Here is a 115,343-nt window from a genome sequence, read left to right on the forward strand (position 1 = left end):
CCACATCCTTCGATTCGACACACATCCTTGGTGCCACCGGCCGTCGGGGACCCGCAGTTTGGGTTCCGACCGGCGGACCGGCTAGATTCGTGTGTTGACGCGCGAGGCCTCCGGCCCGACGACGCGTCGAGCGCGTATAGCTCAGCGGTAGAGCTCTGGTCTTACACACCAGCGGTCAGGGGTTCGAATCCCTTTGCGCGCACCACATAACAGCAGGCGGCTGGCTCACGTCGGCGTCACCGCCCGTCGTCGGCCTCGAGTGACCGTCGACGCCGCTCAGCTTCCCGTCGGCGATACGCGGCGAACACCCGCCGGGCAGTCTCCCGATTTTCCTATCGCCCACACCTGCCCGAGCACCCGGGTGTCGGCATACGGATTGCCGGCACCCGGCCGCGACGCCCGCCCCTCGGCCAGCGCCCGCCGCGCCTCATCCGGCGTCGGCATCGGCAGCGCCCTTCGCGCGATCTCCCGACGAGTAATCACGTGCTTCGAAGCCCAGTAGGCAATCGGTCATCCACTCATCGATGGTCGCACGATCGCGCACCGCGCCTTGCGCTTTCCACTCGCGCCGGAATCGCTGTCGGTGCCGGCTGATACGTTTCCGCCATGCTGATCAACGACCGGCCGCTCGACGATAGGCAGTACGACGACGCGCGGAACGTTCGCGCGTCCCGACGTGCCGACATCGTCTGGCCCATCGCGGTGACCGTGCTCGCCGCGGGCGCGCTTGTCCCCGCCGCGACGGCACACGCCGCGCCCGCGCCGGTCACCCCATCTCAGGTGGCGGAGTCGAGTGCACGCACGGTGCTCGAGTCGCTGGCAGTGAAGGGCCGCGCACCGAAGACCGGTTACGAGCGGTCACAGTTCGGACAGGCATGGTCCGACGACGTCTCGGTCGCCGACGGCCACAATGGGTGCGACACGCGCAACGACATCCTCCGACGCGATCTGTCCGACTTGACTCTCAAACCCGGCACCAACGGATGTGTGGTGCTGTCGGGCACGCTCGACGACCCGTACACGCGAACGTCGATCGCGTTCACGCGTGGCTCGGCGACGTCGTCAAAGGTCCAGATCGACCACGTCGTCGCGCTGTCCGACGCGTGGCAGAAAGGCGCGCAACAGCTTTCGGCCGAGCAGCGCCGCAACTTCGCCAACGATCCGCGCAATCTGCAGGCCACCGATGGCCGCACGAACCAGGCCAAGGGTGCGGGCGACGCCGCGACGTGGCTGCCGCCCAACAAGTCGTATCGATGCACCTACGTCGAGCGGCAGATCGCGGTCAAAGCCAACTACCACCTGTGGGTGACGGCTGCGGAGAAGCAGGCCATGATCCGCATCCTGTCGAATTGCGCTGCACCCGAGGCTGATTCACCCCAGCCCGCGCCGGCCCCGACCGCGCCCCCGCAGGCCGGCCCATCACAGACCGCACCGTCGAGCACCACCTACGCCAACTGCACCCAGGCCCGCGCGGCGGGCGCCGCACCCCTGTACCGCGGGCAGCCCGGCTACTCCGCGAAGCTAGATCGCGACGGCGACGGTGTCGCGTGCGAATGAGCTAGGTTTCGTCGTCGGGATCAGTCGGGCGCGCCCAGGTTCATCTCGTCGGGGTGGATCCCTACCCGCTTCCCGTCGTCGAGAGCAGCGATCCGGGCGACGTCCTCGTCGTCGAGTTCGAAATCGAAGACGTCGATGTTCTGCTTGATGCGATCGTCGTGCACCGACTTCGGGATCACGATCAGTCCGAGCTTGATGTGCCAGGCGAGAACCACCTGGGCGGGTGACCGTCCGTGCTTGATCGCGATGTCGCCGATCGTCGGGTCGGTCAAGACGGTGTTGGGCTTGGAGTTCGGACCCCACCCCGACCCCGACGTCCCGCCGAGCGGGCTCCACGACTCGATCGCGATTCCGTGCTCCCCCGCGAACTCCCGCAGTTCGCGTTGCTGGAGGTGCGGATGCAGTTCCACCTGGTCGACGGCGGGCAGCACTCCCCCGCGATCGATGAGCCATTGCAGGTGATGTGGCTCGAAGTTGCACACACCGATCGAGTGCGCCTTCCCGTCGGCGAGGATCTTCTCCATTGCGTCCCATGTGCGCAGCAGTCGGTCGCGATCCTGCAGCGGCCAGTGGATCAGGTACAGGTCGACGTAGTCGGTTCCCAGCGCACGCAGACTGGTGTCGATCGCCGCGAGAGCCCGCTCGTATCCGTGATCGGAGTTCCAGAGCTTCGTCGTCACGAACACCTCTGAGCGCAGCACCGACGCGGCGGCAATACCTTCGCCGACGCCCGACTCGTTGCCGTAGGCCGCAGCTGTGTCGATGTGTCGGTAACGGGCCTCGTCGATCGCGAACCGGACGGCGCGCTGCGCCTCCTCCGGAGTCGACTGCCACACCCCCAGTCCGAGCTGTGGGATCTCGATGCCTGAATTCAGTTCGATGAGGGGAGCACTCATCTCTCCGGTCTACCAGAGGCGCAGGCCCGGTCGGCACGGCTGCCGCACCCGCTCTGCTCCCGTATCGTCACCGTCAGCGTCGCGCGATCGCATAGCCGCGGTCGTCTCGCCGCTCTCACTCGACGAGAAGGGGCGTTGATGACCGGGACCATCTCCCCTGGAGACCCGTCGATCCTCGGAGCAACCGTCACCGACCACGGAACCAACTTCGCCGTCAGTTCGGGCGGGGATGCGGTGTGGCTCTGCCTTTTCGACGATGCAGGCACCGAGACCAGACTTCTGCTCCCCGGACGCGAGATCGACGTATGGCACGGCGTCGTCGACGGCGTGGGTGCCGGAACCCGTTACGGGTTCAGGGTCGACGGCCGCTTCGCACCGGAGCGCGGTCGGCGCTACAACCCGGCCAAGCTCCTCCTCGACCCCTACGCGCGACGCATCGTCGGCGACGTGGAGTACTGCGACGCGCTCCTCGACCACGACGTCGACGATCCCGCACGTCCCAGCGCCCTCGACTCCGCTCCGTTCGTGCCGCGCAGCGTCGTCGTCGAGCAACCGCCGCAGGCAACGACCGCCACCGCACCGGGTCCACGCCGTGCCGCGTCGGAGCTGGTGATCTACGAGGTGCACGTCCGCGGGTTCACGCAGTCCCACCCCGACATTCCCGCCGAGCTCCGAGGCACATTCGCCGGACTCGCCCATCCGGCGGCCATCAACTACCTGACGTCACTCGGGGTCAACGCCGTCGAGCTGCTTCCGGTGCACCGCAGCGTGGCCGAACGCGAACTCGCCCAGCAGCACCTGACGAATTACTGGGGTTACAACACCATCGGCTTCTTCGCCCCGCACAACGCCTACAGCGCCGCTGACCGCGCCGGCCGGGGCGCGGATTCCATCGCCGAGTTCCGCCACATGGTCGACGCTCTGCACGGTGCCGGGATCGAGGTGATCCTCGACGTCGTCTACAACCACACCGCGGAAGGCGACGACTCCGGCCCCACCCTGTGCCACCGCGGCCTGAACAATCGCGCCTACTACGTGCTCGACCCGGACGACGGCTCGTACGTCGACACCACCGGATGCGGTAATTCCGTTGCCGTTGCCCATCCGACGACGCTGCGCATGGTCACCGACTCCCTGCGCTACTGGGCGTCGCTGGGCGTCGACGGATTCCGCTTCGATCTCGCGCCCACCCTTGCCCGCCAGGGCACCGACAGCACCCGAAACGACTGGGGCGGTGAACCTTTCGACCCCACGGCGACCTTCCTCCGGGTACTCGGCCAGGACGACGTACTGTCGCGGGTGCGGCTGATCGCCGAACCCTGGGACGTCGGACGAAACGACAGTCACCAACTCGGCGCATTCGGTCCGGAATGGGGCGAGTGGAACGACCGCTACCGCGACTGCGTCCGCGACTTCTGGCGCAGCCACGAGGGCCTGCTCGCGCCGATGGCGCGACGCCTGACCGGCTCGGCCGACATCTTCGGCGGCCGTCATCACGACCCTGCGACGGTCATCCGACGCCGCGCCGCGTCGATCAACTACGTCACATCCCACGACGGTTTCACGTTGCACGACCTCGTGTCCTATGAACGTAAACACAACGACAACAACGGTTTTCACAATTCGGACGGAACCGACGACAATCGGTCGTGGAACTGCGGCGTCGAAGGACCAACCGACGACCCGGCAATCGTCGCGCTGCGTCGACGTCAGATGCGCGCCATGCTCACGACGCTGTTGCTCTCTGCGGGGACACCGATGCTGCTCGGCGGGGACGAACGGGGCCGCACGCAGCGCGGCAACAACAATCCCTACTGCCAGGACAACGAGATCAGCTGGTTCGACTGGACCTCGGGCGACGACGCGCTCGTCGCATTCACCAGCAGTCTCATCTCACTGCGACGCGGCCACGCCGCCCTGAGCCGATCGGCCGTCGAACGATCCGGCGTGACCGACTGGTTCACGCCGGACGGCACGCCGATGTCCGACGAACACTGGCAGGACCAGGGTGCGCGCAGCATCGCCTGGTTGCTCACACCACCGCGATCCGCCAGCGCCCGAACACATCTGGCCGCCAATGATTTCGTGGTGCTACTGAACTCGTGGTGGCACGGAATCGACTTTGTCCTGGCACCTGTTCTCGCAGAACAGAAATGGGACGTGGTGGTCGACACGTTCGCACCCGACGCGCCGTCGCCGATCGTCGGCTCCACATGTCACGTGCGGGCGCGATCGATCGTCGTCCTACGTTCTACGGTTCCACGCTCCGACGGGTAACGCCCGTCCGCAAAGTCACGCGGCGCCGCTCACTGCGTGGCTGCCGCGGCGAGCGCGATCTCCCAATGGGTTTCAGTACGCGCCTCACCGGGCCCGACGATGTCGCGAAAGACAACCCGGCCGTCACGTCCGACGAGGAAGGTCCCGCGCTGAGCAAAGCCGCGGCTCTCGTCGAACACCCCGTAGCTGCGTGCAACCTCACCGTGCGGCCAGAAGTCGGAGAGAATCGGGAAGAGGAAGCCCTGCGCCGATGACCACACCTTGTGCGTGGGCGGCGGTCCGACCGAAACAGCAACTGCCGCAACCTCATCGTTGACGAACCGATGGTAGTGGTCGCGAATGAAACCGAGCTCTCCCTGACACGTTCCGGTGAAGGCGAGCGGGAAGAACACGATCAGCACCTGGCGCTCCTCGAGCAGCCGCGACAGCTTCACCCGCTGATTGTTCTGATCACGCAGCTCGAAGTCGGGTGCGACGTCGCCGACCGACAACACGGTCTGCGACTGGGTCGGAGCAACATCGGTCGTCGCCACATCGGTGGCACGAGCAACCGAATCGGCCCCGGAGGTCGAGTCGCTCATGCTCGCTTTCCGGACCGCGCCTTCGGCTGCACCAGGCGCGAACCCGACCACTCACCAAGACTCACGACGTTGGTCTGAGTGAGCCCGGCCGTCGGTGCGGCCTCGGCGATCTCACTGGGATCGACGTACCCGGGGTTGCCGGTCTTGGGCGATACGACCCAGACGTACCCGTCGTCGGCGAGCGGTGTGATGGCGTCCATGAGGCGATCGACAAGATCGCCGTCGTCGTCGCGCCACCACAGCCATACGACGTCGACCACGTCGATCGCATCCTCGTCGAGCATCTCGGCGTCGATCGCGTCCTCGATGTCGGCGCGCAGGTTGTCGTCGGTGTCCTCGTCCCAACCGAGTTCCTGCACCACCATTCCGGGTGCGAACCCGAGTTTCTGGGCGTTGCTGCCCTCGGAGCCGTTGCCCCCGCTGCCCTCGGAGCCATTGCTCCCTGTGGCGGCTACCACCGCGTGTCGACCTCCTACCGGTACGTTTTCAGATTTCATTGCGCTTCTCAGCTTACGAGACAGCGTAATGGACCTCAGTGCAACACGAGGAGACTCCACGCGCCAACTATCGACACGAACTGCGACCGTGCATGAACGGACGACAAGGCATGAACGGACGACAAGGCATGAACGGACGACAGCGCATTGACCAAGGGCAAGGCACGAACACCCAACCCGTCAGCCCGTCGGTCGTGGCGCGGTCGTGGCGGGTGTCGACGAGGCCGGTGTCGACGAGTCCGGACTCGGCTGGGGCGTCGTGGTGGCCGACGTCGCGGGCAGCGCGGGGAGGTAGGTGCGGCACACGTCGAGAACCGCTCGCCTGTCGCCGGTCCACCGGGTCGATGCCGCGTTGAGTTGAGCCGTCTGTCGGCGGCCGATCACGTCGCCCAGCGCGCTGCTGCTACTCACGAACGATGCGACGACGGTCCCGAGGTCACCGGGAACCTCGGCTGTCTGTTTGGGCTTGACCATGTCGGTGCCCGCAATCATCGCGGCGCGGGCTTTGTCTCCGAGGTCCCCGACCTTGTCGTAGGACTGCACATCGTTGAGCCGCGTGATGAACGCGTTGTACCCGCGCAGCATCACGACCATCGACTTCGTCGACGCCTCGCAGAGCTCTGCTCCGGCCTTCGCCGACTGCGCCTGTCGGGACGTCGACAAGTCAGAACGATAGGCCGCGGCCTCGCCCGGGGCAGGTCCCGCGCTGCCCCCGACCGCCGAACAGCCCTGCAGAGCGAACGTCGCAATTGCTGCGCCGAGCAGCATCAGACGCGTGCCCGATACACGGCACATCGCTCGTCTTGTCATGTCTCCCCCACGGCTGTTTCCCCGACGGCCGTTTGCCCAGATCTGGCACCAAACACCGAAACGCTACCGCAGGCGGGGTCGACGATCCGGGGCAAGACCGCCCAGACCGGTGCCAAGCGACGTGACATGGGGCACGATATGGATGGACGACGGAGTCCGCACACCAACGCGACCCGTCGCCAAATTGTCGTCATGCCGGGCACCACCGTGCCCAGGCCAAACGAGGGAGTGGGCATCACCGTGACCGAAGAGGCAGCCAGCACCAACACCGGAACCACCGACGTTGGAAGCGGGACCGCAGACGCGTCGAAGAACGCGGCCGCGTCGAATCAGGTCGGCAGCCAGCAGAGCCAGCGAGTACGCGTCATCCGCGAGGGCGTGGCGTCGTATCTCCCCGACATCGACCCGGAGGAGACCAGCGAGTGGCTTGAGTCCTTCGACAAGCTCGTGGAATCCGAAGGGCCCCAACGTGCCCGGTACCTGATGCTGCGTCTCCTCGAGCGCGCGGGCGAGAAGCGGGTCGCCATCCCATCACTGACGTCGACCGACTACGTCAACACGATTCCCACCGAGGGTGAGCCGTGGTTCCCCGGCGACGAGGACGTCGAACGTCGGTTCCGTAACTTCCTCCGCTGGAACGCCGCGATCATGGTTCACCGGGCGCAGCGGCCAGGCGTCGGAGTGGGCGGGCACATCTCCACGTATGCGTCGTCGGCAGCGCTCTACGAGGTCGGCTTCAACCACTTCTTCCGCGGCACCGACCATTCGGGCGGTGGCGACCAGATCTTCATCCAGGGCCACGCGTCGCCCGGAATCTATGCACGCGCATTCCTCGAAGGTCGAATCAGCGCCGACCGCATGGACGGGTTCCGTCAGGAACACAGCCACGCAGGCGAGGGTGGCGGCCTGCCCTCGTACCCGCACCCACGGTTGATGCCGGAGTTCTGGCAGTTCCCGACGGTCTCGATGGGCCTCGGACCGATGAATGCGATCTACCAGGCGCGATTCAACCACTACCTGCACGATCGAGGAATCAAGGACACCTCCGACCAGCACGTCTGGGCATTCCTCGGCGACGGCGAGATGGACGAGACAGAGTCGCGCGGATTCGCCAGCTTCGCCGCAACAGAGGCCCTCGACAACCTGACCTTCGTCATCAACTGCAACCTGCAACGTCTCGACGGGCCGGTCCGCGGCAACGGAAAGATCATCCAAGAACTCGAGTCGTTCTTCCGTGGAGCCGGATGGAACGTCATCAAGGTGATCTGGGGTCGCGAGTGGGATGCACTGCTGCAGGCCGACCGCGACGGCGCGCTGGTCAACCTCATGAACACCACGCCGGACGGCGACTTCCAGACCTACAAGGCCAACGACGGCGCCTTTGTTCGCGAACACTTCTTCAATCGCGATCCGCGGACCAAGGAACTCGTCAAGAACATGTCCGACGCGGAGATCTGGCGACTACGCCGCGGCGGCCACGACTACCGCAAGATCCACGCGGCATATGCCGCAGCGCTCGCACACAAGGGTCAGCCGACGGTGATCCTCGCGCACACCATCAAGGGCTACACACTGGGCAAGCACTTCGAGGGTCGCAACGCGACGCACCAGATGAAGAAGCTGACTCTCGACGACCTCAAGGCGTTCCGCGATTCCGTCCGCATCCCGGTCAGCGACGCCGAACTCGAGAAGGATCCCTACCTCCCGCCCTACTACCACCCCGGAATGGATGCGCCGGAGATCCAGTACATGCTCGATCGGCGCAAGCAGCTCGGCGGCTTCCTCCCGACCCGCAGCTCGGCGTCGAAGGCACTCAAACCCGATCTCAGCGGCGCGATCAAAGCGACGGCCAAGGGGTCGGGCAAGCAGCAGGTCGCGACGACGATGGCACTGGTGCGCGTCTTCAAAGAACTGTTGCGCGACAAGGAGGTCGGCAAGCGGATCGTGCCGATCATCCCCGACGAGGCGCGCACATTCGGCATGGACTCCTGGTTCCCGACGCTCAAGATCTACAACCGCAACGGGCAGCTCTACACCTCGGTCGACGCCGAGTTGATGCTCGCGTACAAGGAGAGCGCGCAGGGACAGATTCTCCATGAGGGCATCAATGAGGCCGGATCGGCGGGTTCGTTCACCGCAGTCGGCACGTCGTACGCCACCCACGGCGAACCGATGATTCCGCTCTACATCTTCTATTCGATGTTCGGCTTCCAGCGCACCGGCGACAGTTTCTGGGCTGCGGCAGACCAGATGGCACGCGGGTTCGTGATCGGGGCGACGGCGGGCCGCACCACGCTGACAGGCGAAGGTCTCCAGCACGCCGACGGCCACTCGCCACTGCTCGCAGCGACCAACCCCGCGGTGGTGTCCTACGACCCCGCGTTCGCATACGAACTCGCACACATCATCCAGGACGGGCTTCGTCGCATGTACGGCGACGAGCCGGAGAACGTCTACTACTACCTCACCGTCTACAACGAGCCGATCAGCCAGCCCGCACAGCCGGAGAACCTCGACGTCGCCGGCGTGCTCAAGGGCATGTATCTCTACCAGCAGGCCCCGTCGAACAAGGAGCTCTACGCCAACATCCTCGTCTCCGGCGTGACGATGCCCGACGCACTCAAGGCCGCGGCGATGCTCGCCGACGACTGGAACGTCGGGGCCAACGTCTACTCGGTCACCTCGTGGAACGAACTGGCTCGTGACGGCATCGCGTTCGACCGCGCCGCCGTACGGGAACCAGGTGTGACGCACCCCCAGCCGTACGTGACCGAGGTGCTCGCGCAGACCTACGGCCCGTCGATAGCGGTCAGCGACTACATGCGTGGAGTACAGGAACAGATCCGCGCATACGTGCCCGGGACATACCTGACCCTCGGCACGGACGGATTCGGGTTCTCCGACACGCGTCCCGCTGCGCGTCGAGTATTCAACGTCGACGCCGAGTCGATCGTCGTCGCGACACTTGTCGGCTTGGCACGCGACGGCAACATCCCCTTCACCACCGCGGCTCAAGCGGCGGAGAAGTATCGGATCACCGACGTCAACGCCGCCGAGGTGTCCTACGCCGATACCGGCAGCGCGTAGGGACGTCGGGTCCGTCGACTCAGGGTCCGTCCGCTAATCGGGACCCTGAGCTAGTCGGACCATGCCCTAGTCGGACCCTGAGCGCATCGAGCCCGACTACATTGAGGATGTGTCCGAGCCCAACATGACGCCCCCGCCCGTCGACGTCTTCGGCGCGCGGGGCGCTCATGTGCCCGCACCGGCAACCGTCCACGATGCATTGCCCGACACTCTGCTGCGCCGCGTCAAGCAGTACAGCGGACGACTCGCGACCGAGGCCGTGCATTCGATGGCCGATCAGCTGCCGTACTTCTCCGACCTCGACGCGGCGCAGCGCGCGAGTGTGCAGTTGGTCGTCCAGACCGCCGTGGTGAATTTCGTGGAGTGGATTCAAGATCCCGAGGGCAACGTCAAGTTCACGGTCCAGGCGTTCCAGGTGGTTCCGCAAGATCTCGCACGACGCATCTCGCTGCTGCAGACGGTCGAGATGGTTCGCGTCGCCATGGAGTTCTTCGAGAAGTGGCTACCGTTGCTCGCGCGCAACGACACACAGCTGCGCGCCCTCACCGAATCGGTGCTGCGCTACGGCCGCGAGATCGGATTCGCGGCGGCATCGATCTACGCGTCAGCCGCGGAATCGCGCGGAGCCTGGGATTCGCGACTCGAAGCCCTCGTCGTCGACGCCGTGGTCCGCGGCGACAGCGGGCCGCAGTTGATGTCGCGCGCTGCAGCCCTGAACTGGGACTCTGATGCGCCTGCGACCGTGATCATCGGGGCGCCGCCGCCCGAACAGAACGTGTCGGTGCCCCTCGCCATCCACAACACGGCCAAACAGCATGATCGCGCAGCGCTGTCGGTCGTACAGGGCTCGACGCTCGTGGCCATCGTCAGCGGCCCGATCGTCACGAGCGACGCTTTCAGCGCCGCGCTGCTCAATCACTTCGCCGATGCTCCCGTGGTCATCGGACCGACGATGCCCAATCTGACCGCCGCGCATACGAGCGCCAATGAGGCGATGGCCGCGATGGCTGCCGTCGACGGCTGGCCGAATGCCCCACGTCCGGTGCACAGCGTCGAATTGCTCCCCGAACGCGCCCTCAACGGAGACCAGTCGGCAATCACTGCACTCATCGACACACTCGTTCGACCTCTCGCCAAGGGTGGTCCGACTTTGGCGACGACGCTCGAGACCTATCTCGACACCGGAGGGTCCGTTGAGGCGTGCGCACGCGAACTGTTCATTCATCCAAATACTGTTCGGTATCGCCTGAAGAAGATCGCCGAACTGACAGGACGTGACCCAACACACTCCCGTGATGGCTATGTCCTACGAATCGCCGCGACAGTAGGTCGTTTGACACACTTCAGGAACGAATCATCGTCACGAGCCACATGAGAAACACTGTTAACAGGACCCCCGTACCGTTTTCCCAGGCAGACGCTTTATGGGCACATTTGTGTAACGAATCTCAGAGTGGTGACGATGGGGTAGCCACTGAGGTCACCATTGTAGGAACTCCACAAAAACTCTCGTGAAGGTTCATCGACCTCAACACCCACAATTTCGTGCCAGAGGGTGTTCTCTGGTCACGTGCTTTCCTTGCTAGCGCCCGGACAGGGCTCACAGACACCCGGCATGCTCGCTCCATGGCTAGAGCTTCCCGGCGCGCGTGACCAGCTGGCCATCTGGTCCAAACTCGCGGGACTCGACCTCGAACGGCTCGGGACGACCGCCACCGCGGACGAGATAACCGACACCGCGATCACCCAGCCGCTTGTCGTGGCGAGTGCGCTGCTGTCGTTCAACGAGTACGCCAAGAACCACGAGCTGCCCGCTGATGCCGTCGTTGCGGGCCACTCGGTCGGCGAGCTGACCGCGGCAGCCATCACCGGTGTCATCAGCTTCGACGAGGCTGTCACGCTCGCAGCTGTACGAGGCGCTCAGATGGCCAAGGCATGCTCACTGCAGCCGACAACGATGGCCGCTGTCCTCGGAGGCGACGAGCAGGAAGTCCTCGCACGTCTCGACGAGCTCGACCTTGTCCCCGCGAACCGCAACGCCGTGGGCCAGATCGTCGCTGCCGGCGACGTCGAGGCCATCGACGAGCTGATCGCCAATCCACCCGAGAAGGCACGCACCCGCAAGCTGGCTGTCGCGGGCGCCTTCCACACGCGCTTCATGGCACCGGCACGCGACGCCGTCGCCCAGGCGGCCGCGTCGATCACACCCGCCGACCCCACGCGCACGTTGCTGTCCAACTCCGACGGCCAGCCCGTCACGACGGGCACCGAAGCGTTGAGCAAGCTCGTCGAGCAGGTGACCTCGCCGGTACGCTGGGATCTCTGCTCGGCCTACATGCGCGACGCGGGCACCGACAGCATCATCGAGCTGACACCGGCCGGGACTCTGGTCGGAATCGCCAAACGCGAACTGAAGGGCGTCGGGTCGGTGGCCCTCAAGGTCCCCGCCGACATCGAAAAGATCTGACCGCGAAGGTCGACAGGCTTGGATAGCGGTCGCGCTCATCCGCGACCCCCGGAAACCGGATGAACCGGTTGTCCAAACATCAGTGAGCACTACGTGCCCGCGATGTTCCGGAGTTCACATTCACAGCACAACGAAGGGAACCACACAGTGGCTGCCACCCAGGAACAACTCATCGCCGGCATCGCCGAGATCATCGAAGAGGTCACCGGCATCGAGCCGTCCGAGGTGACCATGGAGAAGTCGTTCGTCGACGACCTCGACATCGACTCGCTGTCGATGGTGGAAATCGCAGTGCAGACCGAGGACAAGTACGGCGTCAAGATCCCCGACGAGGACCTCGCCGGACTGCGCACCGTCGGCGACGCCGTCTCCTACATCCAGAAGCTCGAAGCTGAGAACCCCGAGGCCGCGGCCGCGATCCAGGCACAGGTCGCGTCCGATCAGAAAGCCGGCTCGTGACCCCATCGCTACGCGATTACTCCACGCTGGGGGGCAACTTCCCCAGCGTGGTGGTCACGTCGATGGTCGCTTCGACCTCCCTCGGTGAGGACCTCGATTCGACCTGGAAGGGTCTTCTCGCAGGCGAAACCGGCATTCGTGAGCTGACCGACGACTTCGTCACGAAGTACGGTGAGCTCCCCTGCCGCGTCGGTGGCCGCATGGTCAAAGACCCCGCAGAAGAGGTGACCCGCATCGAGGCACGCCGCATGGCGTACGTCGAGCGCGTCGCCCACGTCATGAGCAAGCGCCTCTGGGCGCAGGCAGGCGAGCCCGAGGTCGATCCCGACCGGTTGGCCGTTGTCATCGGCACCGGACAGGGTGGCGGCGACGCGATGGTCGACGCCGTCAAGGCAATCGAGGAGTCGGGCAACTACCGCAAGGTGTCGCCGCTGGCCGTCTCGATGGCCATGCCCAACGGCCCCGCAGCGGTCGTCGGACTGAACATCGGTGCCCGTGCGGGCGTCATCACCCCGGTCTCGGCGTGCTCGTCGGGCGCTGAGGCGATCGCCCACGCATGGCGACACATCGTGCTCGGCGACGCCGACATGGTGGTCGCCGGCGGCGTCGAAGGACACATCGACGCGATTCCGATCGCGGCGTTCTCGATGATGCGTGCCATGAGCACCCGCAACGACGACCCGGCAGGCGCTTCGCGCCCGTTCGACAAGGATCGTGACGGCTTCGTCTTCGGCGAGGCCGCGGCGATGCTGATCGTCGAACGCGAAGACCACGCCAAAGCACGCGGCGCGCATATCCACGCACGCATCCTCGGTGCGGGCATCACGTCGGACGGCTTCCATCTGGTCGCACCTGATCCCAGTGGTCAGGGCAACTCGCGGGCCATGACCCGCGCGATCCAGACGGCAGGCCTGCAGCCCTCCGACATCACCCACATCAACGCTCACGCCACCTCGACCCCCATCGGCGACACCGCCGAGGCAGCGGGTATCGCGGCGGCGGTCGGCACTCACGCCGCCATCTACGCACCCAAGTCCGCTCTCGGTCACTCGATCGGCGCGGTCGGTGCGCTCGAGTCGGTGCTGACCATCAAGAGCGTCGAAGAGGGCGTGATCCCGCCGACGCTGAATCTGGAGAACCTCGACCCCGAGTGCGGCGACATCGACGTCGTACACGGCGAGTCGCGGTATGGGCAGATCGACTACGCCCTGAACAACTCGTTCGGATTCGGTGGACACAACGTGGCGCTGGCCATCGGGCGCTACTGAGCCGCAACCCGACTGGGCCGGTTTCGACCGACCGCGACGTCGACGACTCCGATGTTCTCCATGACATCGGATCGTCGACGTCGCGGCCAGCGGCATCACACCGCGCCAACTCGCACCGCAGCAGTAGGAGGACAGCGATGACCACAATGGCCCCCGTCACCGGCCACGAGGACTCGGTCGATCCCCGCGATCCGCTACTGCGGTTGACCAACTTCTTCGACGAGGGCACGGTCACTCTCCTCCACCCGCGTGATTCCTCGGGTGTGCAGGCAGCGATCGGACTCGTCCACGGCGTGCGCACCGTCGCCTACTGCACAGACGGCACCGTCATGGGCGGCGCGATGGGCATCGTCGGATGCGCACACATCGTCAACGCCATCGACACCGCGATCGCCGAACAGGCCCCGGTCGTCGGAATCTGGCACTCGGGCGGAGCCCGCCTCGCCGAAGGCGTCGAAGCACTCCACGCCGTCGGCGGAGTGTTCGAAGCGATGGTCAGGGCGTCCGGCTACATCCCGCAGATCTCCGTGGTCGTCGGCTTCGCCGCAGGTGGCGCAGCGTACGGGCCAGCACTGACCGACGTCGTGATCATGGCGCCCGCCGGACGTGTCTTCGTGACCGGTCCCGACGTCGTCCGCAGCGTGACCGGCGAATCCGTCGACATGGAGTCGCTCGGTGGGCCCCACACCCACGGCAAGAAATCCGGCGTCAGCCACATCACCGCCGACTCCGAGCCCGACGCGTACTGGCGCGCACGACGACTCGTCTCGACGTTCGGCAAGCAAGGCCATTTCAACCGCGAGCAGGCCGAGGCAGGCGACTCGGACCTACAGGCACTGCTGCCCGAATCACCACGACGCGCCTACGACGTACACCCCATCGTCGCGAAGCTCCTCGACACACAGCTCGCCGCCGACGGCGAGACCGAGGTCTCGAGTTTTGAAGAGCTGCAAGCGAAGTGGGCCCCGAACATCGTCGTCGGCTTCGGCCGACTCTCCGGCCGCAGCGTCGGCGTCGTCGCCAACAACCCACTGCGCATGGGCGGCTGCCTGAACTCCGAGAGCGCCGAGAAGGCCGCCCGATTCGTGCGCCTCTGCGACGCCTTCGGCATCCCACTCATCGTCGTCACCGACGTCCCCGGCTACCTGCCCGGCGTCGACCAGGAGTGGAACGGCGTTGTTCGACGCGGCGCAAAACTGTTGCACGCCTTCGCCGAATGCACCGTCCCACGTGTGACGCTGGTGACCCGCAAGATCTACGGCGGCGCCTACATCGCGATGAACTCACGCTCACTCGGCGCGACGGCCGTATTCGCCTGGCCCGGCTCAGAAGTCGCCGTCATGGGCGCCAAGGCCGCCGTCGGCATCCTCCACAAGAAGGCACTCGCCGCCGCGCCCGAAGACGAACGCGACGCACTCCACGATCGCCTCGCCGTCGAGCACGAACAGATCGCTGGCGGACTCGACCGTGCACAGTCGATCGGCGTCGTCGACGAGGTCATCGACCCCGCCAAAACCCGCAGCATCATCGCCGAAGCACTCGCGTCAGCCCCCGCGCGGCGCGGCAGGCACAAGAACATACCGCTGTGATCTGCGGCGACTCCGTCGCCAAACCCAGACCGACACGATTCGGCCCCGGCAGTATTCTGCCGGGGCCGAATCAGTGTGTCGGGTCGGTGATCGGAGGTTGGTCACCAACTCCGATGTGGTTCAACCGACGCGTTGCGTCAGCCAGGTCACCTCGGCGCCCGCGCCGCCCATGCGGTACGCCTCGAGGGCGTCGTCCCAGGCCGTACCGAGCGCGGCTTCGAGTTCGCCTGCGAGTCCAGCGCTGTCCGGCTGAGCCTCGATCAGGGAGCGCAGTTGCATCTCGCCGATGATCACGTCGCCGTTGGCGCTCGTCGATCCGCGCCACAAGCCAAGTCCCGGAACATAGCTGAACCGCTCACCGTCGACGCCCTCGCTGGCATTCTCGGTCACCTCGAAGCGCAGCGACGACCATTCGCGCAGCGCATTCGCCAGCCGCGCAGCAGTACCTACCGGACCTGTCCAATCAACAGTTGCCCGTTGCATGCCGGGTTCGGCATCCTGGGCGGACCACTTCAGGTTGGCCCGCGCATTAAGGGTCGACGACAGAGCCCACTCCACATGCGGGCACAGCGCAGCCTGCGCTGAGTGGATGTACACCACTCCGGTCGTCATGTCCGCAAACTGATTCAGGTTGCGCACCTTGTTCACCTCCGTTGTCGACGAGGAACGTCTTCCCCAACACACCTCGCGACAGCGGATATCACACTCGTGTTGTTTATTGTGCCTGATGTTGTACGTGTTGCGCTAGTCTCCGAAGGTGATTGGTGTGAATTACTGATTCACCCGCCCGCCCGTCGCGTCAGTCGTCTGCGACGAGCGTGTCGACGACGGCGTCGTTGAACTCGGTCCACAGCGGCTTGGCCCAGGCACCGAATGGCCGGTCCGTCAGCACGACGCAGGCTGCGGCGAGCTCCGGGTCGACCCAGAGATAGGTTCCCGACTGTCCGAAGTGCCCGAACGTCGACGGCGAGTTACGTGTGCCCGTCCAGTGCGGCGACTTGTGCGATCGGATCTCGAATCCGAGTCCCCAGTCGTTGGGCTTGTGCTTGCCGTAGCCGGGCACAAAGCCGTCGAGACCCGGAAACCACACCGAGTGCGCAGAGTCGGCGAGGTCGGACGAGAGCAGTCGTGGTTGCAGCATCTCCGCAGCGAAAACGGCAAGATCGTCGACGCTCGATCGTGCTCCGTGGCCGGCGGGTCCGTCGAGCGTCGTCGACGAGAGCCCCAGCGGCGCACAGACTCCCTCGGCGAGGTAGTCGGCGAACGCGATCTCCGTTGCGGCCTCGACGGTCTCGGCGAGTACCTCGAATCCGGCGCTCGAGTAGATCCGCTTCTCCCCCACCGGCGCCTCGACTTCTCGTTTGTCGAACGCGAGTCCCGACGCGTGTGCGAGTAGATGAGCGATGGTCGCGCCGGGCGGCCCGGCCGCGTCGTCGAGTTCGACGGCGCCCTCCTCCACCGCAACGAGAACCGCCTCGGCCACCAGAAGCTTGGTGACCGAGGCGAGCTCGTAGATGCGGGCGGTGTCGCCGTGCGCGACGACCCCCTCGGTGGTGACGATTGCCGCGGCGACGTTGTCGACCGGCCAGGAGTCGAGGGCCTCGAGAACACTCACGGGGACCTACGTTACCGGTCGACGATGATCAGTGATCGTCGTCGGTGTAGCGGATGACTCCGCGAATGTTCTTGCCGTCGAGCATGTCCTGGTAGCCCTGGTTGATCTGATCAAGCCGGTACTGCCGGGTGATCATGTCGTCGATGTTGAGTTTGCCGATCTTGTACATCGAAAGCAGTTGCGGGATATCGAGCTTGGGGTTGGCACCGCCAAAGATGCTGCCCTGCAGGTTCTTCTGCAGCAGGGTGAGCATCGACAGATTGAGCGTCACCTCGGTGTCGAGCATGTTGCCCATACCGGTCAGCACGCAGGTGCCCGCCTTGGCGGTGATGCCCATCCAACTGTCTACGTCCTTGCCGTGCACCTCTCCGACCGTCACGATGACCTTGCGGCACATCGCACCGTGAGTCGTCTCGGCGATGGCTCCCGCGGCCTCGTCGATCGACGCAAATGCCGCCGTCGCACCGAATTTCAGTGCCTGCTCACGCTTCCACTCGACCGGGTCGATCGCGAAGATGTTGCGCGCTCCCGCGATCACCGCCCCCTGCAGCGCCGCGGTTCCGACGCCGCCGACACCGACGATCGCGACGTCTTCGCCCGGTCGGACATCGCCACTACGCGTCGACGACCCGTAGCCGGTGGGAATGCCACAACCGACGAGCGCGGCGACCTCGAACGGAATGTCCTTGTCGATCTTCACCACCGATGCCTCGTGCACCACCATGTACGGCGAGAAGGTACCGAGCAGCGTCATCGGATAGACGTTCTCACCCTTCGCGGTGTGAATACGGAAGGTGTGGTCCGACACCGCTTCTCCCTGGAGGAGCATCGCGCCGAAGTCGCAGAGGTTCGCCAGCCCCGACCGACACGACGGACACTTGCCGCACGACGGGATGAACGACAGCACCACGTGATCGCCGACCTCGAAATCGGTGACCCCCTCGCCGAGTTCTTCGATGACACCCGCACCCTCGTGACCACCGAGAATCGGGAAGCCCGCCATCGGGATGCCGCCGGTCATCAGGTGATGGTCGGAGTGGCACATCCCGGCGGCTTCCATCCGGATCTTGATCTCGTGCGCTTTGGGCTCGCCGATCTCGATTTCCTCAATCTCCCACGGCGAGTTCAGTTCTCGCAGCAGGGCACCCTTGGTCTTCATCATGTCCTCCGCTTGTCGTCGTACACGCCGAGCGCGCCGCATGTGACGGCACGGGCCTGGCGTCCTACTGAGACGATAGTCACTTTTAGTCGAAAATGGAACGTGTTCTACTTCTTGTGGCGCGATCAGTTCGCGAGACCCGCGTCCTTGCTGCCGTAGCTTTCGCGCAAACGCGGCTTGACGACCTTGCCGCCCGCATTGCGGGGCAGTTCTTCGACGAGAACGATGTCCTTGGGCTGCTTGAACCGCGCGAGGTTCTCGTTGAGGTACGGCTCCATCTGCTCGAGGGTGAGGTCGGCACCGTCGACGGTCACCACCACGGCGACCGGCACCTCGCCCCACTTCGCATCGGCCCGTCCGATCACAGCCGCCTCGGAAATCCTCGGATGGCCGTAGAGGACGTTCTCGACCTCGGCGCAATAGATGTTCTCGCCGCCCGAGATGATCATGTCCTTCGCGCGGTCGACCACGTAGAGGAAACCCTCGTCGTCGCGGCGCACGAGGTCGCCCGAGTGGAACCAGCCCCCGCGGAAGGCATCCTGGGTGCCCTGCGGGTTCTGCCAGTACCCGAGCATCATGTTCGACCCGCGGTACACGATCTCCCCGACCTCGCCGTCGGCGACGTCGTTCATCATCGGGTCGACGACGCGCGCGGTGACCGCCGGAACCACCTTGCCGATCGATCCGATCTTGCGCAGCGCGTCGGCGCCGTCGAGAACGCATGTGATGGGCGACATCTCGGTCTGTCCGAAAACCGCGACGTTGAGCGCATCGGGAAAGGTCTCGTTCATCGCGTTCAGCACGGTGTCCGAGGCGGGCGCTGCGCCCCAACTGATCACGCGGAACTTCACGTCGCGTGGTTGTGCCTGCTGCGCCGCGCAGACAGCCTGCCACTGGGCGGGCACCAAGAAGATCGACGTGATGGCCTCACGTTCGCACATGTCGAGCATCTGCTCGGGGTCGAACGCCCCGAGCGGATGAATGACCGATGTCGCGCCCATGTAGAACAGCGGCGCCATCGCTCCGATTCCGGCGATGTGGAACATCGGCGCCACACCGGCACCGATGTCGTCACGGCTGGTATGCAGCGCCTGCAGGCAGGTGAGTGCCTGGGACTGCATATTTGTGTGAGTCAGCATGGCGCCCTTGGGTTTTCCCGTGGTGCCCGATGTGTACATGATGAGTGCGACGGTCTCTTCCGGAATGTCGATCTCCGGGAGGTCGGATGCGTCCTCGGCGACGAGGGCGGCGTAGTCGAGGTGGGCCTCGTTGTCCGAGCCGCCCACCACGATCACCTGATCGACGTCTCCGGTCGCAGCCACAACTGCATCGGCAAGTGGGGCGAGCAACGTCTCGGTGACGATTGTCCGCGCACCACTGTCGGTCACCAGATAGGCGATCTCGGCGGGGCTCATCCGCACGTTCACCGGCACCGGGATGGCGCCGATGATGTTGGCCCCCAAGATCGCTTCGACGTACTCGGTCCTGTTGAGCAGGACCATCAGCACCCTGTCGCCGAACCCCACGCCACGACGACTCAGTGCCGCCGCGAACGCAGTGGTGCGCTCGTCGAGTTGCTTCCACGTCGTCGTCTCACCCAGGAACTTGAGCGCTGGAGCATCTGGCTGCATCAGGGCATGCCTGCGGACCTGGTTGTTCCAGTGGTTGCGGCGGGACCGCAGCGGTTCTGTGTTGAGATCTTGCCCCGAGTCGACGGTCGCGGTCATGGAACTCTCCTTGAATTTCTCGACGTTGATTTCGAAACGTCAGTGTCGGCGTGCGGTGGTGAATGCGGCGATGGCCGCCTGGAACTCGTCGGATTGCAGCAGTTGAGTCTGTCCGCTGGTCTCCCGTTCGAGGGTCGACTCGAATCCCGCGAGCGTGTTGGCGTCGAGCGCAGCCTTCGCCAGACGCAACGCCTGCGTCGAACTCTGCGCGAATCGTTTGGCGACGCCGGCGATCTCGGCGTCGAGTGCGACTCTGTCGTCGACGAGTCCGCTGATCAGGCCCGCGTCGAATGCCTCTGCCGCAGGAAGCTTTTCGCCGAGGAGGACCATCCGATTGGCGCGCGGCCGCCCGATCGCGGCCGAAACCGTCGCGGTCGCACCGCCGTCCGGCATGAGACCGATGTTGGTGAACGCCAAGAGAAAGTAGGAGCGTCGGGTAGCGAAGATGAGGTCGGAGGCGAACGCAAGCGATGCCCCGATCCCGACCGCGGCGCCATCGATTGAGGCGACAACCGGAACTTCGACGGAACGAACGGCACGAGCCAACGCCGAACCCCCACCGATCACGGAGGCGGCACTCCGTTCGTCGATGCCTCCGTTCTCCGACGCCCGGGCCGCGATGTCGCGAATATCGGCGCCGGTGCTGAAGTTTCCTCCTGCGCCGTCGATGATCACCGCGCGTATATCGGCCTCGGCGCATCGGGTGGTGAGGAAGTCGATCAGCGCACTCGAGGCGTCGCCGTTGAGCGCATTCATCCGCTCCGGGCGATCGATCGTGATCCGGGCGATCCCGCGGTCGTCGACCTCGGTCCTGATTCCGGTGCTGACCGACGTGCCAGACGCCGCGCCGCCGATCACCCGACTGTCAGACCCAGTCACCCGACTACCAGACACGGCCTGCCCCATCGCTTGCCCGTCACGTGATTCATGCCGCAACCATACATGTCGATGAGACGTACAACATAGGAATCGGGATTAACTTAGTGAACTGCCACACCGCTACTACCACCAGTTTTAGACGATTTGGCAATTTCTTCTCTGGCGAAGACGATCACGCCCTACTCTGGACCGATGAGCAGTCAGCCCTCGACTGACAACCGCCTGACCGACGGAGGCGCACCCCCACGTCGACGACCCGCCGACCGGCGAGCGTTGATTCTGCGAACCGCGGCTCAGGAGTTCAGCGACCGCGGGTACCACGCGGTACGCCTCGAGGAGATCGCCGTGATCGTCGGAATCTCCACTCCCGCGCTCTACCGTCATTTCCCGACAAAGTACGCACTCTTCGCCGAGGCCACAGGGTTACTCGCCGACGCGCTGACCGCGGCGCTCGAGACGTCGGCGAGCGATCTCGAGTCGGCATTGACCGCCCTTGCACAGTCGGCCATCGACCACCGCAGGACCGGTGGCCTCTATCGCTGGGATCAGCGCTACCTTGACGGCGACGACGCCACGAAGGTGAAAACCGTTTTGGTGAACCAGCATCGGCGAATCCGCGCAGCACTTCTCGATACGCGTCCGAGCATCCCCCGTCCCCACGCCGACCTTCTCGTCGCGGCGATGATCAGTGTGGTGGCGAGTCCCACCACACACCGAACGACGTTGGCAGACCGCGACATTCGCCGACTTCTCGTCACCAGCGCGCTCTCGTTGGCCGACATCGTGCAGACAGGCGTGACCGACTCACCCGACCATCCCCCGCAGCGCGGGCTGGCACCGGCTTCCAAACGCGAACTCGTACTCTCCGAATCGATCTCGCTGTTCGCCACCAAAGGCTTCCGAGACGTCACGATCGACGAGATCGCTTCTGCTGCAGGCATTCCCGCATCCGGCGTCTACCGCCACTTCGAGAGCAAGGCCGCGATCCTCTCGGCAGCATTCTGGCGAGCTTCCGACCGCGTCAGCGCCGCCAATTCCGACGCACTTGCGGCCTCGACGACCAATCGCGCCGCGCTCGAGTCGCTCGTCGCACGGTATGTCCGACTCTTCGTGCACGACAACGCACTTCTGACGGTGTACCTGAGCGAATTCGGACACCTGGCCCCGGCCGAGCGCAGCGCGTTGCGCCGCCAACAACGCGCCAACGTCGACGAGTGGGCCGCTTGGGTCACGCGCGATCGCGGCGATGCGATCACTCGCGGGCAGGCGCGCTTCCTCGTGCACGCGGCGCTGAGTGTCATCTCGGATCTGCTTCGACTACGCCGCCCGCCAACCGCCGAGCAGGTCACCGCGATCGGCTGCGCCATCCTCGTCGGCTCCCATTAGCGGCGCTGACGTGCCGGCTGCCTGATGTCAGACGGTCGCTAGATCGTCGAGCAACCAGGTGCCGTTCCTCTTGGCGAGCGTGACCTCGACACGCGATTGGTACGGGATGCCGTCGGGAACCTGCGCGGCGATTTCCGACGACTTCACCGTCTGGTCCAACGCCACGAGAACCACCGCACGGTCGGCGGTCATGGATTCGATCCCTGCGCGCTGCGCCTTCGCCGTCGACACTCCCTTGGCGTTTGCGTTGCCCTTACGCGCGTCCTGCGACGACGCGATGTAGGTCTTACTGAACTCGGGAGTGGATATCTTGCTGATCCGACGATCGAGATCGGCGTAGTCGGCGGGATCGTAGGTGGTCAGCTCCACGGCGTAGCGACGCGCGGTGTCGAGCACCGTGGTGCGATCGGCCTCCGACGGCCCAGCGTCGGACACTCGGCGATCTGCCTGCGCGTACAGGTACGCGAGAACTCCGGTCGAGATCGCGAGAACCACCACGAGCGCTGCCAGCACCCCGACGAGTACCCGTCCACGACCCGGTCGCTTCACTCGTCCGGCGGCCTCCTCTGCATCGGCTCGCGCGCCGCCGCTCTTCGTGGTGTCGAGTTTGCGCGGCACCCGGTCGGCGGCCTCGGCGCGCAACTGCTCACGCCTACTGCGATTCGCCGCGAGGAACTCATCGCCGTCGAGCGGCGAAACGTCGGCGCCCGACGTGCGCGCCACGTCGGTCTGCACGCCGTCGTCGGACGGGATACGCGATTTGGGCATGGCAACCAATCTAGCCATCGATTGTGTGGTCCAGACCACGACCCGACATATCACATATATGATCTTGGCCAGGCCGCCTACAGGCTTCGCCAATCGAGAGGACAGCAGTGGACTTCACTGAGGAACAGCGCGCATTCGCAACGTCGGTCGCCGATTTCTGCCAGCGCGAGGTCGGGACCCGCGACCAGCGCAATCGCTACACCAAGGACGGGACGGAGCTGCACTCGCGCGAGCTCTACCAGAAGATGGCCGACCTCGGCTGGGCCGGCATCATGCTGCCCGAAACCTACGGCGGGTCGGGCGCGGGCAACGTCGAGATGTGCATCCTGCTCGAAGAAGCGATGCGTGGCATGGCACCCATCGGCGGGATCGGCCCCACCTTCATCACCGCCCTGGCCTACAACCGGTTCGCCGACGACCAGCTCAAGAAGGAAGTCCTGACCGGCGTCGTCAACGGTGACGCCCTCTCGATCTCGATGTCGGAGCCCGAGGCGGGTTCCGACGTCGCCAACCTCACCTGCCGTGCCGAGAAGGTCGACGGCGGGTGGGTCATCAACGGACAGAAGACCTGGTGCTCCAATGCGCACTTCGCGCGATCGATCTTGCTGATTGCCCGCACGTCGACCACCGGCAAGAAGCACGAGGGAATCACGCAGTTCCACATCCCCGCCAACACACCGGGTTTGGAGATCAAGGGCATCGACACGCTCGGCGGTCGCGAGGTCAACGATCTCTACTTCACAGACTGTCGGGTGCCCGACTCCGCGGTCGTCGGCGAGGTCGGCAATGGCTGGAATCAATTGATGGCCGGACTCAACACCGAGCGACTCATCCTCGCAGCCATGCAACTCGGTGTGGCCGAGCGCTCATTCGCCGACACTCTGGCGTTCATCACCGAGCGCAAACAGTTCGGACGTCCCATCGGGTCGTTCCAGGTTCTGCGGCATCGCATGGCCGATCTCGCGACCGAGATCGAGTGCACCAAGCAACTCGTCTATTCGGTGGCTCAACTCGCGGACGACAACCCCACAAAACTCTTCCCCCGCGAGGCGTCGATGGCGAAACTCAAAGCCACCGAAACCTCCAAGCGCATGACCATCGATGCCATGCAGATGATGGGCGGCTACGGCTACGCAACAGAATTCGACGCCGAGCGCTTGATGCGTGGTGCGATCATCTCGACGGTCTACGGTGGCACGAATGAGATCCAGCGCGACATCATCGGCAAGACCTTCGGACTCTGACGGGTCGAGGGCGCCGCGGCGGATTCCTCGGCGCCCTCAACTGTCCGAAGAGGTCGCCGCACACCTGCGACACCGCATCATGACGGCCGACATCAGGCCGGGTGAGTTCATCAGACTCGACGACGTCGCGGCCGAGTTGGGTGTCAGCGTGACCCCCGTGCGCGAGGCGCTGCTGACCCTGCGTGGCGAGGGCATGGTCGACCTCGAGCCGCACCGCGGATACCGCGTGGGTCCGCTGGACCGCGTCGACGTCGACGACCTGTTCTGGTTGCAGGGCGAGATTGCGGTGCGGCTCGCGCTGCGCACCGCATCCGCCGTGACATCCGACGATCTCGACGAATTGCAGTGGTGGACCCGACGACTGCGCGCGGCTGTCGCAAGTGGCGACGACGACGGCGTCATCGAGGCCGAGTTCGAATTCCACCGCGCTCACAACGTCATCGCGGGAGGCACGAAGTTGGCATGGTTCCTCCTCGCGGCCACTCGTTACACACCGGCGCGGCTCTATGCCAACGACCCCGAGTGGGGCCACACCGCGGTCGACAGCCATGAACGGCTGATCGACGCCTACCGTTCGGGCGACATCGACGAGGCAGTGGTGCAGACGCGTCGCCAGTTCATTGATGGCGCAGCACGTTTGACGCACCACCTCGAACAGAGCGGCATCTGGGGTACGACCGACTCAGATCGAACCCAGGTCTGAAGCGACCCACTGCTGCGGCCGCACAACGACTTTCGTTTGTGAACCGTCCTCGAAGGAGGCGGACTCAACGTAGCCCGCGACTTTGTCGGCAGGCAGATACCGCGCGGCCATCTCGGTGAGCTCGTCCTTGGTTCCGTCGACGATATCGATCACCGGACCCGACGCCGCGGCGTACGCGATCGTCGGAGACAGCACCTCGGCCATCACAGTGCAGCGCCCCGCAGCACGCAGTAGCGAGATCTTGCGTGACTCCGTATCTGTCAGGAACCACAGGTCGCCGCCGGGACTGTACTGGTACCAGATCGGCACCACCAGAGGCGCACGGTCGGCACCCGCCTCTATCGAGAGCGCGCCGATGTGCGGCTGCGCGAGAAATGCTTGCCGTTCTTCTTTGTTCATCGCCATGAAGCCGAGGCTAGTGAATTCCTTCGCCGAGCGTCGGCACCCAGCTGTGCGGACCAGCAATCAGTGAGCGAGCTTGAGCCCGACCACTGCGACGATGATGAGAAAGATCAAGCCCGCCTTGACAAGTGACGCCGATTCCGCGCCGGTCACCATCGCGTATGTCACGGTCAACGCGGCACCGATACCCACCCAGATCGCGTAGGCGGTGCCAGTTGGCAACTCCCGCAACGCATAAGCCAGACCAGCCATCGATCCGATCAGCGCAACGGCAAAAGTAATTGTGGGAACAATTTGGGTGAACCCCTGGGACTTGCCGAGAGCAGTAGCCCAGACAGCTTCCAGCACACCAGAAATGATCAACACGATCCACGACACGAGACGTCGAACCTCCGAGCGCCGTCTTGTCGCTGGCCGGGTACGGCGCGCCTCGTCCGGGTGTCAGCATTGACTATGTCAATAGTAGCAAATCGGACACCCGCAAAATTCCCGCCGGGCGGGACGCTACTCCGACGAACCGCCCTTGCCGACTGCGACCACGCCGGCCCCGACGACCACGACCGCCAAGCCGAAGATCGTGTACAGCCATGCGGCAACCCCGCCACCGTAGTTGGCGATGTCGCCGATACCTGCCGCGGCGAAGATGAGTCCCATTGCGATTGCCAAACCGGGAAGGACATAGAAGAGCGGTGAATGCGCTGACATGGCGTTGACCTCCTCGACAGTTCCGTCGCGCTTCGACGGAAGCTTGGTCGCGATCTACGTTAGAACGAGCACAACGCCGGTGCCAGGGTCTTTGGTCGAATCCCGCGGTGCCGGGGGACAAAAACAGGGGTTATGGCCCCAAAAACAAGAAAGGCCCGGCGGACACCGGGCCTGACCTGCTCTAACTCTGCTCCCCCAACTGGACTCGAACCAGTAACCGTTCGATTAACAGTCGAATGCTCTGCCAATTGAGCTATGGGGGATTGCTCGTGATCCGGGCGCCGCGAACAGCACCAGAACCGAACGCTGACTCTAGCGTATCGACTCGCGTCAGGACAAAACGACTGGTCACAGGGGTGCCGTGCAGGGCCGCCTCGCCACGCCTCAGGGCGTTTGCGGGTGCTTGAGCGAGGCGAGATGCTCGCTCACCGCGGCGCTGGTCTGATCTCGGGAATCGGTGCCCGCGAGCAGGAGGTGCATGGCAAGGCCATCGATGAGGGCGTGCAGTCGTAGGGCTTCGGCGTCCAGATCGCGATCGCCGTCGACGAGACCATGTTCGCGCAGATCTGAGAGCACCCGCACGCAGAGTGCGCGCAGACCCTGGTGTGCCTCCACCGCCGCAGTCGCCAGGCCGGGATGGGCCACAGACTCCGTCACCATCGCGAGGTTCACATGCATCTCGACGCGCCGATTGTCGTCGAACGGCAGTAGCTCGGCCAGGATGGCATCGGCACGGCGCAGCGGATCACGGATGCGTGCCCGCTCCTGAATCCGTGCGGCGACACGGTCGTAGATCAACCGCATGGAGAATTCGAGCAACTCCTCCTTGTCGGCGAATACATGACGCAGCGAACCCGCAGAGATGCCCGCTTCGGCGGCAACCTCGCGAATCGAAACGCCAGATACCCCTTCCCGCAACGCAATCCGCCATAGCGCTTCAGCTATTTCGGAGCGCCTCTCGGTGTGGTCGATCAGCTTGGGCATTGACTTATGCTAGCTCACTCGTGTTAGCTTAGCCACTAAGCCTTGGTAGCACACTCGTATCACCTACTCCGACGACTGGAGCACAGCATGGGCGACACACGACGACACGTCTCCCTCGATGTCCTGCGCGGCATCGCAATCCTGGGAACCCTCGGCACGAACATCTGGATCTTCACCAATGTCGACGGCCTGATCGGCTACATCCTGGGCGCCAACGAGGCGTCGGGCACCTGGGGCACCGTGCAGTCCGTGCTGCAGCAGATCACCCAGGGCAAGTTCTTGGGATTACTCACCATCATGTTCGGCGTCGGGCTCGCCATCCAGCAACGCTCCGCGGCCAGACGCGGGCACAGGTGGCCCGGCAAGTACTACTGGCGCGCCATCCTGCTCTTCATCGACGGCACCGTGAACTACTTCCTCTTCACCGAGTTCGACGTGCTGACGGGATACGCGGTCACCGGGCTCATCGTCGCCTATCTCCTCGCGATGAGCATTCGTCGGCAACGGGTCGCGCTCTTCACCGCAGCGGGCATACACGTTGTGCTGCTGACGCTAGTGGTGTGGGCGCTCGCCACCACTACTCCTACTACCGTTGCGCAACAACAACTCTCACCGAATCCGTATGCCGATGGCTCCTTCTTCGAACTCGTCGCCTTCCGTGCCGAACACCTGGTGCTGTTCAGAAGTGAAGTCATCTTCATCCTGCCGATGTCCATCGCGCTGTTCCTTGCGGGAGCGGCACTACTGCGCGCAGGTGTGCTCGAACCGCACGGTGCCGCGCTCCGGAGTCGACTGATGATCGCAGGGGCGATCGCGTTACCACTGGACTTTGCGGCAGGCCTTTTCGGAGGCGATGCCGGGCTCGTCCTCGGCCGCTACGGATTTGCCCCGATCGTTGCGTTCGGCATCCTGGCATGGTTGGCACAGTTCTACGTCGACGGACGCGCACCCGGTGCTATTGGTCGTGCACTCGCTCCCGTAGGACGCACCGCCCTGACGTGTTACGTCCTGCAGAACGCGCTCGCAGGCGCGGTCTGCTACGGATGGGGACTCGGCCTTGCGTCCAGACTCGACTCCACCACCGTTGTCCCGGTCACCGTGATGCTGTTCCTCGTGATCGCCGGACTGCTGATGGTGGGATCGCGCCTGTGGCTGGCACATCACGACCGAGGGCCGCTCGAGTGGATGTGGCATCGCGGGTATGACGTTCTCAGTGGTGCGTCGCGGGAACGGGTACACAGCTGAATTTGCGGCGACGTTCATTCTCTAGCTTTACGGTCGGCAGACCAGGCCAAATGACCTGAGTCGACCTTCCACACGGTAACTGGCACGGCTCGCGTCGCTGCGGTGGGGCGGGCGCGCGACCTGCGACCTACGAATGACAGGTGACCGGGTAGGCTCGTTCGGTGCTAGCCCAGGTAGCTCAGTTGGTTAGAGCCTCCGACTCATAATCGGCCGGTCGCGGGTTCAAGCCCCGCCCTGGGCACACGAGAGGCCCCCACCATGTAGGTGGGGGCCTCCTTCGATCTAGCGGAGATCGTCGTCGAGCGGCGATCCCGAGGCGCAGGAACTCGGGGAAGCGTTTTTTCCGCGGGTCTCTTCAGTTTCCCCGCGCAACTTCTGGCGGAAGGGTCAGCAACCCGAGGAACGACTCCTTCCCCTACTTTCTGCCGGGGCGCCCCAGCCCGAGAAGCCGTGCAGTTCGACGTCGCGCCGCGCGGCGCGGCGTCGAGCAGCTGCGGTCCCGGGGCGCAGAAACTAGGGGAAGCGTTCTTTCCTCGGGTCTCTTCGGTTTCCCCGCGCAACTTCCGGGGAAAGGGTCAGCAACTGCGGGAAGAGTCCTTTCCCCTACTTTCCGCGAGCCCCCGGCCCCGAGCAGCCGCCCCGGCCCCGAACACCCCAACCGCCCGCCCGGTGACACGACCCACATTCGCGCAACCACGAGTGAAACCTCGCGTCAACTGGCCGACCGGTCAGGTGTCGCCCCATACTTTCGGTAGGCCATCGAGCCGAGAATCCCGGTCGCTTCGCTGTCGCAGCGCCGCCGTCGCCCACTGTCCGAGCCCGAGGAGGCGAGCCGATGAGTGCAGACCATATCTGGGGACGCCCGCGCCCCACGCCCGACCGCTGCGAAGGCACCCACACGTACTCCGGTGGCTGCCGATACAACTCCGAGGACCCGCACCGGCCGATGTTCCCCGAGGAACTGCGACCCGGCGGCAGGCTCAACGCCGCCTGACCACCGTCATCCGACGTCGACGACAGGGTCTACGGCCTGCTCGAGCAGACTGCGTCGATACGCCTCCAACGCCACGAGGTCGCCGAATACCGCGTGATAGCCGTCGGGGTCATCGCCCGGGGCCATGCGTCGCAGGCGCGACTTGATGTCGGCGATCTGCGCGCCGACCCAGACCTCCTGCAGTCGGGCGAGCACGCTGCCGATGTAGCGCGAGATGTTCTGCTCGCTGACCGGCATCGGTTCGACGGCGAGTTCGGTCACCATCGGCCCGACGACCGGGTTGTCGACCTCGTGATTGACGGCGTCGATCCACTCGGTGCCACCCATCCCCGACGACGTGCCGCCCAACGCCGACATCGCATTTCGGACGACGGTGTACGCGGGTTCGGTGAAGCACTCCTCGGGCAGCGAATCGAAAACGGTGCCCGCGATGGCCGGGTATTGCAGTGCGGCCTTGAGCGCCTCGCGCTGCGGCCACAGGCGGGGGTCATCCGGGTTGGGTCGCCCGGGTCCCGGCGCCTTCTCCGCTTCGGGCCGATCCCGACGCATCTGCCGTCCACGCCCGGATGCCGACGCACGTCCGTTCACCCGGGCGACTCGCGCGCCCTCCTCACGGACTCGCGCGAGCACCTGTCCGACTTCTTCCCAGCCGACCCAACCCGCGAGCTGACGTGCGTACTCGTCGCGCAGCGCCACGTCTTTGATTCGGGCCACCACCGGCACCGTGTCGCGCAGGGCGTGAACGCGACCCTCCGCGGTGTTCAGATCGAACCCGGCCAGCAGTGCCTTGATCGCGAACTCGAACATCGGCACCCGACGCGCGATCAGATCACGGACTGCGGCGTCTCCCCTGTTCTGCCGCAACTCGCACGGGTCCATCCCCTCCGGCGCGATGGCGACGAAGGTCTGGCCGGCGATGGACTGCTCGCCTTCAAAAGCTTTGAGCGCCGCGGCTTTTCCGGCCGCGTCGCCGTCGAAGGTGTAGATCACCTCACCGCGAAAGTACGAGTCGTCCATCATCAGTCGACGGATCAGCGCCAGGTGATCCTCACCGAAGGCGGTGCCACACGACGCGACCGCCGTCGTCACCCCTGACAGATGCATCGCCATCACGTCGGTATATCCCTCGACCACGACGACCTGGTGACTCTTGGCGATGTTCTTCTTGGCGTGATCGAGTCCGAACAACACCTGAGACTTCTTGTACAGCATGGTCTCTGGCGTGTTCATGTACTTGCCGAGGTTGTCGTCGTCGAACAGCTTGCGCGCGCCGAAACCGATGATGTCTCCGCCGAGATTGCGGATCGGCCACAGCAGACGGCGGTGGAATCTATCGATGGGACCCTTGCGTCCCTGCTTGGACAGGCCGGCCGCCTCCAGCTCGGCGAACTCGAAGCCCTGCGCCAACAACGCCTTGGTCATCGTGTCCCAGCCTGCGGGTGCGTACCCGCAACCGAAGGTCGACGCCGCAGCGGCGTCGAAGTTCCGTTCGGTGAGGTAGTCGCGCGCGATCTGGGCGTCGGGGGTTCGCAACTGCTCGGCGTAGTACTTCTGCGCGGCGGCGTTGGCGGCCACCAGACGGGCACGGGTACCGCGATCACGTGCGACCGACGTCCCGCCACCCTCGTAGTGGATCTGATACCCGAGCCGGTCGGCGAGTTGCTCGACGGCCTCGACAAAGCTGACGTGCTCCTGCTTCTGCAAGAAGCTGTAGACGTCGCCCCCTTCGCCGCAGCCGAAGCAGTGGAAGTGACCGTGATGCGGACGGACGTGGAACGACGGCGTCTTCTCGTCGTGGAAGGGACACAACCCCTTGAGCCGGTCCGCACCTGCCGGACGCAACGCTACGTAGTCGCCGATGATCTCCTCGATGCGTGTCTGTTCACGGATTGCCGTGATGTCACGATCGGGAATTCGGCCTGCCACGTCCCCAGTGTAGTGACCTCAGCGGTTCGGTCGTCCGCTACATCCACAAGCACGCGCACGGCGCCAACCCGCCCGGCTTGCGACGACGGATCGGCTACGGTCGAGACCGGGGGGCACGAGTCGTCGCACCGAGGAGTACCTATGGCTACATCGTCGTTGTCCACCGCAGAGCAGGCCCGACTCACCAGCGGCAAGAACTTCTGGCAGACCAAGTCCGAAGGCGGCCTGCCGTCGATCGCGATGACCGACGGCCCGAACGGACTGCGCAAACAAGAGGGCTCGTCGGACGCCCTCGGCTTGTCGGAGAGCGTTCCCGCGACCTGCTTCCCGCCGGCTGTCGGGCTCTCCCAGACCTGGAACCCCGACCTCGCCGCCCGGATCGGCAAAGCCATCGGCGCCGAGGCACTCGCCCGCCAGGTGTCGGTCGTTCTCGGCCCCGGCATCAATCTCAAACGTTCCCCACTCGGCGGCCGCAATTTCGAGTACTACTCCGAGGATCCTGTTCTCTCGGCAGCATTCGGCGAAGCGTGGGTACGCGGCGTGCAGAGCGTCGACGTGGGTGCGTCGCTCAAGCACTTCGCGGCCAACAACCAGGAGACCGATCGCATGCGGGTGAGCGCCGCGATCGACGAGCGCACACTGCACGAGCTGTACCTTCGAGCGTTCGGCCACATCGTCCGCACCGCACGACCGTGGACGGTGATGTGCTCGTACAACCGCATCAACGGCGTCCACGCGAGCGAGAGCCGCGAATTGCTGACCGACATCCTGCGAGACACATGGGGATTCGACGGCGTGGTGGTCAGCGACTGGGGCGCAGTTGTCGACCGTGTCCGCTCGGTGGCCGCCGGACTCGACCTGATGATGCCGTTCGGGGGCGACGAACTCGACGACGACGTCGCGGCTGCCGCAGACGACGGCCGCCTCGACCCGCAGGCACTGCAGGAGTCTGCCGACCGGATGATCGCGCTCGTCGAACGAGCAGCACCGCACATCCGTTCGGAGAACGGCACATTCGACGTCGACGCCCATCACGCGCTGGCACGCGAGACCGCTGCCCAGGCAATCGTGTTGTTGCGCAACGACGACAACCTCCTCCCCTTCGACACTTCCGAATCGCTTGCTGTCATCGGCACGATGGCCTCGCAACCGCGCTATCAGGGCGGCGGGTCGTCGAAGGTCAACGCCACCAAGGTCGACATCCCGCTCGACGAGATCAAGAGCCATGCAGGCTCGGAAGTCGTCTACGCCGCCGGCTACACCACCGACGACAACGATTCCCAGAACCGCAGCGACCTCATTTCCGATGCCGTCGCCGCAGCGCGATCGGCCACCAACGTCGTGCTGTTCCTCGGGCTCGCCGAGCACCAGGAGTCAGAGGGATTCGACAGGACCACCATCGACCTTCCCGCCGATCAACTCGAACTCGCCGAGGCGGTTCTGGCCGTGAATCCCCGCACGGCCGTTGTGCTCTCACGCGGCGGAGTGCTCCGCGTCGCGCCGCTCCTCGCACCCGCGATCCTCGACGGAGCGCTTCTCGGCCAGGCAGGCGGAGGCGCCATCGCCGACGTTCTGTTCGGTAGCGTCAATCCGTCCGGGCGCCTGTCGGAAACCATCCCGCTGCGCCTCGAGGACAACCCGAGCTACCTGAACTTTCCCGGCGAATTCCAGCACGTCACCTACGGCGAGGGACTGTTCATCGGCTACCGCTGGTACGACGCACGCAAGATGAACCTCTCCTATCCGTTCGGACATGGCTTGTCCTACACCGACTTCGACTACCGCGACCTAACGGTCACCGAAACCGCCGACGGCCTCGCCGTCGAGCTCACAGTCGCGAACGTCGGGAGGGTCGACGGACGCGAGGTCGTGCAGGTCTACTCCGGCATCGAGACCTCGTCTGTCTCGCGACCGGTGCGCGAACTGAAGGCCTTCGCCAGCGTTGACGTCAAGGCCGGCGAAGAGCAGCGCGTCACCATCAGCGTGCCGCGGGATGTATTGGCGTACTGGGATGTTCGCGTCCACGATTTCGTCGTCGAAGGCGCGACGTATCGGATCGACGTCGGAGCGTCGAGTCGCGATATCCGCCTGCACGCCGATGTCGAGGTCAAGGGAGACGAGATCACCATCCCACTGACCACCAATTCGACCATCGCCGAGGTGGTTTCGGTCCCCAGCGGCAAGGATGCGTTGACCGACCTGGTCAAAAGCTCCTTCCCCGACGTCACCGAGGCCGACGGACCGGGACTGCTGGCCATGATCGGCTCTGTTCCTGTCGACAGACTGCCCGAATTCACCACGGGCGCGGTCACCAAGAGGGCGCTGGCCGAGAAGCTCGACGCCGTCAACGTCGACGCCGGAAACTCATCCGACGAGTAGTCGCCGATCGACGGCTACTCGCCACCTGTCGCTGAGGCATCCGCCGCACGGGCAGGAGCTTCGGACGGCGCCCCTGTCGTCGCGCCGCCCTCAGTCGTCCCACCCTCGGAGCCGGCCGACCCCTCCGTTCCGTTCGGCACGGTCGGACTGCTCTGCCCTATGGGTTCGGTGGGCACCGTGGGTTCGGTGGGCACCGGTGACGCGGGCGGCGACTCCACGACGCTCGATTCGGTTGCAGCTTCGGATGTTCCAGAGCTGTCCGAGGATTCAGGCGTGCTCGAGGATTCGGTCGTGACAGCGGATTCGGTCGTGGCAGCGGATTCGGGGGCAGTCGCTCGCGGTTCGGATGTGGCTGCGGCTCTCGACAGACCCGTGGTCGTGCGTGCCGCCGCAGTCGCGGCGCCAGAGTCCGCCGCCTCGGCCGCCGTGGCGGAAGGCGTTTGGGCTGCGACGTCGGAGGCGCTCTGCGGATGGTCGTAAGCGCTGTCGACGATCTTTTTGAGCGGATCGTTGAGCGCGTCTGCGACAAACCCGAGTCCGATGAATCGCAGCGGCTGCAGCAGCGGGAGGTCGTGGGACGGAATCATCACGTAGGTGGTGTTGCCGTCGGTCCACCTGACATTGTTCGGATCGTCGGGATCGGCGTCCACATAGGCGAACGGGTGGACGTACAACATGCCTGCGATGGCGTTCGCGTAGGCGATGAGGTTGAAGTGCGTCGGCCAATCCGCCCACCCGTCGTACTGCCGCCACAACTCGGTTACCTGGTAGCCGGTGTCAGTTGGTGTCTTCGGCAACCAGGGCGGGCTGTAGGTGTTCTCCGGGTTGCCAACGAGCAGAAACGACGTCGTCGACGGCGGCGCGTACGAGGATGCGTTCTGGCTCAGGTTGCGCAGCCAGAATGCCGCGACCTGTCCACCCTGTGAGTACCCGAGAACCACGACGTTCTTGTCGCCGTCGCTACGGAATGCAGCGTCGAGCGCAAAGGCGCCGATCGAGATCGGACCAACCTCGCCGATGACTCCCCGCAGATGCGACGGGTCAAGCGCTGCCGGAGTCCAGATCTTCGTGCAGTTCGGTCCAGCTTTCAGACACGCTCCCCGCAACAGCGTTTTCATCACGGGAAAAAGGTTGTAGTCGAGTGGTTCGAGCGTGTAAATCGATGTGTCCGACGACGGGGCGGGCAGTACCGCCGCAGTCGCTCGCGGACTACCACTGAACAACGCGAGACTGACCATGCTGCAGGCGAAGAATGCAATGATTCCAGTGTGGCTCAATCGACTCCGGAGGCGGGCCATCCGCGTCATTCCTTTCGACGGCCCCCGAAGGTCTCCCAGAACAAACTGTACGCATAGATAGCGAACCAGACGCGCGTTAATCCGAATTGGATTTGCCTTTTACGTCAAATAGATTTGCCAAAATCAGATACCGTAAGAATCCGCTTGTACAAACCGCGGCGAATCACAATGCACACGCAACTAGTCGATACATTCTGAAACCCTGGCGTATCCCGATTCTGGGCGCATCCGAGTCCTGCGCGCTCCCGGGTGCCGGTGCACGCCAAGGCCCGGCCAGTCTGAACCTCAGCCCAGGTGCGCCTGGGCTCCGGAGTTCTGCTTGTCCATGCGCTCGAGGCGCCCCTCGGTCATCGACGCGATCTGATCGACGATGACGCGCAATCGCGCGGCGTCGGTCTCGGCGGCCTGCCAGGTCGGGACGAAGATCGGATCGAGTCCGCCAGGAGCCGCGGCCATCAACCATCCCGCAACTCGATGGATACGCTCGCGTTGGCGGGCCTGGTGCGACTTGTGGCGTTCGTTGGAGAAGATGAATCGCAGCGCCAAGGTCTTGAGGATCGCAACCTCGGCAGCGATCAGCGGCGGCACCGTCAGATCGGCGTCGTACCGAGCGATCGAGCGCCCACCGACCTGCTCGCGGGTACCCGTGATGGCGGCGGACGCAAACCTGCCGATGAGTTCGCTCGTGAGTCTCTTGAGCCGCACCGACGCGTCGAGGCTGCCGTCGAACACCCCGACTGCACGCACGATGTCCATTTGCGAGAGCCTGCCCGCGGCGTCGATCAGCGGTTCCGGTTCCAGCTCGGGAAACTCCGCGACGCCAATCTCCGCCAGCGTGCGTTGATCGTCAGGGTCGCCGAGTGACCGGAGATCGATACGGTTGGCGATGACCCCGTCTTCAAGGTCGTGCACCGAGTATGCGACGTCGTCCGACCAGTCCATGACCTGTGCTTCGATGCACTGCCGATCGCCCGGCGCACCCCTGCGAACCCACGCCAGGGTGTCAGCGTCGTCGTCGTACGCACCGAACTTGCGGGCCGGTGGCCGGCGCAGCCACGGGTACTTGAGCGTTGCGTCCAGAGACGCGCGGGTCAGGTTCAACCCCGCAGAAGCACCATCGGCGTCGAGCAATTTCGGTTCGAGTCGAGTCAGGATGCGCAGGTTCTGCGCGTTGCCCTCGAACCCGCCGATATCGACGGCTACCTCGTCGAGTGCTCGTTCGCCGTTGTGCCCGTACGGCGGATGCCCGATGTCGTGAGCGAGACCGGCGAGTTCGACGAGATCGGGCTCGCAGCCGAGACCGATCGCGATCCCGCGTCCGATCTGCCCCACCTCGAGCGAATGCGTGAGGCGGGTGCGCGGTGTATCACCCTCGCGTGGTCCGACGACCTGGGTCTTGTCCGCAAGCCGACGCAATGCGGCCGAATGGAGTACGCGCGCACGGTCGCGCGCGTACTCACTGCGGTGATCTGTCCTGGTACCGGGCAGGCTGGCTGTCTTCGCGCCCTCACGAACGATGCGCTCGACAGCCTCCTCGCCGTACTCAGCAGTCGGAGGTATACCGGTCAGGCCAGAGAGCGGGGTACTAGTCAAGCACCCAGCCCCGACCGACCGCGAAGTCGGTGACGCGCTGACGGATGGCGACGATCTGCTTGGCAGTCAGGTCACCGGAGGCGTCGAGGAGCAGTTCGGTGATCTCCTCGGTGAATGCCGCTGCATCGAGTGACCCGCCGCCTCCACGGGGACGTCGACGGTCGGCTCCGTGTGAGCGGTCGGAACCGTGCGACCGACCGTGGTGATCGTGTGAATCGCGACGATGTGGGCGCCCCGATCCCGACTCGTCGGAAGGCGCTTCTTCGGTGACCGCGACGTTGACCGCCTTGGCTCCGCGGTCGGTTTCCTCGATATCGAACGAGACCTTGGCGCCCGGCTTCAGCGAATCCTCGTCGATGTCGATGTCATTGATGTGCAAGAACACATCGGCACCGCCGGACTCCGGAGCCAAGAATCCGAATCCTCTGTTCGTGTCGTAATGAACAACTTTCCCGCTGACCGCCACGACTCCACTCACTCTCCTCGCCGCCCGGTCGGACCCCGTGTCCGACCGCGCACGGCAACTCTTCTCAATTGTGACAGACCACCGCAGGTCAGGCCTACCCAACGACCGACTGGCGAACCGCAGACGTCACGCCCCGAGCAGTTTGCTCCCCAGATATTCGACGACGCGGTCGAGCGCGATCCGCTCCTGGCTCATCGTGTCGCGTTCGCGAATCGTCACGGCCTGATCGTCGAGGGTGTCGAAATCGACGGTCACACAGAACGGCGTTCCGACCTCGTCCTGCCTGCGGTAACGCTTACCGATCCCCTGGGCGTCGTCGAAGTCGACGTTCCAGTACTTGCGCAGCTCCGCGGCGAGGTCCTTGGCCTTCGGCGACAGCTTCTCGTTGCGCGAGAGCGGAAGCACCGCCACCTTCACCGGAGCGAGTCGACGATCGAGGCGGAGCACAGTACGAGTATCGGTGCCGCCCTTGGCATTCGGCACCTCTTCCTCGGTCAGCGCGTCACAGAGGAACGCCATCACCGAACGGGTCAGCCCGGCGGCGGGCTCGATCACGTAGGGGGTGTACCGCTCGCCGGTCGCCTGGTCGAAGAAGGACAGGTCTTCACCCGAATGCTTGGCGTGGGTGGACAGATCGAAGTCGGTGCGATTGGCAACGCCTTCGAGTTCGCCCCACGGGTTACCCGAGAAGCCGAACTTGTACTCGACGTCGACGGTGCGCTTGGAATAGTGCGACAGCTTTTCCTTGGGATGGTCGTAGAGCCGCAGGTTCTCCGGATTGATACCGAGATCGGTGTACCAGGCGAAGCGTTGATCGATCCAGTACTGGTGCCATTCCTCGTCTTCACCCGGCTTGACGAAGAATTCCATCTCCATCTGCTCGAATTCGCGAGTACGGAAGATGAAGTTGCCCGGGGTGATCTCGTTACGGAAGCTCTTGCCGATCTGTGCGATGCCGAACGGCGGCTTCTTGCGCGAGGTCGTCATGACGTTCTTGAAGTTGACGAAGATTCCCTGAGCGGTCTCCGGACGGAGGTAGTGCAGCCCCTCCTCGTCGTCGACCGGCCCCAGGTAGGTCTTCATCAATCCGCTGAACGCACGCGGCTCGGTCCAGTTGCCCGGCTGACCCGTCTCCGGGTCGTTGATGTCGGCAAGCCCGTTCTCCGGAGGATGTCCGTGCTTGAGTTCGTACGCCTCGATCAGGTGGTCGGCGCGGTAGCGCTTGTGGGTGTACAGCGATTCGACGAGCGGATCGGTGAACACCTCGACGTGACCACTGGCTTCCCACACGGGCCGCGGGAGGATGACGGACGAATCGAGTCCGACGACGTCGTCGCGACTGGTGACCATGCTCCGCCACCACTGCCGCTTGATGTTCTCCTTGAGCTCCACGCCGAGCGGCCCGTAATCCCATGCCGACCGTGTTCCGCCGTAGATCTCGCCGCTCGGGTACACAAGACCCCGACGCTTGGCGAGGTTGACGACGGCTTCGACTCTGGCAGGGGCAGCATTCGACGGGCGGGAGGCCACAGGGATCTTTCTCCACGGACGTTGGGACAGGTCACGAACTTCTCGCCGGCACGCTGGCCGGCAACCCTTACAGCCTAGCCGTCCGCTGACGACGCCTGACCAGCGCCGTCGAGCATCCTCCGGTTCGAGCAGCGCGACCAGTGGGGCGTCGACCACAAATGACAACCACTTCCCTTAAGATGGAGTGATGGGAACTCGCGGCCAGTGTTCAGACGGCCTCGGCTCGCGCGGCGTCGGTGCCCGCGACGTCGCTGCGCGTGAGGCTGCCAGCGACCTGCTCCGGGCACTCGCATCGCCCATGCGGATCGCCATCGTGTTGGCACTGCAGGAAGACGCCCGCTGCGTGCACGAACTGGTGGGCTCACTCGGCGTGAGCCAGCCATTGGTCAGCCAACACCTGCGCGTTTTGAAGGACGCCGGCGTCGTGAGTGGCGAACGCAATGGTCGCGAGATCATGTACTCGCTGATCGACGACCACCTTGCACACATCGTCACCGACGCCCTCACACACGCAACCGAGCCTCGTCCGACGCCGCAGACACGTGGCCCCGACGCGCCCGCCACGAACACCACGGCCGCAGCGACCACACACCGATCGACCGCGCACAGCGACGAAACGAAACGATGAGCAGCACCGACACCACTGACAACGCCGCGACCACCGACACCACGGGCCGCGAGCGTCCCGTCACCGGAATCCGTTCCACGCGACAACGCGCGGCAATCGCCGACGCACTGTCGGAGGGCGACGACTTCCGCTCGGCACAGGAGCTTCACGAGCAACTCAAGGCCCGTGGCGAATCGATCGGTTTAACCACCGTCTACCGCAACCTGCAGGCGCTGAGCCAGGCCGGACAGATCGACGCACTCTGGGACGGTTCGGGCGAGATGCGTTACCGCAACTGTTCGTCGGTGCATCACCACCACCTGGTGTGCCGGGTGTGCGGCACGACGGTCGAGGTGCAGGCAGATCCGGTGGAGCGCTGGGCGTCGAAGATCGCGGCAGAACACGGCTTCAGCGACATCCACCACACCGTCGAGGTGTTCGGGGTGTGTGCCGACTGCCGCGCCGCGCGCTGACTTGAGTCGGCGCGAGTATGTTCGGCGGGGTTCAGCTCGCGTCGACGAGCTTACGGGCGATGTCGTCGCCGCCGGACAGTACGATGTGCAGCACCGTCAGCAATGGGATGTCGGTGAGGCCGTCGGCCGGAAATGTGTAGTACTGCAACACATCTGTGGTCACGCCGGTCAGATCGGAACGTCGTAGGTTACCGAAGCTCAGCGTCGCGTCGAGTTCTTCGACGTCGGAACGGAGCGCGTCGGTGTTGGGAAGGTTGAGCGCGAGCAACTGTGTCACCGAGACCACCTGAAGGTCGTCGGCCAGCGCGATGACCCGAACCGACGCCCGCGTCGAGCCGACAGCGACGACCACTGATTCGGCGTCGACGTCGGTGACGTCGCCGATCTCGGTCAGGAGCGTGGCCACCCTTTCGAGTAGAACCTGTTGCGCGGCAGAGGAATCCGGGCCCGACTCATTGCTCATCGACTCATCGCCCACAGACTCATTACTCATCGACTCATCGCTCACCGACCACTCACGCTCACTCCGTCGTCATCACGCCGCCGAAGCGGCGGTCGCGTGATGCGTACTCGACGCACGCTGCCCACAGGTCGCGGCGATCGAAGTCGGGAAACAGCTTCTCCTGATAGACCATCTCGGCGTAGGCCGACTGCCAGAGCAGGAAGTTCGAGATGCGCTGCTCCCCCGACGGACGCAGGAACAGGTCGACGTCGGGCATGTCCGGCTCGTCAAGATACTTTGCGAACGACGCCTCGGTGATCCGCTCGGGATCGAGCTCGCCCGCCGCGGCGCGTCGAGCGATCTCCTTTGCCGCGTCGGCGATTTCGGCCCGCCCACCATAGTTCACACACATGGTGAGGGTCATGACCGTGTTGTCCTTGGTCAGTTCCTCCGCGACCTCGAGTTCTTTGATCACGCTGCGCCACAGGCGTGGTCGGCGTCCGGCCCAGCGCACGCGCACGCCCATCTCGTTCATCTCATCACGACGGCGACGGATCACGTCGCGGTTGAAGCCCATCAGGAACCGGACCTCGTCGGGGCTGCGAGACCAGTTCTCCGTCGAGAACGCGTACGCCGAGAGCCACGTGACGCCCATCTCGATGCAGCCGCAGACGGTGTCCATGAGCACCGCCTCGCCACGCTTGTGCCCCTCGGTGCGTGGCAGCCCGCGCTCGGTGGCCCACCGGCCGTTGCCGTCCATCACGAGCGCGACGTGGCGAGGGATCAGTTCGGCGGGCAATGCGGGTGGTGTGGCTCCGCTCGGATGCGGGTCGGGTGGACGAACCGCGCGTCGCTCCTGTGCTGCGGCTTGCTTTGCCCGTTCATCCCGAGCCGCGGACCGCGACCGTAGCGCCATCGCCGGCTCCTCTCACATTCGGTGAAACCAGACTATGAGGGGTTGCGCGTTCGATGAGCGGCAGGGTGCGCAATTGGCGCTCGAGATGCCATTGCAGATGCGCGGCGACCAATCCGCTGGCTTGACGTCGTAGCGACTCGGTCGCGTCCGTGGTGTGCTCCCACTGCCCTCGGTACAGCGAGTCCATGAGATCGAGGACTCCGGGCGACGGGGTCGCGGCTCCCGGCGGACGACAGTGCAGGCATACCGCACCGCCGGCAGCGACGTGGAACGCCCGATGCGGGCCAGGCGAAGCGCAGCGTGCACAGACATCCAAGGCGGGCATCCAGCCGGCGCAGTGCATCGCCCTGAGCAGGAAGGCGTCGAGGATCAGCCCTCCCGGGCGCCGATCATCTGCCAGCGCCTCGAGGGCACCGACGGTGAGCCGGTGCAACTGTGGGGCGGGAGCACGTTCCTCACCGGCAAGGCGTTCCGCGGTCTCGAGGACGGCGCACGCCGTGGTGTAGCGGGCGTAGTCGGCGACGATCGCGTCGGCGAACGCGTGGATCGAATGAACCTGTGTGACGACGTCGAGGTTGCGTCCCGGATAGAGGTGGATGTCGACGTGGGCGAACGGTTCCAGCCGGGCACCGAACTTCGACCTCGTCCGACGCACACCCTTGGCGACCGCACGCACCAATCCGTGCTCCGCGGTCAGCAATGTGATGATGCGGTCGGCCTCGCCGAGCTTGTGCTGACGCAGCACAACCGCTTCATCCTGGTAGAACCTCACCGTGCCATTGTTCCACCGGGCACCGACATGGTCCGTCGAGACATGCCGCTAACCGCTGCCACTTCCGGAGTCGCCCGGTTCGCGCTCGTGGGCACCGACGTGAGTACCGGTCGACGCCTCGCGCTTGCGGACGCTGGCGCCCGCGACCCCGGCCACATGCTGTGGTGCCGGCGTGGTGATCGTCGGGAGGCTGCCGCTACCGCCGTCGAAGATCTTGGCCATCCGCGGCGAGAGCCGCATGCCTCCGGGGAAGCGGTGCCAGCCCTTGTGGTCGTAGTACTTGGTTCCCACCCAGCCCAGCAGTCCGCCCACGATCAGCCCGACGATCGTCTGGATCACGGCACGGCCGAGGCCCGCATCCCAGTCGGCATCGAAGTACAGGATCGACCGAACGCCGAGGTACACCAGATGCATCGGCTCGACGGACGCTATCCAGGCGAACAGTCGCGGGCTGGCCTCCAGCGGCACGGTGCCACCCGACGACGGCAGGCCGAGAATCACGAAGAACACCAGATTCAGGATCAAACCCGGGTTTCCGAAGACGGCCATCGCCGACGCCGCCGACACACCGACGGCGAAGATCACCAACACCGAATACGTCCACAACACAAACGCATTCGGTAACGAGGTCCCCACCGCCGTACACACCCCGACATACAGTGCCGACTGGATGAACGCGATCAGCAACATGATCGTCCACTTGGCGGCGAGAGTTCCCCAGCGCGAGATCGGCAGTCGCAGACGCAGTTGGTAGAACGGGCCGAACTCGATGGGCGTCTGGCCGAGCGCGGCGTCGACCACGATGCTCACCATCATCGCGCCGGTGAAGCCTGCGAGAATCAGCAGCAGTGTGTAGTAGAAGGCCGACAAGCCGTTTCCGGAGCCCTCGGGCAGCGGATTGGGTTCGACGGTCCGCACGTCCACCGGCTGCGAGAGCGCGAGCTGGGCTGCGCCGCTGAACGGTACGTTGGCCTTGGCGAGTTGCTCCCTGACCGACTGCGTGAGTTGGTCGCCCACCTGCTTGTTGACCTGTGTCGACACCCGCTCAGAGAATGTCGTCGTGATAGCCGAGGCGAAGGTTCCCGAGCCGCGATTGATGTAGATGTCGATCGGCAGCTTCTCGGGCTTGGCCTGCAGCACCGCCGATTGGCCGAGTGCCACAGCCTTATTGGTGAAGTTCGGGCTGATGATCACGACGCCGTAGACCTTGCCCGTGTTCAACTCGTTCAGCGCGGTGGTGCGGTCGGTCTTGTGCACCGCGATCCCGCTTTTCGCCGCCTCGTCGATGATGCCCTTGGCGATCTGGTCGCCGTAGTTCTGCTTGTCCGTCCCGCCGTCGGCGTTGGGAACCTCGCCACCGTTGTCCTGGTTGGCCAATGCGATCGGGAAGTCGTGCAGATTGCGTTCCGGATCGGCGATAGCGCCCATGTACAACGCCGCCATGAACGACATGATGACGACGACGAGCAACACCGGTAGGACCCAGAACTTGGGCGCACCCAGCACCTCTGAGATCGTGCTGACCGCCTGCTCCTCGTGCGGGTATCCGTCAGCGCCGGTCTGCACGGTGCTGCTCTCGTCGGTGAGAGTCTCCGTGTTGTGACCGTCGTTGTCGTGACCGTCTTGATCGTGACTGTCGTGATCGTGACCGTCTTGATCGTGACTGTCTTGCGTCGAATCGACCGCGTCGGCTGGTGCCGATTCGTCCGATCCCTCGTGCTTGCCCACCGTCGTACCTCCTGAAGAGATCGGCCGTCAGAAGCCCATTCGTCCCAGCTGTTTGGGGTCTCGCTGCCAGTCCTTTGCCACTTTCACGTGCAGATCCAGGTAGACCTTCACGCCGAGCAGGTTCTCGATCTGCGCCCGAGCAGTGGTACCCACCTGCTTGAGACGCGAGCCCTTGTGTCCGATGATGATGCCCTTCTGGCTGTCGCGCTCCACGTAGAGAATCGCGTGGACGTCGACCATCGGTGCCTGATCGGGGCGTCGGTCCTCGCGCGGGATGACCTCCTCGATCACGACCGCCAGCGAATGCGGCAACTCGTCGTGCACGCCCTCGAGCGCGGCCTCCCGGATGAACTCCGCCATCAGGACCTGCTCGGGTTCGTCGGTCAGCTCGCCGTCGGGGTAGAACGCGGGGCCCGGTTCCATCAGCGAGACGAGGACGTCTGTGAGTACGTCGAGCTGCGCGCCGCTGGTCGCCGACACCGGAACCACCTCGGACTCGCTGCCGAGCAGGTTGCTCAGTGCGAGCAGTTGGGCCGCGACCTTGTCGGGTGTGACACGGTCGATCTTTGTCACGACGCCGAGCACCGTCGTCTTGGGCGCCATCTGTCGCACCTGTGACACGATCCACCGGTCACCGGGACCGATCGCCTCGTCGGCCGGGATGCAGATCCCGATGACGTCGACCTCCGAGTAGGTGTCGCGGACGAGATCGTTGAGTCGTTGCCCGAGAAGTGTGCGCGGTCGGTGCAGACCGGGGGTGTCGACGATGATCAGCTGGGCGTCCGGCCGGTTCACGATTCCACGAATGGTGTGCCGTGTGGTCTGTGGACGATTCGACGTGATCGCGATCTTCTCGCCGACGAGGGCGTTCGTGAGCGTCGACTTTCCCGTGTTTGGCCTGCCGACGAAACAGACGAATCCTGAGCGGAACTCGTCGCTCATGAGTCGACGCGATCGACGACGGCGCCGCTTCCGTCGGCGACGATCAGAGGCGCCGACGGGCTGATCTCGTGCAGGGTCGCCAGGCCGGGATCGTCGGCCCGGCCGCCGACGACGACGGCAGCCTCGAACTCGGCTGCTCCGCTGCCGAGGGCCGTCGCGAGCGCGACCTGAAGACCCGTCAACCGCAGCGAGCGCGTCTCGACGTCTGCCCCGGCGTAGGTACGCCCGTCACCGTCGCGGACTGCCGCGCCCGATGCGGTCTCCGCGCGGGCGCGCGCCCCCCGGGCGAGCACGACGAGTTTGTTGTCCTCGTCGTCGAGTGTCTGGGTCACCTGTGATCCTTGCCGTTGCGTGCGTGAACCGACGTGCCGCGGTCCGAGCCGTTCCGCTCAGAGTATTCCCCATCGGTGTCGGTGTCGGCGTCACGCACTCGGCGCAGCGCGCCCGCGTCGGAATCCGCACGGGTGTCACCGCGTCGTCGGTCACGCCGTGCGTCGTCGTCATCCCGCGACGTAGCGTCTGCGTCGTCATCATCGGCAGATTCCAACTTGGTCACCAACACAGTGGTGATACGTTGGCGCCCTTGCTGATTGGGGCCTCCCTCTGCGACAAGCCGCAGTCCGTGGGATTCGACGTCTGCACCTGGCAGCGGCACACGGCCCAACTCCAGCCCGACGAGTCCACCGACGGTTTCCACCTCGTCGTCGTCGATCTCGATGTCGAACAGTTCGCCGAGATCCTCGACGGGCAGCCGTGCCGACACCCGAACGCGGCCATCACCCAGATCCTCGATCGGCGCGACCTCGTCGGTGTCGTACTCGTCGGTGATCTCACCCACGATCTCCTCGAGTACGTCCTCAATGGTGACCAGGCCCGCGATGCCCCCGTACTCGTCGACCAGGAGCGCCATGTGGTTGCGGGTGCGCTGCATGTCGGCGAGGACCTTGTCCAGTGGCTTCGAGTCGGGCATGAACTCGGCCGGACGCATGAGGTCTCGCACCCGGATGACCGTGATCGGTTCTCCCGCATTCAATGTCGACGCGAGATCTTTGAGGTAGACGACGCCGAGCACGTCGTCGGGATTCTCACCGATCACGGGTATTCGCGAATGCCCGGACCGCAGTGCCAGATTCAGCGCCTGCGCGACGGTTTTATCGTCTTCGATCCAGATCATCTCGGTGCGCGGGACCATCACCTCACGGGCATTGGTGTCTCCGAGGTCGAACACGGATTGAATCATCCGCCGCTCATCTGCCGCGACCACACCGCTTGCCTCCGCGAGGTCGACGACCTCTCGCAACTCGACCTCGGTGGCGAACGGCCCGTTGCGGTAACCGCGCCCTGGGGTCAACGCGTTGCCGATGAGGATGAGGAGTCGGGTGACCGGTGTCAGCAGCACCCCGAGGGCCTGCAGGAACACCGCTGAGGCCAGCGCGACGCTGTAGGCGTGTTGCCTGCCCAGCGTGCGAGGCCCGACCCCTGCCGCGATGTAGGAGAGCACGGTCATGCCCGCGATCGTGACGACGAGCCCCCAGCCGACCCCGAGCGCATCGACCGCCGCGACAGCGGCGAGTGCGACCGCCGCGGTCTCGCAGGCGACGCGAAGGAACACGGCGAGCCCGACGTAGGTGGCGCGCGCATCCAACACCGACACGAGCCTGCGCGCACCGGCACGCTGCTCTTTGACCATGTCTTCGACACGAGCGATGGACACCGTCGACACCGCGGTGTCGACCGCGGCGAACACGCCTGCGAAAGCGAGCAGTACCAGAGCGACGATGAGGAACCAGATGTCTTGCGACAAGGTCACGTGTCCTTGGCCGGGGTCTGACCCGAGTCGGGGGCGTCGGGGGCCGCGTCGACCGACGCGACGTCGGAGAAGCCGATGTTGGTCAACAGCTTGGTGTCACGATCGGACTGTCGCTGCACCTGCGCGACGCGGTGACGTTCGGCGTAGAACTCTTCGAGGATGCTGTTCTGCAGCCCGAACATCTCCTTTTCCTCCTCCGGCTCGGCGTGGTCGTAGCCGAGCAGGTGCAGGACACCGTGGATCGTGAGCATCGCGAGTTCATGGTCGAAGGAGCGTCGTGCCTCCTTGGCTTGACGCTTCGCGAATGCGGGACAGATCACGATGTCCCCGAGGATCGCCGGACCGGGTTCCGCGGCGTCGGGGCGGCCGCCGGGTACGAGTTCGTCCATCGGGAAGCTCATGACGTCGGTCGGGCCGGGCAGGTCCATCCACTGGACGTGCATGTCGGCCATCGTGTCCTCGTCGACGAGAAGCAGCGAGAGCTCGGCTGCCGGATTGACATCCATCGCCCCCACGGCGAACCGCGCCGCGCCGATGATCAGTTCCGCCGGGGCCTCGACGCCCGACTCGTTGGCGAGTTCGATACTCATGAGCGTCGTCCCTGTCCCGCGGCGCGTCGAGCCGCACGATTGCCACCCTGGGCGCCGGCGTCACGTAGCCGACCCGACGAACGGTGTGCCTCGTCGTCGCGACCGTATGCATCGACGATGTCGGCCACCAGCCGATGACGCACGACATCGGAGCTGTTCAGATGCGAGAAGTGGATGTCGTCGATGCCCTCGAGAATGCGCGTCGCGGCGTTGAGGCCGCTCTGCGCTCCGCCGGGCAGGTCGACCTGCGTGACGTCGCCGGTGACGACGACCTTCGACCCGAACCCGAGACGGGTCAGGAACATCTTCATCTGCTCGCTGGTCGTGTTCTGCGCCTCGTCGAGAATGATGAAGGCGTCGTTCAACGTGCGCCCACGCATGTATGCCAACGGCGCGACCTCGATGACGCCCGCCGCCATGAGTTTCGGTATCGACTCCGGGTCGATCATGTCGTGCAGGGCGTCGTACAGCGGCCGCAGGTACGGGTCGATCTTCTCGCTGAGGGTTCCCGGAAGGAAGCCGAGCCGCTCCCCTGCCTCGACTGCCGGGCGCGTGAGGATGATGCGGTTGACCGCTTTGCCCTGCAGCGCCTGGACCGCCTTGGCCATCGCGAGGTACGTCTTGCCGGTTCCCGCTGGTCCGAGCCCGAACACAATGGTGTTGTTGTCGATGGCGTCGACATACTTCTTCTGGTTGAGCGTCTTGGGCCGGATCGTCTTTCCGCGGCGGGAGATGATGTCGAGCGACAGCACCTCTGCCGGCGACTCCGACGATCCTTCGCTCAACATCGACACGCTGTGCCGCACGAGATCGGGGGTGAGCGGAGTTCCGCGTCCCACCAGGTCGACCAGTTCGGCCACAACTCTTTCCGACGCCGCGACGTCGGCCTGCTGACCGCTGAGCGTCACCTGGTTGCCGCGAACATGGATATCGGCGGGGAGCAGCTTCTCCAGGGTGCGCAGGTTGATGTCACTTGCCCCGAGCAGGCCAAAAACCACCTCGGGAGAGATTTCCACGTTGGAGGTGACCACAGGTCTGCCCCCTGATGTTCCGCTGCTCGGCGCGTTCACGTCGGGGGTGCCGTCACTCACGTATGCAATCACTCCTGGTGTCTGGGGCTTTGGGCTCTATGCGTGCACTCGGATTCGGATCGAATCCGTGTCCGATACGAGTCTATCGCGCCACAACGGCCGATCAGCAGGCAATATTCCGGGCACGGTGGTGCCACGCCACACCTCCCCCGGCACTCAGATCCCGAGAACGCGCAGTGTCTGCCGGTTACACACGCTTCGCGGATCGACGAAGGCATCGTGTCCCTCGTCGGGCACCACGATGAGCTCCGCGGATTGCCCTCGCGCACAGACTGTTTCGACGTAATGCCTGCTGACGTCAACGGGGATCGCGGTGTCGAGGGTGCCGTGAATGGCGACGACGTGCGCGTCGAACGGTTCCTGTTCGATCGGCGACGCCTGCCGGTAGCGCTCTGGCATGGCGTCGTACGGGCCTCCCATCAACCCCTCGACGGAGGGTCGCGCGGCACGACCGGCTCCCACGAGATCCAGTGCCGATGCCTGCGCGACGACCGTGGTGATGGACGTCGACGCTGTCTTCGCTCGGAGCTGCGCCACCGACCAGAGCGCGAGTTGCCCACCTGCGGAATGTCCGACGACGGCCACGTCGGTCCAGTCGACGCACGCGCGCAGGTCGGGTTCGAGTGCGTCGGGAATCTCGGTATCGAATGCCTCGATCGCGGAGCGGACGTCGGTTCCCGTCGCGGGCCACCCGGCACCCGCTTCACCGATACGTCGATACTCGACGTTCCACACCAGGGCGCCCCGCTCGGCGTACTGCCGCGCGATCGCCGATTCGATGGTCAGGCTGAACTCGGTTGTCCAGTAGCCACCGTGCACGAGGACTACCGGACGCATCCGGTCCGGACGGTCGTCGGCGCTTGCGACGTGGTAGAGGTGACCGAACTGCGACGGCTCGGGTCCGTACGCGATCTTCGTGCGGTGCACCGCGCACCGCTTCACCGCTCCCACCTATCGGTGAGAACGCCGATCGCTCCGAGCGCGACGGCGGCGGCGGCCGACGTCCGCAGTACCTCGGGACCCAGGACCACCGAGGTCGCCCCCAGCGCCGTCAGATCGGCGATCTCGGCGTCGTCGAGTCCACCTTCCGGCCCCACCACGAGGGCGATCTCGGAGGCACCTGCCAGCGGTAGCGACCGCAGCGGCACTGCTCCGTCCTCGTGCAGCACCGCGACCACACCACCGTCTGCGGCGACGCCCGCGCAGATCGCGCGCACATCCATCGTCGTCGCGAGGTCGCCGATGTCGGGGATCCACGGGCGTCGACTCTGCTTTGCCGCCGCGGACGCTGCAGCCTTCCACTTCGCAATTCCCTTGTCCGCCTTGCCAGTCCATCGCGCGACGCACCGCGCGGACTGCCAGGGCACGATGCGATCCGCGCCCGCCTCCGTGGCAAGGTCGACGGCGAGCTCCGAACGCTCGGCTTTCGGAAGCGCCTGGATGACCGTGACGGTCGGGCGCGGACGGTCGATGAAGGTGTACCCGTGAGCGCGCGCGACAAGCGTGTCCTTCGAGCGGATCGCCTCGACGGCGCAGTCGGCGACAGAACCCCGGCCATCACCGACGAGAAGTTGCTCGCCGACTCCGAGGCGGGTGACGGTGACGGCGTGCCTTCCCTCGCTACCGGCGAGCACGACTTCACCGCCCACGCGAGGCACCTCGTCGACCCAGAACAGCGGAGGACTCACCGACGTCGACCCTTCAGCTCACGATCCACTCGTCGCGCCACTCCGCTGTGACCTGTCAGCGTCCGGCGAAGGCGTTACGAAGCCGCGAGAACAGACCGCCGGGCGCTGCGGCGGCAGTGGTGGTGACCAGATCGATCTGCTCCCCCGACGTCTCGCGATACGCCGAAAGCGCCGCCGACTGTCCGGCGTCGAGCTTGGTCGGTACATGCACGTCGAGATGCACGTGCAGGGTGCCGCGCACGCCGCTGTTGACGTGCGGCATACCCTGCCCGCGGACCTTGACCACCTGGCCGGGCTGAGTACCCGGCTCGATGGCGACGGTGATGTCGTCGCCGAGGATCGATGCAACCGTGAACTCAGCACCGAGCGCGGCGTCGGCCATCGGCACCCGCAGCGTGCAGTGCAGATCGTCCTTGTCGCGGATGAAGACGTCGTGCGGACGCTCGGAGACCTCGACGTACAGGTCGCCTGCGGGTCCACCACCCATGCCGACCTCGCCCTGGCCTGCCAGGCGGACCCGCATACCGCTCTCGATACCCGCGGGGATGCGCACGGTCATGGTGCGTCGCGAACGCACGCGGCCGTCGCCGCCGCACTTGTGACACGGATCCGGGATGACCTCGCCCGTGCCGTGGCAGGTCGGGCATTCGCGGACGGTCATGACCTGGCCGAGGATCGAGCGCTGCACGGCCTGGATCTCGCCCGCACCCCTACAGGTGTCGCACGTGACGGGCTTGGAGTCGCCATTGGTGCCAGAACCCTGGCACACGTCGCAGAGGATGGCCGTGTCGACGGTGATCTCTTTGTTGACACCGGACGCGCACTCTTCGAGCGTCAGCTCCACCGATACGAGGGCCGGTTCGCCGGGCTGCACGCGTCCCTTGGGTCCGCGACTTCCGCCGAATCCGCCGCCCCCACCGAAGAACGCCTCGAAGACGTCGCCGAGGCCGCCCCCACCGAAGCCTCCGGCGAATCCACCGGCGCCGGGCCCGGCCAACGGATCGCCGCCCGCGTCGACGATTCGACGCTTCTCCGGGTCACTGAGCACCTCGTAGGCTGTGGTGACCTCTTTGAAGCGCTCCTCCTCGTTGGGGTTCACGTCGGGATGCAGTTCTCGGGCCTTCTTGCGATATGCCCGCTTGATCTCCTGGTCGCTGGCACCCTTCGCCACGCCAAGAACTCCGTAGTAGTCAGTTGCCACGCTGTCGTCCGGTCCTCTGTGTCCGGGCCGGTCTATCCGGCCCCGCTATGTACGGTCTCGATTCCCAGCATGCGCCGGGCTTGGGCAGTCCGGCTCGGTGCCGGGAATGTGACGGGATGGTTCGCTGCGCGTCGCGCCGATCAGCGCTCGGCGAGGACCTCACCCACATACTTCGCAACGGCCGCCACCGAGGCGATTGTTCCCGGGTAGTCCATGCGGGTCGGGCCCACCACGCCAACGCTGCCGAATATCGTTCCCGATGCACCGTACCCTGTGGAGACCACCGAGGTTCCACGGAGGTTCTCGGTTTGCGTCTCCTCGCCGATCTGCACGGTGACGCGGCCCATCCGCTGTGTCGTCGCCAACAACTTGAGCACGACGACCTGCTCCTCGAGCGCTTCGAGCACCGTGTCCATGCCGCCGTTCATCGGAGCAAAATCGGCGGCAGAGCGCGCCAGATTCGACGTTCCGCCGAGCACAAGACGGTCGACGCCGCGTTCGACGAGGGTCTCGACCAGGACGGTCGCGAGCCGGATGACCTCGTCGCGAATATCGCCGGGGGCCTCGTTGGCGAGTTCGGCGACTGCCGCGGACGCCTCCTCGAGACGCTTGCCGTGGAGTGCCGCCGAGAACATGTCACGCAGCCGTGAGATGTCGTCCTCGGAACGGTCGGCACCGAGCGCCACCATCCGCTGCTCGACGCGACCGGTATCGGTGATGACCACCAGCAGCAGACGCGACGGCGACAACGTGACCACCTCGAGGTGGCGGACCGTCGCCGTCGACAACACGGGATATTGGATGACCGCGACCTGCCTGGTCAACTGTGCGAGCAGGCGCACAGACCTCCGCAGCACGTCGTCGAGGTCGACGCCGCGGTCGAGAACGGACAGGATGGCCCGACGTTCCGCCGCCGACAGCGGCTTGACCTCGCTGATCCGGTCGACGAACATCCGGTAGCCCTTGTCGGTGGGAACACGACCCGAGCTGGTGTGCGGCTGCGCGATGTAGCCCTCCGCCTCGAGCACGGCCATGTCGTTTCGGACCGTCGCACTCGACACACCGAGATGGTGTCGTTCGACCAAGGCCTTGGAACCGATGGGTTCCTGCGTGTCCACGTAGTCGGTCACGATGGCACGCAGCACCTCGAACCGCCGATCGTCGGTCGCCGACACGTCCGCCACACCTCCTCGGGGCCTACTGTGCAATAAGCTTCAGGGCAAATGAGCTCTGGGCAATAAACTCAGGGCACATACAGTCTGGTCAATCCAGTTCGCAGACTCCATCCTAAGCGACGGCCGACGACGAACCGGGGCCATCGCGCGGGCGTAAGTCGCCGTGAGCCGGCCCGGACTACTCAGGAGCCGGGACGACTCGAAAGAGAAAGACAGTGAGAGCGTCGGGATGATTTTCAAGGGTGTGCGGGAGGGGAAGCCCTACCCCGACCACGGATTGTCGGTCCGCGGGTGGGCCAAGATTCCTCCTCGCCAGCTCCGACTCGACGAACTCGTCACCGTCACCACAGTGCTGGCTCTCGACAAACTCCTCAGCGAGGACTCCACGTTCTACGGCGACCTGTTCTCCCATGTCGTGCGCTGGCAGGGCGACCTCTATCTCGAGGACGGCCTGCACCGCGCGGTGCGTTCGGCGCTCCGGAACCGGCACATCATCCACGCGCGGCTACTCGACCTCGATGCCTACGACCTCTCACCTGGCGCTCTGCCCCTCGAGGAACAACTCGACGACACCGCCGAGATTCCGACGACGTCGAGCCGTCCGACCCGACCGGTCGAGCCACCTCGAAGCCCCTCCGGCCAGGGCGGCGCGCATCGTCGACCGACCCGCGGCACGGGCTGGTCGACGCCGCCGCGCCGGCCCTGATCCGACGCTCCCCTACCTACCAGCCCTCACACCTCCATCGTCTTCTCGGTCGGCAGGTCGTAGACGGGACACTCCGCGACTCCGATCGTGTCGCGGGTGATCGCCTCCACGGCCGCCTGCGTTGCCTCGGCGTCGTTGACCCAGTTCTTGTAGAAGTCGAACGGGCAGTCGGCAACCCCCTTGTCGCCGTCACCACCGGCGAGCACACCGGTGTAGCCGCGATGGAGAAGTTTGAAGAGGTGATTCTGCGACTGGTCGTATTTGCGGGCATCCCGGATGGTCGACAGTGACAGTTGCGCGAACTGGATGCCGTAGTCCTCCTCGCCGCACTCGCCGAGTGTCCGACCGTCGAATCCGATGATCGAGCTGTGACCGAAGTAGGTGTAGACGCCGTCCCATCCGGTGGCGTTTGCGACCGCGACATAGCAGTTGTTCGCCCACGCCATCGCCTTCGCCATCAGTACCTGCTGATCTTTGGCTGGGTACATGTATCCCTGCGGACGCACGATGAGTTCCGCACCCTTCATCGCGCAATCGCGCCAGATCTCCGGGTAGTTGCCGTCGTCGCAGATGATCAACGAGATCTTCATGCCCTTGGGACCGTCGGTCACATACGTCTGACCACCGGGGTACCAGCCCTCGATGGGCGTCCACGGCAGGATCTTTCGATACTTCTGCACGATCTCACCCTCGTCATTGATCAGGACGAGGGTGTTGTACGGCGGCTTGTTCGGGTGGTCTTCGTGGCGCTCACCGGTGATCGAGAAGACACCCCAGGTCTTCGCGTCACGACACGCCTTGGCGAAGATGTCGGTCTCGTCGCCCGGGATGCTCGCCGCCGTTGCGTACATCTCGTCGTTGTCGTACATGATGCCCATCGTCGAATACTCCGGGAACACAACGAGATCCATGCCCGGGAGGCCGGTCTTCATCCCGACCACCATGTCGGCGATCTTGTGTGCGTTCTCGAGAACCTCGGCCTTCGTGTGTAGGCGCGGCATCTTGTAGTTCACCACCGCGACGCCGACCGTGTCCGGACTCGATGAGATGTCTCCGTGCCGCATTGTTGCCTCCTCCAGCCTCGTGGGCTTCGACTTTTCTCTTCCACTTGGAAGTACTATCACCGCCAGAGTAGGAGGCAGGGCATTACCGTCGGATTGCGTCGATGTTCGAAGATGGTTACCCAGCAACAGTTGTGGGCTGTCTTCGACAGCAACACACTGCACGACGCCCGCACATCTGCTTTCATTCGAAAGTAGGTGTGGATCTACGAGACCGAGCGAAGCGACGAACGACGAAGGGACCAACAGTGTCGGGATACCTGTCGCAGAAGGTCGACGACCTCAACTCCGGCCACCTCACCGCGGGACGCGCGCGATCGTTCCGCATGGGCCGAGCGTCGTCGCCCGAGCAACTCTCGGCGTCGCTGCGAGCCGCGATCATCGGCCAGGATCACGCCATCGACGCCGTCGTCCGTGGATTGACGATCGCCGCCGCGGGAATCCGGGATCCCCACCGGCCCATCGCCTCCCTGCTCTTCGTCGGACCGACGGGAGTCGGGAAGACAGAGCTCGCCCGCAGGCTTGCCGCCGAGATAGCAGGCGATCCGGACCGACTGTGCCGCATCGACATGAATTCGCTTGCCCAGGAGCACTATGCCGCGTCGCTGTCGGGCGCACCGCCCGGATACGCGGGCGCCAAGGAGGGTTTCACGCTCTTCGATCGAGAGCTGGTGGAGGGCAACATCTCCCGACCGGGCATCGTGTTGTTCGACGAGGTCGAGAAGGCGCACACCACCGTGCTGCGCTCGCTACTGCAGATACTCGACAGCGGCACACTGCGATTGACCGCGGGCACGTCGAGCATCAGCTTTCGCAACAGCGTGGTGCTGCTGACGTCCAATCTCGGATCCGCGGAACTCGCAGCGAAGACCCGCACCCAGAATCCCTCGACATTGCGACGTTTCCTGTCCGGCGTCGGCCGGTCTCCCGACACGACGCACTCCGACGGTGAGCTCGTCGATCGAGCCGTCGAGGAGTTCTTCGATCCCGAGCTCTACAACCGATTCGACGAGATCGTCCGGTTCACACCGCTCGACGAAGACAACGCAGGAGCCATCGTCGACCTCGAGCTGCGGCGACTGACCGAGACCCTCGGCGACCGCGGAATCACCTGGGCGGCAGATGATTCCGTGCGCCGCTACCTGCTCGCGCACGGCTTCGACAGGGTGTACGGCGCGCGCAATCTCAAGCGCGTCATCCGACGTGAACTGCACGCGTCGGTCGCGCAGGTCATCGTTCATCACGACGCCGACGGCCCACTCTCGATGAGCAGTACGGTTCGTGGCGGCTCGATTGTCACGTCGCAGCAATGACGATGCAGAGACGACAACGCGGGAATCACGCAACGTGGATACGTTCGAGCACGTCGAGGTCGAGATGACGCGCCGCGGCCACGTAGACGTCCTGATCCGTATGACCGGCGCCGAGCCGCAGGGCACCACGCGAGCCGTCGATCGTCGCACCGCGAGCCGCGGCCTCGAGCGCCGGAACCGCGAGCGAGCCGGCGCGCGTGGCGATTTCGCCGAGCACGTTGATCGCCTCGTAGCAGGACTGACCAATGCTGTTGAGCATCGGTGCGTCGACACCGTGGAATCGGTGGTAGCGGGCACCGAAGTCGAGCGTCGACGTGGTGGCAAGCGAATCGAAATAACCTGCGGCAGAGTACATGTTGGCAGTCGCCGACGCCCCCATGCCGAGTACCTGGTTCTCCTCGAGGATGGGACTGAATCGCAGACTGATCTCGTCGAGGCCGCGACGGGCGAACGCGCGGCCGAACCGGACGGCGTCGTCGCCGATCAGCAGTACGAGCACCGCGTCGGGACCATGCACCTCCAGCCAGTCGAGTGTCTCGGTGAAGTCCGACGTACCCAGCGGCGTGAAGGTCGATCCCAGGTGCGACATGCCCGCACCGGCCAGGTGCGCCTCGGCGCGCGCCGCGATCTGCCTCGGCCACACGTAGTCGTTGCCGACGACGCACCACGTGTGCGCTCCGAATTGGCGGCGCAACCAGTCGAGTGCCGGCAATACCTGTGCGCCCGGCGACTCGCCGGTCATGAACAAACCCGGTGTGCGAAACTCGCCTTCATGCAGTGCCGCATACACGTAGGGCAACTCGCCGCCGACGTACCGGAGGATCTCCTTGCGCACCGCGGAGATGTGCCAGCCGACGACGGCGTCGATCGCACCTGCTCGCCACAGAGTCGCCACCTCCTGCGCGACGACTGCCGGACGTCGGCCCCCATCGACGATCACGAGTTCGATTTCACGGCCCAGAACTCCTCCGCCACAGCTCAATTCGGCGACGGCGAGATCACCGCAGGCCTCACACGACGGCCCGAAGATGCCCGCGGATCCCTGGACGGGAACCACATAGGCGATGCGTATCGGCAACTCGCGATGGGTCATTGGACTCCCCTGACATCCGCGATCGCGGCCTGCATATGAGCGGCAAGACTACACGCGCATCGACGCAGCGGCGCGCGAACGAAGCCGAGCTCCCGCTACTTCTACGCCTGCTCAGCGCGGCGCGCAGCGTCGAATCCGGCATCTCGGAGGCGCTGGCGGCGGCGGGTGTGACGCCCGAGCAGTGGCGCGTCCTCAGCGTCCTCGAGGCGGGTGGGGGCCGCACCATGAGCGATCTCGCGCAGACCGCGGTGGTGCCGGCGGCCACCGCGACGCGCATCGTCGATCAGTTGGTCTCGAACGGCCTTGTCTATCGCCGCGCCGATCCCGCCGATCGACGTCGGGTCGTCGTGCATCTCAGTGCTCGGGGACGTCGCACGGTGGCGCCGATCCTCGACGCCGAGGCAACGCTCGAGCGTGCGGTTGTCGAGGAATTGGGACCTCGCGGGTACCTCGGCGTTGCGACGTCACTCGACCTGATCGCTCACATTCGACCCGACGACCACTCGGGCACCCCTGATGCGGTCGTCGCACCCCCGGGTTCGCTCAACCGTCCATGAGCAGGATGTCGCGAATCACGCCGTCGGCGAGGAGCCTGCCGCGGTCGGTCAGCACGAGTCGCTCTGCGTCGTCGTCGCGCAACAGCCCCGCCGCGCGTGCGCGCTCCGCCGCCACCAACTCGCCCTCGCTGAGGACCTCGGTGGGCAGTCCCTCACGGCAGCGCAGCGCGAGCATGACCTGCTCTTCGTGCCTATCGGTCGCCGTGAGCGTCTCGGAGTCGTCGACGGCAAGACCACCCATCTCCAGGGCCCGCGCATAGCGCGCGGGATGCTTGACGTTCCACCAGCGCACACCGTTGACGTGCGAGTGGGCGCCGGGACCGATTCCCCACCAGTCGTCGCTGCGCCAGTAGCCGAGGTTGTGCCGGCACTCGCCCGCCGGTGTGCGCGACCAGTTGGAGACCTCGTACCAGTCGAACCCGGCGTCGTGCAGTCGTTGATCGAGCAGCACGTAACGGTCGGCGAGCACGTCGTCGTCGGGCGCGGGCAGTTCGCCGCGGCGTATTCGACGTGCGAGCGCTGTGCCGTCCTCCACGATCAGCGCGTACGCCGAGACATGGTCGACAGGGGTGTCGAGGACGGCGTCGACGCTGCGGTGCAGATCGGCGTCCGTCTCGCCGGGCGTGCCGTAGATGAGGTCGAGGTTGAGGTGCTCGAATCCCGCTGCCGACGCCTCGCGCGCGGCTGCGACCGCCCGTCCCGGCGTGTGGGTGCGATCGAGTGTCGCGAGCACGTGCGGAGCGGCCGACTGCATGCCCAGCGAGATCCGGGTGAATCCCGCCTCGAGCAGACCGTCGAAGAACGCAGGCGACGTCGACTCCGGGTTGGACTCCGTCGTGATCTCGGCGTCGGCGGCGAGATCGAAGCGTCCGCGCACCGCGTCGAGCAGTCGCCGCAGGCCGTCGGCTCCGAGAAGCGACGGCGTCCCGCCGCCGACGAAGATCGTCGAGACGGGGCGTCGCGGACTCAGCAGAGCTGCCGCCGTGTCGAGTTCGCGGCCCACCGCCGCGAGCCACGACTCGGGCGACGACGACGAGCCGAGCTCCCCCGCCGTGTAGGTGTTGAAATCGCAATACCCGCAGCGCGTGGCACAGAACGGCACATGCAGGTACAGGCCGAACCCGGTATCTGGATCGACCCGAGAACACGCATCGACGATCGGTTCGGTCACGCGAGCGGGCACATCGCCCCGCAGCTCGACAATCGTCTCGACATCCACCCGTCCATGATGCGCGTCTCCTCACGTCGACTTCTGTGCGGGGCAGGCCGTCGGCCGACTTTGCCTCAGCATGACGCAAAATAAGTGCAAGTAGACGACGGGTGCCCTCCCGTGGCACTATGGATGGCGTGAATTTCCCCGGGGTGTGGCTCGCAGCACGACGCCACGTCGATTTCAAGCGCGTCTGTAGCGCTAGCTGTCGTCCTTAGACGACGACCGGCCCCGAGAGTTCCCCGCACGCTGCGGGAATGCCGGCAGATCCCGGTGGAACACCGACGGTGTCGCCCGACGGAACACCACCGTTGCGCCCACACGGAACCGCCCAGTCACAGCCCAGACCGCGCGAAAGCCGGTGCCCGTGCGCCCGGCATCAGGAGACTTCATGACGTCCACGACAGACATCACGCCCGACAGCGGTGCAGGCTCGAACGAGCAGCCCGGTGACGGCGCGTCGGGTCAGAACGGCGACCGCCGCACGACCCGCGAACGTCCTGCCCGCACCCCCCGTGCGCAGAACGGCGACCGCCCCGCTCGCAAGCCCCGCCCGACCAAGCGTCGCGCGGAGGGCCAGTGGAAGCTCGGGTATCGCGAGCCGCTGAACCCCAACGAGCAGGTCAAGAAGGACGACAACCCGCTCAACGTGCGTGCCCGCATCGAGAACATCTACTCCAAGCAGGGCTTCGACTCGATCGACAAACAGGATCTGCGCGGCCGGATGCGCTGGTGGGGCCTCTACACGCAGCGCGCGCAGGGCTACGACGGCACCTGGACCGGCGACGAGAACATCGACATCCTCGAAGACAGCCACTTCATGATGCGCATCCGGTGCGACGCCGGAGCGCTCAACGTCGAACAGCTCCGCACGCTGGGCCAGATCTCCACCGAGTTCGCCCGCGACACCGCCGATCTGTCCGACCGTGAGAACGTCCAGTACCACTGGATTCGCATCGAGGACGTCCCGACGATCTGGGAGCGCATCGAGGGCGTCGGCCTCAAGACCACCGAGGCGTGCGGCGACTGCCCGCGCATCATCCTCGGCTCCCCGCTGGCGGGCGAGGCCATCGACGAGGTCCTCGACCCGACCCCCGCGATCGACGAGATCGTGCGCCGCTACATCGGCGATCCGCAGTATTCCAACCTGCCCCGCAAGTTCAAGACGGCCATCTCGGGTCTGCAGGACGTCAGCCACGAGACCAACGACATCGCCTTCATCGGTGTCGAGCATCCCGAGCACGGCCCCGGCCTCGACCTCTGGGTCGGCGGCGGACTGTCGACGAACCCGATGCTCGCTCAGCGCGTCGGTGCGTGGATTCCACTCGACGAGGTCCCCGACGTCTGGGAAGGCGTCGTGTCGATCTTCCGCGATTACGGCTACCGCCGTCTGCGCGCCAAGGCCAGGCTGAAGTTCCTCATCAAGGACTGGGGCATCGAGAAGTTCCGCCAGGTGCTCGAGGACGAGTACCTGCACCGCAAGCTGATCGACGGCCCCGCCCCCACCCCGCTCACGCAGCCGCGTGACCACGTCGGCGTGCAGAAGCTCAAGAACGGCCTCAACGCAGTCGGGTTCGCCGCCATCGCGGGGCGCGTGACCGGCACCAAGCTCACCGCCGTCGCCGACGCCGCCGAGCGCGTCGGCTCCGACCGCATACGGTTCACGCCGTACCAGAAGCTCGTCGTGCTCGACGTCGCCGACGACAAGGTCGAGGAGCTCATCGCCGATCTGGCCAAGCTGGGCCTCGTCGCCCGTGCGTCGAACTGGCGTCGAAACCTGATGGCGTGCAGTGGAATCGAGTTCTGCAAGCTCTCGTTCACCGAGACGCGCAAGCGCTCGCAGGTCCTCGTGCCCGAACTCGAGGAACGCCTGGCAGACATCAACTCCGAGCTCGATGTCCCCATCACCGTGAACATCAACGGCTGCCCCAACTCGTGCGCGCGTTCACAGATCGCCGACATCGGGTTCAAGGGCCAGCTCGTCGAGGACGCCGACGGCGGACAGACCGAGGGCTTCCAGGTACACCTGGGCGGCAGCCTCGGTCAGGATGCGGGCTTCGGCCGAAAACTGCGCCAGCACAAGGTGACATCAACCGAGCTGGGCGACTACATCGAACGCGTGGTCCGCAACTTCGTCGACCAACGCGAAGAAGGAGAGCGGTTCGCACAGTGGGCAGTGCGGGCCGACGAGGAGGCATTGCGATGACGGCGAGCACCCAGAGCAGGACCGGACGGCGGTTCAGCGAGGACGAGTTGCGTGAGATCGCTGCGCGGGGCGCAGCCGAACTCGGCGACAGCGCGACTCCCGAGGAGTTGCTGCGCTGGACGGCAGAGACGTTCGGCGACAACTTCGTCGTCGCGTCGAACATGCAGGATGCCGCGCTGGTCGATCTCGCCGTCAAGCACGTCGACCGCGCCCTGCTCGACGGCGACCCGGTGAAGGTGCTGTTCCTCGACACCGGCTACCACTTCGCCGAGACCATCGGCACGCGCGACGCCGTCGAGCAGGTCTACGGCGTCGACATGATCAACCTGACACCACAGCACAGCGTCGCCGAACAGGATGAACTGCTGGGCCGCAACCTTTTCGCCCGCAATCCCGGCGAGTGCTGCAGGCTGCGCAAGGTGGTTCCGCTGAAGGCAGGCCTGGGCAACTACGACGCGTGGGTCACGGGCATCCGACGCGTCGAGGCTCCGACACGCGCCAACGCGCCGCTCATCTCGTTCGACGAGGGATTCGGTCTCGTCAAGATCAACCCGATCGCCGCGTGGTCGGACGAGCAGATGCAGGACTACATCGACGCCAACGGCGTCCTCGTCAATCCCCTTGTCGACGAGGGCTATCCGTCGATCGGCTGCGCTCCGTGCACCGCGAAACCCGAACCCGGATCCGATCCGCGCAGCGGCCGCTGGGCCGGTCGCGCCAAGACAGAATGTGGGCTCCACGCATGACCATCACCGAACCCTCAGCGAGCGTAGGACGTGCTGTGACCGAACCGGACGATTTCACCACTCTCGACGCACTCGAGTCCGAGGCCATCCACATCTTCCGCGAGGTGGCAGGCGAGTTCGAGCGCCCGGTGATCCTGTTCTCCGGCGGCAAGGACTCGACGGTGCTGCTGCATGTGGCACTCAAGGCCTTCTGGCCTGCGCCGCTTCCATTTTCGCTGCTCCACGTCGACACCGGCCACAACCTCCCCGAGGTTCTCGAGTTCCGCGACCAGGTCGTCGAACGGCACAATCTGCGACTGCACGTCGCCAAGGTCGAGGACTACCTCGCCGACGGCAGGCTCACCGAGCGCCCCGACGGCGTGCGTAACCCGCTGCAGACCATTCCCCTGCTCGACGCCATCACCGAGAACCGATTCGACGCGGTGTTCGGCGGAGGCCGACGCGACGAGGAGCGTTCGCGCGCCAAGGAGCGGATCTTCTCCCTGCGCAACGCATTCGGCCAGTGGGACCCCAAGCGTCAGCGCCCCGAACTGTGGAACCTCTACAACGGTCGCCACGCTCCGGGTGAGCACGTGCGCGTCTTCCCGCTCTCCAACTGGACCGAGCTCGACGTGTGGCGCTACATCACGCGTGAGCAGGTCCTGCTCCCACCGATCTACTACGCACACGAGCGCGAAGTCTTCAACCGTGACGGCATGTGGATGACATCTGGCTCCTGGGGCGGTCCGCGCGAAGGCGAAGAGGTGCAACGACTCTCGGTGCGTTACCGCACCGTCGGCGACGGCTCGACGACCGGCGCGGTGCTCTCGGATGCCGCAACCAACGACGCGGTCCTCGCAGAGGTCGCCGCCTCCCGACTGACCGAACGCGGCGCAACCCGTGGCGACGATCGCGTCTCCGAAGCCGCCATGGAAGACCGCAAGCGCGAAGGATATTTCTGATGGCATCGACCACCCAGCACGTCCCCGACCTGCTCCGCATCGCGACCGCGGGCAGCGTCGACGACGGCAAGTCCACGCTCGTCGGCCGACTCCTCTACGACACCAAATCGGTGCTGGCAGACCAGATCGACGCCGTGACCAAGGCATCGGTCGACCGCGGTCTCGAAGGACCCGACCTCTCGCTGCTCGTCGACGGTCTGCGAGCAGAGCGCGAGCAGGGCATCACCATCGACGTCGCGTATCGCTACTTCGCCACGCCCGCACGGTCTTTCGTGTTGGCCGACACCCCGGGCCACGTCCAGTACACCCGCAACACGGTGTCCGGCGCGTCCACAGCCCAGCTGGTCATGCTGCTCGTCGACGCCCGCAACGGGGTCGTCTCCCAGACCCGCCGCCACGCCGCCGTCATGGCGTTGCTCGGTGTGCCGCAGCTGGTGTTGGCGGTCAACAAGATCGACCTCGTCGACGACGCCGCGTCGGTGTTCGCCGAGATCTCCGCCGAGTTCGGTGAGCTGACCCGCACGCTCGGCTGGTCGCCCGAGCAGGTGACCTCGATTCCCGTGTCGGCACTGCACGGCGACAATGTAGCCATCCGTTCGGAGAACACGCCGTTCTACGACGGCCCCACGCTGATCGAGCATCTCGAGACCGTGCCGAACGCCGTCGAACGCCACGACGAGGTCGGACTCCGCTTCCCGGTGCAGTACGTCATCCGACCGCGCACCCCCGAGTACCCCGACTACCGCGGATACGCCGGACAGATCGCTGCCGGGCGTGTGTCCGTCGGCGACGAGGTCACCGTTCTGCCGTCCGGCGTGCGCACCACCGTCACCCAGATCGACACCGCCGACGGCCAATTGGCGACGGCACACACCGGCCGCAGCGTCACCCTGCTGCTCGCAGACGACGTCGACATCTCGCGCGGCGACCTCATCGCCGCCGTTGCCGACGCGCCGGAGCCGATCGCCCAGTTCACCGCGACGGTGTGCTGGCTGGCCGAGAAGCCACTGCGTCCCGGCGCACGGCTGCTCCTCAAGCACGGCACCAAGACCACGCAGGCCATTGTCGGTGGGCTCGACGCCCTGTTCGACGAGCAGAACCTCACACTCGTCGACGCCCCGGACACCGTGGAGCTCAACCAGATCGGCCGTATAACGGTGCAGACCGCGGAGCCGATCCCCGCGGACGACTACCAGGTGAGTCGCGAGTCGGGCAGCTTCCTGCTGATCGATCCGCAGGGCGGCAACACCCTCGCGGCAGGCCTGGTGGGCGACGCGCTGTCGACGCTGCACCTCAAAGAGTTGGTGTGACACCGACACTGCTCCTCGTCGCGCACGGTAGCCGCGATCCGCGTTTCGGCGACACCGCACGACGCGTGCGGTCAGTCGTGGCACGCAGACTACCGTGCGTTGACGTCCGGCTCGGCTTCCTCGATCTCGATACCCCTTCTGTCGCAGCACAACTCGCGGCACTGCGGGGCGAGTGCGTCGTCGTGCCGCTCCTTCTCGCGCCCGGCTACCACAGCGAAGTCGACCTGCCTGCCCTGGTGGCCGAGCACCGTCGAGCGAGTGTGACGACCACACAGGTCGTCGGATCGTACCGACTGACCGACGCACTCGCGGATCGACTCGACGAGGCGGGCGCACAACCCGGCGACGGCATCGTCGTGACGGCGGTCGGTTCGACGAATCCCACTGCCGCGCATGTGGTTCGACGTCGCGCCATCGAGTTGTCGACGCGCCTGCACCGTCCGGTCGACGTAGTGTTCGCGACGAAGCTGGGCACCGAGGACATCATGCTGCGCAACGCGATTCGACGACTCCGCACCGCCGGAGCGGAACGCATCGCGCTGAGTCCGTACTTCTTGTCGGCGGGACTGCTCACCGAACGCGTGGAGACCGCGCTCGATCGGCTGGTCTCCGACGCCGTCGTCGCAGGTCCGATCGGAACACATCCGGTGCTTGTCGACGCGGTCGTCGACAGCTATCGCCGCGCATGCGCCGACGCGGCGGTCGACATGGACTCTGCCGCAAGCTGAGTCGCCGACCGCCGCGTCCTCACACTCTTACACCTCGCTGAGTGCAGGCACTTTCGTCGCACGGGCGTAGATGGTCTCGCCCTGCTGCAGGTGCAGCGCGTTGGCGTCGCCGCGGGTGATCTGCGCCTGGAACTCGTCGCCGGTCGCAGCGGCGACCAGCTCCACCCGGGTCTCGAATCCGAGGTTCACCACGCGCTGGACCGTCGCCTTGATGACGCCGGTGTCGAGTGAGGCATCGGCCGCGGGAAGCGCGAGTTCAGGGTTCCGCCCGATACGAATGTCGTGCGGGCGCACCAATTCTCCGTTGAGTCGCACGGTAGAGCCGAGGAACGACGCAACGAACGGGTTGATCGGGCGGTCATAGAGATCATCGGGTGCGCCGATCTGCTCGATCTTGCCCTTGTTGAGCACCGCGATCCTGTCGCTCACGTCGAGCGCCTCCTGCTGGTCGTGCGTGACGAGGACCGTCGTCACCTGCATGTCCTCATGCAAGCGGCGCAACCACTTTCGCAGATCCTCGCGCACCTTGGCGTCGAGCGCGCCGAACGGCTCGTCGAGCAGCAGCACCTTGGGGTCGACGGCCAGCGCACGCGCGAGCGCCATGCGCTGACGCTGTCCGCCGGACAACTGCGCGGGAAAACGCTTCTGGAAGACCGTGAGTCCGACGATGTCGAGCAGTTCGTCGACCTTGGCGTCGATGTCCTTCTTGGCACGCTTACGGATCTTGAGTCCGAACGCGATGTTGTCGCGCACCGTCAGGTGCTTGAACGCCGCGTAGTGCTGGAACACGAAGCCGATGTCGCGCTTCTGCGGCGACGCACCGGAGACGTCGTCACCGTTGATGACGATGGTCCCCGAATCGAGGTCGTCGAGACCTGCGATCGCGCGCAGGAGCGTCGACTTACCGCTGCCGGACGGACCCAGCAGTGAGGTGAGAGAACCGGCCGGGATCTCGATCGAGACATCGTCGAGTGCGGCGAAATCGCCGTATCGCTTATTGGCACCAACCACCGAGATGGACATGTCAGACTCTTTCTTTCTCGTGAAGCACCTGTTGCGAATCGATGGACTCGGGAGCATACGGCGGGGTCAGGTGGATGTCGTCGGGTTCGACCTCGTCGTCGCCGGTGGTCGTACTCGCCTCCGCGTAGCGGTTCCGTGCGCGTCGATCGACGAACGACATCGCGACCAGCACGAGCACCGCGACCAGCATCAGGAGTGTCGCGGCGGCGTAGGCGCCGTACTCGTTGTAGTCGTCGGTGTAGCGGGAGTGCACGAGCAGCGTCAGCGTCTGCGAGATGCCGGGGTAGTTCGACGACACCATCGTCACGGCGCCGTACTCGCCGAGCGAGCGTGCGACCGTCAACACGATGCCGTAGGTCAGTCCCCAGCGGATCGCGGGAAGCGTGATCCGCCAGAAGGTCTGCCACCCACTCGCGCCCAAGGTCGCGGCCGCCTGTTCCTGTTCGGTACCGATCTCGCGGAGGACCGGCTCCACCTCACGCGCAACGAACGGCAGTGTGACGAACAGCGTCGCCAGAACAAGGCCGGGGAAGCCGAAGATGACGCGGAAGCCCAAGCTCTCGACACCGCCGAACCACCCCCCATATCCCCACAGCAGGATCAGCGCGACACCGGCGACCACGGGTGACACCGCGAACGGGAGGTCGACGACGGCCTGCAGAACGCCCTTGCCGGGGAATCGTCCTCGGGCGAGCGCCAACGCGATGATGATGCCGAAGATGACGTTCAACGGCACGACGATCACCACGATGAGCAGGCTCAGCTGCAACGCCGAGATCGCGGCCGGCGTGGTGATCCATTCCCAGAACTGGCCGAGGCCGTGTTCGAAGGACCGCCAGAAGATCAGCGCCACGGGAACGATCAGGAGAACGAACAGGTACACGAGCGCGATGGTGCGGAGCCCGTAGCGGGTCGTCGCCGATAGTTTCATCGGTCCAGTTCCTCACGCTTGGTCTGGCGCCGACCGACGATACGCAGCACCAGAAGTGCGACGAAGGCGATCAGCAGGAGTACGACCGAGATGGCTGCGGCGTTGACCGGCTCGTCGATCTCGATCTGCTGCTGGATGTACTGCGAGGCGACCTGGGTGTCGCCGGGGATGTTTCCGCCGATGAGGACGACAGAACCGAACTCACCGATCGCACGGGTGAATGCGAGGCCTGCACCCGTGAGGATCGCGGGAAGCAGCGAGGGCAGCACGATCTTGCGGAAGATGGTGCCGTTCCGTGCCCCGAGAACCGCCGCGGCCTCTTCGACGTCGGTGTCGAGTTCGATCAACACCGGCTGCACCTGGCGGACGACGAACGGCAACGTGACGAACGTCAGCGCGATGATCAACGCGGGCTTCGTCGCCGCGAGATGGATGTCGATAGGACTGTTCGGCCCGTACAGCGAGAGCAGCACGAGGCTGGCGACGATGGTCGGCAGTGCGAACGGTAGATCGATGATCGCGTTGACAAAGCCCTTGCCGCGGAAGTCATCTCGCACCAGAACCCAGGCGATGATGGTGCCGAACACGACGTTGATGAGGGCGGCAACGATCGAGACGAGGACGGTGATCCAGATCGCGTCGATCGCGTTCTCCGCAGTGACCGCATCCCAGAAGCCGCTCCAGCCGTCGTCGAAGGACTGAACGGTGATCGCGGCCAGTGGCAGCAGGACGATGATGCTCAGCCAGAGCCACGCCGTACCGATTGCCGCGGGACTCACACCCGCGAAGGTCCGTGATCGACCGAGAAATCCCTTCGGCGGCTGCGAATTCGACGACGCTGCGTTCTGCACCGACGCGTTGTCGGGAGCGCTCGCGACCTCTCCCGCGGCGGTCATTGCTTGCCGCCTTCGTTGTAGATCTTGGTGATCGAGCCCTTGGTACCGAAGAGTGCGTTGTCCACGGCTTTCCACCCCTTCAGGTCTTTGCCCTTGTTCTTGGCCGCGGTGCCTTTACCCAGGGTCTTACCGAGTTCGTCGATTGTCCATAGTTTCGTGATGTCGCCGGGAAAAAGGGATTTCGTCTCGGCGATCACCGAGGGCACGACTGGACGGAACCCCTGCTTGGCCCAGATCTGTTGTGCCTCATCGGTGAACAAGAAGTCAACGAAAGCCTTGGCCGCCGGCAGGTCCTTCGACGTGTTGACCACGGCGACAGGATTTTCGATCTTGAACGTCTGTGGCGGAATCAGGTACTCGACCTGTGAACTCTCCACCGCTCCGGCGTTCTTGCGCTGCAGCATGATCGCTTCGTTCTCGTAGCTGATCAGCACGTCGCCCTGACCCTGCTGGAACGTGGTGGTCGCCTCACGTCCCGACTTCGGGCGCACCTTGACGTGGTCGCGCACGAGGTCGCCGACGTAGTCGAGTCCGGCCTGCGGATTCTTGCCGCCCTCGCTCTTCGCCGCGTACGGCGCGAGCAGGTTCCATTTCGCCGAGCCGGAACTGCCCGGGTCGGGGGTGATCACCTGAACACCCGGCTTGAGCAGGTCGTCCCAGTCGTGGATGTTCTTGGGATTGCCCTTGCGAACCACGAGTGCGACGACCGAGCCGAACGGGATGCTGTTGTGCGGTTCAGCCTTCTTCCAGTCCTCGTCGACGAGTCCCGCCTTGACCAGGCGCGTCACGTCGGGTTCGACGGAGAAGTTGACGACGTCCGCCGGCACGTGGCGAGCAACCTTGCGCGACTGGTCACCCGATGCCCCGTACGACGCCGAGAAGCCGATGTCCTTGCCCTCGGGAGTTCCGCGGAAGGCTGGGATGATCTTGTCGAATCCAGGCTTCGGAGTCGCGTAGGCGACGAGATCGAGGTGACGGCTTCCGCTGGAGATGTCGACACCGTCAGGCGTGTCCGTCGAGCCGCCACCACATCCGGCGACCAGTGCAACAGTTAGCGTTAGTAAGCACGCCACAACTGGTAGGCGCCATCTGCGGGCCAGACTTGGACTCACGGATCCTCCACGATGATTCCCGGCTTCGCGGGACGTCGCGGCCGGAGCAGGATCACGCTAGCAACGCCGAGCGCCTCCCCCAAGACGAGATCCGACGCCTCGCAGTCGGTCCGGGCCGATCAGCGAGTCAGGAGCCAGGCGAGCACGACGAGAACGATGAGCGCCAGCAGCGCCCAGGTCACCCGTGACTTCATCATTGCGGTCACAGCCCCTTTCCGTCGTCGTCGGCGAACCGTCGACGATCGAACACGTTCATCACCGCTTCGACCAGCACATTCAGGATGAGTGCGATGCCGATTGCGACTGGGACCACCACTGCGAGAGTGACCAGGAGCTGCGGGACGAACGACAATCCGGTGAGCCACTCCTCCACCGAATCCCACCACGCGAGGAAGCTGTCCATGCCTGTCTCCTCGCGTCTGCCCGGCCTCCGCCGAGTTTGGATCAGTGTGATTCGAATTCCGCGCTCGAGGCTTCACCATCGCATCGCGAAACCAGCTCGAGTCGAGAGCCGCGTTCACGCGGCCACTCGATCGTATCGAAATGCGCCGGACCGGCTCGCTCCCCCTCTGCCCGAGTGGGTCAGCTCGCGGCCGCCGCGCCTGCGTCACCAGACGCAGGCGCGGTCTCCAGGCGCAAGCTCCGGTGCGTCACCTTCCGATACACGATCTCCACGACGAAGCTCGCAATCAGTACGACGATGAGGGTGATCCACGTACTCGCGGGTCCGGTGTGGATCGCGTATCCGAGCAGGAGGCAGAACAACGCGAGATTGAGGCTGACCGCCGCGATCAACAGCCATGCCTTTGCGCCCGTCTGGTGCCGGACCCGCATGTGACCGACGCTGACTGCCCCGTACACGATCAAGAAGGCGAGACTCGCCATCTGCCCGACCGACGACAGCGGAAAGAAGACGACGAATGCGCAGGTGAGCGCACCAGCCATCAGCAGTCCCCACGTACCGCTCCGCCACACCCCACGCGCGAAGTCGGCAGGCATCTCACCGGACTTGGCGACGGTGAAGGCAAGGTTGGCGTCTCCGAACAACGTGGCGTTGACGCCGGACGCGGTGGCGAGCAGCGCTGCGGCACCGATCACGATGAACCCGACCTGTCCGAGCACCGCGCGCCCGGCGTCGGAAAGCACATGGCCCTGGTTCGCCTCGATCTCGGGGAGCGTCATCACCATGACGATCAGCGAGCTGATCACGACATAGATGACGATCACAATGAACAGCGCCTGATACATGGCGCGCGGGAGCTCTTTGGCGGGGTTCTTCATGTCGCCTGCGGAATTCGTCACGACGCCGAATCCCTCGTAGGTGACATAGAGCAGACCGGCAGCGAAGAAGATGCCGATCACACCTTCTCCACCGCTCTGCTCGAAGTTCGACCCGTCTGCCTTGAACGACGCCGCGACCACAAATGCGACGAGGATGGCCACCTCGATCGCCACGACGAACATCTCAGATCTGCCAACGAGTTTTGACCCGATTGCGTTCACACCGATCAACACGATGACCAGCCCGACGCCGATGGCCTTGCCCGACCAGTCCGGCGTATCGAAGGGCAATAGGTGCCGTGCATAGCCCGCGAACCCGGAGGCGTACAGGGCCATCGCGATGATCCAGCCGAGGAACTGAAAGATGTTGAGCCCGCCCGCGATGACACCATCGCCGAAACAGCGGATCAGGAATTGCGCCGCGCCGCCGCGACTCGGAAACCGAGCGCCCAGTTTGGCATACGAGTACACGCTGAACAGTGAGACCAGACCACCGACGAGGAACGCCACCGGAATCCACACGCCCGCTGTGGTCGCGGCGAGTCCGACGAGTGTGTAGAGACCGGCACCCATCATCCCGCCAACGCCGATGGCCGTCGCCGACGCGACCGTGATGGACGCCTTCTGCGAGGAGTCGTTCTGTGACGAACCCTTTTGGGAGGAATCCTTGTGGGTCATCGACGTAGGTCCCGCCGCCGATCAGCAGTGACGCGGTCAACACTGCGAGTCATGCGATGCAGTATTGCACAGCTTATTCTCACTGGCAGGGCCTTGCGGGAACGGTTGCGTTAGTGCGGGTTTGAGTCCAATCTCCACGACTCGTATGCGCGCGGATCCTCGATCGGCTCGATATGAATGCTCACCCGCAGATGATCGAGAGCCGCGTGCAGTTCGTCTTCGACGCGCTCGGATACGTCGTGGGCACGGTCGACGCTCCACACCCCCGGCACCAGCATGTGCATCTGGACGTACCGCTCGTGTCCCGATTCGCGTGTGCGCACATCGTGAAATGCCACCTCGTCGGTACGGAACCGGTCGAGCACGTCGTTGACCGTCGTGAGGTCGACGGCGGGCAGCGCGGCGTCGAGAAGCCCGTCACCCGAGCGCCAGATGAGTCGCGCACCGACGACGATGATGTTCACCGCGACGAGGATGGCAACGATGGCGTCGAGCGGCAGCCAGCCGGTGACAGCAACAAGGAACACACCAACAATGACGCCGACGGTGGTCCAGACATCGGTGAGTAGATGCTTGCCGTCGGCTTCGAGCGTCATCGAGCGGTAGCGTCTACCCGCCCGGAGCAGGATCACCGCCACGGCACCGTTCAGCACGGTTGCGGCGACGGAGATGGCGAGTCCGAGTCCCACCGCCTCCAGTTCGGCGGGATGCAGTAGCCGATCCACCGCAGCCACGATGATCGCGATGGCCGCCACGACGATCAGGATGCCTTCGAACACCGCGGAGAAGTACTCGGCCTTCGCGTGCCCGAAATTATGTTCTGCGTCAGCAGGTTTCGCGACCACACGCAGTGCAAAGAACGCGGCAATCGCGGCAGCGAGATTGACCACCGATTCGAGTGCGTCGGAGAGCAGACCAACCGACCCGCTGACGCGCCAGGCGATCAGCTTCATCACGATCACGACCAAAGCCGTGACAATACTCAGGAGCGCGTACCGCGTCAGATCGGGACGCGAAGTTGCGGATGCATTCGCCACTGACCAATTGCACCACAGGACGGGCGACTCGCGCCGCCATTGAACCGGGCAGCGACGTCAGATATCTGCAGCAACCATCCCGTCGAGGGCGCCGTAGTACGCCGACGTCAGCAGACGCATCGTCTGGTCCAGAGACAGGCCGCTGGCCAAGAGATCGAGTACCTCGCGTGGATCGAACATCTGGTTGTAGAGAAACAACGCGTGATCGAAGTGGGAGTCGTCGATTCCCTTGCTGCGCAATACCGCCCGAATCGGACGCTCCCAGGCGTCACGTACCGTCTGGATCGTCGGGTCGCCCTCGCGAAGTCGGGTGAGGAAGCCCACCGGCCGACGCAACCGGACCATTGCGGGACCGTTGATCACAAGAAGCCGACCGAGTTGAGCGACGACGTCCTCGAACAGCGCCGTGCCGGTTTTCGTCGAATCCTGGCTGTAGTCACGCAGTTCGACGATCACACCCTGCAGATACTCACGGACGAGCGTCTCCAACGAGGGAAAGTAGCGGTAGACCGTCGCGGTGCCGACCCCGGCGCGCTCCGCGATCACCGGAATGCTGACGTTCTCATAGTCGTCGCGCAGCACTTCGCCCGTTGCGACAAGAATCCTCTTACGATTCCGTACGGCGTCTTTGCGCGTCGGCATGGGAGCAGCGGTCGCCATCGCGATACACCTCCCGCCGCATCAACACCCGTCGAACCCCAACCTACCCCAGCTCACGCACCGATCCTCCGGGTCAGATCAGTCGGCGCCGCCGCCCGGGGCAAGCGCCGTCACAGCCCGCGCCGCGCCAACAACGGCTCGATATAGGGCTTGCGTCCGATCAATTCCTCGTGCGCGACAAGCGGGTCGACGCTGTCTCCCCGAGACAGCGTCGACTGTGCGAATCGTCGGCCGTTCTCGCGCTGCAGGCCACCCTCGGACAGGAACCACTGCTCGGTGTCGGCGTCGAGGACCTCCGACCAGATGTACGAGTAGTAGCCGGCCGAGTAGCCGCCGCCGAAGATGTGGTTGAAGTAGGTGCTCCGGTAGCGCGGCGGGATCAAGTCGGTCCCGATGCCCGCCGCACGAAGCGCCTGCGCCTCGAAGCCTGCGACGTCGGTGATCGCCTCGGCCTGCGCGGTGTCGAGTTGGTGCCACGCGAGGTCGAGGACTGATGCCGCCAGGTATTCGATTGTGCCGTGGGCAGATTCGGTTCCCGCCGACTCGCGTGCCGCCGTGGCGAGCTCCGCGGGAATGGGTTCGCCGGTCTCATGGTGGCGCGCGTAGTTGGCCAGGACAGACGGGTGCAGCGCCCACATCTCGTTGACCTGCGACGGGAATTCGACGAAGTCGCGCGGTACCGACGTACCCGACTGCGACGGATAGTCGACGGCCGAGAGCAACCCGTGCAGGGCATGACCGAACTCATGGAACAGGGTGGTGAGCTGATCGACGGTCAGCAGGCACTTCTCACCGTCATCGGGCTTCGTCAGGTTCAATACGTTGACCACGACGGGCTGTGTCTGCAGCATCGTCGACTGGTCGACAATGCTGTTCATCCATGCCCCACCGCGTTTGGACGGGCGTGCGAAGTAGTCGCCGAGGAACAGGCCAATGCTGCGCCCGCTCTCGTCGAGTACGTCCCACACGCGAACGTCGGGGTGGTAGGCGGGCAGTTCAGGACGCTCGACGAAGCGCAGCCCGTAGAGCACGTTGGCCGCGTAGAACACCCCGCGGGTCAGGACCGTCTCGAGTTCGCAGTAGTCGGCGAAATCATCAAGCGGGACATCGGATTTCGACCGCGCCGCACGCGCGAGCCAGTACGTGTAGTCCGCGGCACCGATCTCGGCGTCGCCCGCGAGGACCCGCAAGTCGTCGAGTTCGCGCTCCCCCGCTCGCATCGCCGACTCGCTGAGTTCCCGCAATAGGTCGTCGACGGCCTCGGCCGACGGTGCGGTCTGTTCCGCGATCACGTAGTCGGCGTGATCGCTGTATCCGAGCAACTCCGCACGCCTGGCGCGCAGCCGCACGATCTCCAACACCAATTCGGTTGTGTCGTTGTCGTTTCCGCGAGCGCAGCGGTTGATCGATGCCTCGAAGACGCGGCGTCGAACAGCGCTGTCGGTCAGTTCGGTGAGGACGCTCTGGCTCGTCGGCAGTTCGAGGGCGATCAGATATCCACTGTCGTGTCCCGCTTCGGTGGCGGCACGACGCGCGGCGGCGATCTCACCGGCCGACATACCGTCGAGCGCGGATGCGTCGTCGACGAACACGGCCGAATCGTTGGAGTCGTCGAGGATCTTCTGCGAGAACGTCGTGGTGAGCAGGGCCAGTCGCGACGAGATCTCGCGCATCTCCTGTTGTTGATCGGGCGACAGACCCGCACCGGCGCGCACCGCGCCGCGATAGTGCTTGTCGAGTAGCCGACGCCGCGGCTCATCGAGGTCGAGGTCATCGGCGTCGCCGTGGACCTTCGAAATGCGCTCGAAGAGAACGGGGTTCATCGCGATGGTGTTCTGGTGATCGGTCAGCAGCGTCGACAGCTCGCGGCTGATCTCGTTGCGTTTCGGGTTGGTATCCGGACCGACAAGGTTGAAGAAGATGCCGGCCGCGCGAGCGAGATCGCGTCCGGAGAACTCGACCGCTTCGACGGTGTTGCCGAACGTCGGCGGCTCCGCGTTGTTCGCGATCTCGTCGATCTCCGCCAACTGCGATGCCATCGCGTCGGTGAACGCGGGCAGGAAGTCGTCGTCGGAAATCGAGGCGAAGTCGGGCAGGCCGTGCGGTAGATCGCTCTGTGCGAGAACGGGATTCACGTTGTCTGTACCCATGACCTCACTTGCCCTTCGGTTTGTCGCCCATCGAGTCGGTGGAGAGTGCGGCGACGAACGCCTCCTGCGGGACGTCGACCCGACCGATGGTCTTCATCCGCTTCTTGCCCTCCTTCTGCTTTTCGAGCAGCTTGCGCTTTCGGCTGATATCGCCGCCATAGCACTTGGCGAGCACGTCCTTGCGGATCGCCCGGATGTTCTCGCGCGCAATGATTTTCGATCCGATGGCCGCCTGCACGGGCACCTCGAACTGCTGCCGCGGAATGAGTTCCTTGAGCTTGGTGGCCATCTTGTTGCCGTAGCCGAACGCGGCGTCGCGGTGCACGATCGCGCTGAAGGCGTCGACCGCCTCGCCCTGGAGGAGGATGTCGACTTTCACGAGGTCGGCTTCCTGCTCGCCCGCCTCCTCGTAATCGAGGCTGGCGTAGCCGCGGGTGCGCGACTTCAAGGAGTCGAAGAAGTCGAAGATGATCTCGGCCATCGGCATGGTGTAGCGCATCTCGACGCGTGTCTCCGACAGGTAGTCCATGCCGCCGAGCTCACCGCGCCGTGACTGACACAGCTCCATGATCGCACCGATGAATTCGCTCGGCGCGATGATCGTCGTCTTGACGATCGGCTCGTAGATGTAGCGTGCCTTGCCCTCCGGCCAGTCGGACGGGTTGGTGACGATCGACTCGGAGCCGTCTTCCATGACCACCCGGTAGACGACGTTGGGTGCGGTGGAGATCAGGTTCAGGTCGAACTCGCGCTCGAGCCGCTCACGGGTGATCTCCATGTGCAGCAGTCCGAGGAAGCCGCAGCGGAAACCGAAGCCAAGCGCGACAGACGTCTCCGGCTCGTAGGTGAGCGCGGCGTCGTTGAGTTGCAGTTTGTCGAGAGCGTCGCGCAGCACCGGATAGTCGGAGCCGTCGAGCGGGTAGAGGCCGGAGTAGACCATCGGGCGCGGTTCGCGATAGCCGGTCAGCGGCTCGGTGGCGCCGTGGCGCGCGGTCGTGACGGTGTCGCCGACCTTCGACTGCCGCACGTCTTTCACGCCGGTGATGAGGTAGCCGACCTCGCCGACGCCGAGCCCCTTTGTCGGCTTTGGTTCCGGCGAGACGATGCCGACCTCGAGCAGCTCGTGCGTCGCCCCGGTCGACATCATGGCGATCTTCTCGCGCGGGACGATCTTGCCGTCCACCACGCGGACGTAGGTGACCACGCCGCGGTAGGTGTCGTAGACGGAGTCGAAGATCATGGCGCGCGCAGGAGCATCGGGGTCGCCCTGCGGCGCGGGCACGAGCTTGATCACCTCGTCGAGCAGTTCCGTGACGCCCGCACCGGTCTTGCCCGACACACGCAGCACGTCGTCGGGCTCGCAGCCGATGATGTGCGCGATCTCCTCGGCATAGCGGTCGGGGTCGGCGGCAGGGAGGTCGATCTTGTTGAGCACCGGGATGATGGTCAGGTCCTTGTCCATCGCCAGGTACAGGTTTGCCAGGGTCTGCGCTTCGATGCCCTGCGCGGCGTCGACGAGTAGAACGGCACCCTCACACGCTTCGAGCGCACGAGACACCTCGTAGGTGAAGTCGACGTGGCCCGGAGTGTCGATGAGGTGCAGCACGTAGTCGGTCTGCGGGCCGTCGGGACCGTCGGACTTCCAGGGCAGGCGCACGTTCTGCGCCTTGATCGTGATGCCACGCTCGCGCTCGATGTCCATGCGGTCGAGGTACTGGGCGCGCATGTCCCGCTCGGCGACCACGCCCGTGAGCTGCAGCATCCGGTCGGCCAGCGTCGATTTGCCGTGGTCGATGTGCGCGATGATGCAGAAGTTCCGGATCCGGCTGGGATCGGTGAACGTGGTGTCGGCGAAGGTGGGAATCGAACTGCTCCTACAGGTGCGCACCAGTACTCGAGTGCGATGCGGGTGTGGGTCGTCGTATCCAGTTTCTCACGGCGGGCCGTCGGCGGGTCGGGGCCGGGTTGCGAGAGAAGTGTCGGAGCGAGCCAGTCCACTCGATCCGGTCAGCTCGCGCTGGTCGGATTCGGTCACATACCCGCTGCGGCGCCCCGAGCGCGGTGCGAATCCCTGCGTGCGCGCACGGCGAGATGAGCCGTCGCAACGACGATCGATGCGACGAGCAGCACAAGCGCGCCGAACGAGAGCAGAAGCCAGAAGTCAGCCCAGTTCGCGACGCCGACGAACACCAGCACGGCCATCGCGGGCACGACGAGCCATGAGACCCATACGCGCAGCGCGACCGCGGCGATCAGTGGAGGTGACGCCAGCAGCACCCCCATCTCGATCAGCCTGCGCGGACCGAGCGCAGCGAAGATCGAGTCCTCACATGTGGCGCCGGCGTGCGCACCGGCGACCGACAGTTCGCCGCTCTTGCCGCAACTCACCGTCACCTCGCCCACCGGCATGAACCCGCACGCCACCGCGTAGCCAACTGCCGCCACTGCCATCGCAAGCCACGCCACTCGTATGGCTCTCATGCCTGCAACTTATAACGTGGACGCCGTGAGTCCCGAGACCTTCACCGGCGACGGCGTCGTCGCAGACATCTACCGTCCGGACGGCCGACCTCGCGCGGTCCTCGTGTTGGCGCACGGCGCGGGAGGCAACCGGCAGACCGCGATCATGCGGGCCTACGGCGTCGAGTTCAGCGCCCGCGGGCTGTTCGTCGCCTGCATCGATCTGCCGTACCGGCAGCGCAGGCCCAAGGGCCCGCCCAGCCCGTCGGGTGCGGCAGGCGATCGGGACGGAATCCGTGAGGCGGCCGCGCTGTTCGCATCCGAATCCGGCGGTCCACTCGTCCTCGGTGGCCACTCCTACGGCGGCAGGCAGGCGTCGATGGTCGTCGCGGAGGATGGTGCCGCCACAGACGCGGCAGGGCTGCTGCTGTCGTCGTATCCGTTGCATCCGCCCGGCAAACCCGAACGCGCGCGTAGCGAGCACCTGGGCGAGATCACGATTCCGACGGTGATCGTGCACGGGGCGTCGGACCCCTTCGCGACGACGGAGGAGATCACCGACGCCATTGCGCTCATCCCCGCGCCGACCCGGCTCGTCGAGATCGAGAAAACCGGGCACGACCTCAAACCCGACAAGAAGCCGACTGCTCAGCTCGCGGCCGACGCCGTCGACGACCTGATCCTGAACGGACCGACGCGATGACCGCTCGCACGCGGGTGCGCCCCACCCATGAGGCGGCCCGCGAGATCGTCTACTCCCCCGACCTCGACGGCGCAGCCGATCCCGGCGAGATCGTCTGGACCTGGGTGCGTTACGAGGACGATCCGAGCAAGGGCAAGGACCGTCCGGTGCTGGTCGTCGGACGGGACAGCGGCGAAGAGCACACGCATCTCCTCGGCCTCATGCTCTCGAGCCAGGACTACCACCGCGACGACCCGAACTGGATGGAACTCGGGACCGGCGTCTGGGACGACGAACACCGCGAGAGCTACATCCGCCTCGATCGCGTGCTGTACGTCCTCGAACACGGAATTCGACGCGAGGGCGCGATCCTCGACGAGGAGCGTTTCGACGCCGTCGCCGACCGACTACGCCGCGACTACGGCTGGCGGTAGATCGCTCGCGGTAGATCGGCGACCCGTCGAGCTATAGATGTGTGTCGAATCGAAGGATGTGGTTGCTGCAGCACCCAATTCCTTCGATTCGACACACATTCACCGGCGGCGGCACGGGCCGGTCACGCCAGGCGCGTGATCTCCACGACGACGTCGAGGTCCGTCGCCTTGCCGCCGGTGTAGATGCCCTTGAGCGGCGAGACGTCGGAGTAGTCGCGGCCGACGCCCACCGACACATGCTGCTCGGTGATGGGGGTGTCGTTGGTCGGGTCATAGCCCCACCAGCCGCCTGTCCACACCTCGATCCACGCGTGGCTCTGTCCCTCGACGGTCTTGTCGATCTTCGCGTCGGGCTTCGGGTGCAGATATCCGGAGACGTACCGTGCGGGCACGCCGAGACCGCGCAGCATCGAGAGGCTGACGTGCGCGTAGTCCTGACACACACCCTTGCGCTCGTTCCAGGCGTCGACGGCGGTGCTGTGCACGCCTGTCGTTCCCGGTACGTACTCCATCTCCTCGTGCACGAATTTGCAGATCGCCTCGACGGCGTCCTCGGGCTCGAGCCCCTTGGCGATGCGACGCGCTGTCGCGCCCAGACGCCCGTTCTTCGGCACATACGTTGTGAAGGAGAGCATTTCGTCGTAGCGGTCGGCGACATACTCGCTCTCCAATTCCTCCCACGTCACAGCTTTGTCGGGGGCGGGTCGCTCTCCGGCCTCGGTCTCGACGACTGACATCCCCGACACCTCCAGCTCCTCGTGCGGAGCGTGGAGGTCGAAGGCGGTGACGGCGGTGCCCCAGTAGTCGGTGTAGCGGTACGCACGGGTCGCGGGCACCGTCTCCACACGGTTGACGATCACGTTCTGCCGAGTATCGCTTCGCGGGGTCAGCCGTGCCTCGTTGAAGGAGGAGGTGACCGGACTCTGGTAGGCGAAGCCTGTCGAATGCACGACCCTCAGACGCCAGCTCACAGTTCACTCTCCTCGATGAAGTGTTCTTCACCATCGCTGACCCGGGCGTCTGCCCACGACACATACGGTGACACATGGAAGTACTGACCCGTGACCGCCTCGTTGACGGCACGGCAGGTGTCCTGCAGGTCAAGAAGTCGTTCCTGCAGTCCGTCGAGCAGTCGGCCCGGTTCCAGGAACTCGAGCGAGCTGCGCGCTCGTCCGAGCAGCAGCAGCGCTTCGGCCTGCTCGCCGACGCGGCTCGGACGCTTCTCGATCTCCGCGAGATTCTGCTCTGCGACACGAAGTGCGTGGAACACCGATCGCGGAAAGAGCCTGTCCAGCAACATGAACTGCACGATGTTCTCGGCGTCGAGCAGACCGCGATAGGTCCGCAGGTAGGTGTCGTGGGCACCGGCGGACACCAGAACATTCACCCACGCGGGCGAATTGATCGGATCGTTGGCGCGGGACAGAAGCATGCGGATGGTCATATCGACCCGCTCCACGGAGCGGCCGAGCAGCAGGTAGCGGTAGCCGTCGTCGTGACTCATCGTCGCGTCGGCGAGTCCGGCGAACATGGCGGCCCGGTTCTTCACATACGAGAGGAACTCGTGAGGTCCGAGTCGACGCCCCCGACGCTCCGCTTCGGCCAGTCCGTTGTAGGTGGTGTTCAGACACTCCCACATCTCACTGGACGTGACTTCCCGTGCGCCACGGGCATTCTCGCGCGCCGCACGGATGAGGTCGACGACCGATCCGGCCGACCCCTTCGCATACGCCACATGCTCGGTGAGCGACCACACGTCGAGCGGCCCGTCGGTGTCGGGCACCTCGAGCCCGAGAACCTGGATGACCATCCGAACCGCACCGTCGACGTCGGCGGAGGTGTCCTCGAGGAGCTGGTGGATAGCGACGTCGAGCAGACGCGCCATGTCGTCGGCACGTTCGACGTAGCGGCCGATCCAGTAGAGGGATTCGGCGTTGCGGGCCAACATCATCGGGGATCACCGCTTTGCTGTTGCTGCTGTGTCTGTTCGAAGACCGGGTCGGGTGCACTCTCGGCGGGCCTCGCCGCCTTGGCGGCCTTGGAGGTGACCACCTTGCCGCCGCCGAGTTCGCGCTCACTCTGTGTGGCCCTGCTTGCGAGCACCCACGTGTCCTTCGAGCCGCCACCCTGACTGGAGTTGACGACGAGTGACCCTTCGGGCAGTGCGACGCGGGTCAGTCCGCCCGGGAGCACCCAGACCTTCTCACCGTCGTTGACGGCGAAGGGACGCAGGTCGACGTGCCGCGGTCGTAGCGAGTCGCCGACCTTTGTCGGCACCGTCGACAGCTGCACCACGGGTTGGGCGATCCATCCGCGGGGGTCGTTGCGCACCTTGCGGGCGAGGGTGTCGAGCTCGGCCTTGGTGGCGTCGGGACCGAAGACGATCCCGTAACCACCCGATCCCTCAACAGGTTTCACGACGAGCTCGTCGATCCGATCGAGCACTTCGTCGCACTCCTCGGGGAGCCAGCAGCGCAGGGTGTCGACGTTGCCGATGATGGGCTTCTCGCCGAGGTAGTAGTTGATGATGTCCGGCACGTAGGTGTAGATGAGCTTGTCGTCGCCGACACCGTTGCCCACCGCGCTCGAGATCACGACGTTGCCCGCCCGCGCCGCGTTGAGCAGACCTGCCACGCCGAGCATCGAATCCGGACGGAACTGCATGGGATCGAGGAAGTCGTCGTCGATGCGTCGGTAGATCACGTCGACGCGTTGCTCGCCCTCGGTGGTGCGCATGTAGACGACGTTGTCGCGGCAGAACAGATCTCGACCCTCGACGAGCTCGACGCCCATCAGCCGCGCGAGCAGCGAGTGCTCGAAGTACGCCGAGTTCGCGACACCGGGAGTGAGCACGACGATGTTGGGGTCGGCCTCGTTGAAGGCGGCCGAGGCCCGCAGGGCCCGCAGCAGGTGACTCGGGTAGTCGGCGACAGGGCGCACCTTGTGCGTGGAGAACAGGTCGGGAAAGACCCGCGCCATCGTGCGGCGGTTCTCCATCACGTACGACACACCCGACGGTGATCGCAGGTTGTCCTCGAGCACCCGGAAATCACCGTTCGCGTCGCGGATCAGGTCGATGCCCGCGACGTGAATGCGAACTCCGTTGGGAGGACGGATGTTTGCCGCCTGACGATGAAAGTGCTCACACGAATGGACCAGCCGCTTGGGCAACACACCGTCGCGCAGGATCTCCTGCTCGCCGTAGACGTCGTCGAGGAACAATTCCAGCGCCTGCACGCGCTGGGTGATACCCGCTTCGAGCTTGTTCCACTCGCCTGCCGAAATGACCCGTGGCACAACGTCCAACGGGAACGGGCGCTCCATACCCGAGAGCGAGAACGTGATGCCCTGGTCGATGAACGCGCGCCCGAGTGCGTCGACGCGGGCTTCGAGGTCGGCGCGGTCGGACTCGGCCATGACCTTGAAGATGCCCCGATACGCGGGGCGTACCTCGCCGTCGGCGTCGAACATCTCGTCAAAGGCCTTGCCGTACGGCCCTTTCGAATATCCCTTGAAAATTCCGGTCTCGGTGGGGAGTGTCTCCCTGACGACCTTGGCCTTGGCGCTCTTGGCAACCTGTCCCGGCTCGGCGCCCTTGCCGTTTGCCGACTTGGCGGCGGTGACTGACTTCGACGACGACGGGGGCGCGGTTTTGCGCGATGCCTTCTTGGCTTGCGCACCGGTTGACGCGGGACTCATAGACACACATGGTGCCTCAGATCGCCCCACTCGGCACGACGTCTGCGTGGGCGCGTCGCGGCGGCCTTCTCCTGGCCCCATTCCTCGCTGCAGGCCGAGCCCAGCGCTAGCCCAGGGTTCGACGCAGCGAAACGACGCGTCGCCCGACCCGGCGAGCCACGTTCGCGGCGCGCGTCTGCAATCGGGCTCCGGTCTCGGGGTAAGGCATCGTCTGCGCGATTCCTGCGATCGCGTCGAGTGAGGCGTCGAGAATTTCGTCAACCGTCGGCGGCTGGGCGTCGTCGCCTGCCGTCGTGCTCACCGCGAGATCGCCGAGATCACCGGTCACGGGATATCCGGCCACGCGCACGGCGTCGATCATCGCCTCGGCTTCGTCTGCTGCCCACGCACGCTGTTCGGTGGACAACCCACGTGGGGTGCCGCCGGTCTGTGCGAAGAGCACCTTGGCGATGATGTGACCCTTGACGACACGCTCGTACCGATCCCACTCGATGTCGTCGGGCTGCAGGCGCGAGTTCAGCCGTCGCAGGAGTTCTGCCTGCGCTGCCGAGAGCGAGGTGTTGTTGTTGGGAACGTCGATCGTCATCGGAGCCGGATCCACGTCGAGCACGGAGAGAAATCTCTCCCACAACGACGATGCGCCGGTTCCCGACTTCGCCACGGTGACCAGGTGAGCCCGCTCCGGTCCGACGAACTTGGCCCACCGTCCGAGGATGCCCACGTAGTCCTGGAATTCCCAGAAGGGCTCCTCCTCCATGTCGCCACCCCAGGACCCGGTTCGACGTGGCGCGTGCCGACGCACGGAGGTCACGAAATCGTCGAACGACGCAAGACGCTGGTTCTTGACGTTCTCCTGCCACACCGACGGCAGTTGGCGGGCCAGATCGCGAACGGTCACGATCACATGGACCTCGTCGGCGAAGGAGAGGTCGTTCACCAACGACTCGATCTGTTCCTCACGCGCCGTCGCGAACAACTCATGCGACACCAGCGAAGCCCCCGGCCACGCACGCATCTGCGAGACCATCGTCGACCAACTCCCGGCGAAGGCCGGGTCGACCCAGTCGAGATACCTGCCCGGCTGCAGATGCGTTGCGGCGTGAAAGTGATCGGCCATCTCGTTTCCCGGGTAGAGCAGCCCGGAGTGACGAAAAGCGAGGTCGCGGTTCCACCACAGGCGATCCTGGAGGTGGGTGGTGCCTGTCTTGGGTAATCCGACGTGAATGAAAACAACTGACATGATGGATCGAGCTTAGTTGCGCTCGGGCACATATCTGCGACCTCGTCACATGCCGCGTGGATTCACAGGAGATCGGTGACCGAGGCCTGCCTGCGCACGCCGACGCCTGCGGATTTGGGACCCCTGTTTCCGGCTGGTAAAGTAGACCGCTGTCGCAGAGTCGACGGCGGACACGTGCTGTCCACCCGTCTGACCTGCTCAGGAACACCCAGCAACAATCACCAACAACTGATAGGTACACACGCGTGGCAAACATCAAGTCCCAGGTCAAGCGCAACCGCACCAACGAGATCCGTCGGCAGCGCAACCAGTCCGTGCGCTCCTCGCTGCGCACCGCGATCCGTAGCTTCCGCGAAGCTGTCGACGCCGGCGACAAGGACAAGGCCGCCGAGCTCGGACAGACCGCAAGCCGCAAGCTCGACAAGGCAGCCAGCAAGGGCGTCATCCACGCCAACCAGGCAGCCAACAAGAAGTCGGCCATCGCTGTGGCCGTCAACAAGCTCTGAGGTAGCAACCTCCGGCATCAGCCGGAACTGAACGAGTCAGAGCGCGCACCCGCGACGCGCCCCGTGCCCACGGGAGCACGCCGGGTCGCAGCGCCGACCGTTCCCCTTTCGAGACAACTCACCCCGGCGACTTCCACGCGGTCGCCGGGGTGAGTTGCGTGGTCGTGCACGCTTCAGTCCTGCGAGCTTCGGTCCTACAAGGCTTCGGTCGCTCGAGCTCAGCCCAGCACGCTTCAGCGTCGACGCGATGACGGACGCAGCGAAGCCACGGCGTCGACCGCGTGCAGGAGCGCGTAGTCTGCGTCGGCGGCCTGTCCCTTCACATCGCCGTTGAGCCCGGCGACCACCACGACCGCCTGTGCGATCGACGACGAATCCCACGCCCGAGCCTGCGACTGCACCTTCTTGACACGCGACGGCGGCATACCCAACTCCGACGCGGCCGCGTACTGGTCCATCGACCCGATTCCCCGTACGCGAGCGATCGCGTGCACCGCCTCTGCGAGCGCGTCGGCAAGCAGCACTCGCGGCACCCCGTGATGCACCGCCCACGCCAACGATTCGAGCGCCCCGGCCCGATCACCGGTGACGGCTTTGTCTGCGACCTCGAACCCGGTCACCTCTGGGCGCCCCTGGTAGTACAGCCGCACCGCATCGCGATCGATCTTGCCGCCGGTGTCGGCAACGAGCTGACTGCACGCCGCGGCGAGCTCGCGGAGCTCCGCACCGACCCCCTCGACGACCTGCTCGACGACCTCGGCGCTGACCTTGACGCCGAGCTCACGAAACTCCTTGCGGACGAAGTCCATTCGTTCCGACGGCCAACGGGGCGCCGCGCAGTCGTGCTCGACCGCACCTGCCTTGCGGAGTTCGCCGACCATCGACTTCGTACGACCGCCTCCGGTATGGATCACCATCAGCGTGATGCCGTCGGGAAGCTCACGAGCCGCCCGCGTGATCAGCGCTGCGGGCTCTTTGCCCGCCTCCGCCGCCGACTCGACGACGACGACGCGGTCTTCGGCAAACAACGACGGACTCAACAGTTCGGCCAGTTCGTATTCGCTGACATCGCCAGCTCGCACACGCGTCACCGGAATGTCGGCGCCCGCGTGGTGGGACAGCTCGCTCGTCACACCCGAGATCACACGTCCGGTGAGGAAGTCGTCGTCTCCGAGGAGCAGATGCAGGCGATCGGTCACGTCACTCATGGTGCCAGAACGCCCCGACAACCCGACGACGCACCGGACACCTCCCCTACTGCCGACTGTGCGCCTCGTTCTGCCGACTGTGCGTCTCGTTGCGCCGACTGTGCGTCTCGTTGCGCCGACCGTGCGCACGACGCCGCGCCCACCCGATCACGCGCCGGTTCAGCAGCGCCGCACCCAGGACGGTGAACGTCATGACAAGCGCCATCCCGGCAAGCCCGTCCGGTATATCGATTGCCGCCCAACTCAATCCGCCGAGCACGCGCGCCACGGTGATCATCCACCACAGTTCTGGCGACATCGCGCGTAGCAACACTTGCGCAACCACAGAACCCACGTCTCCGGCGAGGCCGATCAACGCTGCGAGTGTCCCCACCACACTGATCACTCCGACGACAGGCGCCACGACGACGTTGGCCAGAATCGAGACCACATTGAATGTCCCGCTGATCATCGCGATCAGCGGCGCCGTCACGACCTGGGCGGCGATGGCGATAGCGAGTACCTCGGCCACGACAGGTGGGATTCTCCACTCGCGCAGCGTGTCTCGGATCGACGGCGCGATCAGCACGAGTCCGGCCGTGGCCACGACCGACAACGCGAACCCCGGCGCACTCGCAAGCTCGGGCCACCACAGAAGTCCCCCGATCACGGCGACACCGAGGGCAGGCACCGCGCGGGCACGCCGCGTCGACAACAGCGCGAGCAGACCGACTCCGCCCATCATCGCTGCCCGCAGCACACTCGGCGACGGCCGTACCAGGACGACGAATCCGACGATGACGACCACCCCGCTGACCGCCGCAACCTTCGGCGATCCGCCGATCAACCGGATCAACGCGATCGCTGCACCGCAGGTCAGCGCGAAATTGGCGCCGGAGACAGCGGTGAGGTGGCTTAGCCCGGCCGCGCGGAACTGATCCCGGACATCTTCCGACAATGCGCTCTCGTCGCCGATGACCAACCCCGGCAGCAATCCCGCCGATTCGCCGCTCAACGCCTGAGCCGAGTTCTGCTGTAGCGTTGCCCGCACGACGCCGGCTCCGCGCTGCAGCGGAGGGGGTCGCCCCAACATCGCCGGCGGGCCCGACGCCGTCAATCTCGCAACACTCAGGTCACCCCCTCGAGGTGCGCGGATACTCGCCAGGACGCGCACATGCTGACCCGGCAGCAACCCCACCCATCCGGGCGCACGCGCGACGACGTCGGCGATGGCGGAGGGAACTCGACGCTCCCCGACGGCCAGCACCGTCACACGCGTGGTCACCTGACCCCGTTGTGCCGGTCCGAAGTTGCGCGGGTCGTCGCGGATCGACATCGTCACCGTCGCCTTGCCCGACATCCCCGACAGAGGATGGGCGTCGCGGGTCTCGAGCCGGAGCCACAGCGCCAGTGCACATGTCGCCGCCATCCCCGCGCCGATCACCACGATGCCCAACACCTGCCAGGTAAGGTTCCAGCGCCGGTGTGCGAACAGAGCTGCAGCGCAGATCAATCCGCCGATGACCAGCACGACAGGCATCGACCACGACGGCCCGTGCAGCCCGAGCAGCGTGACAAGCCACACCACGAGAGCGGGCGCGACGAGTCGTAGATCCACCTCGGTGTCAGCCGGCGGTCACGAGGTCTCGCAGCTTCGCCAGCCGCGCGGGTCCGATACCGTCGACCTCGCCGAGTTGGTCGACAGACGTGAACTTTCCGTGCTGCGACCGCCAGTCGATGATGGCCTTCGCAGTGACCGGGCCGACCCCGGGGAGAGCGTCGAGCTGCTCGGCACTCGCGGTGTTCAGGTCGACCTTTCCGCCCGCACTGTTCGACGCTCCCGAATCCCCTGCGCCAGAGCCCGTCTCGGAGGTGTCACCGGCCGACGGCGGCGACGAAGAGTCCGACCTCCCCGCGCCGGACGCGACCACCGCACTGCGAAGTGAGGCGTTCCCGTCCTTGCTCGCGTAGCCGACCAGCACCTGGTCGCCGTCGCCCAGCACCTGAGCGAGGTTCAGCGACGTCGTGTCGGCTCCCTCGCGGGCACCTCCGGCACCCGACAGCGCATCGGCCACTCGGGACCGCGGCGCCAACCGCACCAGCCCGGGCTTCCGCACCAATCCGACGACGCTGACCACGATCTGGGCTGATGCGGCCGACGGCGCGGCGGCAGAAGGCATCGCGGGGGCGCCGGCCGACGGCACTGCAGCGACGGAAGGAATCGACACCGACGGTCCCGCCGACGCGGGGAACGCGACGGTCGGCACGACGTCGTCGCTGCGGAGGAGCCCGAATCCCGCTATCACACAGGCGATTACGCCAACAGCGATCAACGCTATGGCACCGGCAGGCGCCACCGCGAATCGACGACGTGGGCGGTACTCATCCTCATCCGAATCGACATCTCTATCGAGGTCGAGGTCGAAGTCTTCTCGATGATCGTCGTCGAATCCGTTGGCACGGAGTCGTTCCCGACCATCGAGAGGGCGCCTGCGTTCCACTTCGGGAGCCAGCCAACCCGGCGTCGTGTCGATCCCCCACGAACTCGACGACATGTCGTCATCTGCAGCCGACGAGGTGGCGTCGAGTTCGGGCGTCCGAGTGGCGCCGGGTGCGGGGGCTGACAACCGGTCGAGCGGCGAGCGTCCGACCGCGGTCGGCGCGGTTCGTGAACCGCGCTCGACAACACCTCGCGCGGCGAATCCGCGGGCCGTCCGGGTTGGTTTGTCGCTCATAGCCTCTGACGCTACGGCGGACGCACCATCACACCGGCTCGTCGACCGTGCATCGACGCCGCCCTGTGGACGACGGTCAGGGTGTGGACAACCCCTCGGCCTCCGACTGTCCCCTGGTGATGGGATCGAGTTGGGTACCGATCACCACGCCGACCGCGCCGGGGCCGACGTGACAGCCGAGCACAGGACCGAGATCGACAGTGATGCTCGACGTCACGCTCCGCAGGTTCTCCCGCAACCGGACGACGAGATCGGCTGCGGCAGCGGGAGCTTGGCAATGCTGCACTCCGAGAGTCACCGCGCGGCCGTCGGCGTAGTCGACGGCCGCTTCGGCCATCTTGTCCAGCGCTTTGGAGAACGTGCGCGTGCGTTCACGCAGAGTCAGCGTGCCGTCGACGACGTGCAGGATCGGTTTGATCGACAACGCGGACCCGAGCATCTTGCTCGCCGCGCTGATTCGCCCGCTGTTGCGGAGATTGTCGAGATTCTGCACGCAGAGCAGCGATTCGACAGTCGCGGCCTGGCGGATGGCGGCTTCGTACGCGCGATCCCGATCGGCCCCGTCGCGAGCGGCTTGCGCTGCTGCGATGGCGACGAATCCAACTGCCAATCCCACAGACCGCGAGTCGACCACCCGCACCTGCCCCGAGTAGTCCTCTGCGGCCAGGCGCCCAGCGCTCCACGTGCCGGACAGCTTTCGCGACATGTGGACCGCGACGACCCCGTCGCCCTCACTGCGTTCGATGGCTTCGCCGTACGCCTGCACCAGATCATGCGGAGTGGCGCCCGCAGTCGTTACGCCCGGCGTCGACACGATGTCGGCGGGAACGTTGTCGTCGTCTTCGAGGTAGTCGACTCCGTCGAGCGTCAGATGCAACGGAACCTGGATGATGTCGTAGCTGTCGGCAACGGCAGCGGGCAACCGCGCAGAGGAATCTGTGACGACGACAACAGGCACCCGTCTACGTTAGCCGGTGCGCCGTCCGGTTCGGACATCCGGATCGTCGAGCACCCGCAGAACCGGCGCCGCGACGACGTCGGCGACCGCCCGGTGGCACGCAAAGCCCCAGTGGATACCGTCGGGGTTCATCGCAGCGTCGGGGTTCGCAGCATCGGGATCGTCGTACGCATCGCGGGTCGGAGGATAGAAGTCGGCGTAGGAGACCCCGCGTCGCTCACACCACGCACGCATCGCCGCGGTCGTCGGTATCCGCCCGCTGTGGACGTACCCGTAATAGGGACTCCGATGCGTCGACGGCAGGCACACGACGATCGGCAGATCGGGGCGCAACTGGGTCAGCGCCTCGTAGATCTTGTCGAGGTATTCGATGGTCACCGTCGGCGGCAGGGCCACCGGCCAGCCGATTTTCGACGCACGCGGCTGGACCCACTGATATGCCGACCGGACAATCTGGCGGAGTCGGCCCGGCCGCACGTACCTGATCTGCTCGCGTAGCGCGGTCGGAAGCGGCGACGGCAACGAATCCATTCCGCCGAACGCGAGGATCACTGCGCGTGCGTGCGGTACCGCGGCCCAGATGTTCGGGTCCTGGGTCATCGCCCACCAGACGTCCCGACTGGTCCAGCCGATCCGCCCGAACAGCCGCACCGGCAGACCACACCGCGCCCCGACGATGTTCGGCCAGATGCGAGCGTCGTCGGCGGGCAGCCCACCCTTGGGCCCGAAGTAGGCGAGCGAGTCGGAGAGGATGAGCAGGCAGTCGTCAGGCGTGCTCGCGACAACCGCGTCGGTCACTGCACCCCTGCGTCGGCGACCTCGGCCGATGCGTTCCACACGTCCAGCCGCCACCGCGGCTTCTCGCCGGGGAGTCCATGGCCCGACAGTTGCACCCAACTCGTGTTGGCGAGACCGCCGAACACCGGCCAGTTGGCGACGGGAAGGTCGAGGAGCGCGGCGGTCATCGCAGCAATCACACCTCCGTGCGCGACGAGCACGACGGGCGACTCCGGCGTCGCGCCGCTCCCCCAGTCGTCCACGCGCGCGAGCAGTTCGTCGACGACCGGTAGGGCGCGGGCAGCGACGTCGACGCGGCTCTCCCCGCCCGGCGGGCGCCACGTGGCGTCGTCACGCCACAGTGCGCGCGCACCGGGCATGACGTCGTCGACCTCGTAGTGCGTCATACCCTGCCACTCACCGAGGTGGGTTTCGCGGAGCCGTTCATCGGTCTCGACGGGCAGCCCGGTCAGCACAGCGAGCGCTTCGGCGGTGTCGCGAGCGCGCCGCAGATCCGACGAGCGGATGAGCATCGGATTGCGTTCGGCGAGTGCGGCGGCGGCCGACTTCGCTTGCCGCACACCGAGATCGGAGAGGTCGGTGTCGAGTTGGCCCTGCATCCGGCTCGTCGCGTTGTACTCGGTCTGCCCGTGCCGCAGCAGGATCAGCCTGCGGACCACCGGGGTGAGTCGTTCGACGGAGGTGTCGTGGTCGTCGGGCGCTCCACTCACGCCTGCGGCTCCAGGTCGATGACCGGGCAGTCCTGCCACAGCCGATCGAGCGCGTAGTAGGCACGCTCGTCGGCATGCTGGACGTGCACGACGATGTCGACGTAGTCGAGCAGCGCCCAGCGCCCCTCACGTGTGCCTTCGCGTCGGACTGGCTTGTAGCCCGCCTCGCGCATCTTGTCTTCGATCTCGTCGGTGACCGCGTTGACCTGACGCTCGTTGTCAGCCGACGCGATCACGAACAGGTCGGTGATGACGAGTTGTTCGGACACGTCGATCACCGTGACATCGGTGGCGACCTTGTCCTGCGCGGCAGCGACTGCCACCTTCGCCATGTCCAGTGACTCGGCTGCTGCTGTCACGTTCGTCCTTTCGAGCGTTGCGTTTCCGCACGGTGTGTTGAGGTGTCGGAGCTTGTCGGTTTGTCGTCGGCGTCGCTCTTGAGTGGCGCCGACACACCCGGCGAGTTCACCCGCGGCCTGCGGTAGAGCCTGCGCTTGGCGATGTACTGGACGACGCCGTCTGGCACCAGGTACCAGACCGGTCGTCCCGTCGCCGCGCGTGCCCGACAGTCCGTCGAGGAGATCGCCAGGGCGGGAATCTCCATCAGATGAAGCGTATCGGCTGGCAGATTCCGCAGATGCGTGGCCAGATGACTGGCGTTCAACTCGTATCCCGGTCGGCTCACCCCGACGAAGTTCGCGAGCTCGAACAGTTCCTCCCAGTCCTGCCACGACAGGATCGATTCCAACGCGTCGGCGCCGGTGATGAAGTAGAGCTGAGCGTCGGGAAGGGTCTTGCGCAGATCCCGCAGCGTGTCGACTGTGTAGGTGAATCCCTCGCGATCGATGTCGACGCGACTCACGCTGAACTGCGGATTCGACGCCGTCGCGATGACCGTCATCAGGTAGCGGTCTTCGGGGGGACTGACCTGCTTCGTCCGGTCGGGAACCTCCCCGTCGTCTTCTGTCAGCTTCTGCCATGGCCGTCCGGTCGGGACGAAGATCACCTCGTCGAGCGAGAACCGGTTCGCGACCTCACTGGCTGCCACGAGGTGCCCGTTGTGGATGGGATCGAACGTTCCGCCCATCACACCGATCCGGCGTACACGCGGACGGTCATGTGCCATGAGGGGTCAGTTTACGCGAGCGATCACACCGGCAGGAGGTCGGCGATGACCGCGGACAGCTGCGTGGCGTTGCGACACTCGAACATGTCGATGATCTCCGCGTAGTCGTCGGCCGCGGAATCGCCGGTACCCCAGTCGCCATGCGCCTCCGGGTTGAGCCAATACGCGTGACGCGCACGCTCCACCAACTCGCGCAGCGAGTCCTCGGAGGCGTCGTGGTAGTTGTTGCGGGCGTCGCCAAGGATCAGCAGCGCTCCGCGATGTGTCAGCGTGTCGCCGTAGGCGTCGACGAACCCGCGCAGCATGTGCCCGTAGTCGGAATGACCGTCACGCGTGATGAGCCGGGCCTGCGTCAACATGCGATGCATCGCCTCACCGATGTCGGTGCCGCCGAACCCCTCGTCGTCGGTGAAGTACTCGGTGACGTCGTCGACGGTGTCGACGAATGCGAAGATCCGAACCTTCGCGAACTGCTGGCGCAGCGCGTAGACGAGTTGCAGCGTGAACTGCGAGAACCCGGATACCGAACCCGATACGTCGCAGATGATCACCAGTTCGGGGCGCCCGGGGCGCGGCTTGCGGTTCTTGAGTTCGATCGGAACCCCGCCCGTCGACATCGACGCGCGCAGCGTCGCACGGACGTCGACTGCACCCCGGTGGGCGCGGCGTCGTCGAATCTCCAAGCGGGAGGCCAACAGACGCGCGAGCGGGGCGACGGTCCGTCGGATCTCGGTGAGGTCCTTCTTGCCTGCCGAGAGGAAGTTGATGTTCTCGGGCAGCGTCGGCACCGCGTAGTCGCTGACCTTCTCGCGTCCGTTGCGGTCGGCCATCCGACGCTGCGTCTCCACCTCGATCGCGGTGCGCAGGCGGTTGGCGCGTTCGCGGGCGGCCCGCCGGAACGTCGGATCGTCGCCGACGCTCAGGTCGTCACCCGATCCGCCCGCCATCGCTGCGGCGATCCGTGCGATCAGTGTCTGGGGATCGATGCTCGAGAGCGCCTGATACGCCGAGTACGCCTCCCCGCGGCTCGACTGGTAGCGGCCCATCTCGTCGACCACCTGCGCGACCGCGGCGGACAGACGTCCGTCTGCGTCGGCCGACTCGTCTGCGAGTAACTCTGCGAGCATCTCGCGCACGGCATCGACGTCGACCTCGCCGGACTCGTCGCGCGGCAGCTCCTCCTCCGCGCTGCACGCACCGATCGCGACGGGAAACCAGAGGTCGAAGATGCGGTCGAAGGCCGGCCGGTGCATGTGATCGTCGACGAGGGTCGCCGCGAGTCCCTCGCGCAGACTACTGCGGTCGAGCAGGTCGAGGACCTCCATCGCCCGCGCGGCGTCGATCAGCGCCGACGGACCGACCGCAATCCCCCGTCGCCGCAGCGCATCGACGAAGTCGGTGAGGTGATCGACGAGCGGCACTGCCGTCGCGATGTCGCCCGTGGCGGGTCCGGCCCCGGACATCAGCCCAGCTTGAGTTCTTTGACGGCGGTCTTCAGGTCGGGACGATGCTTGAGCACGACGCCCAGGGTGCGTGCGATCAGGCCTTCGTCAAGTCGGCCGCCCTTCGAGCGTTCCTCACCCGCGCCCAGCGCGAGCAGTGTGTTCGCCCAGTCGATGGTCTCGGCGACCGACGGCTTCTTCCGAATGTCGAGGGTGCGCAGCACGCCGACGATGCGGACCAGTTCGGAGGCGAGCGCGTCGGGCAGGTTCGGAACTCGCGACTCGAGAATCTCCTTCTCGCGCGCAGCGTCGGGGAAATCGATGAAGAGGTAGAGGCAGCGACGTTTCAGCGCCTCCGACAACTCCCTCGTCGCGTTCGACGTCAGGATCACGATCGGTCGACGCGACGCGACGACGGTCCCCATCTCCGGGATGGTCACTGCGAAGTCGCTGAGCACCTCGAGCAGCAGCCCCTCGACGTCGACGTCGGCCTTGTCGACCTCGTCGATCAGGAGCACGGTGGGATCGGTACGCGAGATCGCTGTCAGCAGTGGTCGCGGGAGCAGGAACTCCTCGGAGAAGATGTCGGTCTTCGCCTCGGCCCAGTCGCGCGTGCCGGTCGCCTGGATGTGCAGGATCTGCTTGGCGTGGTTCCACTCGTAGAGTGCACGCGCCTCGTCGATTCCCTCGTAGCACTGCAGACGCACGAGCTCTGCGTCGGTGGCCGCGGCGATGGCACGCGCCAACTCCGTCTTGCCCACTCCCGCAGGACCTTCGACGAGCAGCGGCTTACCGAGCCGGTCCGCGAGGAAGGTCGAGGTCGCCGTCGCGTCGTCGGCCAGATAGCCGGTGGCGCGCAGCCTGTCGACGACGTCGTGCACCGCTGCGAACGAGGGAACGATAGGAGCCGCGTCCTGTGTCGCCGGGCTGTGAGTCGTTGTGGAGTCGGTCATCACGCGGGCCGGATCTGGCCGTCGCCCCACACGATCCACTTGGTGGAGGTGAGTTCCGGCAGTCCCATCGGTCCGCGAGCGTGCAGCTTCTGCGTCGAGATGCCGATCTCTGCTCCGAAGCCGAACTGCTCGCCGTCGGTGAAGGCAGTCGACGCATTGACCATCACGGCTGCGGCGTCGACCCGGTTCGTGAACTCCTCGGCCGCGGCGAGGTCGGTGGTCACGATGGCCTCGGTATGCCCGGTTCCATAGGTGTCGATGTGAGCGACAGCGGCGTCGAGTCCGTCGACCACCTTTATCGCGATGTCCATCGAGAGGTACTCGTCGGACCAGTCGGACTCGTCGGCCGGCTCCATGCCCGGCTCGTCGCCGTGGATCACGACACCCTGTGACTGCAGGGCCTGACTGATCCTGGGCAGCGCGTCGGCGGCGATCGCTTTGTCGACGAGCACTGTCTCCGCCGCGTTGCACACGCTCGGTCGTCGGGTCTTGGCGTTGAGGATGATGCGGGTCGCGACACCGACATCGGCGAGCGCATGCACGTAGACGTGGCAGTTTCCGGTTCCGGTCTCGATCGTGGGGACCGTGGCGTTCGCGACGACCGCGTTGATCAAACCGGCGCCCCCGCGAGGAATCACGACGTCGACGAGCCCACGCGCGCGGATCAGCGCGGTGACACTCGAACGGTCGTCACTGGGCAGCAGCGACACGACATCGGACGGAATGCCCGCGCCTGCGACGACGTCGCGGAGAATGCGGACGAGCTCGGCGTTCGACGACGCCGCCGACGACGAACCGCGAAGCAGCACAGCGTTTCCGGATTTGAACGCGATTCCGAAGGCGTCGACCGTCACGTTCGGCCGCGCCTCGTAGACGATGCCGACCACACCGAGCGGCACGCGTACCTGCCGCAGGCGCAGACCGTTGGGAAGCGTCTTGCCGGCGACGATCTCGCCGATCGGATCGGGAAGGATCGCGACCTGACGCAGCCCGTCGGCGATGCCCGCGACGCGCTCGGGGGTCAGGCGGAGTCGGTCGATCAGGTTTGCCTCGGTTCCGGCCTCCTCCGCGCGCGCGACATCGTCGGCGTTCGCGGCCAGGATGGTCTCGGTGTTCGCGTCGACGGCGTCGGCAGCGGCGAGCAGCGCGGCGTTCTTGGCTGTCGTGGTGAGCGCTGCCAGCGCTCGGGAGGCGGTACGGGCGGCGCGGGCCTGCGCGTGCACGACTTCTTCGACGTCGGGCGCGGTCGCGGCCTGCCTTCCGGTCACGGTGGGTGCGCTCATCAATACCTCGGTTTCGAGTTCACGGCAGACGATTGGGTCCTGCGCGGCACTGCCGGTGGACAACATGTCCAGGGTACGTCCCCGCACCATTCGGCCCCAAGATCGCCCACCCGAGAACGCCACCGCGGGCCGGACGTCGAGACGCCGCATGTCAGCAACGGTTGAGTATCCCGGCGAGCACGCGCCGCGACGCGGCATCGACCGCCAATCCGTACGCGCGGCTCACCACGACGAACTCGATTGCGTACTGACAGTGGAAACCGCGATTGGGCGGCAGCCACCGGGCGGGTTCGCTGTCGCTCTTCTCCTGATTCGACGCCGCGTCGACGGCGACCAGGTTGGCCGGGTCGTTTGCCAGCTCGACGCGACGCCGAGCCGACCACCCGAACGCACCCATGTCCCACGCGAAAGCCAGCGGCACGATGTGGTCGATCTGAACGGCCGTCGCATTGCGGTCACGCCGGAACACGACCGTCTTACCGGTGTAGGGACTGCGCAGTTCGCCTGCGAGGACAGCGCGCGGACACGACGTCACCGACCCGACGCGCACATCTCCGAGGTCGCGGGTCAGCACGTCGTTTCGGGTATCGCAGCCGTTTCCGCCTCCCGTCACGCTCGCGTCGTCGGTCCACGACGCCCCGAACGCCGACCGCTCGTAGTCGTCGCGGCCGGTACGCGCAGCGACGACGGGCACCCCTGCGAGTTCGCGGAGTGCCTGCTGCGCACCGGCGTGCCACTGCCCCGATCGCGCGCGCGGGACGTCGCGGTACACACCCACGGCCACGACGACCGCGGTGAGCACGAACGCGACAGTGACCGCCCACCTGCGCGCGGGCCACTGCGCGTCGCGTCGAGCGTGCCGGTAGCGCATCCGCAGCCGGTACAGCGGCACCGCGATGACAGGATTCACGCCATCTTCGACGCCGCGCGGCGGCCCGCGGTTCCCCTATCCGGCAGCTGCGTCGCAAACGCGGCTCGATCTGGTGAACGCGGTCGGTACACCAGCCGCGTCTGCGGGTTCGGGCGGCGTTTGGCACCCGGGTTCGGGACGCAGGCGAGCCGGGTCAGGATTTGTCGAGGTAGCGCACCTTGTTGGGCACGAGAATGGCGTCGACGAGGTCGGCGAGTGGCCGGTGGTCGGCCAGCGGCAGGTCGGTTGCCACCACGGACTCGGCCAGTTCGCGGGCGTCGGCGATCACGTCGACGTCGTCGAGCAGCGAGAGGTGACGCAGCGACGACACCCCACCCGACTGCAGCGAGCCGAGCAGATCACCTTCGCGGCGCTGCAGCAGGTCGACGCGAGCGAGTTCGAATCCGTCGGTCGATGCCTCGACGGCCCGCAGCCGTTCCATCGCCTGCGACACCGGTTTTGTCGACGTCATCAGCAGGCACAAGCCGGGATGGCCGCCACGACCGACACGTCCGCGGAGTTGGTGGAGCTGGCTGACCCCGAATCTCTCTGCGTCGACGATGATCATCATCGACGCATTGGGAACGTCGACACCGACCTCGATCACGGTCGTCGCCACGATCGCATCGATCTCGCCGCGCCCGAACGCGTCCATGACCTCGTTCTTCTCATCGGCGGGAAGCCGCCCGTGCAGGACCGCGAGCCGATGGCTGCCGAGCGGTCCGACGAGCAGCTCGTCGTAGAGGTCGAGAACGGAGGTGGTCTGCTGCTGCGCGTCGGCTTCCTCGCCCGCAGTGCGTTTGCTCGCGCCACGCTTGGGTGCGGCAGGCTCGATGTCGCCGATGCGCGAACACACGATGTACACCTGCCGCCCGGCTTCGATCTCCTCCGCGGCGCGACCCCACATGCGTTCGATCCATTGGGGTTTCGCCGTCGGCACCACCGTCGTGGTGATCGGTTGACGCCCCTTGGGGAGTTCGGTGAGCACCGACGTGTCGAGGTCGCCGAACGCCGTCATCGCCACCGTCCGCGGGATCGGTGTCGCCGTCATCACCAGGAAGTGGGGCATGAGATGGTCGCGGCCACGACCCCGCAACACATCTCGTTGTTCGACGCCGAAGCGGTGCTGTTCGTCGACTACGACCATGCCGAGATCGAAGAACTCGACCCTCTCCTCGAGCAGCGCGTGGGTTCCGACGACGATGCCCGCCTTGCCGGTCACCACGTCGAGCAGTGTCTGACGTTTGCCCTTGGTCTTCATCGAGCCGGTCAGCAACACCACACTCGTCGCGCCGTCGGCGGCGCCGAGTTCACCGGCAGTGCCCAGATCGCCGAGCATCGACGTGATGGTCCGAAGATGCTGCGCGGCAAGAACTTCCGTCGGCGCGAGAATCGCGCACTGGTGACCGTTGTCGACTACACGCAGCATGGCGAGCAACGACACGAGGGTCTTGCCGGAACCCACTTCTCCCTGCAGCAGCCTGCTCATCGGCGTCGGGTGGCCGAGGTCGTCGGCGATCTCGGCGAGCACCAACTGCTGCCCGTCGGTGAGAGTGAACGGAAGTCGTTGCAGCAGGCGGTCTTCCAGGCCGCCGGGAACGTGCGGGCACGCGGGCGCCGACTCTGCACGACCCGCGAGGCGGCGCTGCGCGAGGACGGTCTGGATCGCGAGCGCCTCGTCGAATTTCAGGCGTTCGTTCGCGGCGGTGACGTTCGCATCGGAGTCGGGGACATGGATGGTGCGGATCGCCTCGTCGAGCGACATCAACCCGCGGCGTTCGCGTTCGTCGTCGGACAGCGGGTCGACGAACGGCTCGACGTCGTCGAGGACCTGGCGAATCGACGCCCAGATGTCCCACGTCTGGATTTCACGGTTCGCGGGATACAGCGGCACGATTGCTCGATCGAACGCGGCGGCGATGTCGGCCGAGTGCGCTCCCGGGCGCCGCTGCTCGCCGGTGATCTCGGCCTCTGCCGCATACATCTCGGCGAGCATCGCCGACCCGACGACACGATCGACCTCGACGTCGCCGTCCGGCAGAACCATCCACTCGGGATGGGAGAGTTGCGGCTGCTCGCGGAAGAACTTCACAGTGCCCGCCACCATGAGCCGAGTGCCGGGTTTCAGTGCGTTCTTGATGAAACGCGGATTGAAGAAGCTGACCTCGTAGGAGCGGTTGCCGTCGTCGACGGTCACCTTCAGGAACTGCCCGTGACGCTTCTTCATGCGGATCAGGTCGGCACGGGTGATGCGTCCGACAACCGTGACCCACTCCCCCTCGGTCAGGTCCTGCTCCTCCGAGGGTTGACCATGCGTGAGATACCGACGCGGTGCGTAACGCAGCAGTTCCCCGACGGTCGCGAGCCCCAACGACGCGAGACTCGCCGCACGTTCGGTGTTGAAGACATCGGACAGAGAGTCGGATGCACGGACCACTATTCGATACCCACTTGCATCAGATCGTCGGTCTGACCAGTCTCGTACACGACCATTTCCACGCCCGGATATGCCCGCCGGATCTGCGCCTCGAGCGCCGCCAACGCCTCGCGGTCGACGCCCGAGCCCGCAAGGACGGTGACCATCTCGCCACCTGTCGCCAACATGAGATCGACCAGCGACACGACAGCGGCTGTCTGCTCGGGCGCGATGACAAGGACATCAGAGCCGATGAGGCCCAACACATCTCCGACGTCGCAGGTTCCGGCGAGGGTGATCATCCGCTCGTCGGCGAGCAGCAGCGAACCCCAGCGTGCACCCGCGGCGGCTTCGGCCATCGCGTAGGCGTCGGCATCCGGCGACTCGGAGGGGTCGTGGACCGCGAGGGCCGCGAGACACTGCGCCATCGATGAGGTCGGCAACGAGATCACCGACCGTTGCGCAGACCGGACCTCCGCTGCGACGCTCACCAGATCCTGCGACGTCAACGACCCGTTCGCCATGACCACCACGTGTGCCGAATCGGTGGCGCGAATGGCGGCGGCAAGCGCTTCCGGCGTGACACCGTCGTCGGCGCGGACAACGGCTGCCCCGGCCTCGGCGAAAAGCTCCGCAGCGCCATCGCCGCGTACGACCGCGACGACGGCGCGCCGGTGACGAGGCGGCGGCTCCATCGAATTGGCTTGTGCACGAATCGAATCGAGAGCAAAGCAGGAGATCCGGATGTCGGAGACGTTGCCGTGTGCTATCGCTGCCTCGACCGCGGCGCCCGGGTCGTCGGTGTGGACGTGCACAGAGAACCGTTCACCCGACGGCGAACTGTCGCCGACGATCACCACGGCGTCGCCGAGTTCGCCGAGTTCGGATCGCAGCGTCGCGATGCTCTCGCCCGCAGCCCCGGTGAGCAGATACATCACCTCGAAGTCCATGTCGCCCGGGCCGTCGCACGTCTCGTCGACGGGATGTCCGGGCTGCCCTCCCCCGGTGAGGATTCCGCGGTACCGACGACGTCGCTGTGTGACACCGGTGAGCACCCCGACCATCGCGTCGAGCATGGCGAGGAAACCCCGACCGCCGGCGTCGACGACGCCCGCCGACGCCAGTTCGGGGAGCTGTTCGGGAGTGCGCTCCAGACCATCGGCCACATCGTCGGCGATCGCGCGGGCCTGGTCGGCGGCGGTCTCGCCGGAGTGACGCGCCGCAGACTCCGCGGCGATGGTCAGCAGCGTCAGGACGGTGCCCTCCCTGGGGTCGCTCACCGCGCGCTGCGCTGCCAACGATCCAAGCCTCAGACCCGATACCGCGAGCTGCGAAAACGTCAACTGCCCGTCCGGTGCGCCGATCTCCACGGCGTCGGCGAGGCCGACCAGGATCTGCGACATGATGACGCCGGAATTGCCGCGCGCGTTGGCCACAGCACCTTCTGCCATGGCCCGCGTCACGGCGACCACGTCGGCGTCGACCGGAAGGGCGGTGACGACGTCGGCAGCAGACCGCATGGTGAACAGCATGTTGCTGCCGGTGTCCGAATCCGGAATCGGGAAGACGTTGAGGTCGTTGATCTCGCCGCGCAGTTCCTCGAGCCGGGCCACACACTCCTGCGCCCAGTCACGCAGAACCTGCGGATTCATCACGCGAACGAGTCCACCGTCAGTCGACATGGGTCCTCCTTCACCGCGGGGGCTCACGCGTGTCTCCACGCCGTCGAAAATCCACGTCGTCGAAAAGTGCCACGACACGTGCTGCCCAGGATGTGTGAGAGATTACTCGGAGTCGCCGACACGGTCGCCGTCGGCGGGTCCGGCGCATTCGCCGCAAGCCCCGCGGCAGATCACGCCCGGCCCGGATTTGGTGGTGACGCACCCGGACGGTTACCCTTGCAGGGTTGCCTTGCCGCTGCCGTGGATGACGTTGCGTTTCCGCGAGTAGCGAGCTGGCGTAACCGCAAGATCATTCCATCTATCAAGGGAGTTCGACAATGGCTGCCGTCTGTGACGTCTGCGGCAAGGGTCCGGGCTTCGGCAAGTCCGTTTCGCACTCGCACCGCCGTACCAACCGCCGCTGGAATCCCAATATCCAGTCTGTGCGTGTCGAGGTGGCCCCGGGCAACCGCAAGCGTAAGAACGTCTGCACCTCCTGCCTGAAGGCCGGCAAGACCACTCTCGCCTGATCGCGAGAACTAACAACCCGATCCCGACCGAGCGAACGCTCGGCCCCGGGGTCGGGTTGTCTGCATCTCCGGGTTAGGGTGTCGTCCATGACCTCGACCACAACGTCCCCGGCAGACTCGGCTGTGACACAGGACGGCGACGTCCTCGTCCTACGCATCTCCGATGCGGGCAAGGGCGGCGCACTCGACGACGCCTCACTGAAATCGGCAACAACCGCCCTGCGTGAGATCGCACGCGGCGAACGCGAAGTCGGCGCGATCCTGTTGCTCGGCGCGGGCCGAAACTTCTGCGCGGGCGGCAACGTGCGCGATTTCGCCTCTGCCGAGCACCGCCCCACCTTCATCCGCGCTCTCGCCGACACCTTCCACGACTTCGTCACCGCCCTGCTCGACGCTGATCGTCCGGTCGTCGCGGGTGTGCGTGGCTGGGCTGCGGGGGCCGGGCTGAGCATCGTGTTGCACGCAGACATCGCGATCGGTGGGCCGTCGACCAACCTGCGTCCGGCCTACACCGGAATCGGCCTGTCGCCGGACGGCGGCATGACGTGGACCCTCCCGCGCACCGTCGGAGCGGCCCGCGCCCGCGACATCATCCTCACCGACAGAGTCATCACCGCCGACGAGGGGCTCGCGTGGGGCATCCTCTCGCGCCTCGTCGACGACACCGAGATCGACGACACCGCCGCCGAGATCGCCCGCACACTCGCCGCGGGTCCGCGCGCCGGACTGGCCGCGACGCGCGCACTCCTGAGCGGGTCGGCCACCGCAACCCTCCGCGATCAGCTCGCTGCCGAGGCGCACGCGATCTCCACCAACAGCGGCTCCGCGGAGGGTGTCGAGGGCGTCGACGCGTTCGTGGGCAAGCGGACCCCCGACTTCGCAGCGGCACGCGATCGGTGACGACGTTCGACGCCTCGTTCATCGAAGACCTCGACACGTTGTTCGCGTGGCGTCGTGACGTCCGACATTTCCGCTCCGACCCGCTGGAGCCGGGGCTGCTCGACGAACTGCTGGCACGAGCCGAGCTCGCCCCGTCGGTCGGCAACAGCCAACCGTGGCGATGGGTGCGCGTCGACTCGGCCGAGGCTCGCGCTCACATCCGCCGTAACTTCGTCGAGTGCAACGCCGAAGCACTCGACGGGTACGCGGGCGAGCGCAAGCGTGCGTACGCGGAGCTGAAGCTCTCCGGACTCGACGACGCTCCGATCCAGCTCGCCGTCTTCACCGACCACGCGGGCACACAGGGACACGGCCTCGGTAAGCGGACGATGCCCGAGACCCTCGACTACTCGACGGTCACCGCCGTCACGACGCTATGGCTGGCGGCGCGGGCGCGCGGCGTCGGCGTCGGCTGGGTGTCCATCCTCGACGCCCCCACCGTGGCAACCGATCTCGGCGTACCCGACACGTGGCGACTCACGGCATACCTGTGCCTTGGTTATCCCACCGAGGCCGACGACATTCCCGAACTCGAGAGGGTCGGCTGGCAGGAGCGCACCGACGCCGATGCCCGACGCTTCGTCCGCTGACAGGAAGGCAGCGGCTTCAGGAGAGCGCGGGGCTTCAGGAAGGCAGGCGCCAGTCGATCGGTTCGCCGCCGAGGTCTTCGAGTTCGGTATTGGCCCGGCTGAACGGACGCGAGCCGAAGAAGCCTTTGCTCGCCGACAACGGCGACGGGTGCGGTGACACGATCACCGGGACGTCGGGCATCCACTGCTGCAGGCCGGCGGCGTCGCGTCCCCACAGGATGGCCACGAGTGGCTCGTCGCGCGACACAAGCGCTTTGATCGCGCACTCGGTCACCGCCTCCCACCCCTTATTGCGATGCGACGCGGGCTCGCCGGGAGCAACGGTCAACACTCTGTTGAGCAGTAGCACACCCGATTTCGCCCAGGGTGTCAGATCGCCGTTGGCGGGCTTGGGATACCCGAGGTCGGAGCAGTACTCGGTGTAGATGTTGGCCAACGAGCGCGGGACGGGCGAAACATCCTCTGCAACAGAGAAGCTCAGTCCCACCGCATGCCCTGGTGTCGGATATGGGTCCTGCCCGACGATGAGCACGCGGACGTCGTCGAACGGTTGTGTGAACGCGCGCAACACATTTCGTCCGGCCGGGAGGTAGCCGCGGCCCGCAGCGTTCTCGTCGCGCAGGAACTGCCCCATCTGGGCGATGTCGTCTTCGACCGGCGCAAGCGCGTGCGCCCAACCGGGATCGATGAGTTCGCTCAACGGTTGTGGGGTCATGATCAGTCGAGTCTCCTGAGCTTCGATCGGTAGTACAGCGAATTCTGGTAGTACATCTCGACGTTCAGGTCGACATGGTCGGCGGGCACCTCGAATCCCTCGCGGATGCGCGCGGGCACGCCGAGTGCCATCGCACGCGCGGGGACCGAGAACTTGAATGGCACAACGGCTCCCGCTCCGACAATCGCGCCGTCGCCGACCGTCGACCCGTTGAGGACAACAGATCCCGACGCGATCAGACAGTTGTCGCCGATCGTCGAACCCTCGATGTGGGCGTTGTGTCCGACGACGCAACCGGCGCCGATGACCGTCGGATCGATCGGCGTGCAGTGGATGACCGTGCCGTCCTGGATGTTGGTTCGCCGGCCGATGGAGATGGTCCCGTAGTCGCCGCGCAGCACGGCTCCGGGCCACACCGACACCCCGTCTGCCAGTGTCACGGCGCCGATCACCGTCGCGTCGGGGTGGATGTACACGTCGTCACCGAGGACCGGTTCACGATCGTCTAGTGCGTAAATCGCCATGTGACGATCTAATCACCGCCGTGACGGCCGCCACCTACTGGTGTCAGAAGGACTGCCATCCGCGCAGGTCACCCGCCGCAATGCCGTCGAGAGACACCAGTGCGCGATCGCCGGTGCGTTCGCGGACGTCTCCGATGACGACCCACCCCGACGGAACGTCGGATGCCGCGAACGCAGCAAGCAACTGGTGGTCTTCACCCCCCGTGAGTGCCCAGACGTCGTCGGACTCCCCGAGTTCGGTCGCGGCGCGCGTGGTCGCCGCTGTTCGCGGAACTCGCGAGACGTCTACTGCGAGAGCGACATTCGACGCCGCCGCGAGGGTCTCCAGCTCCTCGACGAGCCCGTCGGACACATCGGTCATGGCGTGAGCACCTGCGCGCGCCGCCACGACACCCGCCGAGAGGTCGGGGTTGGGCAGACGGTGCGCATCCACTACTTCGGCATGCTGTGCGAGTAGCCGGTTGGAGCGCTCCGAATCGTCACCATCGCACTCGTCCGCGTCGCGGTTATCAGCGGCAAGCAGGACGGCGAGCCCGGCGGCGGCACTGCCGAGCGGTCCGCTCACGGCCAAGACGTCGCCCGGTTGCGCACCGGTCAACGCCACCGGGGTGAGCCCGTCGAGCGCGCCGACCGACGTGACGGTGAGCACCACTTGATCTGCGGCGACGAGGTCGCCGCCGAGCACACGACCGCCGAGACGATGTGTCGCGGCCAGGATGCCGTCGTTGATCTCGGTCACAGTTGTAGCGGGGGTGCTCACCGGACAGGCGATCGACACGACGACGCCGACCGTACGTGCCCCCATCGCCGCGATGTCTGCTGCACTCTGGATCACCGCACGCTCGCCTATCTGGCGCGGCGTCGACCAGTCGAAACGAAAGTGGCGGTCCTGCACGGCGGTGTCCGTGCTGATGACGGTGGGGCCGCCCGCGTCGAACACGGCGGCGTCGTCACCCGATCCGACGACGATGTCGCCCGACGTTGCGGTCGTCGCCGCCGAGGTGAACAGCGAGATGAGTGCCCGCTCGCCCAGGTCACCGACGGTGACGTCGGCGGGATGGGTGTGGTCGGGGGTCGTGGCGTTCTCGTCGCCACCTGCCACTGTCAACTCCTCGTCGGCTCCACGGTTATTCGTTTCGGTTCGCGCTCTCGCGGCGTTGTGGTGACAATATCCCCACAGTGTAGTGACTTCGTGTGGCGCTTCGACGCGCGAAGTGGTTTCCGGGAGACCGGAGCCGGATGCCTTCGGCGGCTTGCCGCGGGCGTCGACTCGCCGCTCCCCAGCCCGGGGCCGACGGCACAGTGGATACGAGAGGATGGCCGTGGTTCAGGCATACATACTGATCCAGACGGAGGTCGGACGAGCCGCATTGGCGGCGGCGACGATCGCAGAGATCTCCGGAGTTGCCTCCTCCGAGGAGGTCAGTGGACCCTACGACGTGATCGTGCGGGTCGAGGCCACCGATGCGGGCCACCTGACCAACGACGTCGTACCTCAGATCCAGAAGGTCGACGGCATCACACGCACCCTGACCTGCCCGGTGGTGAACGCGGCGCACTGACCGGCACGCCACAGGAGCGGCGAGGCGATGTCCTAGGGTTGTCGTCGTGACCCCACCCGGACCGGACGAACCCGACAACAACGCCGACCGTGCGGAGAAGCCCGACACCGTCAGCGCGGCCGACTCCGCCGAAAGCGTCGTGAAGCCCGACGACGCCGAGGACGCCGACGCCACCGAAAGCGCCGAGGACACATCGCACGCACGCTACGGCGACTCCGGCCCGCGGCTGAATCCTGCGCTGATCGCCACTCTGGTGACGATCCCGGTGATGGTGATCGTGGGCTTCATCGTCTTCGCGGCGCTCCGCCCGGACACCTCGGACTCGACGCCCGTCGAGTCGTACACCGCGGAGTCGTCGACTCCCGCGGAATGCGCGAAGTTCCTCGCCGCGCTGCCACAGACCTTCGAGGGCTACGGTGACAAAAAGGTTTCGGACACGCAGGCGAGTTGGCCTGCGAACAAAGAGGGCGATCCGGTGATCGTGCGGTGCGGCGTCTCCCGCCCGGCGGAGCTCTCCCCCACCAGCAACCTGCAGGTGGTCAACCCCGTGCAGTGGTTCATCACCGATTCCATCGAGGGTTCCGGGCAGGCGTTCGTGTGCGTCGATCACCGCCCCTACGTCGCGCTGTGGGTTCCGGTGAACGCGGGCAACGGACCGATCACCGACGTGTCGGCCGCCATCGAACGGACACTACCCCGGGGACCACTCGACTTCGGCTGAGTGGCAACCCCTTTCGCGCGGCTCGAGCGCGAGTGGCTTATGCGTGGCCGGAACGGAACTCCGGTTTGGTCTTGCGACCCAGCAATGAGCTGACCGCGTCCGCCACGGGCAGTCCGTCGTGACAGACGCTGTTCACCGCTTCGGTGAGCGGCATGGAGACCTGGTACTTCTCGGCGAGTGCCGTGACGGACGTACACGATTTCACGCCCTCTGCGACCTGACCCGACGCTGCAGCCTGCGCCTCTTCCATCGTCGCCCCCTGCCCGAGATGAGCACCGAAGGTGCGATTGCGCGACAGCGGCGACGAGCAGGTTGCGACGAGGTCGCCGATACCCGCGAGACCGGCGAGGGTCTCTATCTGCCCACCGACCGCGCTCGAGAGTCTGATGGTCTCCGCGAGGCCACGCGTGATGATCGTCGCGAGGGTGTTCTGCCCGAATCCGACGCCGCTGGCCATACCGCACGCGAGCGCGATGACGTTCTTGACCGCCCCGCCGATCTCGCACCCGATGACGTCGGTGTTGGTGTAGGGCCGGAAGTAGCCGGTATTGAACATCTGCTGCAGTTGCTCGGCACGCGAGAGGTCTGTGCACGCGATCACCGTGGCCGCGGGCTGACCCTCGGCGACCTCACGGGCGAGGTTCGGCCCGGTGAGCACCGCGATCTGTTCGGAGGGAACCTCCGCGACCTCCGCGATCACCTCGCTCATCCGCATTAGCGTCGACGTCTCGATGCCTTTGGCCAGCGAGACCAGTGTGGCGTCATCGCTCAGGTGCGGACGCCAGTCGGAGAGGTTGTCGCGCAGGGACTGCGCCGGGACAGCGCACACCACGAGATCCGCGCCGGTCAGTGCGTGCGCGATGTCGCTCGACGCCGTGAGATTCGAGGGAAGGGTGATTCCCGCCAAATAGTCGGCATTCGTGTGCGACTCGTTGATCCGATCGGCGAGTTCTTCTCGCCGACACCACAGAGTGGTATCGGTCCCCGCGTCGCTGAGTACCTTCGCCGTCGCCGTGCCCCAAGACCCGGCACCCATCACAACCGCCCGCACAACTCTCCTCATTCGCCCGACATCGCTTCGGTCAAGGGTAGACCGCCGATGATGCCCGTCCGGTCGATTCAAGAACCTGCGGCGCCGAGCACCCCGGGCATCCACACGCGCTCTCCCGCATGGGTCATCATGTCTACATGACCCTCTCGTGTGTACGCGGTCATCCGAACGAGCGACGACGCATGCCCGCCGACGCTCCGCGACCCGCCGATCGCGGTCAGCACTGCGACGACTCCGGCGACGAGTGCACGCTCGGCAGCATGGTCGCGGTCCTCGCGGTCAAGCGACTCGGCGACGCCAAATCACGTCTCGTCTCGACCATGGGCGACGACGCAGCGCATGGCGCGGAAACGAGCGGTGGGGACACGAGCGGCGGGAAGATTGCTGCCGACAGTGCTCCGGCAACGCTCTCGCCCGCCCAGCGCGAGCGCCTGCGCGCCGACCCCGGTGCGTTCGTACTCGCCATGTTCGCCGACACCATCGCCACCCTGCACGAAGCGGGGATTCGCGACGTCGTCGTCGTGACCCCTGATCACCGTGTCCGCGAGCGGGCGCAACAGCTCGCGGCACACGTCGTCGACGAGCCCGGCGACGTCGCAGGCGACTTGAATGCGGCGTACGCGCTCGGTGCCGCCACGGCTCGGACCAGGTGGCCTGCGCATCGGCAGGTCTTGATCGTCCAGGCCGACCTTCCCGCCGCGCAGCCGACGAGTCTGCGCGAGATCGTCGACGCCGCGGTCGAACGAGGCGAGTCGATGGTGACCGACCGTGCGGGCACCGGCACGTCGCTTCTGCTGCGGCCGATGACGGCACACGAGTTACCGCGTTTCGGGCCGGATTCGGCTGCGGCACACCGTGCCGCGGGAGTTGTCGAACTCGACCCCGAGCATCTCCTCTGGCCCGACGTGCGCACCGACGTCGACACCGTCGGCGATCTCATCGCAGCACTGCGACTCGGCGTCGGCGAGCACACGAGGTCGGTACTTAAAGATGTCCGGATTCCCGGCGCGACGGCCAGCGGTGTCGGCGAACAGTCCGATGCGTCATGATTGAACGGTGAGCACAGCCGACGACACCACGACGACTCAGGTCTCAACACAACCGATCAGTGCGATTCCTGGTGCGCCGCCCGCGGCAACTCTCGAACCGGGCGAGTCAGCCGATCTTCCTGAGGACAGATATCTCAATCGCGAGCTGAGTTGGCTCGACTTCAATTCGCGTGTCCTCGCCCTCGCCGAGGACACGTCGATCCCGCTGCTCGAACGCGCGAAGTTCCTCGCCATCTTCGCGTCGAACCTCGATGAGTTCTTCATGGTCCGCGTCGCGGGTCTCAAGCGCCGTGACGAAACCGGCCTGTCGGTCCGTTCAGCCGACGGACTCTCCCCACGCGAACAATTGCTGCGCATCGCCGGCCGCACTCAGACTCTTGCCGACCGGCACGCCAGAGTGTTTCTCGACTCGGTGCGTCCTGCCTTGGCGGACAACGACATCTACGTCGTCGGGTGGTCGGAACTCACCGAGGCCCAGCAGGCCCGGATGGTCGAGTACTTCCACGATGACGTGTTCCCGGTGCTGACGCCCCTCGCCGTCGATCCTGCCCACCCCTTCCCCTACATCAGCGGACTGAGTCTCAATCTCGCTGTCACCGTGCGCGACGCGGGCGAAGGCGGCGAGCACTTCGCGCGAGTCAAGGTGCCCGACAACGTCAATCGGTTCGTTCGTGTCGATCGACTGATGCCGCCGAGCACAGAGAAAGACGGAAAAGGACATCGCACCGCGATCTTCCTGCCGATGGAAAATCTGATCGCCGCCAATCTCGGACATCTGTTCCCCGGCATGGAGATCGTCGAGCACCACGCCTTCCGCATCACGCGCAACGCAGACTTCGAGGTCGAAGAGGATCGCGACGAAGACCTGCTTCAGGCGCTCGAACGTGAACTCGCACGGCGCCGGTTCGGTTCGCCGGTCCGACTCGAGGTCGCCGACGACATGACCGAGCACATGCTCGAACTGCTCCTACGTGAACTCGACGTCAACCCCGCCGACGTCATTCAGGTTCCCGGACTGCTCGACCTGGCGTCGCTGTTCGAGATCGGCTCACTCGACCGGCCGCAGCTCAAGGACCCGCCGTTCGTTCCGTCGACGCATCCCGCCTTCGGCGAGCGGGAGACACCCAAGAGTGTGTTCTCGACGCTGCGCGAAGGCGACGTCCTCGTCCACCACCCCTACGATTCGTTCTCGACGAGCGTGCAGCGCTTCATCGAGCAGGCCGCTGCCGACCCGCAGGTTCTCGCTATCAAGCAGACGCTGTATCGCACCTCGGGCGACTCGCCGATCGTCAACGCGCTCATCGACGCTGCCGAGGCAGGCAAGCAGGTCGTGGCGCTCGTCGAGATCAAAGCGCGCTTCGACGAACAGGCAAACATCAAGTGGGCGCGACAGCTCGAGCAGGCAGGCGTGCACGTCGTCTACGGCCTCGTCGGACTCAAAACCCACTGCAAGACATGCCTTGTGGTGCGTCGTGAGGGATCGTCGATCCGACGCTATTGCCACATCGGCACCGGCAATTACAACCCGAAGACCGCGCGGCTCTACGAGGACGTCGGGTTGTTCACTGCCGCACCGGACATCGGCGCCGACCTGACCGACCTGTTCAACACGCTGACCGGTTACTCCCGCAAACGCGAGTACCGCAACATCCTGGTCGCTCCCACCGGGATTCGTTCCGGCATCGTCGAGCGCATCAACCGTGAGATCGAACTCAAGCACGAGGGCGATCCGCGCGCCCGAGTTCGGTTGAAGGCCAACGCTCTCGTCGACGAGCAGGTGATCGATGCCCTGTACCGCGCATCGCAGAACGGTGTTCCGGTAGAGATCGTCGTGCGTGGAATCTGCGCCTTGCGTCCCGGGATGCCAGGCGTCAGCGACAACATTCATGTGCGCTCGATCCTCGGCCAATTCCTCGAACACTCACGCATCTTCCACTTCGGGGCGCAGGATGAGTATTGGATCGGCAGCGCCGACATGATGCACCGGAACCTCGATCGACGCATCGAGGTGATGGTGCAGGTGCGCGACGACCGACTCACCGCTGAACTCGGCGACATCTTCGATTCGGCACTCGACCCCCGCACGCGATGCTGGGTCCTGCAGTCGGACGGTAGCTGGCGGGCCTCGCCCGCTGCGGGCGAGGAGGTACGCGACCATCAGCGACAGATGATGCGGCGTACCCGCCGTCGCGACGCAGGTATGTGACGAGGCCACCCTTTTCGTAACCTTCGGCCACTAACATCACAGGCAATGTCTAAGACACACAAGACGATCTGGGCTGCTGGCGGCGTGCTGTGGCGGCCACGGGAGAACAACAGTGTCGAGATCGGTGTGATCCATCGACCTCGCTACGACGACTGGACGCTTCCCAAGGGGAAGATCGAAGCCGACGAAACACTGGTCATGACCGCGGTCCGCGAGATCGGCGAGGAGACCGGCTACCGCGTACGCGTGGGCAGGTATCTCCGCGATGTCAGCTACAACATCTCGAGCGGCCGAAAGCGCGTGCGGTACTGGTCGGCTCGAGCCGTCGGCGGAGATTTCGTCGAGAACCATGAAGTCGACGAGATGGAGTGGCTCGGCGTCGACGCCGCCGAGCGTCTCCTAAGCTACTCGCAGGATCGCCGCGTACTACGTGAATTCCTAAGGCTCCCAGCCGATCTCGATACACTGGTGCTGGTTCGCCACGCCAAGGCGGGCAGTCGCTCCAGGTATCACGGCGACGACAGGCTGCGTCCGCTCGACGCCGAAGGACGCGCACAGGCCGACGCGCTGTCGGTGATGCTTCCCGCGTTCGGTACCAACGAGATCCACAGCGCCGACCGGACCAGGTGCGAACAGACCCTAGCACCGACCGCGCGTGCGTTGGGGGTGCCGATCATCATGGAATCGACGCTGTCAGAAGAGGCTTTCCGCGACGACCCCGTTGCCGCGCAACGACGCATCGTCGACCTCGCGACCGACTCGGGACCCGTCGTGCGCGCAGTGTGCAGTCAGGGCAAGGTGATTCCGCCCCTCATGGAGTGGTGGGGCAAACAGGACGGCGCCTCGTTGCCCGCCGCGCGCAATCGCAAGGCCAGCGCCTGGGTGGTGTCGACACATCAGGGCAAGCTCGTCGCCGCCGACCATATCGACAGTCCACTCCCTCACCGCGACGTGGAATGACCTGTCACACGGGTTAATCGGTCCGGATACACCTCACCCCCGACGGGGGAAGGCCATCGGGGGTGAGTTGAGGGTGTGTACTCGACGCTGCTGACTCTCAGCGACGGGTGGTCTTCTTGGCGGCTGTCTTCTTGGCCGTCGTCTTCTTTGCCGGCGTGGCCGTGGTCTTCTTGGCCGCGGTGGTGGTCTTCTTGGCCGGCGTGGTCTTCTTGGCCGCGGTGGTCTTCTTCGCCGCGGTGGTGGTCTTCTTGGCCGGCGTGGTCTTCTTGGCCGCGGTGGTCTTCTTCGCCGCGGTGGTGGTCTTCTTGGCCGGCGTGGTCTTCTTGGCCGCGGTCGTCGTCTTCTTCGCAGCGGTGGTCTTCTTCGCCGCGGTGCCTGTCGACTTCTTTGCCGCAGTGGTCTTCTTGGCCGCAGTGCCCGTGGTGGCCGCGCTGCCACGCTTCACGGCAGGACCCGACGAGGCGAGCTTCTGCTTGCCGGAGACGACTGCCTTGAACTGAGCGCCGGGGCGGAACGCGGGCACCGATGTCGCGCGGACCTTCACGGTCTCACCCGTGCGCGGGTTGCGCGCGACGCGCGGTGCGCGACGACGCTTCTCGAAGACACCGAATCCGGTGATGGTGACGCTCTCACCCTTGTTGACTGCGCGCACGATCGAATCGACCAACTGCTCGACCGCCTGGGTCGCGGTCTTTCGATCCGTGTCGAGTTTTACTGTCAGCTCATCGATGAGCTCTGCCTTGTTCATTGGATACCTCCGCAAGCCGATCTGGCCCTCTTATCAGGCCAGCTACCACCACACGGTAAACGTCGACGCCGAAAACTTCCATCTTCCACGCCAATTAGCGCGACGTGTCACCAATTCGTCACGCTTTCGGGCACTTCCGTCGTGGTATCGCGGAAAGGCTTATGCAGAGCCTTAAATCAGAGCGGCAATGTTGTCGGCTTCCATGACGGGCGACGCTGCTCATACTCAGAAATCGCGTCTACCTGCCGTAATGTCAGCCCGATGTCGTCGAGGCCCTCCATCAGACGCCACCGCGTGTAGTCATCAATTGTCAACGGCACCACGAGGTCTCCCGCGGTTACGGTCCGATCTTCGAGGCTCACAGTCAGTTCGAGACCCGGCTGCTCTTCGAGACGCTTCCAGATCAGTTCGACGTCGGATTGCTCGACCTGCGCGGCGACGAGGCCGGCCTTTCCGGCGTTGCCGCGGAAGATGTCTGCGAACCGCGACGAGATGACGACGCGAAATCCGAAGTCCGACAGCGCCCAGACGGCGTGCTCACGTGACGACCCGGTGCCGAAGTCGGGACCCGCGACCAGAACCGAGCCGCGATTCCAGGGCTCGACGTTGAGGATGAAGTCGGGGTCGGTCCGCCAGCCGGCGAACAGTCCGTCCTCAAAACCCGTGCGGGTCACGCGCTTCAGGTAGACGGCGGGGATGATCTGGTCGGTGTCGACATTGCTTCGACGCAGCGGAACGCCGATGCCTGTGTGGGTGATGAACGGTTCCATGGTGTGTGCCTCTTGCGATCTGGGAGTTGGCTTCGGTGATGGCGGAGTCAGACGGCGCGTCGCGCGCCTGTCACAGATCCGCGGGCGACGACAGCGTGCCTCGCACAGCCGTTGCCGCGGCAACGGCGGGTGACACGAGATGTGTACGGCCGCCCTTGCCTTGTCGCCCTTCGAAGTTGCGGTTCGACGTCGACGCGCAGCGCTCGCCGGGCGCGAGCTGATCTGGGTTCATTCCAAGACACATCGAGCATCCGGCCTGACGCCACTCCGCGCCTGCCGTGGTGAAGATCTCGCCGAGACCCTCCTCGTCGGCCTGCGCACGCACCCGCATCGAGCCCGGGACCACAAGCATCCGAACACCTTCGGCGACCGTCCGACCGTCGAGGATCTCGGCGACGGCACGCAGATCCTCGATCCGACCGTTCGTGCACGAGCCGACGAAGACGGTGTCGACGCTGATCTCGCGCAACGGGGTTCCCGGGGTGAGGTCCATGTACTCAAGAGCTTTCGACGCCGCGCCGGCCGCGTTCTCGTCGCCGAAGTCGGCCGGGTCCGGGACCGAAGCCGAGAGTGGCGCTCCCTGGCCGGGATTCGTACCCCACGTGACGAAGGGACTCAACGAAGCGCCATCGATGTGCACTTCCTCGTCGAATTCGGCGCCGTCATCGGTGCGCAATGACTTCCAATACTCGACGGCCGCATCCCAATCCGCCCCCTTCGGAGCATTCGGACGGCCCTTGAGGAATTCGAAGGTGGTCTCGTCGGGAGCAATCATGCCCGCACGCGCGCCCGCCTCGATCGACATGTTGCAGATTGTCATCCGCGCTTCCATCGAGAGATTCTCGATGGCGCTACCGCGATACTCGAGTACGTAGCCCTGTCCGCCGCCCGTACCGATTTTGGCGATAACGGCCAGGATCAGATCCTTACTCGTGACACCGGGCGGCAACTCGCCGTCGACCGTGATGGCCATCGTCCGAAATGGTCGCAACGACAGCGTCTGCGTCGCGAGTACGTGCTCGACCTCCGATGTCCCGATTCCCATTGCGAGCGCACCGAAGGCACCGTGGGTCGACGTGTGACTGTCACCGCAGACAACCGTCATTCCGGGCTGGGTCAGTCCCAGCTGAGGACCGACGACGTGAACGATGCCCTGTTCCTTGTCGCCCATGGGGTGCAGGCGGATACCGAACTCTTCACAGTTGCTTCGCAGGGTGTCGACCTGCGTGCGCGACACCGGGTCGGCGATGGGCAGGTTTGTGTCGACCGTCGGCACGTTGTGATCCTCGGTCGCGATCGTCAGGTCCGGCCGGTGGACGGGCCTGCCCGCGAGCCGCAGACCTTCGAATGCCTGCGGACTCGTGACCTCGTGAACGAGGTGGAGATCGATGAAGATCAGATCGGGGTCGTTGCCACCGTTCGCGTCTCCGCGTACGACGACGTGGTCGTCCCACACCTTCTCGGCGAGAGTACGAGGCTTACTTGCGCTGTTCGTCATCACTGCACTCATTCTGGCTGTAGCACTTGTGGTTTCGGGTGGGGTGCGGCGAGGGTCGGCGGGCTGTGCCGTCTCTCGCGTGCATCTCACGATGTGGACCGCTAGTATCGTCCTATGGGAAAGGATAGCGCACCGGAACCGCAGAGCGGAATCGGTGTCCTCGACAAGTCCGTGATCGTATTACGGGCCGTCGCGCAGGCTCCGGCCAACCTCACGGAGCTCTGCGAGCGCACCAACCTGCCAAGGGCAACGGCCCATCGGTTGGCAGTCGGCCTGGAGACGCATCGCCTGCTCGCACGCAACGCCGCCGGACGGTGGTACCCCGGGCCGGCCCTGGGCGAATTGGCGTCGAGCGCGCACGATCCCATCCAGGAGGCCGCACTCATGGTGCTCCCCCGACTGCGTGAGATCACCGGCGAATCCGTTCAGGTCTATCGCCGTGAAGGCTCCGAACGCGTCTGCATCGCGGCCATGGAACCGCCAACGGGACTGCGCGACACCGTACCTGTGGGCACCCGCTTCCCGATGAGCGCGGGCTCGGCGGCCAAGGTCCTGCTCGCCTGGGCCGAACCGTCGACTCAGCGGGCTCTTCTGCACGACAGCGTCTTCAGCGAACGTGCGCTCTACGAGATCCGCCGACGCGGCTGGGCGCAGAGCGCCGGCGAGCGAGCCGCGGGTGTCGCCAGCGTCTCGGCACCGCTGCGCGACGCCAACGGCGATGTGGTTGCGGCGATCTCGGTCTCCGGGCCGATCGATCGAATGGGCCGACGCCCGGGCGCGCGGTGGGCGGCCGATCTACTCGCCGCCGCCGAGGCCATCCAGAAACGGTTAGTGCCAACCGCGCGAGGCTGATTCGGTTAGCGTCTGGGCATGGGAACAAACCAACGTCAACAGATCGTCATGTCCGACGCCGAGATCACCGACTTCGTCGAACGCAGTCGCACAGCAACTCTCGCGACCCACGGCGCCGACGGCGGCATCCACCTCGTCGCCATGTGGTACGGCGTCATCGACGGCGAGATCTGGTTCGAGACAAAGGCCAAGTCACAGAAGGCGGTCAATCTCGGCCGCGACGCACGCTGTTCGGTCCTCATAGAGGACGGCGACACCTACGACACTCTGCGCGGCGTCGCATTTGAAGGACATGCGGAGATCTACGACGATCCCGACCATTGCCACCGCATCGGCGTGAGCGTCTGGGAGCGATACACCGGCCCCTACACCGACGAGATGAAGCCCTTCGTCGACCAGATGATGCACAAGCGCGTCGCTGTGCGGCTCGTCCCGGCGCGCGTTCGGTCCTGGGATCACCGGAAGCTGGGCCTCGACCCGATGCCGGTCGCCGGGTCGACGGCGGTCATCGACACCTCATCGACCTCACCAGCCTGACTGGCGCATTCTGATCGGCGCATTTCGATTGACGCTCTCGATGGTGCGCAATAAAAGGCGGCAACGAAAAAGTGCACCTCTCGGAGGAGAGGTGCACTTTTTGTTGTAGCCCCGACGGGATTCGAACCCGCGCTACCGCCTTGAGAGGGCGGCGTCCTAGGCCGCTAGACGACGGGGCCAAGACTCGATATTCAGTTGTAAAAGCCAGGGTTTGGTGTCCCGGCTTTCGCTGGGGTACCAGGACTCGAACCTAGAATGGCGGTACCAGAAACCGCTGTGTTGCCAATTACACCATACCCCAAAGGTCTCGTTCTCCGTGAGGAAAACAACCTGCGATAGCCTAGCAGAGGCCGACCGGGTTACTACAAATCGCCTGGTCAGACCCGCTAAATGGCCACCTGGCCCACCGCCGAGCGGAGCCGCGCGAGGCTCTTGTCGCGTCCGAGCAACTCCATCGACTCGAACAGCGGCGGGCTGATGTGCGATCCGGTGATCGCCACCCGCACGGGTCCGAATGCCTTTCGTGGTTTGAGCTCGAGTCCGTCGACCAGCGCCGTCGTCAGGGCTTCCTGGATGGCATCGGTATTCCACTCGGCAAGCGAGGACAGCGTCGAGATCGCGGCGTCGAGGACCGGCGCGGCGTCGGCGCCGAGGTTCTTTGCTGCCGACTTCTCGTCGATCGCGAACTCGTCATCGCTGACGTAGAGGAACGAGATGAGCGGCCATGCCTCACCGAGAACCTGGATGCGGGTCTGTACCAGTTCTGCGATCGTGGCGAACTGCTCGTCGTCGATCGGATCGGTGAACAATCCCTGGGTGACCAGGTATGCCTTGAGCCTCGCCGCGAAGTCGTCGAGTGCGAGCATGCGGATGTGCTCGGCGTTGATCGCGTCGGCCTTCTTCTGATCGAAGCGTGCCGGGTTGGAGTTCACGTCGCGGACGTCGAATTTGTCGATCATCTGGTCGAGCGTGAACACGTCGGTCTCGTGGGAGTAGCCCCACCCGAGCAGGGCGAGGTAGTTGAGCAGACCCTCCGGGAGGAACCCGCGGTCGCGATGGTGGAAGAGGTTCGACTGCGGGTCGCGCTTGGAGAGCTTCTTGTTGCCCTCCCCCATCACGAATGGCAGATGTCCGAATTCCGGGACGCGCTCGGCGACTCCGATCCGGATGAGCGCCTCATACAGCGCGATCTGGCGGGGCGTCGACGAGAAGAGGTCTTCACCGCGCAGCACGTGGGTGATCTTCATCATCGCGTCGTCGACGGGATTGACGAGCGTGTAGAGCGGGTCGCCGTTGGCGCGGGTGAGTGCGAAGTCGGGAACGGTG

The 115,343-nt window shown here is 65.5% G+C and carries 110 protein-coding genes, 5 tRNA genes and 1 riboswitch (1 of these 116 cut by a window edge); of the genes, 39 read left to right on the forward strand and 76 right to left on the reverse strand.

Annotated features, from left to right (window positions below; translation table 11 throughout):
- Positions 1 to 130 precede the first annotated feature (130 nt).
- Positions 131 to 205 (forward strand) — tRNA-Val (locus tag ABW18_RS07230).
- A 71-nt stretch (positions 206 to 276) separates the two neighbouring features.
- On the opposite strand, the gene ABW18_RS22885 is transcribed toward ABW18_RS07230, so the two are convergent.
- Positions 277 to 444: a ribosome modulation factor gene (locus ABW18_RS22885; RefSeq protein ID WP_160318042.1), complete on the reverse strand. Its 168-nt coding sequence runs from the start codon at positions 442 to 444 to the stop codon at positions 277 to 279.
- A 162-nt stretch (positions 445 to 606) separates the two neighbouring features.
- Here ABW18_RS22885 and ABW18_RS07235 point away from each other — a divergent pair, with 162 nt between their 5' ends.
- Entirely contained in the window at positions 607 to 1,557 is a 951-nt protein-coding gene (locus ABW18_RS07235) for a GmrSD restriction endonuclease domain-containing protein (protein ID WP_049698305.1), read from the forward strand.
- A gap of 20 nt (positions 1,558 to 1,577) precedes the next feature.
- Here the strand turns inward: ABW18_RS07235 and ABW18_RS07240 are convergent, their stop codons facing one another.
- Positions 1,578 to 2,453 (reverse strand): aldo/keto reductase, encoded by an 876-nt coding sequence (locus ABW18_RS07240; protein ID WP_049698306.1) that lies wholly within the window; start codon positions 2,451 to 2,453, stop codon positions 1,578 to 1,580.
- A 138-nt stretch (positions 2,454 to 2,591) separates the two neighbouring features.
- Here ABW18_RS07240 and glgX point away from each other — a divergent pair, with 138 nt between their 5' ends.
- Positions 2,592 to 4,730 (forward strand): glycogen debranching protein GlgX, encoded by a 2,139-nt coding sequence (glgX, locus tag ABW18_RS07245; protein ID WP_049698307.1) that lies wholly within the window; start codon positions 2,592 to 2,594, stop codon positions 4,728 to 4,730.
- Positions 4,731 to 4,759: 29 nt separating this feature from the next.
- Here the strand turns inward: glgX and ABW18_RS07250 are convergent, their stop codons facing one another.
- The 3 genes from ABW18_RS07250 to ABW18_RS07260 form a co-directional block, all read right to left on the reverse strand.
- Positions 4,760 to 5,311, reverse strand: coding sequence for a peroxiredoxin (locus tag ABW18_RS07250; RefSeq protein ID WP_270485665.1), 552 nt, complete (start codon positions 5,309 to 5,311; stop codon positions 4,760 to 4,762).
- Complete coding sequence (locus ABW18_RS07255; RefSeq protein ID WP_049698308.1) at positions 5,308 to 5,769, reverse strand: DUF3052 domain-containing protein; 462 nt, start codon at positions 5,767 to 5,769, stop codon at positions 5,308 to 5,310. Before ABW18_RS07255 ends, ABW18_RS07250 begins: the two co-directional genes overlap by 4 nt.
- A gap of 219 nt (positions 5,770 to 5,988) precedes the next feature.
- Positions 5,989 to 6,618, reverse strand: coding sequence for a hypothetical protein (locus ABW18_RS07260; RefSeq protein ID WP_235434307.1), 630 nt, complete (start codon positions 6,616 to 6,618; stop codon positions 5,989 to 5,991).
- A gap of 192 nt (positions 6,619 to 6,810) precedes the next feature.
- On the opposite strand from ABW18_RS07260, the gene aceE reads away from it, so the two are divergent.
- The 6 genes from aceE to ABW18_RS07290 all read left to right on the forward strand — a co-directional run bounded on the left by aceE (position 6,811) and on the right by ABW18_RS07290 (position 15,488).
- Positions 6,811 to 9,705 (forward strand): pyruvate dehydrogenase (acetyl-transferring), homodimeric type, encoded by a 2,895-nt coding sequence (gene aceE, locus ABW18_RS07265; RefSeq protein ID WP_049698598.1) that lies wholly within the window; start codon positions 6,811 to 6,813, stop codon positions 9,703 to 9,705.
- 124 nt (positions 9,706 to 9,829) lie between these two features.
- Entirely contained in the window at positions 9,830 to 11,080 is a 1,251-nt protein-coding gene (locus ABW18_RS07270; protein ID WP_200903236.1) for a PucR family transcriptional regulator, read from the forward strand.
- 195 nt (positions 11,081 to 11,275) lie between these two features.
- Positions 11,276 to 12,172: an ACP S-malonyltransferase gene (locus ABW18_RS07275; RefSeq protein WP_049698599.1), complete on the forward strand. Its 897-nt coding sequence runs from the start codon at positions 11,276 to 11,278 to the stop codon at positions 12,170 to 12,172.
- 147 nt (positions 12,173 to 12,319) lie between these two features.
- Positions 12,320 to 12,631, forward strand: a complete 312-nt coding sequence (gene acpM / locus ABW18_RS07280; protein WP_005206424.1) for a meromycolate extension acyl carrier protein AcpM — start codon at positions 12,320 to 12,322, stop codon at positions 12,629 to 12,631.
- Positions 12,628 to 13,899, forward strand: a complete 1,272-nt coding sequence (locus ABW18_RS07285) for a KasA/KasB family beta-ketoacyl-ACP synthase (RefSeq protein ID WP_049698311.1) — start codon at positions 12,628 to 12,630, stop codon at positions 13,897 to 13,899. The genes acpM and ABW18_RS07285 overlap by 4 nt, the downstream gene beginning before the upstream one ends.
- A 137-nt stretch (positions 13,900 to 14,036) precedes the next feature.
- Positions 14,037 to 15,488, forward strand: a complete 1,452-nt coding sequence (locus ABW18_RS07290) for an acyl-CoA carboxylase subunit beta (protein WP_049698312.1) — start codon at positions 14,037 to 14,039, stop codon at positions 15,486 to 15,488.
- Between the two features lie 120 nt (positions 15,489 to 15,608).
- On the opposite strand, the gene ABW18_RS07295 is transcribed toward ABW18_RS07290, so the two are convergent.
- The 5 genes from ABW18_RS07295 to ABW18_RS07315 all read right to left on the reverse strand — a co-directional run bounded on the left by ABW18_RS07295 (position 15,609) and on the right by ABW18_RS07315 (position 20,868).
- On the reverse strand, positions 15,609 to 16,127 hold the full coding sequence (locus ABW18_RS07295) for a DUF3145 domain-containing protein (protein ID WP_005206476.1): 519 nt from the start codon (positions 16,125 to 16,127) through the stop codon (positions 15,609 to 15,611).
- Positions 16,128 to 16,287: 160 nt separating this feature from the next.
- Positions 16,288 to 17,103, reverse strand: a complete 816-nt coding sequence (locus tag ABW18_RS07300) for a serine hydrolase domain-containing protein (RefSeq protein ID WP_049698313.1) — start codon at positions 17,101 to 17,103, stop codon at positions 16,288 to 16,290.
- Between the two features lie 28 nt (positions 17,104 to 17,131).
- Complete coding sequence (locus ABW18_RS07305; RefSeq protein WP_049698600.1) at positions 17,132 to 18,262, reverse strand: NDMA-dependent alcohol dehydrogenase; 1,131 nt, start codon at positions 18,260 to 18,262, stop codon at positions 17,132 to 17,134.
- A 125-nt stretch (positions 18,263 to 18,387) separates the two neighbouring features.
- Positions 18,388 to 19,989: a fatty-acid--CoA ligase FadD5 gene (gene fadD5 / locus ABW18_RS07310; protein ID WP_049698314.1), complete on the reverse strand. Its 1,602-nt coding sequence runs from the start codon at positions 19,987 to 19,989 to the stop codon at positions 18,388 to 18,390.
- A gap of 39 nt (positions 19,990 to 20,028) precedes the next feature.
- On the reverse strand, positions 20,029 to 20,868 hold the full coding sequence (locus ABW18_RS07315) for an enoyl-CoA hydratase-related protein (protein WP_235434308.1): 840 nt from the start codon (positions 20,866 to 20,868) through the stop codon (positions 20,029 to 20,031).
- A 192-nt stretch (positions 20,869 to 21,060) separates the two neighbouring features.
- Between ABW18_RS07315 and ABW18_RS07320 the strand changes: the two genes are divergently transcribed.
- Positions 21,061 to 22,254, forward strand: coding sequence for a TetR/AcrR family transcriptional regulator (locus ABW18_RS07320; RefSeq protein WP_049698316.1), 1,194 nt, complete (start codon positions 21,061 to 21,063; stop codon positions 22,252 to 22,254).
- Between the two features lie 27 nt (positions 22,255 to 22,281).
- Here the strand turns inward: ABW18_RS07320 and ABW18_RS07325 are convergent, their stop codons facing one another.
- Positions 22,282 to 23,022 carry a hypothetical protein gene (locus ABW18_RS07325; RefSeq protein ID WP_049698317.1) on the reverse strand — a complete coding sequence of 247 codons (741 nt, stop codon included), beginning with the start codon at positions 23,020 to 23,022 and terminating at the stop codon, positions 22,282 to 22,284.
- Positions 23,023 to 23,129: 107 nt separating this feature from the next.
- On the opposite strand from ABW18_RS07325, the gene ABW18_RS07330 reads away from it, so the two are divergent.
- Together ABW18_RS07330 and ABW18_RS07335 are read left to right on the forward strand one after the other, a co-directional pair.
- Positions 23,130 to 24,266 (forward strand): acyl-CoA dehydrogenase family protein, encoded by a 1,137-nt coding sequence (locus ABW18_RS07330; RefSeq protein ID WP_049698318.1) that lies wholly within the window; start codon positions 23,130 to 23,132, stop codon positions 24,264 to 24,266.
- Positions 24,223 to 24,969: a GntR family transcriptional regulator gene (locus ABW18_RS07335; RefSeq protein ID WP_083444330.1), complete on the forward strand. Its 747-nt coding sequence runs from the start codon at positions 24,223 to 24,225 to the stop codon at positions 24,967 to 24,969. Before ABW18_RS07330 ends, ABW18_RS07335 begins: the two co-directional genes overlap by 44 nt.
- Here ABW18_RS07335 and ABW18_RS07340 read toward each other — a convergent pair.
- From ABW18_RS07340 to ABW18_RS07360, 5 genes are all read right to left on the reverse strand, one after another.
- Positions 24,949 to 25,374 (reverse strand): pyridoxamine 5'-phosphate oxidase family protein, encoded by a 426-nt coding sequence (locus ABW18_RS07340; protein ID WP_049698320.1) that lies wholly within the window; start codon positions 25,372 to 25,374, stop codon positions 24,949 to 24,951. The genes ABW18_RS07335 and ABW18_RS07340 overlap by 21 nt on opposite strands.
- Before the next feature lie 60 nt (positions 25,375 to 25,434).
- Positions 25,435 to 25,749 carry a DMT family transporter gene (locus ABW18_RS07345; protein ID WP_049698321.1) on the reverse strand — a complete coding sequence of 105 codons (315 nt, stop codon included), beginning with the start codon at positions 25,747 to 25,749 and terminating at the stop codon, positions 25,435 to 25,437.
- A gap of 15 nt (positions 25,750 to 25,764) precedes the next feature.
- Positions 25,765 to 25,828: riboswitch (guanidine-III (ykkC-III) riboswitch) on the reverse strand.
- Between the two features lie 47 nt (positions 25,829 to 25,875).
- Positions 25,876 to 26,076 carry a hypothetical protein gene (locus ABW18_RS07350; RefSeq protein WP_049698322.1) on the reverse strand — a complete coding sequence of 67 codons (201 nt, stop codon included), beginning with the start codon at positions 26,074 to 26,076 and terminating at the stop codon, positions 25,876 to 25,878.
- A 190-nt stretch (positions 26,077 to 26,266) separates the two neighbouring features.
- Positions 26,267 to 26,339 (reverse strand) — tRNA-Asn (locus ABW18_RS07355).
- A gap of 121 nt (positions 26,340 to 26,460) precedes the next feature.
- Entirely contained in the window at positions 26,461 to 27,060 is a 600-nt protein-coding gene (locus tag ABW18_RS07360; RefSeq protein WP_049698323.1) for a TetR/AcrR family transcriptional regulator, read from the reverse strand.
- Positions 27,061 to 27,147: 87 nt separating this feature from the next.
- On the opposite strand from ABW18_RS07360, the gene ABW18_RS07365 reads away from it, so the two are divergent.
- The 3 genes from ABW18_RS07365 to ABW18_RS22975 all read left to right on the forward strand — a co-directional run bounded on the left by ABW18_RS07365 (position 27,148) and on the right by ABW18_RS22975 (position 29,299).
- Positions 27,148 to 28,305: a DUF418 domain-containing protein gene (locus tag ABW18_RS07365; RefSeq protein ID WP_049698324.1), complete on the forward strand. Its 1,158-nt coding sequence runs from the start codon at positions 27,148 to 27,150 to the stop codon at positions 28,303 to 28,305.
- A 167-nt stretch (positions 28,306 to 28,472) separates the two neighbouring features.
- Positions 28,473 to 28,546 (forward strand) — tRNA-Ile (locus ABW18_RS07370).
- 594 nt (positions 28,547 to 29,140) lie between these two features.
- On the forward strand, positions 29,141 to 29,299 hold the full coding sequence (locus ABW18_RS22975) for a hypothetical protein (protein WP_197494609.1): 159 nt from the start codon (positions 29,141 to 29,143) through the stop codon (positions 29,297 to 29,299).
- A 6-nt stretch (positions 29,300 to 29,305) separates the two neighbouring features.
- Here ABW18_RS22975 and dnaG read toward each other — a convergent pair whose 3' ends face one another.
- Positions 29,306 to 31,225, reverse strand: a complete 1,920-nt coding sequence (dnaG, locus tag ABW18_RS07375) for a DNA primase (RefSeq protein WP_049698325.1) — start codon at positions 31,223 to 31,225, stop codon at positions 29,306 to 29,308.
- Between the two features lie 141 nt (positions 31,226 to 31,366).
- On the opposite strand from dnaG, the gene ABW18_RS07380 reads away from it, so the two are divergent.
- A complete protein-coding gene (locus ABW18_RS07380; RefSeq protein WP_049698326.1) occupies positions 31,367 to 33,604 on the forward strand; it encodes a glycoside hydrolase family 3 C-terminal domain-containing protein in 2,238 nt (745 codons plus the stop codon).
- Positions 33,605 to 33,618: 14 nt separating this feature from the next.
- Here ABW18_RS07380 and ABW18_RS07385 read toward each other — a convergent pair whose 3' ends face one another.
- From ABW18_RS07385 to ABW18_RS07400, 4 genes are all read right to left on the reverse strand, one after another.
- Positions 33,619 to 34,881 (reverse strand): PE-PPE domain-containing protein, encoded by a 1,263-nt coding sequence (locus ABW18_RS07385; protein WP_160318043.1) that lies wholly within the window; start codon positions 34,879 to 34,881, stop codon positions 33,619 to 33,621.
- A gap of 306 nt (positions 34,882 to 35,187) precedes the next feature.
- The gene (locus ABW18_RS07390) at positions 35,188 to 36,495 is read right to left on the reverse strand and encodes a deoxyguanosinetriphosphate triphosphohydrolase (RefSeq protein ID WP_049698327.1); all 1,308 of its coding nucleotides are present in this window, start codon (positions 36,493 to 36,495) and stop codon (positions 35,188 to 35,190) included.
- Positions 36,488 to 36,961: a cold-shock protein gene (locus tag ABW18_RS07395; protein WP_049698328.1), complete on the reverse strand. Its 474-nt coding sequence runs from the start codon at positions 36,959 to 36,961 to the stop codon at positions 36,488 to 36,490. Before ABW18_RS07395 ends, ABW18_RS07390 begins: the two co-directional genes overlap by 8 nt.
- A 126-nt stretch (positions 36,962 to 37,087) precedes the next feature.
- Positions 37,088 to 38,491 (reverse strand): glycine--tRNA ligase, encoded by a 1,404-nt coding sequence (locus ABW18_RS07400; RefSeq protein WP_049698329.1) that lies wholly within the window; start codon positions 38,489 to 38,491, stop codon positions 37,088 to 37,090.
- A 187-nt stretch (positions 38,492 to 38,678) separates the two neighbouring features.
- On the opposite strand from ABW18_RS07400, the gene ABW18_RS07405 reads away from it, so the two are divergent.
- Both ABW18_RS07405 and ABW18_RS07410 read left to right on the forward strand, forming a co-directional pair.
- Positions 38,679 to 39,119 (forward strand): ArsR/SmtB family transcription factor, encoded by a 441-nt coding sequence (locus ABW18_RS07405; protein ID WP_049698330.1) that lies wholly within the window; start codon positions 38,679 to 38,681, stop codon positions 39,117 to 39,119.
- On the forward strand, positions 39,116 to 39,571 hold the full coding sequence (locus ABW18_RS07410; RefSeq protein ID WP_049698331.1) for a Fur family transcriptional regulator: 456 nt from the start codon (positions 39,116 to 39,118) through the stop codon (positions 39,569 to 39,571). The genes ABW18_RS07405 and ABW18_RS07410 overlap by 4 nt, the downstream gene beginning before the upstream one ends.
- A gap of 31 nt (positions 39,572 to 39,602) precedes the next feature.
- On the opposite strand, the gene ABW18_RS07415 is transcribed toward ABW18_RS07410, so the two are convergent.
- From ABW18_RS07415 to hrcA, 13 genes are all read right to left on the reverse strand, one after another.
- Positions 39,603 to 40,034 (reverse strand): hypothetical protein, encoded by a 432-nt coding sequence (locus ABW18_RS07415; protein ID WP_049698602.1) that lies wholly within the window; start codon positions 40,032 to 40,034, stop codon positions 39,603 to 39,605.
- A 58-nt stretch (positions 40,035 to 40,092) separates the two neighbouring features.
- Positions 40,093 to 40,929 (reverse strand): isoprenyl transferase, encoded by an 837-nt coding sequence (locus tag ABW18_RS07420; RefSeq protein WP_005206497.1) that lies wholly within the window; start codon positions 40,927 to 40,929, stop codon positions 40,093 to 40,095.
- Positions 40,895 to 41,701, reverse strand: coding sequence for a DNA repair protein RecO (gene recO, locus ABW18_RS07425; RefSeq protein ID WP_049698332.1), 807 nt, complete (start codon positions 41,699 to 41,701; stop codon positions 40,895 to 40,897). Before recO ends, ABW18_RS07420 begins: the two co-directional genes overlap by 35 nt.
- Before the next feature lie 48 nt (positions 41,702 to 41,749).
- Positions 41,750 to 43,267 (reverse strand): YhgE/Pip domain-containing protein, encoded by a 1,518-nt coding sequence (locus ABW18_RS07430; RefSeq protein ID WP_235434331.1) that lies wholly within the window; start codon positions 43,265 to 43,267, stop codon positions 41,750 to 41,752.
- A gap of 189 nt (positions 43,268 to 43,456) precedes the next feature.
- Positions 43,457 to 44,371, reverse strand: a complete 915-nt coding sequence (era, locus tag ABW18_RS07435; protein WP_049698334.1) for a GTPase Era — start codon at positions 44,369 to 44,371, stop codon at positions 43,457 to 43,459.
- Complete coding sequence (locus tag ABW18_RS07440; protein WP_049698335.1) at positions 44,368 to 44,703, reverse strand: cytidine/deoxycytidylate deaminase family protein; 336 nt, start codon at positions 44,701 to 44,703, stop codon at positions 44,368 to 44,370. The genes era and ABW18_RS07440 overlap by 4 nt, the downstream gene beginning before the upstream one ends.
- A complete protein-coding gene (locus ABW18_RS07445) occupies positions 44,700 to 46,175 on the reverse strand; it encodes a hemolysin family protein (RefSeq protein WP_200903238.1) in 1,476 nt (491 codons plus the stop codon). Before ABW18_RS07445 ends, ABW18_RS07440 begins: the two co-directional genes overlap by 4 nt.
- A gap of 2 nt (positions 46,176 to 46,177) precedes the next feature.
- Entirely contained in the window at positions 46,178 to 46,771 is a 594-nt protein-coding gene (gene ybeY / locus ABW18_RS07450; protein WP_049698337.1) for an rRNA maturation RNase YbeY, read from the reverse strand.
- Positions 46,768 to 47,862 carry a PhoH family protein gene (locus ABW18_RS07455; RefSeq protein WP_049698603.1) on the reverse strand — a complete coding sequence of 365 codons (1,095 nt, stop codon included), beginning with the start codon at positions 47,860 to 47,862 and terminating at the stop codon, positions 46,768 to 46,770. Before ABW18_RS07455 ends, ybeY begins: the two co-directional genes overlap by 4 nt.
- A gap of 156 nt (positions 47,863 to 48,018) precedes the next feature.
- Complete coding sequence (locus tag ABW18_RS07460; protein WP_049698604.1) at positions 48,019 to 48,789, reverse strand: alpha/beta hydrolase family protein; 771 nt, start codon at positions 48,787 to 48,789, stop codon at positions 48,019 to 48,021.
- An 11-nt stretch (positions 48,790 to 48,800) separates the two neighbouring features.
- Positions 48,801 to 49,550, reverse strand: coding sequence for a 16S rRNA (uracil(1498)-N(3))-methyltransferase (locus ABW18_RS07465; RefSeq protein WP_049698338.1), 750 nt, complete (start codon positions 49,548 to 49,550; stop codon positions 48,801 to 48,803).
- A 55-nt stretch (positions 49,551 to 49,605) separates the two neighbouring features.
- Complete coding sequence (gene dnaJ, locus ABW18_RS07470; protein ID WP_049698339.1) at positions 49,606 to 50,751, reverse strand: molecular chaperone DnaJ; 1,146 nt, start codon at positions 50,749 to 50,751, stop codon at positions 49,606 to 49,608.
- 140 nt (positions 50,752 to 50,891) lie between these two features.
- Positions 50,892 to 51,926 carry a heat-inducible transcriptional repressor HrcA gene (hrcA, locus tag ABW18_RS07475; RefSeq protein ID WP_049698605.1) on the reverse strand — a complete coding sequence of 345 codons (1,035 nt, stop codon included), beginning with the start codon at positions 51,924 to 51,926 and terminating at the stop codon, positions 50,892 to 50,894.
- A gap of 229 nt (positions 51,927 to 52,155) precedes the next feature.
- On the opposite strand from hrcA, the gene ABW18_RS07480 reads away from it, so the two are divergent.
- On the forward strand, positions 52,156 to 52,632 hold the full coding sequence (locus ABW18_RS07480; protein ID WP_049698340.1) for a type II toxin-antitoxin system VapB family antitoxin: 477 nt from the start codon (positions 52,156 to 52,158) through the stop codon (positions 52,630 to 52,632).
- A 26-nt stretch (positions 52,633 to 52,658) separates the two neighbouring features.
- Here the strand turns inward: ABW18_RS07480 and ABW18_RS07485 are convergent, their stop codons facing one another.
- On the reverse strand, positions 52,659 to 53,696 hold the full coding sequence (locus ABW18_RS07485) for an aliphatic amidase (protein WP_049698341.1): 1,038 nt from the start codon (positions 53,694 to 53,696) through the stop codon (positions 52,659 to 52,661).
- Positions 53,697 to 53,941: 245 nt separating this feature from the next.
- On the opposite strand from ABW18_RS07485, the gene ABW18_RS07490 reads away from it, so the two are divergent.
- On the forward strand, positions 53,942 to 55,006 hold the full coding sequence (locus ABW18_RS07490) for an AAA family ATPase (protein ID WP_049698342.1): 1,065 nt from the start codon (positions 53,942 to 53,944) through the stop codon (positions 55,004 to 55,006).
- 25 nt (positions 55,007 to 55,031) lie between these two features.
- Here ABW18_RS07490 and ABW18_RS07495 read toward each other — a convergent pair whose 3' ends face one another.
- The gene (locus ABW18_RS07495) at positions 55,032 to 56,099 is read right to left on the reverse strand and encodes a substrate-binding domain-containing protein (RefSeq protein ID WP_049698343.1); all 1,068 of its coding nucleotides are present in this window, start codon (positions 56,097 to 56,099) and stop codon (positions 55,032 to 55,034) included.
- Positions 56,100 to 56,134: 35 nt separating this feature from the next.
- Here ABW18_RS07495 and ABW18_RS07500 point away from each other — a divergent pair, with 35 nt between their 5' ends.
- Positions 56,135 to 56,656, forward strand: a complete 522-nt coding sequence (locus tag ABW18_RS07500) for a MarR family winged helix-turn-helix transcriptional regulator (protein WP_049698344.1) — start codon at positions 56,135 to 56,137, stop codon at positions 56,654 to 56,656.
- On the opposite strand, the gene hemW is transcribed toward ABW18_RS07500, so the two are convergent.
- Positions 56,643 to 57,851, reverse strand: a complete 1,209-nt coding sequence (gene hemW / locus ABW18_RS07505) for a radical SAM family heme chaperone HemW (RefSeq protein ID WP_049698606.1) — start codon at positions 57,849 to 57,851, stop codon at positions 56,643 to 56,645. The genes ABW18_RS07500 and hemW overlap by 14 nt on opposite strands.
- 406 nt (positions 57,852 to 58,257) lie before the next feature.
- Here hemW and ABW18_RS07510 point away from each other — a divergent pair, with 406 nt between their 5' ends.
- Genes ABW18_RS07510 through ABW18_RS07530 form a run of 5 tightly spaced genes read left to right on the forward strand, consistent with a single transcriptional unit; the run spans position 58,258 to position 63,797 of the window.
- A complete protein-coding gene (locus tag ABW18_RS07510; RefSeq protein ID WP_049698345.1) occupies positions 58,258 to 60,072 on the forward strand; it encodes a nitrite/sulfite reductase in 1,815 nt (604 codons plus the stop codon).
- Positions 60,069 to 60,818, forward strand: coding sequence for a phosphoadenylyl-sulfate reductase (locus tag ABW18_RS07515; protein ID WP_049698346.1), 750 nt, complete (start codon positions 60,069 to 60,071; stop codon positions 60,816 to 60,818). The genes ABW18_RS07510 and ABW18_RS07515 overlap by 4 nt, the downstream gene beginning before the upstream one ends.
- Positions 60,815 to 61,759, forward strand: a complete 945-nt coding sequence (gene cysD, locus ABW18_RS07520; protein WP_049698347.1) for a sulfate adenylyltransferase subunit CysD — start codon at positions 60,815 to 60,817, stop codon at positions 61,757 to 61,759. The genes ABW18_RS07515 and cysD overlap by 4 nt, the downstream gene beginning before the upstream one ends.
- Positions 61,759 to 63,069, forward strand: a complete 1,311-nt coding sequence (locus tag ABW18_RS07525; protein ID WP_049698348.1) for a sulfate adenylyltransferase subunit 1 — start codon at positions 61,759 to 61,761, stop codon at positions 63,067 to 63,069. The genes cysD and ABW18_RS07525 overlap by 1 nt, the downstream gene beginning before the upstream one ends.
- Complete coding sequence (locus tag ABW18_RS07530) at positions 63,066 to 63,797, forward strand: sirohydrochlorin chelatase (RefSeq protein WP_049698349.1); 732 nt, start codon at positions 63,066 to 63,068, stop codon at positions 63,795 to 63,797. The genes ABW18_RS07525 and ABW18_RS07530 overlap by 4 nt, the downstream gene beginning before the upstream one ends.
- A gap of 27 nt (positions 63,798 to 63,824) precedes the next feature.
- On the opposite strand, the gene ABW18_RS07535 is transcribed toward ABW18_RS07530, so the two are convergent.
- From ABW18_RS07535 to ABW18_RS07585, 11 genes are all read right to left on the reverse strand, one after another.
- Positions 63,825 to 64,820: a sulfate/molybdate ABC transporter ATP-binding protein gene (locus ABW18_RS07535; RefSeq protein ID WP_005205094.1), complete on the reverse strand. Its 996-nt coding sequence runs from the start codon at positions 64,818 to 64,820 to the stop codon at positions 63,825 to 63,827.
- 1 nt (position 64,821) lies between these two features.
- Entirely contained in the window at positions 64,822 to 65,751 is a 930-nt protein-coding gene (cysW, locus tag ABW18_RS07540; RefSeq protein WP_049698350.1) for a sulfate ABC transporter permease subunit CysW, read from the reverse strand.
- Positions 65,748 to 66,647 carry a sulfate ABC transporter permease subunit CysT gene (gene cysT, locus ABW18_RS07545; protein WP_083444332.1) on the reverse strand — a complete coding sequence of 300 codons (900 nt, stop codon included), beginning with the start codon at positions 66,645 to 66,647 and terminating at the stop codon, positions 65,748 to 65,750. The genes cysW and cysT overlap by 4 nt, the downstream gene beginning before the upstream one ends.
- The gene (locus ABW18_RS07550) at positions 66,644 to 67,720 is read right to left on the reverse strand and encodes a sulfate ABC transporter substrate-binding protein (RefSeq protein WP_200903239.1); all 1,077 of its coding nucleotides are present in this window, start codon (positions 67,718 to 67,720) and stop codon (positions 66,644 to 66,646) included. The genes cysT and ABW18_RS07550 overlap by 4 nt, the downstream gene beginning before the upstream one ends.
- A 241-nt stretch (positions 67,721 to 67,961) precedes the next feature.
- Positions 67,962 to 68,162 (reverse strand): hypothetical protein, encoded by a 201-nt coding sequence (locus ABW18_RS07555; protein WP_049698351.1) that lies wholly within the window; start codon positions 68,160 to 68,162, stop codon positions 67,962 to 67,964.
- Between the two features lie 179 nt (positions 68,163 to 68,341).
- A complete protein-coding gene (locus ABW18_RS07560; protein WP_049698352.1) occupies positions 68,342 to 69,718 on the reverse strand; it encodes an APC family permease in 1,377 nt (458 codons plus the stop codon).
- Positions 69,719 to 69,828: 110 nt separating this feature from the next.
- On the reverse strand, positions 69,829 to 70,755 hold the full coding sequence (locus ABW18_RS07565) for a cation diffusion facilitator family transporter (protein ID WP_049698353.1): 927 nt from the start codon (positions 70,753 to 70,755) through the stop codon (positions 69,829 to 69,831).
- Positions 70,756 to 70,812: 57 nt separating this feature from the next.
- Positions 70,813 to 71,415, reverse strand: coding sequence for a TetR/AcrR family transcriptional regulator (locus tag ABW18_RS07570; RefSeq protein WP_049698354.1), 603 nt, complete (start codon positions 71,413 to 71,415; stop codon positions 70,813 to 70,815).
- 110 nt (positions 71,416 to 71,525) lie between these two features.
- Positions 71,526 to 73,565: a M3 family metallopeptidase gene (locus tag ABW18_RS07575; protein WP_049698355.1), complete on the reverse strand. Its 2,040-nt coding sequence runs from the start codon at positions 73,563 to 73,565 to the stop codon at positions 71,526 to 71,528.
- Between the two features lie 4 nt (positions 73,566 to 73,569).
- A complete protein-coding gene (gene lepA, locus ABW18_RS07580; protein WP_049698356.1) occupies positions 73,570 to 75,453 on the reverse strand; it encodes a translation elongation factor 4 in 1,884 nt (627 codons plus the stop codon).
- Between the two features lie 143 nt (positions 75,454 to 75,596).
- Positions 75,597 to 76,046, reverse strand: coding sequence for a hypothetical protein (locus ABW18_RS07585; protein ID WP_152930031.1), 450 nt, complete (start codon positions 76,044 to 76,046; stop codon positions 75,597 to 75,599).
- Between ABW18_RS07585 and ABW18_RS07590 the strand changes: the two genes are divergently transcribed.
- Together ABW18_RS07590 and ABW18_RS07595 are read left to right on the forward strand one after the other, a co-directional pair.
- A complete protein-coding gene (locus ABW18_RS07590) occupies positions 76,045 to 76,728 on the forward strand; it encodes an alpha/beta hydrolase family protein (protein ID WP_049698358.1) in 684 nt (227 codons plus the stop codon). The genes ABW18_RS07585 and ABW18_RS07590 overlap by 2 nt on opposite strands.
- Positions 76,725 to 77,141: a type II toxin-antitoxin system PemK/MazF family toxin gene (locus ABW18_RS07595; protein WP_049698359.1), complete on the forward strand. Its 417-nt coding sequence runs from the start codon at positions 76,725 to 76,727 to the stop codon at positions 77,139 to 77,141. Before ABW18_RS07590 ends, ABW18_RS07595 begins: the two co-directional genes overlap by 4 nt.
- A 122-nt stretch (positions 77,142 to 77,263) precedes the next feature.
- Here ABW18_RS07595 and ABW18_RS07600 read toward each other — a convergent pair whose 3' ends face one another.
- From ABW18_RS07600 to ABW18_RS07615, 4 genes are all read right to left on the reverse strand, one after another.
- The gene (locus tag ABW18_RS07600; protein ID WP_049698360.1) at positions 77,264 to 78,112 is read right to left on the reverse strand and encodes a transglutaminase family protein; all 849 of its coding nucleotides are present in this window, start codon (positions 78,110 to 78,112) and stop codon (positions 77,264 to 77,266) included.
- Entirely contained in the window at positions 78,109 to 79,089 is a 981-nt protein-coding gene (locus ABW18_RS07605) for an alpha-E domain-containing protein (protein WP_197494616.1), read from the reverse strand. Before ABW18_RS07605 ends, ABW18_RS07600 begins: the two co-directional genes overlap by 4 nt.
- Entirely contained in the window at positions 79,089 to 80,840 is a 1,752-nt protein-coding gene (locus ABW18_RS07610; protein WP_049698362.1) for a circularly permuted type 2 ATP-grasp protein, read from the reverse strand. Before ABW18_RS07610 ends, ABW18_RS07605 begins: the two co-directional genes overlap by 1 nt.
- 106 nt (positions 80,841 to 80,946) lie before the next feature.
- Complete coding sequence (locus ABW18_RS07615) at positions 80,947 to 82,080, reverse strand: hypothetical protein (protein WP_049698363.1); 1,134 nt, start codon at positions 82,078 to 82,080, stop codon at positions 80,947 to 80,949.
- A 245-nt stretch (positions 82,081 to 82,325) separates the two neighbouring features.
- Here ABW18_RS07615 and rpsT point away from each other — a divergent pair, with 245 nt between their 5' ends.
- Positions 82,326 to 82,586, forward strand: a complete 261-nt coding sequence (rpsT, locus tag ABW18_RS07620; protein WP_049698364.1) for a 30S ribosomal protein S20 — start codon at positions 82,326 to 82,328, stop codon at positions 82,584 to 82,586.
- A 233-nt stretch (positions 82,587 to 82,819) separates the two neighbouring features.
- Here the strand turns inward: rpsT and holA are convergent, their stop codons facing one another.
- From holA to ABW18_RS07690, 14 genes are all read right to left on the reverse strand, one after another.
- Positions 82,820 to 83,794 carry a DNA polymerase III subunit delta gene (gene holA / locus ABW18_RS07625; protein ID WP_049698365.1) on the reverse strand — a complete coding sequence of 325 codons (975 nt, stop codon included), beginning with the start codon at positions 83,792 to 83,794 and terminating at the stop codon, positions 82,820 to 82,822.
- Positions 83,795 to 83,840: 46 nt separating this feature from the next.
- The gene (locus ABW18_RS07630; protein ID WP_049698366.1) at positions 83,841 to 85,391 is read right to left on the reverse strand and encodes a ComEC/Rec2 family competence protein; all 1,551 of its coding nucleotides are present in this window, start codon (positions 85,389 to 85,391) and stop codon (positions 83,841 to 83,843) included.
- Between the two features lie 7 nt (positions 85,392 to 85,398).
- Positions 85,399 to 86,508, reverse strand: a complete 1,110-nt coding sequence (locus tag ABW18_RS07635; protein WP_235434310.1) for a ComEA family DNA-binding protein — start codon at positions 86,506 to 86,508, stop codon at positions 85,399 to 85,401.
- Between the two features lie 76 nt (positions 86,509 to 86,584).
- Complete coding sequence (locus ABW18_RS07640) at positions 86,585 to 87,466, reverse strand: DegV family protein (protein ID WP_049698367.1); 882 nt, start codon at positions 87,464 to 87,466, stop codon at positions 86,585 to 86,587.
- Between the two features lie 9 nt (positions 87,467 to 87,475).
- Positions 87,476 to 88,264, reverse strand: coding sequence for a diglucosylglycerate octanoyltransferase (gene octT / locus ABW18_RS07645; RefSeq protein ID WP_049698368.1), 789 nt, complete (start codon positions 88,262 to 88,264; stop codon positions 87,476 to 87,478).
- Entirely contained in the window at positions 88,261 to 88,974 is a 714-nt protein-coding gene (locus ABW18_RS07650; protein ID WP_049698369.1) for a histidine phosphatase family protein, read from the reverse strand. Before ABW18_RS07650 ends, octT begins: the two co-directional genes overlap by 4 nt.
- On the reverse strand, positions 88,971 to 89,333 hold the full coding sequence (gene rsfS / locus ABW18_RS07655; RefSeq protein ID WP_005205149.1) for a ribosome silencing factor: 363 nt from the start codon (positions 89,331 to 89,333) through the stop codon (positions 88,971 to 88,973). Before rsfS ends, ABW18_RS07650 begins: the two co-directional genes overlap by 4 nt.
- Entirely contained in the window at positions 89,330 to 90,100 is a 771-nt protein-coding gene (gene nadD, locus ABW18_RS07660) for a nicotinate-nucleotide adenylyltransferase (protein ID WP_049698370.1), read from the reverse strand. Before nadD ends, rsfS begins: the two co-directional genes overlap by 4 nt.
- A gap of 23 nt (positions 90,101 to 90,123) precedes the next feature.
- Positions 90,124 to 91,563 carry a vWA domain-containing protein gene (locus tag ABW18_RS07665; protein WP_049698371.1) on the reverse strand — a complete coding sequence of 480 codons (1,440 nt, stop codon included), beginning with the start codon at positions 91,561 to 91,563 and terminating at the stop codon, positions 90,124 to 90,126.
- Positions 91,563 to 92,495 carry an AAA family ATPase gene (locus tag ABW18_RS07670; RefSeq protein ID WP_049698372.1) on the reverse strand — a complete coding sequence of 311 codons (933 nt, stop codon included), beginning with the start codon at positions 92,493 to 92,495 and terminating at the stop codon, positions 91,563 to 91,565. The genes ABW18_RS07665 and ABW18_RS07670 overlap by 1 nt, the downstream gene beginning before the upstream one ends.
- Positions 92,495 to 93,778: a glutamate-5-semialdehyde dehydrogenase gene (locus ABW18_RS07675; RefSeq protein WP_049698610.1), complete on the reverse strand. Its 1,284-nt coding sequence runs from the start codon at positions 93,776 to 93,778 to the stop codon at positions 92,495 to 92,497. Before ABW18_RS07675 ends, ABW18_RS07670 begins: the two co-directional genes overlap by 1 nt.
- Before the next feature lie 151 nt (positions 93,779 to 93,929).
- Positions 93,930 to 94,688 (reverse strand): HNH endonuclease family protein, encoded by a 759-nt coding sequence (locus tag ABW18_RS07680; protein WP_200903227.1) that lies wholly within the window; start codon positions 94,686 to 94,688, stop codon positions 93,930 to 93,932.
- A gap of 154 nt (positions 94,689 to 94,842) precedes the next feature.
- On the reverse strand, positions 94,843 to 97,125 hold the full coding sequence (gene recG / locus ABW18_RS07685) for an ATP-dependent DNA helicase RecG (RefSeq protein ID WP_049698373.1): 2,283 nt from the start codon (positions 97,123 to 97,125) through the stop codon (positions 94,843 to 94,845).
- Positions 97,125 to 98,786: a DAK2 domain-containing protein gene (locus tag ABW18_RS07690; RefSeq protein ID WP_049698612.1), complete on the reverse strand. Its 1,662-nt coding sequence runs from the start codon at positions 98,784 to 98,786 to the stop codon at positions 97,125 to 97,127. The genes recG and ABW18_RS07690 overlap by 1 nt, the downstream gene beginning before the upstream one ends.
- A gap of 317 nt (positions 98,787 to 99,103) precedes the next feature.
- Between ABW18_RS07690 and rpmB the strand changes: the two genes are divergently transcribed.
- The 3 genes from rpmB to bluB all read left to right on the forward strand — a co-directional run bounded on the left by rpmB (position 99,104) and on the right by bluB (position 100,824).
- Positions 99,104 to 99,295 carry a 50S ribosomal protein L28 gene (gene rpmB, locus ABW18_RS07695; RefSeq protein WP_005180428.1) on the forward strand — a complete coding sequence of 64 codons (192 nt, stop codon included), beginning with the start codon at positions 99,104 to 99,106 and terminating at the stop codon, positions 99,293 to 99,295.
- 87 nt (positions 99,296 to 99,382) lie between these two features.
- On the forward strand, positions 99,383 to 100,195 hold the full coding sequence (locus tag ABW18_RS07700) for an enoyl-CoA hydratase/isomerase family protein (protein ID WP_083444333.1): 813 nt from the start codon (positions 99,383 to 99,385) through the stop codon (positions 100,193 to 100,195).
- Positions 100,192 to 100,824, forward strand: a complete 633-nt coding sequence (bluB, locus tag ABW18_RS07705; RefSeq protein ID WP_049698375.1) for a 5,6-dimethylbenzimidazole synthase — start codon at positions 100,192 to 100,194, stop codon at positions 100,822 to 100,824. Before ABW18_RS07700 ends, bluB begins: the two co-directional genes overlap by 4 nt.
- 34 nt (positions 100,825 to 100,858) lie before the next feature.
- On the opposite strand, the gene ABW18_RS07710 is transcribed toward bluB, so the two are convergent.
- Genes ABW18_RS07710 through thiL form a run of 3 tightly spaced genes read right to left on the reverse strand, consistent with a single transcriptional unit; the run spans position 100,859 to position 103,165 of the window.
- Positions 100,859 to 101,539, reverse strand: coding sequence for a uracil-DNA glycosylase (locus tag ABW18_RS07710; RefSeq protein WP_049698376.1), 681 nt, complete (start codon positions 101,537 to 101,539; stop codon positions 100,859 to 100,861).
- A gap of 2 nt (positions 101,540 to 101,541) precedes the next feature.
- Entirely contained in the window at positions 101,542 to 102,063 is a 522-nt protein-coding gene (locus tag ABW18_RS07715; protein ID WP_049698377.1) for a gamma carbonic anhydrase family protein, read from the reverse strand.
- A 43-nt stretch (positions 102,064 to 102,106) separates the two neighbouring features.
- Positions 102,107 to 103,165, reverse strand: a complete 1,059-nt coding sequence (thiL, locus tag ABW18_RS07720; protein ID WP_049698378.1) for a thiamine-phosphate kinase — start codon at positions 103,163 to 103,165, stop codon at positions 102,107 to 102,109.
- A 214-nt stretch (positions 103,166 to 103,379) separates the two neighbouring features.
- Between thiL and ABW18_RS07725 the strand changes: the two genes are divergently transcribed.
- Positions 103,380 to 103,625 (forward strand): Lrp/AsnC ligand binding domain-containing protein, encoded by a 246-nt coding sequence (locus tag ABW18_RS07725; RefSeq protein WP_049698379.1) that lies wholly within the window; start codon positions 103,380 to 103,382, stop codon positions 103,623 to 103,625.
- Between the two features lie 139 nt (positions 103,626 to 103,764).
- Positions 103,765 to 104,346: a DUF3515 domain-containing protein gene (locus ABW18_RS07730; protein WP_049698613.1), complete on the forward strand. Its 582-nt coding sequence runs from the start codon at positions 103,765 to 103,767 to the stop codon at positions 104,344 to 104,346.
- Positions 104,347 to 104,383: 37 nt separating this feature from the next.
- On the opposite strand, the gene ABW18_RS07735 is transcribed toward ABW18_RS07730, so the two are convergent.
- On the reverse strand, positions 104,384 to 105,397 hold the full coding sequence (locus ABW18_RS07735; RefSeq protein WP_049698380.1) for an NAD(P)H-dependent glycerol-3-phosphate dehydrogenase: 1,014 nt from the start codon (positions 105,395 to 105,397) through the stop codon (positions 104,384 to 104,386).
- A gap of 137 nt (positions 105,398 to 105,534) precedes the next feature.
- Here ABW18_RS07735 and cofC point away from each other — a divergent pair, with 137 nt between their 5' ends.
- From cofC to ABW18_RS07750, 3 genes are read left to right on the forward strand one after another with little or no spacing between them, the layout of a single operon-like run.
- Positions 105,535 to 106,446, forward strand: coding sequence for a 2-phospho-L-lactate guanylyltransferase (gene cofC, locus ABW18_RS07740; protein WP_235434311.1), 912 nt, complete (start codon positions 105,535 to 105,537; stop codon positions 106,444 to 106,446).
- Between the two features lie 7 nt (positions 106,447 to 106,453).
- Positions 106,454 to 108,652 (forward strand): RNA degradosome polyphosphate kinase, encoded by a 2,199-nt coding sequence (locus tag ABW18_RS07745; protein WP_049698382.1) that lies wholly within the window; start codon positions 106,454 to 106,456, stop codon positions 108,650 to 108,652.
- A gap of 45 nt (positions 108,653 to 108,697) precedes the next feature.
- Complete coding sequence (locus tag ABW18_RS07750; protein ID WP_049698383.1) at positions 108,698 to 109,612, forward strand: NUDIX hydrolase; 915 nt, start codon at positions 108,698 to 108,700, stop codon at positions 109,610 to 109,612.
- Positions 109,613 to 109,709: 97 nt separating this feature from the next.
- Here ABW18_RS07750 and ABW18_RS07755 read toward each other — a convergent pair whose 3' ends face one another.
- The 3 genes from ABW18_RS07755 to leuC all read right to left on the reverse strand — a co-directional run bounded on the left by ABW18_RS07755 (position 109,710) and on the right by leuC (position 112,628).
- Complete coding sequence (locus ABW18_RS07755; protein WP_049698384.1) at positions 109,710 to 110,360, reverse strand: HU family DNA-binding protein; 651 nt, start codon at positions 110,358 to 110,360, stop codon at positions 109,710 to 109,712.
- A gap of 176 nt (positions 110,361 to 110,536) precedes the next feature.
- On the reverse strand, positions 110,537 to 111,130 hold the full coding sequence (gene leuD / locus ABW18_RS07760; RefSeq protein ID WP_049698385.1) for a 3-isopropylmalate dehydratase small subunit: 594 nt from the start codon (positions 111,128 to 111,130) through the stop codon (positions 110,537 to 110,539).
- 70 nt (positions 111,131 to 111,200) lie between these two features.
- Positions 111,201 to 112,628 (reverse strand): 3-isopropylmalate dehydratase large subunit, encoded by a 1,428-nt coding sequence (leuC, locus tag ABW18_RS07765; RefSeq protein ID WP_049698614.1) that lies wholly within the window; start codon positions 112,626 to 112,628, stop codon positions 111,201 to 111,203.
- A 114-nt stretch (positions 112,629 to 112,742) separates the two neighbouring features.
- Between leuC and ABW18_RS07770 the strand changes: the two genes are divergently transcribed.
- A complete protein-coding gene (locus ABW18_RS07770) occupies positions 112,743 to 113,480 on the forward strand; it encodes an IclR family transcriptional regulator (protein ID WP_049698386.1) in 738 nt (245 codons plus the stop codon).
- 18 nt (positions 113,481 to 113,498) lie between these two features.
- Complete coding sequence (locus ABW18_RS07775) at positions 113,499 to 114,017, forward strand: pyridoxamine 5'-phosphate oxidase family protein (protein ID WP_049698387.1); 519 nt, start codon at positions 113,499 to 113,501, stop codon at positions 114,015 to 114,017.
- 106 nt (positions 114,018 to 114,123) lie between these two features.
- On the opposite strand, the gene ABW18_RS07780 is transcribed toward ABW18_RS07775, so the two are convergent.
- The 3 genes from ABW18_RS07780 to gltX form a co-directional block, all read right to left on the reverse strand.
- A tRNA-Glu gene (locus ABW18_RS07780) sits at positions 114,124 to 114,196 on the reverse strand.
- A gap of 50 nt (positions 114,197 to 114,246) precedes the next feature.
- Positions 114,247 to 114,318, reverse strand: a tRNA-Gln gene (locus ABW18_RS07785).
- An 85-nt stretch (positions 114,319 to 114,403) separates the two neighbouring features.
- A protein-coding gene (gltX, locus tag ABW18_RS07790; RefSeq protein WP_049698388.1) for a glutamate--tRNA ligase crosses the window boundary here: on the reverse strand, positions 114,404 to 115,343 show its 3' portion. The gene runs 539 nt beyond the window's last position; the window shows 940 of its 1,479 coding nt (coding positions 540-1,479); its start codon lies beyond the right edge, outside the window; the stop codon is at positions 114,404 to 114,406.

This window comes from Gordonia jacobaea, assembly GCF_001186365.1.
Lineage (GTDB): Bacteria > Actinomycetota > Actinomycetes > Mycobacteriales > Mycobacteriaceae > Gordonia > Gordonia jacobaea.

Bases quoted from the DNA above. Each gene is read 5' to 3' on its own strand.
- ABW18_RS22885 (WP_160318042.1), bottom strand. From the start codon at position 444: ATGCCGACGCCGGATGAGGCGCGGCGGGCGCTGGCCGAGGGGCGGGCG.
- ABW18_RS07235 (WP_049698305.1), top strand. From the start codon at position 607: ATGCTGATCAACGACCGGCCGCTCGACGATAGGCAGTACGACGACGCG.
- ABW18_RS07240 (WP_049698306.1), bottom strand. From the start codon at position 2,453: ATGAGTGCTCCCCTCATCGAACTGAATTCAGGCATCGAGATCCCACAG.
- glgX (WP_049698307.1), top strand. From the start codon at position 2,592: ATGACCGGGACCATCTCCCCTGGAGACCCGTCGATCCTCGGAGCAACC.
- ABW18_RS07250 (WP_270485665.1), bottom strand. From the start codon at position 5,311: ATGAGCGACTCGACCTCCGGGGCCGATTCGGTTGCTCGTGCCACCGAT.
- ABW18_RS07260 (WP_235434307.1), bottom strand. From the start codon at position 6,618: ATGACAAGACGAGCGATGTGCCGTGTATCGGGCACGCGTCTGATGCTG.
- aceE (WP_049698598.1), top strand. From the start codon at position 6,811: ATGCCGGGCACCACCGTGCCCAGGCCAAACGAGGGAGTGGGCATCACC.
- ABW18_RS07270 (WP_200903236.1), top strand. From the start codon at position 9,830: ATGACGCCCCCGCCCGTCGACGTCTTCGGCGCGCGGGGCGCTCATGTG.
- ABW18_RS07290 (WP_049698312.1), top strand. From the start codon at position 14,037: ATGACCACAATGGCCCCCGTCACCGGCCACGAGGACTCGGTCGATCCC.
- ABW18_RS07305 (WP_049698600.1), bottom strand. From the start codon at position 18,262: ATGAAGACCAAGGGTGCCCTGCTGCGAGAACTGAACTCGCCGTGGGAG.
- fadD5 (WP_049698314.1), bottom strand. From the start codon at position 19,989: ATGACCGCGACCGTCGACTCGGGGCAAGATCTCAACACAGAACCGCTG.
- ABW18_RS07320 (WP_049698316.1), top strand. From the start codon at position 21,061: ATGAGCAGTCAGCCCTCGACTGACAACCGCCTGACCGACGGAGGCGCA.
- ABW18_RS07325 (WP_049698317.1), bottom strand. From the start codon at position 23,022: ATGCCCAAATCGCGTATCCCGTCCGACGACGGCGTGCAGACCGACGTG.
- ABW18_RS07335 (WP_083444330.1), top strand. From the start codon at position 24,223: ATGAGATCCAGCGCGACATCATCGGCAAGACCTTCGGACTCTGACGGG.
- ABW18_RS07340 (WP_049698320.1), bottom strand. From the start codon at position 25,374: ATGGCGATGAACAAAGAAGAACGGCAAGCATTTCTCGCGCAGCCGCAC.
- ABW18_RS07350 (WP_049698322.1), bottom strand. From the start codon at position 26,076: ATGTCAGCGCATTCACCGCTCTTCTATGTCCTTCCCGGTTTGGCAATC.
- ABW18_RS07360 (WP_049698323.1), bottom strand. From the start codon at position 27,060: ATGCCCAAGCTGATCGACCACACCGAGAGGCGCTCCGAAATAGCTGAA.
- ABW18_RS07365 (WP_049698324.1), top strand. From the start codon at position 27,148: ATGGGCGACACACGACGACACGTCTCCCTCGATGTCCTGCGCGGCATC.
- ABW18_RS22975 (WP_197494609.1), top strand. From the start codon at position 29,141: ATGAGTGCAGACCATATCTGGGGACGCCCGCGCCCCACGCCCGACCGC.
- ABW18_RS07380 (WP_049698326.1), top strand. From the start codon at position 31,367: ATGGCTACATCGTCGTTGTCCACCGCAGAGCAGGCCCGACTCACCAGC.
- ABW18_RS07405 (WP_049698330.1), top strand. From the start codon at position 38,679: ATGGGAACTCGCGGCCAGTGTTCAGACGGCCTCGGCTCGCGCGGCGTC.
- ABW18_RS07410 (WP_049698331.1), top strand. From the start codon at position 39,116: ATGAGCAGCACCGACACCACTGACAACGCCGCGACCACCGACACCACG.
- ABW18_RS07415 (WP_049698602.1), bottom strand. From the start codon at position 40,034: ATGAGCAATGAGTCGGGCCCGGATTCCTCTGCCGCGCAACAGGTTCTA.
- ABW18_RS07420 (WP_005206497.1), bottom strand. From the start codon at position 40,929: ATGGCGCTACGGTCGCGGTCCGCGGCTCGGGATGAACGGGCAAAGCAA.
- era (WP_049698334.1), bottom strand. From the start codon at position 44,371: ATGAGCGACGAGTTCCGCTCAGGATTCGTCTGTTTCGTCGGCAGGCCA.
- ybeY (WP_049698337.1), bottom strand. From the start codon at position 46,771: ATGAGTATCGAACTCGCCAACGAGTCGGGCGTCGAGGCCCCGGCGGAA.
- ABW18_RS07480 (WP_049698340.1), top strand. From the start codon at position 52,156: ATGATTTTCAAGGGTGTGCGGGAGGGGAAGCCCTACCCCGACCACGGA.
- ABW18_RS07485 (WP_049698341.1), bottom strand. From the start codon at position 53,696: ATGCGGCACGGAGACATCTCATCGAGTCCGGACACGGTCGGCGTCGCG.
- ABW18_RS07495 (WP_049698343.1), bottom strand. From the start codon at position 56,099: ATGACCCATCGCGAGTTGCCGATACGCATCGCCTATGTGGTTCCCGTC.
- ABW18_RS07500 (WP_049698344.1), top strand. From the start codon at position 56,135: ATGAGCGGCAAGACTACACGCGCATCGACGCAGCGGCGCGCGAACGAA.
- ABW18_RS07510 (WP_049698345.1), top strand. From the start codon at position 58,258: ATGACGTCCACGACAGACATCACGCCCGACAGCGGTGCAGGCTCGAAC.
- ABW18_RS07515 (WP_049698346.1), top strand. From the start codon at position 60,069: ATGACGGCGAGCACCCAGAGCAGGACCGGACGGCGGTTCAGCGAGGAC.
- cysD (WP_049698347.1), top strand. From the start codon at position 60,815: ATGACCATCACCGAACCCTCAGCGAGCGTAGGACGTGCTGTGACCGAA.
- ABW18_RS07525 (WP_049698348.1), top strand. From the start codon at position 61,759: ATGGCATCGACCACCCAGCACGTCCCCGACCTGCTCCGCATCGCGACC.
- ABW18_RS07535 (WP_005205094.1), bottom strand. From the start codon at position 64,820: ATGTCCATCTCGGTGGTTGGTGCCAATAAGCGATACGGCGATTTCGCC.
- cysW (WP_049698350.1), bottom strand. From the start codon at position 65,751: ATGAAACTATCGGCGACGACCCGCTACGGGCTCCGCACCATCGCGCTC.
- cysT (WP_083444332.1), bottom strand. From the start codon at position 66,647: ATGACCGCCGCGGGAGAGGTCGCGAGCGCTCCCGACAACGCGTCGGTG.
- ABW18_RS07555 (WP_049698351.1), bottom strand. From the start codon at position 68,162: ATGGACAGCTTCCTCGCGTGGTGGGATTCGGTGGAGGAGTGGCTCACC.
- ABW18_RS07560 (WP_049698352.1), bottom strand. From the start codon at position 69,718: ATGACCCACAAGGATTCCTCCCAAAAGGGTTCGTCACAGAACGACTCC.
- ABW18_RS07570 (WP_049698354.1), bottom strand. From the start codon at position 71,415: ATGGCGACCGCTGCTCCCATGCCGACGCGCAAAGACGCCGTACGGAAT.
- ABW18_RS07575 (WP_049698355.1), bottom strand. From the start codon at position 73,565: ATGGGTACAGACAACGTGAATCCCGTTCTCGCACAGAGCGATCTACCG.
- ABW18_RS07590 (WP_049698358.1), top strand. From the start codon at position 76,045: ATGCCTGCAACTTATAACGTGGACGCCGTGAGTCCCGAGACCTTCACC.
- ABW18_RS07585 (WP_152930031.1), bottom strand. From the start codon at position 76,046: ATGAGAGCCATACGAGTGGCGTGGCTTGCGATGGCAGTGGCGGCAGTT.
- ABW18_RS07595 (WP_049698359.1), top strand. From the start codon at position 76,725: ATGACCGCTCGCACGCGGGTGCGCCCCACCCATGAGGCGGCCCGCGAG.
- ABW18_RS07605 (WP_197494616.1), bottom strand. From the start codon at position 79,089: ATGTTGGCCCGCAACGCCGAATCCCTCTACTGGATCGGCCGCTACGTC.
- ABW18_RS07610 (WP_049698362.1), bottom strand. From the start codon at position 80,840: ATGAGTCCCGCGTCAACCGGTGCGCAAGCCAAGAAGGCATCGCGCAAA.
- ABW18_RS07615 (WP_049698363.1), bottom strand. From the start codon at position 82,080: ATGTCAGTTGTTTTCATTCACGTCGGATTACCCAAGACAGGCACCACC.
- holA (WP_049698365.1), bottom strand. From the start codon at position 83,794: ATGAGTGACGTGACCGATCGCCTGCATCTGCTCCTCGGAGACGACGAC.
- ABW18_RS07635 (WP_235434310.1), bottom strand. From the start codon at position 86,508: ATGAGCGACAAACCAACCCGGACGGCCCGCGGATTCGCCGCGCGAGGT.
- nadD (WP_049698370.1), bottom strand. From the start codon at position 90,100: ATGGCACATGACCGTCCGCGTGTACGCCGGATCGGTGTGATGGGCGGA.
- ABW18_RS07665 (WP_049698371.1), bottom strand. From the start codon at position 91,563: ATGTCCGGGGCCGGACCCGCCACGGGCGACATCGCGACGGCAGTGCCG.
- ABW18_RS07670 (WP_049698372.1), bottom strand. From the start codon at position 92,495: ATGACCGACTCCACAACGACTCACAGCCCGGCGACACAGGACGCGGCT.
- ABW18_RS07675 (WP_049698610.1), bottom strand. From the start codon at position 93,778: ATGAGCGCACCCACCGTGACCGGAAGGCAGGCCGCGACCGCGCCCGAC.
- ABW18_RS07690 (WP_049698612.1), bottom strand. From the start codon at position 98,786: ATGTCGACTGACGGTGGACTCGTTCGCGTGATGAATCCGCAGGTTCTG.
- rpmB (WP_005180428.1), top strand. From the start codon at position 99,104: ATGGCTGCCGTCTGTGACGTCTGCGGCAAGGGTCCGGGCTTCGGCAAG.
- ABW18_RS07700 (WP_083444333.1), top strand. From the start codon at position 99,383: ATGACCTCGACCACAACGTCCCCGGCAGACTCGGCTGTGACACAGGAC.
- ABW18_RS07710 (WP_049698376.1), bottom strand. From the start codon at position 101,539: ATGACCCCACAACCGTTGAGCGAACTCATCGATCCCGGTTGGGCGCAC.
- ABW18_RS07715 (WP_049698377.1), bottom strand. From the start codon at position 102,063: ATGGCGATTTACGCACTAGACGATCGTGAACCGGTCCTCGGTGACGAC.
- ABW18_RS07725 (WP_049698379.1), top strand. From the start codon at position 103,380: ATGGCCGTGGTTCAGGCATACATACTGATCCAGACGGAGGTCGGACGA.
- cofC (WP_235434311.1), top strand. From the start codon at position 105,535: ATGACCCTCTCGTGTGTACGCGGTCATCCGAACGAGCGACGACGCATG.
- ABW18_RS07750 (WP_049698383.1), top strand. From the start codon at position 108,698: ATGTCTAAGACACACAAGACGATCTGGGCTGCTGGCGGCGTGCTGTGG.
- ABW18_RS07755 (WP_049698384.1), bottom strand. From the start codon at position 110,360: ATGAACAAGGCAGAGCTCATCGATGAGCTGACAGTAAAACTCGACACG.
- leuD (WP_049698385.1), bottom strand. From the start codon at position 111,130: ATGGAACCGTTCATCACCCACACAGGCATCGGCGTTCCGCTGCGTCGA.
- leuC (WP_049698614.1), bottom strand. From the start codon at position 112,628: ATGACGAACAGCGCAAGTAAGCCTCGTACTCTCGCCGAGAAGGTGTGG.
- ABW18_RS07770 (WP_049698386.1), top strand. From the start codon at position 112,743: ATGGGAAAGGATAGCGCACCGGAACCGCAGAGCGGAATCGGTGTCCTC.
- ABW18_RS07775 (WP_049698387.1), top strand. From the start codon at position 113,499: ATGGGAACAAACCAACGTCAACAGATCGTCATGTCCGACGCCGAGATC.